Source organism: Paenibacillus sp. F4, from assembly GCF_002894905.1.
GTDB lineage: Bacteria > Bacillota > Bacilli > Paenibacillales > Paenibacillaceae > Paenibacillus > Paenibacillus polymyxa_B.
Genome location: NZ_POVS01000009.1, coordinates 1 through 115,343 on the forward strand (window position 1 = coordinate 1; position 115,343 = coordinate 115,343).

The 115,343-nt window shown below is 46.1% G+C and carries 97 protein-coding genes and 3 pseudogenes; 15 read left to right on the forward strand and 85 right to left on the reverse strand.

What is annotated here, in order from left to right; all coding sequences use genetic code 11:
• Window positions 1-41: 41 nt before the first annotated feature.
• From C1T21_RS06940 to C1T21_RS07005, 14 genes are all read right to left on the reverse strand, one after another.
• Window positions 42-1,952 carry an alpha/beta fold hydrolase gene (locus C1T21_RS06940; RefSeq protein WP_103047735.1) on the reverse strand — a complete coding sequence of 637 codons (1,911 nt, stop codon included), beginning with the start codon at window positions 1,950-1,952 and terminating at the stop codon, window positions 42-44.
• A gap of 60 nt (window positions 1,953-2,012) precedes the next feature.
• A complete protein-coding gene (locus C1T21_RS06945) occupies window positions 2,013-2,594 on the reverse strand; it encodes a TetR/AcrR family transcriptional regulator (RefSeq protein ID WP_223822057.1) in 582 nt (193 codons plus the stop codon).
• A gap of 66 nt (window positions 2,595-2,660) precedes the next feature.
• Window positions 2,661-3,005, reverse strand: a complete 345-nt coding sequence (locus tag C1T21_RS06950; protein ID WP_061831375.1) for a cupin domain-containing protein — start codon at window positions 3,003-3,005, stop codon at window positions 2,661-2,663.
• 117 nt (window positions 3,006-3,122) lie between these two features.
• Window positions 3,123-3,458 (reverse strand): YolD-like family protein, encoded by a 336-nt coding sequence (locus C1T21_RS06955; RefSeq protein ID WP_013310132.1) that lies wholly within the window; start codon window positions 3,456-3,458, stop codon window positions 3,123-3,125.
• A 12-nt stretch (window positions 3,459-3,470) separates the two neighbouring features.
• Window positions 3,471-3,665, reverse strand: a complete 195-nt coding sequence (locus C1T21_RS06960) for a hypothetical protein (protein WP_013310131.1) — start codon at window positions 3,663-3,665, stop codon at window positions 3,471-3,473.
• 104 nt (window positions 3,666-3,769) lie between these two features.
• Window positions 3,770-4,258 (reverse strand): hypothetical protein, encoded by a 489-nt coding sequence (locus C1T21_RS06965; RefSeq protein ID WP_103047736.1) that lies wholly within the window; start codon window positions 4,256-4,258, stop codon window positions 3,770-3,772.
• Window positions 4,259-4,343: 85 nt separating this feature from the next.
• On the reverse strand, window positions 4,344-4,706 hold the full coding sequence (locus C1T21_RS06970; protein ID WP_023988407.1) for a response regulator: 363 nt from the start codon (window positions 4,704-4,706) through the stop codon (window positions 4,344-4,346).
• A 334-nt stretch (window positions 4,707-5,040) separates the two neighbouring features.
• Entirely contained in the window at window positions 5,041-6,039 is a 999-nt protein-coding gene (locus C1T21_RS06975; protein ID WP_103047737.1) for a metal ABC transporter substrate-binding protein, read from the reverse strand.
• 54 nt (window positions 6,040-6,093) lie between these two features.
• Window positions 6,094-6,942, reverse strand: coding sequence for a metal ABC transporter permease (locus C1T21_RS06980; protein WP_023988405.1), 849 nt, complete (start codon window positions 6,940-6,942; stop codon window positions 6,094-6,096).
• Window positions 6,888-7,595 (reverse strand): metal ABC transporter ATP-binding protein, encoded by a 708-nt coding sequence (locus tag C1T21_RS06985; RefSeq protein WP_013310125.1) that lies wholly within the window; start codon window positions 7,593-7,595, stop codon window positions 6,888-6,890. Before C1T21_RS06985 ends, C1T21_RS06980 begins: the two co-directional genes overlap by 55 nt.
• Before the next feature lie 217 nt (window positions 7,596-7,812).
• Window positions 7,813-8,835, reverse strand: a complete 1,023-nt coding sequence (locus C1T21_RS06990; RefSeq protein WP_103047739.1) for an ABC transporter substrate-binding protein — start codon at window positions 8,833-8,835, stop codon at window positions 7,813-7,815.
• A 64-nt stretch (window positions 8,836-8,899) separates the two neighbouring features.
• Window positions 8,900-9,688, reverse strand: a complete 789-nt coding sequence (locus tag C1T21_RS06995) for an ABC transporter ATP-binding protein (RefSeq protein WP_103047740.1) — start codon at window positions 9,686-9,688, stop codon at window positions 8,900-8,902.
• Window positions 9,685-10,809: a FecCD family ABC transporter permease gene (locus C1T21_RS07000; protein ID WP_103047741.1), complete on the reverse strand. Its 1,125-nt coding sequence runs from the start codon at window positions 10,807-10,809 to the stop codon at window positions 9,685-9,687. Before C1T21_RS07000 ends, C1T21_RS06995 begins: the two co-directional genes overlap by 4 nt.
• Window positions 10,806-11,876, reverse strand: coding sequence for a CobW family GTP-binding protein (locus C1T21_RS07005; RefSeq protein ID WP_103047742.1), 1,071 nt, complete (start codon window positions 11,874-11,876; stop codon window positions 10,806-10,808). Before C1T21_RS07005 ends, C1T21_RS07000 begins: the two co-directional genes overlap by 4 nt.
• 234 nt (window positions 11,877-12,110) lie before the next feature.
• Here C1T21_RS07005 and C1T21_RS07010 point away from each other — a divergent pair, with 234 nt between their 5' ends.
• The 3 genes from C1T21_RS07010 to C1T21_RS07020 are packed head-to-tail and all read left to right on the forward strand — an operon-like array spanning window position 12,111 to window position 15,220.
• Window positions 12,111-13,112: a permease gene (locus C1T21_RS07010; protein ID WP_103047743.1), complete on the forward strand. Its 1,002-nt coding sequence runs from the start codon at window positions 12,111-12,113 to the stop codon at window positions 13,110-13,112.
• An 8-nt stretch (window positions 13,113-13,120) separates the two neighbouring features.
• Window positions 13,121-14,098 carry a TIGR03943 family putative permease subunit gene (locus C1T21_RS07015; protein ID WP_103047744.1) on the forward strand — a complete coding sequence of 326 codons (978 nt, stop codon included), beginning with the start codon at window positions 13,121-13,123 and terminating at the stop codon, window positions 14,096-14,098.
• An 18-nt stretch (window positions 14,099-14,116) separates the two neighbouring features.
• Window positions 14,117-15,220 (forward strand): CobW family GTP-binding protein, encoded by a 1,104-nt coding sequence (locus C1T21_RS07020; RefSeq protein WP_103047745.1) that lies wholly within the window; start codon window positions 14,117-14,119, stop codon window positions 15,218-15,220.
• Between the two features lie 111 nt (window positions 15,221-15,331).
• On the opposite strand, the gene C1T21_RS07025 is transcribed toward C1T21_RS07020, so the two are convergent.
• From C1T21_RS07025 to C1T21_RS07085, 12 genes are all read right to left on the reverse strand, one after another.
• Entirely contained in the window at window positions 15,332-15,577 is a 246-nt protein-coding gene (locus tag C1T21_RS07025) for a type B 50S ribosomal protein L31 (protein ID WP_013310118.1), read from the reverse strand.
• 508 nt (window positions 15,578-16,085) lie between these two features.
• Window positions 16,086-16,235, reverse strand: a complete 150-nt coding sequence (gene rpmG, locus C1T21_RS07035; RefSeq protein ID WP_013310116.1) for a 50S ribosomal protein L33 — start codon at window positions 16,233-16,235, stop codon at window positions 16,086-16,088.
• A 68-nt stretch (window positions 16,236-16,303) separates the two neighbouring features.
• Entirely contained in the window at window positions 16,304-16,873 is a 570-nt protein-coding gene (locus C1T21_RS07040) for a hypothetical protein (protein ID WP_039273351.1), read from the reverse strand.
• A gap of 80 nt (window positions 16,874-16,953) precedes the next feature.
• On the reverse strand, window positions 16,954-18,336 hold the full coding sequence (locus C1T21_RS07045; protein ID WP_103047746.1) for an MFS transporter: 1,383 nt from the start codon (window positions 18,334-18,336) through the stop codon (window positions 16,954-16,956).
• Between the two features lie 92 nt (window positions 18,337-18,428).
• Window positions 18,429-18,896, reverse strand: coding sequence for a MarR family winged helix-turn-helix transcriptional regulator (locus C1T21_RS07050; protein WP_103047747.1), 468 nt, complete (start codon window positions 18,894-18,896; stop codon window positions 18,429-18,431).
• A 225-nt stretch (window positions 18,897-19,121) separates the two neighbouring features.
• Window positions 19,122-22,142, reverse strand: a complete 3,021-nt coding sequence (locus C1T21_RS07055) for a GAP1-N2 domain-containing protein (protein ID WP_103047748.1) — start codon at window positions 22,140-22,142, stop codon at window positions 19,122-19,124.
• Window positions 22,139-23,404 carry a TRAFAC clade GTPase domain-containing protein gene (locus tag C1T21_RS07060; RefSeq protein WP_103047749.1) on the reverse strand — a complete coding sequence of 422 codons (1,266 nt, stop codon included), beginning with the start codon at window positions 23,402-23,404 and terminating at the stop codon, window positions 22,139-22,141. Before C1T21_RS07060 ends, C1T21_RS07055 begins: the two co-directional genes overlap by 4 nt.
• 16 nt (window positions 23,405-23,420) lie before the next feature.
• A complete protein-coding gene (locus tag C1T21_RS07065; RefSeq protein WP_103047750.1) occupies window positions 23,421-24,074 on the reverse strand; it encodes a beta-mannanase in 654 nt (217 codons plus the stop codon).
• A gap of 18 nt (window positions 24,075-24,092) precedes the next feature.
• Window positions 24,093-25,382, reverse strand: a complete 1,290-nt coding sequence (locus tag C1T21_RS07070) for a vWA domain-containing protein (protein WP_103047751.1) — start codon at window positions 25,380-25,382, stop codon at window positions 24,093-24,095.
• A 46-nt stretch (window positions 25,383-25,428) separates the two neighbouring features.
• On the reverse strand, window positions 25,429-27,795 hold the full coding sequence (locus tag C1T21_RS07075) for a transcription initiation factor TFIID (protein ID WP_103047752.1): 2,367 nt from the start codon (window positions 27,793-27,795) through the stop codon (window positions 25,429-25,431).
• A gap of 3 nt (window positions 27,796-27,798) precedes the next feature.
• Window positions 27,799-31,188, reverse strand: coding sequence for a tubulin-like doman-containing protein (locus C1T21_RS07080; protein ID WP_103047753.1), 3,390 nt, complete (start codon window positions 31,186-31,188; stop codon window positions 27,799-27,801).
• 24 nt (window positions 31,189-31,212) lie between these two features.
• Window positions 31,213-33,015, reverse strand: a complete 1,803-nt coding sequence (locus C1T21_RS07085; RefSeq protein ID WP_103047754.1) for a vWA domain-containing protein — start codon at window positions 33,013-33,015, stop codon at window positions 31,213-31,215.
• A 300-nt stretch (window positions 33,016-33,315) separates the two neighbouring features.
• Between C1T21_RS07085 and C1T21_RS27265 the strand changes: the two genes are divergently transcribed.
• Together C1T21_RS27265 and C1T21_RS07090 are read left to right on the forward strand one after the other, a co-directional pair.
• Entirely contained in the window at window positions 33,316-33,468 is a 153-nt protein-coding gene (locus tag C1T21_RS27265) for a hypothetical protein (RefSeq protein ID WP_023988385.1), read from the forward strand.
• Window positions 33,461-34,378 carry a hypothetical protein gene (locus C1T21_RS07090; protein WP_103047755.1) on the forward strand — a complete coding sequence of 306 codons (918 nt, stop codon included), beginning with the start codon at window positions 33,461-33,463 and terminating at the stop codon, window positions 34,376-34,378. Before C1T21_RS27265 ends, C1T21_RS07090 begins: the two co-directional genes overlap by 8 nt.
• Window positions 34,379-34,519: 141 nt before the next feature.
• On the opposite strand, the gene C1T21_RS07095 is transcribed toward C1T21_RS07090, so the two are convergent.
• The 4 genes from C1T21_RS07095 to C1T21_RS07110 form a co-directional block, all read right to left on the reverse strand.
• The gene (locus tag C1T21_RS07095) at window positions 34,520-37,276 is read right to left on the reverse strand and encodes a PHB depolymerase family esterase (RefSeq protein ID WP_103047756.1); all 2,757 of its coding nucleotides are present in this window, start codon (window positions 37,274-37,276) and stop codon (window positions 34,520-34,522) included.
• 273 nt (window positions 37,277-37,549) lie between these two features.
• A complete protein-coding gene (locus C1T21_RS07100; protein WP_103047757.1) occupies window positions 37,550-37,888 on the reverse strand; it encodes a hypothetical protein in 339 nt (112 codons plus the stop codon).
• Window positions 37,889-38,021: 133 nt separating this feature from the next.
• Entirely contained in the window at window positions 38,022-39,152 is a 1,131-nt protein-coding gene (locus tag C1T21_RS07105; RefSeq protein WP_069291805.1) for a bifunctional cystathionine gamma-lyase/homocysteine desulfhydrase, read from the reverse strand.
• Window position 39,153: 1 nt separating this feature from the next.
• Window positions 39,154-40,077: a PLP-dependent cysteine synthase family protein gene (locus tag C1T21_RS07110; RefSeq protein WP_023988377.1), complete on the reverse strand. Its 924-nt coding sequence runs from the start codon at window positions 40,075-40,077 to the stop codon at window positions 39,154-39,156.
• 255 nt (window positions 40,078-40,332) lie between these two features.
• On the opposite strand from C1T21_RS07110, the gene C1T21_RS07115 reads away from it, so the two are divergent.
• On the forward strand, window positions 40,333-40,695 hold the full coding sequence (locus tag C1T21_RS07115; protein WP_103047758.1) for a hypothetical protein: 363 nt from the start codon (window positions 40,333-40,335) through the stop codon (window positions 40,693-40,695).
• A gap of 118 nt (window positions 40,696-40,813) precedes the next feature.
• On the opposite strand, the gene C1T21_RS07120 is transcribed toward C1T21_RS07115, so the two are convergent.
• The 26 genes and pseudogenes from C1T21_RS07120 to C1T21_RS07245 all read right to left on the reverse strand — a co-directional run bounded on the left by C1T21_RS07120 (window position 40,814) and on the right by C1T21_RS07245 (window position 69,964).
• Window positions 40,814-41,113 (reverse strand): DUF6509 family protein, encoded by a 300-nt coding sequence (locus C1T21_RS07120; protein WP_013310098.1) that lies wholly within the window; start codon window positions 41,111-41,113, stop codon window positions 40,814-40,816.
• Window positions 41,107-43,074: an ATP-dependent DNA helicase gene (locus C1T21_RS07125; protein WP_103047759.1), complete on the reverse strand. Its 1,968-nt coding sequence runs from the start codon at window positions 43,072-43,074 to the stop codon at window positions 41,107-41,109. The genes C1T21_RS07120 and C1T21_RS07125 overlap by 7 nt, the downstream gene beginning before the upstream one ends.
• 472 nt (window positions 43,075-43,546) lie before the next feature.
• Window positions 43,547-44,041 (reverse strand): RDD family protein, encoded by a 495-nt coding sequence (locus C1T21_RS07130; protein WP_103047760.1) that lies wholly within the window; start codon window positions 44,039-44,041, stop codon window positions 43,547-43,549.
• Window positions 44,042-44,437: 396 nt separating this feature from the next.
• Window positions 44,438-45,574 carry a glycoside hydrolase family 88 protein gene (locus C1T21_RS07135; protein WP_103047761.1) on the reverse strand — a complete coding sequence of 379 codons (1,137 nt, stop codon included), beginning with the start codon at window positions 45,572-45,574 and terminating at the stop codon, window positions 44,438-44,440.
• Window positions 45,575-45,630: 56 nt separating this feature from the next.
• Window positions 45,631-47,541 (reverse strand): glycosyl hydrolase, encoded by a 1,911-nt coding sequence (locus tag C1T21_RS07140; RefSeq protein WP_103047762.1) that lies wholly within the window; start codon window positions 47,539-47,541, stop codon window positions 45,631-45,633.
• Between the two features lie 28 nt (window positions 47,542-47,569).
• Entirely contained in the window at window positions 47,570-49,474 is a 1,905-nt protein-coding gene (locus tag C1T21_RS07145; RefSeq protein ID WP_103048247.1) for a heparinase II/III domain-containing protein, read from the reverse strand.
• Window positions 49,475-49,680: 206 nt separating this feature from the next.
• On the reverse strand, window positions 49,681-50,673 hold the full coding sequence (locus tag C1T21_RS07150) for a cation diffusion facilitator family transporter (protein WP_103047763.1): 993 nt from the start codon (window positions 50,671-50,673) through the stop codon (window positions 49,681-49,683).
• 249 nt (window positions 50,674-50,922) lie between these two features.
• Window positions 50,923-51,192 (reverse strand): 30S ribosomal protein S14, encoded by a 270-nt coding sequence (gene rpsN / locus C1T21_RS07155; protein WP_025724172.1) that lies wholly within the window; start codon window positions 51,190-51,192, stop codon window positions 50,923-50,925.
• Between the two features lie 259 nt (window positions 51,193-51,451).
• Entirely contained in the window at window positions 51,452-52,420 is a 969-nt protein-coding gene (locus C1T21_RS07160; RefSeq protein WP_025724171.1) for an ABC transporter ATP-binding protein, read from the reverse strand.
• A complete protein-coding gene (locus C1T21_RS07165; RefSeq protein WP_013310081.1) occupies window positions 52,413-53,396 on the reverse strand; it encodes an ABC transporter ATP-binding protein in 984 nt (327 codons plus the stop codon). Before C1T21_RS07165 ends, C1T21_RS07160 begins: the two co-directional genes overlap by 8 nt.
• A 13-nt stretch (window positions 53,397-53,409) precedes the next feature.
• A complete protein-coding gene (gene opp4C, locus C1T21_RS07170) occupies window positions 53,410-54,336 on the reverse strand; it encodes an oligopeptide ABC transporter permease (protein ID WP_103047764.1) in 927 nt (308 codons plus the stop codon).
• Window positions 54,337-54,351: 15 nt separating this feature from the next.
• Entirely contained in the window at window positions 54,352-55,305 is a 954-nt protein-coding gene (locus C1T21_RS07175; RefSeq protein WP_023988364.1) for an ABC transporter permease, read from the reverse strand.
• A gap of 107 nt (window positions 55,306-55,412) precedes the next feature.
• Window positions 55,413-57,134 (reverse strand): ABC transporter substrate-binding protein, encoded by a 1,722-nt coding sequence (locus tag C1T21_RS07180; protein WP_180984565.1) that lies wholly within the window; start codon window positions 57,132-57,134, stop codon window positions 55,413-55,415.
• Window positions 57,135-57,336: 202 nt separating this feature from the next.
• The gene (locus C1T21_RS07185) at window positions 57,337-58,272 is read right to left on the reverse strand and encodes an ArsR family transcriptional regulator (RefSeq protein WP_103047766.1); all 936 of its coding nucleotides are present in this window, start codon (window positions 58,270-58,272) and stop codon (window positions 57,337-57,339) included.
• 250 nt (window positions 58,273-58,522) lie between these two features.
• On the reverse strand, window positions 58,523-59,932 hold the full coding sequence (locus tag C1T21_RS07190; protein WP_103047767.1) for a discoidin domain-containing protein: 1,410 nt from the start codon (window positions 59,930-59,932) through the stop codon (window positions 58,523-58,525).
• 370 nt (window positions 59,933-60,302) lie between these two features.
• A pseudogene (locus C1T21_RS28435) lies at window positions 60,303-61,034 on the reverse strand (dockerin); the annotation flags it as partial.
• A gap of 161 nt (window positions 61,035-61,195) precedes the next feature.
• Window positions 61,196-62,353: an amidohydrolase gene (locus C1T21_RS07200; RefSeq protein WP_103047768.1), complete on the reverse strand. Its 1,158-nt coding sequence runs from the start codon at window positions 62,351-62,353 to the stop codon at window positions 61,196-61,198.
• Window positions 62,354-62,409: 56 nt separating this feature from the next.
• Window positions 62,410-63,426, reverse strand: a complete 1,017-nt coding sequence (locus C1T21_RS07205; protein ID WP_103047769.1) for an LLM class flavin-dependent oxidoreductase — start codon at window positions 63,424-63,426, stop codon at window positions 62,410-62,412.
• Window positions 63,427-63,441: 15 nt separating this feature from the next.
• A complete protein-coding gene (locus C1T21_RS07210) occupies window positions 63,442-64,194 on the reverse strand; it encodes an amino acid ABC transporter ATP-binding protein (RefSeq protein WP_025722945.1) in 753 nt (250 codons plus the stop codon).
• On the reverse strand, window positions 64,191-64,901 hold the full coding sequence (locus tag C1T21_RS07215) for an amino acid ABC transporter permease (RefSeq protein ID WP_103047770.1): 711 nt from the start codon (window positions 64,899-64,901) through the stop codon (window positions 64,191-64,193). The genes C1T21_RS07210 and C1T21_RS07215 overlap by 4 nt, the downstream gene beginning before the upstream one ends.
• The gene (locus C1T21_RS07220) at window positions 64,898-65,677 is read right to left on the reverse strand and encodes an amino acid ABC transporter permease (protein ID WP_103047771.1); all 780 of its coding nucleotides are present in this window, start codon (window positions 65,675-65,677) and stop codon (window positions 64,898-64,900) included. Before C1T21_RS07220 ends, C1T21_RS07215 begins: the two co-directional genes overlap by 4 nt.
• A 76-nt stretch (window positions 65,678-65,753) precedes the next feature.
• Window positions 65,754-66,605: a transporter substrate-binding domain-containing protein gene (locus C1T21_RS07225; protein ID WP_103047772.1), complete on the reverse strand. Its 852-nt coding sequence runs from the start codon at window positions 66,603-66,605 to the stop codon at window positions 65,754-65,756.
• A gap of 160 nt (window positions 66,606-66,765) precedes the next feature.
• Complete coding sequence (locus C1T21_RS07230; protein ID WP_013310069.1) at window positions 66,766-67,656, reverse strand: LysR family transcriptional regulator; 891 nt, start codon at window positions 67,654-67,656, stop codon at window positions 66,766-66,768.
• Between the two features lie 108 nt (window positions 67,657-67,764).
• Complete coding sequence (gene ssuE, locus C1T21_RS07235) at window positions 67,765-68,295, reverse strand: NADPH-dependent FMN reductase (RefSeq protein WP_103047773.1); 531 nt, start codon at window positions 68,293-68,295, stop codon at window positions 67,765-67,767.
• Between the two features lie 17 nt (window positions 68,296-68,312).
• Window positions 68,313-69,653 carry an LLM class flavin-dependent oxidoreductase gene (locus tag C1T21_RS07240; RefSeq protein ID WP_013310067.1) on the reverse strand — a complete coding sequence of 447 codons (1,341 nt, stop codon included), beginning with the start codon at window positions 69,651-69,653 and terminating at the stop codon, window positions 68,313-68,315.
• 41 nt (window positions 69,654-69,694) lie between these two features.
• Complete coding sequence (locus C1T21_RS07245; protein ID WP_023988351.1) at window positions 69,695-69,964, reverse strand: glutaredoxin family protein; 270 nt, start codon at window positions 69,962-69,964, stop codon at window positions 69,695-69,697.
• A 272-nt stretch (window positions 69,965-70,236) separates the two neighbouring features.
• On the opposite strand from C1T21_RS07245, the gene C1T21_RS07250 reads away from it, so the two are divergent.
• Window positions 70,237-71,106 (forward strand): DUF421 domain-containing protein, encoded by an 870-nt coding sequence (locus tag C1T21_RS07250; RefSeq protein ID WP_103047774.1) that lies wholly within the window; start codon window positions 70,237-70,239, stop codon window positions 71,104-71,106.
• Window positions 71,107-71,192: 86 nt separating this feature from the next.
• Here C1T21_RS07250 and C1T21_RS07255 read toward each other — a convergent pair.
• Together C1T21_RS07255 and C1T21_RS07260 are read right to left on the reverse strand one after the other, a co-directional pair.
• A pseudogene (locus C1T21_RS07255) lies at window positions 71,193-71,765 on the reverse strand (sensor histidine kinase); the annotation flags it as partial.
• 9 nt (window positions 71,766-71,774) lie between these two features.
• Window positions 71,775-72,104: an antibiotic biosynthesis monooxygenase family protein gene (locus C1T21_RS07260; RefSeq protein WP_025722950.1), complete on the reverse strand. Its 330-nt coding sequence runs from the start codon at window positions 72,102-72,104 to the stop codon at window positions 71,775-71,777.
• 137 nt (window positions 72,105-72,241) lie between these two features.
• Here C1T21_RS07260 and C1T21_RS07265 point away from each other — a divergent pair, with 137 nt between their 5' ends.
• Window positions 72,242-73,102 carry a LysR family transcriptional regulator gene (locus C1T21_RS07265; RefSeq protein WP_103047775.1) on the forward strand — a complete coding sequence of 287 codons (861 nt, stop codon included), beginning with the start codon at window positions 72,242-72,244 and terminating at the stop codon, window positions 73,100-73,102.
• 5 nt (window positions 73,103-73,107) lie between these two features.
• Here the strand turns inward: C1T21_RS07265 and C1T21_RS07270 are convergent, their stop codons facing one another.
• Window positions 73,108-74,295, reverse strand: coding sequence for a GTP-binding protein (locus C1T21_RS07270; RefSeq protein ID WP_103047776.1), 1,188 nt, complete (start codon window positions 74,293-74,295; stop codon window positions 73,108-73,110).
• Window positions 74,296-74,429: 134 nt separating this feature from the next.
• Here C1T21_RS07270 and C1T21_RS07275 point away from each other — a divergent pair.
• Window positions 74,430-74,624, forward strand: a pseudogene (locus tag C1T21_RS07275) (multidrug resistance efflux transporter family protein); the annotation flags it as partial.
• A gap of 185 nt (window positions 74,625-74,809) precedes the next feature.
• Here the strand turns inward: C1T21_RS07275 and C1T21_RS07280 are convergent.
• The 7 genes from C1T21_RS07280 to C1T21_RS07310 form a co-directional block, all read right to left on the reverse strand.
• The gene (locus C1T21_RS07280; protein ID WP_103047777.1) at window positions 74,810-75,784 is read right to left on the reverse strand and encodes an aldo/keto reductase; all 975 of its coding nucleotides are present in this window, start codon (window positions 75,782-75,784) and stop codon (window positions 74,810-74,812) included.
• A 408-nt stretch (window positions 75,785-76,192) separates the two neighbouring features.
• On the reverse strand, window positions 76,193-78,868 hold the full coding sequence (locus C1T21_RS07285; RefSeq protein ID WP_103047778.1) for a YhgE/Pip domain-containing protein: 2,676 nt from the start codon (window positions 78,866-78,868) through the stop codon (window positions 76,193-76,195).
• A 157-nt stretch (window positions 78,869-79,025) separates the two neighbouring features.
• Complete coding sequence (locus C1T21_RS07290; protein ID WP_103047779.1) at window positions 79,026-80,042, reverse strand: hypothetical protein; 1,017 nt, start codon at window positions 80,040-80,042, stop codon at window positions 79,026-79,028.
• Between the two features lie 153 nt (window positions 80,043-80,195).
• The gene (locus C1T21_RS07295; RefSeq protein WP_028542387.1) at window positions 80,196-80,747 is read right to left on the reverse strand and encodes a DUF2062 domain-containing protein; all 552 of its coding nucleotides are present in this window, start codon (window positions 80,745-80,747) and stop codon (window positions 80,196-80,198) included.
• A 190-nt stretch (window positions 80,748-80,937) separates the two neighbouring features.
• Window positions 80,938-83,391, reverse strand: a complete 2,454-nt coding sequence (locus C1T21_RS07300; RefSeq protein WP_103047781.1) for a glycogen/starch/alpha-glucan phosphorylase — start codon at window positions 83,389-83,391, stop codon at window positions 80,938-80,940.
• Window positions 83,392-83,436: 45 nt separating this feature from the next.
• On the reverse strand, window positions 83,437-84,540 hold the full coding sequence (glgD, locus tag C1T21_RS07305; protein ID WP_103047782.1) for a glucose-1-phosphate adenylyltransferase subunit GlgD: 1,104 nt from the start codon (window positions 84,538-84,540) through the stop codon (window positions 83,437-83,439).
• Between the two features lie 23 nt (window positions 84,541-84,563).
• Window positions 84,564-85,709: a glucose-1-phosphate adenylyltransferase gene (locus C1T21_RS07310; protein ID WP_103047783.1), complete on the reverse strand. Its 1,146-nt coding sequence runs from the start codon at window positions 85,707-85,709 to the stop codon at window positions 84,564-84,566.
• A 257-nt stretch (window positions 85,710-85,966) separates the two neighbouring features.
• On the opposite strand from C1T21_RS07310, the gene C1T21_RS27270 reads away from it, so the two are divergent.
• Window positions 85,967-86,104 (forward strand): hypothetical protein, encoded by a 138-nt coding sequence (locus tag C1T21_RS27270; protein ID WP_023988334.1) that lies wholly within the window; start codon window positions 85,967-85,969, stop codon window positions 86,102-86,104.
• Window positions 86,105-86,218: 114 nt separating this feature from the next.
• Here the strand turns inward: C1T21_RS27270 and C1T21_RS07315 are convergent, their stop codons facing one another.
• The 6 genes from C1T21_RS07315 to C1T21_RS07340 all read right to left on the reverse strand — a co-directional run bounded on the left by C1T21_RS07315 (window position 86,219) and on the right by C1T21_RS07340 (window position 93,471).
• Window positions 86,219-87,031, reverse strand: a complete 813-nt coding sequence (locus C1T21_RS07315; protein ID WP_103047784.1) for a DUF3891 family protein — start codon at window positions 87,029-87,031, stop codon at window positions 86,219-86,221.
• Window positions 87,032-87,162: 131 nt separating this feature from the next.
• On the reverse strand, window positions 87,163-87,951 hold the full coding sequence (locus tag C1T21_RS07320) for a response regulator transcription factor (protein ID WP_103047785.1): 789 nt from the start codon (window positions 87,949-87,951) through the stop codon (window positions 87,163-87,165).
• Entirely contained in the window at window positions 87,923-89,887 is a 1,965-nt protein-coding gene (locus tag C1T21_RS07325) for a sensor histidine kinase (RefSeq protein ID WP_103047786.1), read from the reverse strand. Before C1T21_RS07325 ends, C1T21_RS07320 begins: the two co-directional genes overlap by 29 nt.
• Window positions 89,888-89,933: 46 nt before the next feature.
• A complete protein-coding gene (locus C1T21_RS07330) occupies window positions 89,934-91,580 on the reverse strand; it encodes a type 2 periplasmic-binding domain-containing protein (RefSeq protein ID WP_103047787.1) in 1,647 nt (548 codons plus the stop codon).
• A 26-nt stretch (window positions 91,581-91,606) separates the two neighbouring features.
• Window positions 91,607-92,494, reverse strand: coding sequence for a carbohydrate ABC transporter permease (locus tag C1T21_RS07335; protein WP_103047788.1), 888 nt, complete (start codon window positions 92,492-92,494; stop codon window positions 91,607-91,609).
• A 14-nt stretch (window positions 92,495-92,508) separates the two neighbouring features.
• Window positions 92,509-93,471 (reverse strand): ABC transporter permease, encoded by a 963-nt coding sequence (locus C1T21_RS07340; protein WP_103047789.1) that lies wholly within the window; start codon window positions 93,469-93,471, stop codon window positions 92,509-92,511.
• A 253-nt stretch (window positions 93,472-93,724) separates the two neighbouring features.
• On the opposite strand from C1T21_RS07340, the gene C1T21_RS07345 reads away from it, so the two are divergent.
• Window positions 93,725-94,615 (forward strand): hypothetical protein, encoded by an 891-nt coding sequence (locus tag C1T21_RS07345; RefSeq protein ID WP_103047790.1) that lies wholly within the window; start codon window positions 93,725-93,727, stop codon window positions 94,613-94,615.
• Window positions 94,616-94,810: 195 nt separating this feature from the next.
• On the opposite strand, the gene C1T21_RS07350 is transcribed toward C1T21_RS07345, so the two are convergent.
• From C1T21_RS07350 to C1T21_RS07365, 4 genes are all read right to left on the reverse strand, one after another.
• Entirely contained in the window at window positions 94,811-95,668 is an 858-nt protein-coding gene (locus C1T21_RS07350; RefSeq protein ID WP_103047791.1) for a DNA-binding protein, read from the reverse strand.
• A 182-nt stretch (window positions 95,669-95,850) separates the two neighbouring features.
• A complete protein-coding gene (locus tag C1T21_RS07355) occupies window positions 95,851-96,297 on the reverse strand; it encodes an acetyltransferase (protein ID WP_103047792.1) in 447 nt (148 codons plus the stop codon).
• Window positions 96,298-96,424: 127 nt separating this feature from the next.
• Window positions 96,425-97,924 carry a UxaA family hydrolase gene (locus tag C1T21_RS07360; protein ID WP_013310046.1) on the reverse strand — a complete coding sequence of 500 codons (1,500 nt, stop codon included), beginning with the start codon at window positions 97,922-97,924 and terminating at the stop codon, window positions 96,425-96,427.
• A gap of 17 nt (window positions 97,925-97,941) precedes the next feature.
• Complete coding sequence (locus C1T21_RS07365) at window positions 97,942-99,435, reverse strand: tagaturonate reductase (protein ID WP_103047793.1); 1,494 nt, start codon at window positions 99,433-99,435, stop codon at window positions 97,942-97,944.
• A gap of 314 nt (window positions 99,436-99,749) precedes the next feature.
• Here C1T21_RS07365 and poxB point away from each other — a divergent pair, with 314 nt between their 5' ends.
• The gene (gene poxB, locus C1T21_RS07370) at window positions 99,750-101,474 is read left to right on the forward strand and encodes a ubiquinone-dependent pyruvate dehydrogenase (protein WP_103047794.1); all 1,725 of its coding nucleotides are present in this window, start codon (window positions 99,750-99,752) and stop codon (window positions 101,472-101,474) included.
• A 99-nt stretch (window positions 101,475-101,573) separates the two neighbouring features.
• Here the strand turns inward: poxB and C1T21_RS07375 are convergent, their stop codons facing one another.
• From C1T21_RS07375 to uxaC, 3 genes are all read right to left on the reverse strand, one after another.
• Window positions 101,574-102,578: a LacI family DNA-binding transcriptional regulator gene (locus tag C1T21_RS07375; protein ID WP_103047795.1), complete on the reverse strand. Its 1,005-nt coding sequence runs from the start codon at window positions 102,576-102,578 to the stop codon at window positions 101,574-101,576.
• A gap of 87 nt (window positions 102,579-102,665) precedes the next feature.
• Window positions 102,666-104,066 carry an MFS transporter gene (locus C1T21_RS07380; RefSeq protein WP_103047796.1) on the reverse strand — a complete coding sequence of 467 codons (1,401 nt, stop codon included), beginning with the start codon at window positions 104,064-104,066 and terminating at the stop codon, window positions 102,666-102,668.
• Window positions 104,067-104,216: 150 nt separating this feature from the next.
• Window positions 104,217-105,641, reverse strand: coding sequence for a glucuronate isomerase (gene uxaC, locus C1T21_RS07385; RefSeq protein ID WP_103047797.1), 1,425 nt, complete (start codon window positions 105,639-105,641; stop codon window positions 104,217-104,219).
• Window positions 105,642-106,155: 514 nt separating this feature from the next.
• On the opposite strand from uxaC, the gene alsS reads away from it, so the two are divergent.
• Window positions 106,156-107,859 carry an acetolactate synthase AlsS gene (gene alsS / locus C1T21_RS07390; RefSeq protein WP_172828313.1) on the forward strand — a complete coding sequence of 568 codons (1,704 nt, stop codon included), beginning with the start codon at window positions 106,156-106,158 and terminating at the stop codon, window positions 107,857-107,859.
• A 161-nt stretch (window positions 107,860-108,020) separates the two neighbouring features.
• A complete protein-coding gene (budA, locus tag C1T21_RS07395) occupies window positions 108,021-108,767 on the forward strand; it encodes an acetolactate decarboxylase (protein ID WP_025722973.1) in 747 nt (248 codons plus the stop codon).
• Between the two features lie 156 nt (window positions 108,768-108,923).
• Here the strand turns inward: budA and C1T21_RS07400 are convergent, their stop codons facing one another.
• The 6 genes from C1T21_RS07400 to murI form a co-directional block, all read right to left on the reverse strand.
• Complete coding sequence (locus C1T21_RS07400) at window positions 108,924-109,409, reverse strand: tetratricopeptide repeat protein (RefSeq protein WP_103047798.1); 486 nt, start codon at window positions 109,407-109,409, stop codon at window positions 108,924-108,926.
• Window positions 109,410-109,564: 155 nt separating this feature from the next.
• Entirely contained in the window at window positions 109,565-110,545 is a 981-nt protein-coding gene (locus tag C1T21_RS07405) for a S8 family peptidase (RefSeq protein ID WP_103047799.1), read from the reverse strand.
• A 203-nt stretch (window positions 110,546-110,748) separates the two neighbouring features.
• Window positions 110,749-112,143, reverse strand: coding sequence for an MATE family efflux transporter (locus C1T21_RS07410; protein ID WP_069291764.1), 1,395 nt, complete (start codon window positions 112,141-112,143; stop codon window positions 110,749-110,751).
• 59 nt (window positions 112,144-112,202) lie between these two features.
• Window positions 112,203-112,625: a metallothiol transferase FosB gene (gene fosB / locus C1T21_RS07415; protein ID WP_103047800.1), complete on the reverse strand. Its 423-nt coding sequence runs from the start codon at window positions 112,623-112,625 to the stop codon at window positions 112,203-112,205.
• Between the two features lie 14 nt (window positions 112,626-112,639).
• Entirely contained in the window at window positions 112,640-113,488 is an 849-nt protein-coding gene (locus C1T21_RS07420) for an aminoglycoside phosphotransferase family protein (RefSeq protein ID WP_103047801.1), read from the reverse strand.
• 91 nt (window positions 113,489-113,579) lie between these two features.
• Entirely contained in the window at window positions 113,580-114,434 is an 855-nt protein-coding gene (gene murI / locus C1T21_RS07425) for a glutamate racemase (RefSeq protein ID WP_103047802.1), read from the reverse strand.
• A gap of 240 nt (window positions 114,435-114,674) precedes the next feature.
• Here murI and C1T21_RS07430 point away from each other — a divergent pair, with 240 nt between their 5' ends.
• On the forward strand, window positions 114,675-115,301 hold the full coding sequence (locus C1T21_RS07430) for an FMN-dependent NADH-azoreductase (RefSeq protein WP_043882169.1): 627 nt from the start codon (window positions 114,675-114,677) through the stop codon (window positions 115,299-115,301).
• Window positions 115,302-115,343: the final 42 nt, after the last annotated feature.

Sequence of the window (115,343 nt, forward strand, 5' to 3'; positions counted from 1 at the left end):
AACTGGCTGCTTAGAACTTGAAAGGTGTTTTGATCCCTGTCTCAGAAACAGGGGGCAGTCCCATGTGCTAGGCTGGTTTTATTTTTATACTCTAAGTTATTCTGTCCTATGTGCTGCTTTAGATATTGCGCTGTTCGTTCCGGTTGCGAGATCGGAAAATGATGAGCTGCCGGAATATTCAGCGTATGCAGGGCATGAAATGGCTCGGGCAACTTATAGATCTGATCCTTCACACCCCATAGAATCGAAACCTCCTCTTTATAAATTCTTTCGGATATCTCAGGGAGCGACTGGAAGCTATCGGACTTGGTTAGCATGGCTAGGGCTTGCGCAGTCGTCTTTCTTACGCGTGGGGAACGCATTTCTTCAAGAACATACGTGACGTATGCTGACGGGATATCGTCGATACTTTCAAAACAAGTCTGCGCAAGCAATTGCTTGCGTAAGACCGACTCGCTGAGTCTGCCTAGCATAATCTCCGTAATTCGTGCGCTCCGATATCTGCGCGGAGCAGTATGCAATACAGGTTGCAATAGGTGTAAGCCACTGATACGCTCAGGTACGCGTTCCCATGCCTTAGCAGCTAGTAGTCCGCCGAATGAATGACCTACAAGGCAGATTGGCGTTTTCAAAGCCTGAATAGCCTGCACTAACGATTCAATGTGGCCTTCTAGTACATCCTCCTTATGATGGTATGGGGAACGGCCAAAACCGGGAAGATCCACCAAGCAAACAGAGGATTCCGGAAATTGATTTGCCAGCGGTATCAAACAATCTGCCCCGCTGAAAGTACCGTGAACTAATACGATCGTTGGATTTCCATTCTTCACTCTTCGCTCCAGTGTAGCTAATGGCCCACGTCTGTTGCGGACATATCCATCTGTATCTATGGTGGAATGAGCAATCCTGAAATCAAGATCAGTAATAACAAATGGGAACACGCTTTTGTTCATCGCCTGTGACAACCCGTATTTACGTTGAATCTCTCGTGCTGCATCCAGTGGGTAGTCCACATCCACGATAAAATCGAGTGATTCCTTCGGAATACCTAACTTTTGGCCCAGAGGAGTACCCAGTATACTGGTTAGCCAAGCTGGCGAAATCGAACCGAGCGGTTTACGTACACGAAGCTCCTTCGCCATATTCGTTCCCAGCTCTATCATCGTTGGACTCTGTTGCCTGTCATCCATCAAGTAGTATGTTTCGCTGGCAGGATGTGATTCCTTAGTAAGAGCACTGATCAATTCGGCTGCATGATCTACATGGACCAAGGGGAGCCAATGAGATTTTCCGCCGGGGACAAGTCCCATAAGCTTGCGCGCTGTAGAACCTACGAGAATGCCCAGCCCACCAGTTTGGGGCGTATCCCCAGACTCTGAGTCACCAATGACAACGCTCAAATGGACAACCGAAAGCGGAAATCCTTCCTTGTGTGCTCCTTGACGGATACGCAAATCAGCCAAAAATTTCATCCGTTCATATGGAGGTGCCTGTTCTAAATGAGCGATGACCGGCTCGGGAGTAAGCCAGTTATGATCATTAAAAGGGCTTTTGTACCCAACCAAATGAATAAAATGTCGTAACCCTTTGCTCGCATGAATATATGTAGCCAACGTTATCATTTCTTCTGCCGCTTGTAGAAAAGCTGCTCTCGCATCCTCCTCTCCCAGCAGAATATCCATCGGACCTCCTGCATGAATTATCACATCTGCTGTCTCCACGAGTTGCCTGTCAGCAGGATTTAATCCTAGAGCAGGTATACTCAAATCGCCAATAACCGGTGTTAATTTCCCGATATGCCATGCTGTCTCCAAATCCATTTGCCTGCATATTTGTTCCCACTTTTGCTGCGAACGAACCAGGACGGTAATAGTGTGTTCCTCCTTGGAAAGTTGCCGTAACGTATGCATGCCGATAAATCCTGTGCCGCCCGTGATAAAGATATGTGCCATATACGAAACCTGCCTTTTTTAATTTTTAGTACTTCATAGTACTAATAAAGATTAAAAAAATCACTTTAGCAGAAGTGCTAAAGTAAATTTTAAATTTTCGAGTATGCTCGGGTCCTGGCTTGCATGCTGCAGAAAGAGCGCACCTTCAATGGCCGAGACGATGAATTGGGCCGTCGACCTCGCAGGAAGTTCAGCCTGAATCTCTAATCTTTCCCTTCCCTCGTTCAACAATATTTCTACGGTAGTGATTTGGCTTTGGAAGAACTGGCTTATTTTATTCCGAAACAAGGCGCTATCTTGAGGCATTTGCGTATAAAGAGTAATAAAGGGACAGCCTCCCAAACAATCTGTCTCTTGCTCTGTCAGCAATTGAAGAAGGATTTCAAAACGTTCCTGAACAGACTGATCCTTACGCGAAACAACTTCATAAATCATCTCATTATACGTTTTAATCAGTTGATCCAGAATGGCTGAAAGTAGCTCTTCTTTACTTTTAAAATAATAGTAAATGTTCGTTTTGGACACATTGCTCACAGCCACAATTTCATCCATACTTGTTGCATGATATCCTTGGGTAAGAAACAATGAGGTGGCAATACGCAGAACAACATCCCGATTCGTGATTTTATTTTTTTTCATCATATTTAGCACTATACGGTACTAAAAAAGACTTGTCAACCTTCGCTGGAACATGTCTGCTCCAAAACATTATTTTTCGGTCAGAACCCGGTCACCTCTGCTCGCAGGCTGAGAAATAACCAAAAATTCAACATCCTGATTCGTTTCATTAAACATTTGATGAGGCACCATAGGAGGAACCTCACACCCTTCCTGAGATCCTAATTGGATTCGTTCACCATCCACTTCAAGTACCGCTGTACCTGATAAAATAAAGAAAAATTGGCGCGCATGATGATGATAATGTCTGACCTCATGTGTATTTCCGGGCATCCGCTCATGAATAATGCTCAAATCATTATTTTTCACTAAGCGCCAACCATCACATTGATCTCCCCATATATAATGTTCGGCATTATTTTTACTAATTTTCATTATTGAACTCCTCCTTTTGCAATTACAGTTTTATTTTAAATATGAATTCATAGAGCTACAATCTTAATTATAAAAAGGCAGGACAAATGTAAAAAAGTCCGACTTAGTCAGACTTTTTTATATATCCGCCTCGATAATTTCCTCCAACTTTATCCAGCTAAAATCCTCTTCCCCACGGGATAGCTTCACTTCTCGCCGACTTGTGTTAATTACTGTGACCAGTCCACGCAGCTCCTCATCATCAAACGGATTGAACACTTTTAGCGTAATAGGCTTCCGTTCGTTATAGGATACGATGATGGCCTGTTCAATCTGCTGCATTTCCTGATCGTCCAGTGCTGGCTTGCCGCGCCTTCCTTGCTCCTTCATCAGTCTTAAATATGCCTCCCGATGCTCAGGCAAAATCATGCGCGAGCTTTCCCATATGCCATTTCCCTCAAGCTTTTTCCCCATCGTAAGCCCCTCCTATGCTGTTCTGGTTACCGGATGCCATGCCAATACATGATCTAATCGAAAAACACGTGGCTGGCCTGTCTGTAGACAGGTGGCTCGTATCAAGCCATTCTGCACACGATGCACCTCGATACGCCGATGAGACAGCTTGCCCTTCCGATCCAAATACACGATTTCCACGATCTGCCCCACGTATTTTTCCAACATGATCCTTCACTCCTTATCAGAACGTTTGTTTGTATTATATGCGAACATGCGTTTGATTATCAATGTAAAAAAATCCCCTGAGGGATTTGACTCTCTCAAGGGAATTAAAATTCATAGGTGGATAGCTTAATATCTTCTTTATTCAAATCTTTCAGCGGGTAGACAGGGCCATTCCAATAAGTCAGAATATCAAGCGGCTCATTAGTACCATGTTCTTTTAAAGAAAGAGATAATTCAAGTAATAAATGTGGAAGTTGATAAGAGCTTGTTAAAAACTGATATTCCTCTGGACTTTCACAGTCTTCTGCTCGATAGAACACAAAGTATCCCTCGGTATGATCTCCAATGAGTACAATATAGCGAGCAAGAAACATAATTTCGCCATTTGCAAAAGGAATGGAATGTGTCGAAGCAGAGATCAAATCAGTCTCTAGTCCCTCAATACGAAGGGTAAGTTCATTGTTAAGAGCATCCATTCTTTCTCTTTGTTCGCTGATGAGGTGTTCATAATTTACAGGGACAAGCCCTCCATTCTTGATCGTAGCGATCAGTTCGTCTATAAATACTTTTTGAGACAACACTCGATTGCTCATCCTATTCATCTCCATATTCGTAAAAATAAGCATGGAATTCTCGCTTTAACATGTTCAATATTTATGTATTAAAAATCTTGATTCATTAACTCCCCAGCATTTTTGTGACTGCATTCACGACCCTTTCCATCTCAAATGGTTTAACAATAAAGTCTTTTGCACCTGCCTGAAATGCTTTTATAATCGCTTCCTGCTGCCCCAAAGCAGAACACATCAAAATGTTGGCTTGGGGATCAAGCTCTACAATCTTTTTAACAGCCTCAAGTCCGTCCATCTTAGGCATATTAATATCCATGGTGATTAAATCGGGACGAAAGTGTGCGTATTTCAAAACAGCATCATATCCATTTTCTGCTTCCGCGATAACAGCGTGACCTAAATCCAAAAGAATATCCTTAAGCACAGAACGCATAAATAAAGAGTCATCCACTACTATAACTGTTGCCAAATTAACCTCTCCAATCCGTTGTCAAATGATATGCACGCCCAAACTTCAATATCGGTGAATAAACTGGTAATATTAATAGAAAGAATCTGTAAAAATAAAAACGCTACCAATGAATTATAAAAGAAATTTGAAACTAGCTACTACAGCATTAGTTTTCAAAAAAACGTTTCACAATGACGTAAATAATTTATGTAGTGTGAAGATTACAAAGTACTAGGTATCAACTGTATCTAGAGCACTAGCCAAAAAAGTACAATCTTCTTAGACAGACATAAAAAAAGACGCTGGTATCGTTCCCCAACGTCATTTTTTGTACTATTCGTTTAAAGTCTGCTTATTCATTCAGAGCTTTTTTCAAAGCCTCCAGATTATTTTTCATCACACCAAGGTAATCTAGGTTCTTCTGTTTGTCTTCGGCCGTCAGTCCTTCAAGCGGATTCAGCACATCCGTTTTCGAACCAATTTCAGTAGCTACAGTCTCAGCGACCTTCGGGTCAACCAAAGTTTCAAAGAAAATCGTCTTCACATTATTTTCTTTAGCAAATTTGATAATACCCGCCAGCTTGTCCGGTGTAGGCTCTTGCTCTGGAGATAATCCGGCAATGGGTACTTGGGTCAGACCATATTGCTTAGCCAAATAGCTAAAAGCAGCATGCTGTGTAATAAAGTCTTTACGTTTTACATCTTTCAGACCTGTTTTGAACTCGGTATCCAGCTCTTTCAGCTTGGTGATATAAGCATCAGCGTTTTTCTCATAATCAGCTTTGTTTGCCGGATCGGCTGCCACAAGTCCTGCTTCAATAGATTCTACTTCTTTTTGAGCTAAGACTGGATTAAGCCATACATGAGGGTCCAGCACATGATCGTGATCATGGCCTTCCTCTGCGTGTGCTTCTTCTCCTTCTTCCTCCTCAGCAGTGCCTTCCATCAGGTTCAACCCTTTGCTTGCTTCAACTACAACACGTTTATCATTGGACGCGCTGCTCAAAGCCTGTTCTGCCCAACCTTCGACGATACCGTTATAAACAAACACGTCAGCATCCTTAACCTGTGCCATATCTTTGGCGCTCGGTTCCCAGTCATGCGGCTCTGCACCAGCAGGAATCAACGCGGTTACGTTAGCATGGTCTCCAGCAACTTGCTTGGTAAATTCATACATTGGATAAAAAGTGGTGACTACATTCAGCTTTTTACCACTGTCTGCTGTTTGTGCCGCATTCGGCTCGGTTTGGGAAGCATTTGTAGCTGCATTATCGGATTTGGCTCCGCAACCAGATAAAATAAGTGCTAGTCCCGCAGACAATACAAATGATTTTTTGAACCATGTATTCATATTCATTACTCCTTTATTCGTTAGATTTTTTAGTTAATCTCACTGTAATTACACTCACTGGCCTGTCGCATTCTTCCGTCGGGAAGCCTGTTGCTTACCCAGCTTACGGACCAGCTTTTGAATACCAGCTCCTACAATCAGGAATAATAACAGCACCATGGCAATCGTCCCCCCTGGGGGTGTACTGAGTTCATACGATGCCGTTAAACCCATAAATACGCCGATTAATGCAGTGACCATAGATATCCAGATGGCTGCCGCGAAGCTCGGTGCAATTCGAATCGCCAGCGCTGCAGGGAGCACGATGAGTGAGGAGACGAGCAGCACACCGACAATTGGCATTGCAGCGGCTACAATCATCCCTGTTAAAATACTAAATGCAAATGAAATGGACTTGACAGGAAGACCATTGGTCTTCGCCGTTTCTTCATCAAAGGTAATCTGATACAAAGGACGCCGGAATACAAAAAAGAAAATACCTCCGATCACAGCCACTACAATCATCAACATCAGCTCTGTCTGATTGACCGCTACGACCGAGCCGAACAAATAAGCGGAAAACCCTTTGTTGATGCTCTGATTCAGATTCATTAAAATAACGGCCGTCGAGAGGCCACCTACCATAATAATAGCCACAGATATCTCACTATATGTTTTATAAGACCTGCGGACGTATTCAACGATAATCGCGCCGATTACGGCAACAATAAATCCGGTTATCGTCGGGTTAATGCCTAAATAGGCACCCGCTGCCACCCCTGCCAGCGATACATGCGATAGCATGTCCGCCATGAGAGCCTGACGCCGTAGCATCAGGTATACTCCAAGCACCGAGGCCAGCAGTGCAATTACCCCACCGGCACAAAATGCCCGCTGCATGAAGTCGTAGTGCAGCATTTCCATCCGCCATCTTCCTTCCTCTCAAGCTCAATAATTCGATCCAGATAATGTTGCACTTCCGATAGTCCATGGGTCACCATGACCACAGTTCTTCCATATTCCTTAACCTGCTGATTCATCAGATCGTAGAAATGATGGCGGCTTTCTTGATCCATTCCGGTCGTGGGCTCATCCAAAATGAGCAAATCCGATTCCTGAGCGAGCGCTCTCGCCACACAAATACGTTGCTTCTGTCCACCGGACAATTCGCCGATTTTACGGTGACGTAAGTCCCACATGCCTACTTGACGCAGCGCCTGCTCAGTCAGATCATGATCCTCAGACCGCATACGGCGTAACCAAGAGCCATGAGTATATCTTCCTGAACGGACAAATTCCAAAATCGTACTTGGAAATCCGCCATTGAAAGCAGCAATTTGTTGGGATACAAATCCGACAACGAGCTTTTTGCCTTCACCTGTACGATCAGACATAAACACCTTGCCCTTCCAAGGCTGAAGCAAGCCGAGCAACAGTTTGAGCATGGTTGATTTGGAAGCACCATTCGGTCCGGTAATAGCCACAAATTCTCCCGAAAAAATTTCAACATTGGCATCCACCAAGTTAGGAACATCTCCGTAGCCAAATGTGACCTGTTCCAATGAGGCCAATAACATGACGCAAATCTCCTTTTCCTTTAAAAAGCCTGGAGCCATCTGAGCGATCATCATTTGCGCAGATTCTCCAGGTCGTTTATGATCATTAAACCATCTACCGTAATTATTACGATTTGGTAATAAAAAAATAAGCGTTTGATAAACGTAACCTTTACGCATTAGCAAGTTTAACAGTTTAGGCAAGGTTCGTCAATGTTTTGGCAACTCTTTTGTTTGTTTACTTCACTTTGTCCGGGTACAAGCCTGCAGCCAAGGTTTTCAGCGCAATCGGAGCGCGCACGCCTTCAGCCGCTGCGGATAATGGCAGTACTATAAACCGTTTGTTTTTGATCGCTTCCACACCAGCCAGCGCAGGCTTGCTCAGGAGCAGCTTCTCTTTATCCGCCAGTGAAGTATCACCATAGTCGAGGATGACGATTACATCAGGGTTACGATTCACAACCTCTTCCCAGCTTACCTCGGTAAAACTTTTGTCGATATCATCAAAAATATTTTTCGCCTTCACACTTTCAATCAAAGACGTTAGGTAATTGTTGGCAGCCGTAAAGGGCTTGTCTTCTCCGCTGTCAAAGACAAACACCTTGGGTGGCTGTTCAACAGCACCAATTTGAGTCTGAATGGACTGCACTTGTTCACGAATGTCATTTACCAGCTTTTCCGCACGCTCCTCAACCCTGAAAATACGCCCAATATTTAGTATATCCTGATACACATCTTCTAACGTGGGACCCGGTTTATTTGAGGATTCCTGTACATAGGTCAGCACCCCTTGTTTGGCTAGCTCCTCACGGGAACCCAGATTTTTATCATTAAAGGCACTCTTCCAGCCCGCATAGGCAAAATCCGGTGCAGCGGCCATAAACACCTCTTTGGACGGATATTGTTCGGCCAGTACCGGGATTTTGTCATATTGAACCTTATATTTCGTCAAAATCTGATCATCCAAATACGCAGTTCCTACCATAGAGGATTCCAGTCCAAGAGCCAGCATAACCTCAGTCGCGTGCTGGTTCAGTGTAACCGCGCGTTTGGGCGCCTCGGGAAATGCCATTTTAACACCCATATTCTCAAGCTCTACCGACGTCTCCTTGGTTGCCGATTGCGATGCGGCAGGCTGCTGCCCGTTTGCCGATGGATCGCTTGTTTGAGCCGTGTTTCCTGCTGCGCAGGCTGATAACAACAGCATCATCGCCAAAGCGAGCATAACCAGCGGTAACGCGGGCTTGCTATATTTTTTCATATGTAACGTCTCCTCTTTTATTTGTAGTTTATCTTACCTCATCGTATCACCTTTTCTGTTAACGTCATGGATGGCCTCCTCTCCTGAGAGAATCCGGTAAAAAGGTAATATTCGGCTTCCCGGTTTTTGGATGAATGCAGATTTCTGTCTCCACCCCGAATACACTCCACAGCAGGTCTGGCTGAAGCACATCCTCCGTTATGCCAGAGGCTACCACTTTTCCTTCTTTTAATACATACATTCGATCACAATAAAATGCCGCCAAATTTAAATCATGTAGTGCAGCTAGCGTAGTTATCCGAAGTGTTTTGACCAAATCCAAAATTTGCAGCTGATACCGGATGTCCAGATGATTCGTCGGCTCATCCAAAATGAGAAATTTCGCCTGTCCCGCCAAAGCTCTGGCGATCAATACCCGTTGCTTTTCGCCGCCGGACAAGCTGACAAAGCCCTGATCCGCCTGAGCATTCATGCCTACCCGCTCCAGCGCCTGCTCGACCAGTTCATGATCGACGACAGTATCTGCATCCAGCAGCTTCTTATGCGGATGGCGACCCATCAGGACGATGTCCCGTACTGAAAAATCAAACGTTTGCGGCGCATCCTGACTCACCACTGCCATTTGTCGGGCCGTTTCTTTATACTTCATCCGCAGCATATCTTGGCCATCCAACGTAACCAAACCACTGTCAGGCTTTAGCACGCGATACATATTTTTGAGCAACGTCGATTTCCCGCTGCCATTCGGACCGATCAATCCGACCAGCTCCCCTGCTTTTACCTGGAGACAGATGCCGTCGATCAGCCGTTTATCGTGAATACTGAAGGTCACGCATTCGACTTCTATATTCATTTTTCGCCTCCAAACGAGTAGGAACTACGACGCAGCAGCCACACAAAAAAGGGTCCTCCGCACACAGCCGTTACAATACCAATCGGCAGCTCCTGTGGAGCCAGCACGAGCCGGGCACATACATCAGCCCACACGACAAAAATAGCTCCCGCCAACAGACTGACGGGCAGTACACGCCGATGATCTGATCCGACTATCAGCCTAACGATGTGCGGAATCATAAGCCCGACAAAGCCAATCGAGCCACTAACTGATACGACTGCCCCGGTTAAAAGAGACGCCACAACAACCAGTAATACGCGGAACGTCTGTACGTTCACACCTAGCGTTACTGCGGTTTCTTCACCCGTTAGCAAAGCATTCAGCGAACGGTATCGGGTCAGGAGCACAGCTGTTCCAACGGCTACAATGAGGCTTGGAATGAAAAGCGTGTCCCATTGAGCACCTGCCAAACTTCCCATCATCCAATACATCGCGTCACGAATGCCTTTTTCATTCGGGGCCATCGTAACGATAAAGCTAGTCACAGCCGACAGCATCATGGACACCGCCACTCCTGCCAGCAATAAGCGGGTCGTCGATATGCTCCCAGCCACACGGGCTAACGCGAACACCATAAGCATTGCAGTTAACGAGCCTATAAAAGCAGATAAAGGCAGCGCAAGTCGTCCTAAAAATCCGAAAGCTCCGAACACAATTACCAACGTGGCTGTCACCGAAGCCCCAGACGAGACTCCTAAAATATAGGGGTCCGCTAACGAATTACGAATTAATGCCTGTATAGTCGCCCCTGTAACAGCAAGTCCTGCTCCTACGACAACACCTAGCAGCACGCGTGGAAAGCGGATTTCCCAAACGATATATTGCTCAGGCTTGGTCCATGTCACGGGTATCCACTGGTCCAGCCAGGGAAGATGAGACAGTGCAATTCGCCATATCGTCCCCGGTGCGACAGCTACAGGACCGAGCATGACTGCGAGTGTGACCGAAAGCAACAACCCAGCAGTCAGCAGCAGAATTGTTGTAAATCCCCAAGTAGGCTTGCCAGCTAGGTGTGCGCGAGAATTATGTTGTGATGGATTAGGTCTTGATGGATTAAGGTTGCTCGTTCTCGAAGTCATGAACTACTACTCAATGGCTTTTCGGCCGCTTCCAGCTTTCTCAATCGTTCCTCAATCTCGGAAGCAGAGAAATTCTCGCCCATGATAACCGCAACATCGTTCACTGGCTTTTGCGGGCGGATCGGAATGATTTCCAGCTCCCGATAGGCAAACTGGAACATCATCTGACCCTCTGATTCCAGAAACCGCACAATTCCTTTGGCCCGGTAAATTTCAGCAGGCAAACTGCGGAACAACTGTTCAAACTCGGAGCGTGGTACAGGTTGTCCAAAGAAATGCGTGTGAACAACTACATGGTCGTAGGAATGATAATGCTCCCCATGTTCGTGGTCATGGTGATCATGAGACTGATGGTCTGTATGGTTATCATGATCATACGTGTGCAGATGATTTTCCGAATGAGGATGTTTACTCTCAATATCAACTGCGGATTCCTTATGCCGCGAAACGTCCATACGCTCCTCTCCTTGAGTGGAGAAAAAAATACCCGCGTCCACGTCACTTCGTTGCGTGCTCACAGTCAGAGCATATGGATTTAACTCTTTTACGAGGGCCTGTACCTTCTGTAACTCGCCCGCAGCCAATAAATCGGTCTTGTTAATAATCAGTTTGGAAGCGCACCGAAGCTGATCCTGCATCAAACGAAGCGACTTGCTTCTCTCGTTCCCCGAAGCAAAATCCAGAAATTGACGCGCGTCTATGACCGTGATAACGGATTGTAATATCATAGGAGAATAAATGGAGGCGTCTGTCACTGCATCTACAATCTCCATCGGGTTAGCCACTCCGGTACATTCTACAATAATCACATCCGGCTTATATTCCTCAGCAAGATTCATGAGCTCGACGCCCAAATCCCCGCGAATGGTACAGCATATACAGCCACTGAGCATTTCCTTCATGGGTGCTTGGCCATTCACCAAACTGCCGTCCAGATTAACATCACCCAACTCATTCATCAAAATGGCTGGCTTGAGGCCCTTCTCCTTGTAGTAAGCCAGCGCATGCTGAAGAAGAGTGGTTTTACCGCTACCCAAAAAACCGGATAAAACAACTATCGGTATCATATAACCCCTCCTTGTCTTTGCAACATTTAATATGGATCGTACCGTAAAAGTTTCCTTCTTGCAATCATTTATCGGAATTTAATCGTAATAATTACTAATAACAAACATAAATATATATGATCACTCTTTGAATTGTCAATATAGGAGGTGAGACAAGTACAATCCAGCGGGCATGATTGTCCCCCTACAGACATAGGATGTAGATAAGAACCCTTATTCCCAAGGAGACGTGGAATGAAAAACAGTACGCTGTTGAAGATGCTGCCTTTTATGATTCCGTTTGCCTTTCTCATCCCTGTACTTGTTACGCTATCTCCCCAGTGGCTTCGTTTGTTAGATATGGGCCAGCTGCAACCGTTAAAAACGGTATTTATGGGTATTTTTCTGGAAGCTGTTCCGTTTCTCCTTATCGGTGTGCTCGTCTCATCCCTTTTGCAATGGCTTGTACCGGAGACATGGATTCGCAAAATAGCGCCTGCGCATCCTGTACCGGGTGTCCTGCTGGCCTCCTTACTAGGTATGCTGTTTCCCATCTGTGAATGCGGCATGATCCCTGTCGTTCGCCAATTAATGCTCAAGGGAATGCCTGCCTATATGGGTATCACTTTTATTTTAAGCGGGCCCATTATCAATCCCGTGGTACTGGCTGCGACGATGATGGCTTTCCCTTCCCATCCCGAGGTCACTGCCGTTCGAATGGGTTTGGCTTTTGCCGTCTCCGCGATCATCGGGCTGATCGTGTATACCTTTGTGCGAGTGCATCCGCTCAAACGGTCGCTGCTCTCTTTTAACCAGCAAAAGCAGAACAATCAGACTCATCGGCATAGTCGCACATGGCGGGGCTTTTTTGTACATGCTGGTGACGAGTTTTTGGACATGAGTAAATATCTCATTATCGGCGCATTATTAACAGCCTGCATTCAAACCTTCATCCCACGTGATGAAATGCTTTCGTTAAGCGACGGAACGGTCGGATCGTACGCCTTTATGATGGGTTTTGCCTACATACTGTCGCTATGTTCCACCTCCGATGCCTTTGTAGCTACTGCTTTTTCACATACCTTTACACTGGGTCCGCTGGCAGCCTTTCTTGTACTCGGTCCGATGCTAGACTTCAAAGGCACGCTCATGCTGCTAAGCACCTTCCGCACCAAATTTGTCGCCATCCTGGGCTTGCTCATTGTTTCACTCGTCCTAGTGGGTTCTATAGCTGCTGAATGGTTATTGGGGAGGTGAATACAAACGTGAATTCAACCTTTAGCATCCGCTGGCAATATGGCATGCGCTCCTTGCTCCTGATTGGATTAGCTATGTACATTATCTCATTAAACCGTACAAATGCACTTCATTACTACTTGGCTCCCCATATGCAAAAGCTGCTCCTACTCTGTCCTGTACCACTCTTGTTCATCGCATTGGCGATGGCATGGCACGGAATCATCGGGGAGCGGGACGGTGAGGATGTATGTGATTGTGAGCATCCGTTGCCGCAAAGCTGGTTCAAAAAAACTCTCGTATATGGAATGCTGCTCATCCCGCTCCTGTTCGGTTCTCTACTGCCCAATCAGGCACTAGGTAGTGATATGGCCGCCAAAAAAGGCATGTCCTTCACGTATCCCAACCCGGATATCCGACGAAAAACAGATACACAGACCACGAAAGCATCCACCGCCTCCCTTTTATCAACTGCATCTTCCGTCCCAACTTCGTCCCCTCCAGAGGGAAAATGGAGTCAGGAAACGCTGGATAAGCTGTTCGTTCCGCCTGACAAGTACAATGTAGAATTCGCCGAGCTGGCGAAACGCCTGTATCAGCAACCTATCATACAGATCAAGCCTGAGATTTTTTCCGAAACTATTGGAGCCATTGAGTTATATAAACAAGCTTTTGAAGGAAAAAAAGTACAGGTGACTGGCTTTGTCTATAAAGACGACAACCTGCCGGGTAAAGGCCTATTTGCAGTAGGAAGATTCCTCGTCATGTGCTGTACTGCCGATGCCATGCCATTCGGGATCATCGTCCAATCCCAGAAGGCCCCGTCCTTTGACAAGGATACCTGGGTGACCATTGAAGGAACACTGCATGCCACACAAAAGGGCAACGTTCCGATACTTGAAATTCGATCCGAAAAAATAACCGCTGTCGAGCAGCCAGAATCCCCTTATGTCTATACCCAAGCAGACTCGGTAGCTACCTTTGATCGCTTGAACACAGCACACTAAACCCACCAAGGAGGAAAAATGATGAATAAAGTTCCTGTTATTTTAATCAGTGGTTTTCTTGGAAGCGGCAAAACAACACTACTTTTGCGCCTATTAGCCCATACTCGCCAAATCCCCCTTCGTGCTGCTGTTTTAATGAACGAAATGGGTGAATATGATGTAGACAGTGCTATTATTTCAGAGGAAATGCCTGACGTAACAGTAGAAGGATTGCTAGAAGGCTGCATTTGTTGCAGCAAAAGAAATGAGCTGGCAGGGGCTCTGCATACCCTGCTCAGCCAAAAGCCAGACCTGATCTTCATGGAAACCACCGGGGTAGCCAACCCCGAACAAGTACTGGAGGAGCTTCGCTCCCCCCTACTGGCAGATCGGCTTTATCTGGTTCACAGCATCAGTGTTGTGGATGCTGAGCTGTTCCATGAATACAATAGCCGCTTTACGGCTGATAAAGAACTGGTTCGCACCCTGCACGGACAACTGCGCACCGCAGACTTTATTGTGGTGAACAAGACGGATGCAGCAAGTAGCCGTGAAGTGACGAAGGTCGTCAAGAGCATCCGCAAGCTCAACGATACGGCCAAGTTGCAAACTACTGAATATAGCCGGATTGACCTTGAACCACTACTAGAGCCTGTTCTGGCCTCCGCATCCGTTGCCGCAAAACCTGTACAGACACTTCAACCAGCACCTGCACAAGTCCAGTCCACCGATGCAGGTGTACCGTCCGTTTCCATTCCCGTCAAAAGTATCGGAAACACCAGTAGTGTCTCCAGAAGTACGGCTTTCAAAGTTATTGCGGCACACAGTCATAACCACGATCCTAAGCAGCCTCATTCGTTCTCCCGTCTGGAGAGCTTAACGCTGCATCAATATTCTCCTCAGCCACTCGAAAAACAACGATTGGAAAACTTTTTGACCGGGTTAGGTTCCTCGTTGCTTCGTGCGAAAGGTTATTGCGTGCTTCCTCAGGAAGGTACAATGCTTTTGCAATTTTCAGGAAATCACTTGGAGTGGCAGCCTACTGCACTTCCTGTGAGTCAGGGGTATGTCACGCTCATTGGGGAGCAACTGGACAAAGCATCCATTGCCGACCAATGGGAACAGTGCTTCACTTCGCTATAAATAACAGGTCTGGATTAAGACAAAAAAACCTCCTGCAGATGCAGGAGGTTTTTTGAAAAGCGATGTTCACGGATTATTAGCATAATCCATAAACATAACGCTCGACTGTTTTTACTTAAGGTTATATTTTTTGTTAAAGCGATCCACACGGCCACCGATATCCACGTTTCTTTGTTTACCAGTGAAGAACGGGTGGGAAGCGGAGCTAGTATCTACACGGATAACTGGGTATGTGTTGCCATCTTCCCATTCCATCGTTTCTTGCGAATATTTAGTGGAAGCACTCAGGAAAGTAAATCCACAGCTAGGGTCCAAAAAGATAACTTTGTTCAATGTTGGATGAATATCTTTTTTCATTAGTTTCACCTAATCTTTCATGTAGTTTAGTTTCAAACTCAAACGTACTGGCGCAATACTCCATCAGTTGGCAAAAGGAACGGTTATGTCCCAGAAAAAAAGACGACAGATCATAACGGTTACGCTCAAGCTCGTAAACGACAAGCAAACGATGCCGCATATATCGCATCGCCCATTGCACGAACGCTCCGGATCTTTCGTCAGCCTTCATCGTTATATAAGCATATAGTGAATGGTCCTCCGGCTCGTCCCAAATGCTGACACCAGCACAGGAGAACTCGGTAGCCACGTGCTTTCGATTCAAAAGGCAAAGCGTGCCATGTAGCTCGGCATCTATCATACAGCCTTGAAAAAAAGCCGTTTTCTTAGGTGCAAGCTTTAACTTTGGACGCTCTGTCCACTGGACTAATTCAAGTTTTCGCCGGTTCCATAACGCTGGCTTTTGCAAACTTAACAGGCTTCGCTCAGGAAGCAGAATCATTCAGGTTGCTATACAGCAAGCCTCAAATTATCTAGTTTCACGATGGATCGTGTACTTTTTCAGACGCGGAGAGTATTTTTTCATTTCAAGACGGTCCGGATGATTTCTTTTGTTCTTGGTTGTTGTATAGTTGCGGTCACCGGATTCGGTGCATGCCAAGGTAACAATTACGCGCATTTCTCTTCCTCCTTAATTGGAATACATGGTATACAATTACAATAGTAATTTTTACGATTAGTTCTATTCTATAATTCATGCTCCGCTTTGTCAACCTTAGAGTCACGGTTTGTCGCTTCTTCTACCGTGTTCCAGCGATTACGGTACTGTGCAAGCTTCGGATGAAGTTCTAGTGGTTCGCTCGAAAGCACCAATCTGACGTTTCTAATCCATTCTCCGAACGATGCATAGGAAGCGCACAAATTTGCCATTTCAGGACTCATATACAAAAAAATTGGGGTCGTATACTTTTCCGCCAAAAAACGGATGGCTGCTTCAATCGGCGTATATTTTTTACGCTTACCTTCCCAGCTCTCAATCACAACAGCACTCAAAGCCTGCTCCCGCTGCCACTCTCCCAGCTCGTCCACCCGCTTGTAATACGAACGTACCGGCTGCTTCCACATTCTTCTGACGGTTTCTTCATGTAGCGGATACAACACCAGCTTTGTAAAAGATAATGCAGCCCCCGTTTCGGCAAAAAGCTCCAGCTCTCTGGCTGTAATCTGCTCGAACGTATCATAGTAGACCATGGTCCCTTTATGCGTCTCGATCGGAGGCTCATAACCATAGGGTACATATTGAAGGTTTCTTGTCATGCCGGACACTCCGTCCTTCCATAGATGAACTTTTCCTTCTATATTATACCCTTGTTTTGGCATGAGTTTACATCAAATGTTTATCCTTGCTCAACAGCAGGCGTATTACGGCGTGAACCTCTTCGGAATTGCAACGCATAAAGTCCCATCGTCACAAGCGCAATCAGTGCAAGCACCGTAAAAATATTGCTAAAATTGAACACCTGCACATTAGATACAACAGGATTCAAATGAAAGGACGACGAACTATCCAGCGTTTTGCCCAAAATACTTGTCGTGATCGCCCCGGCAATGAAATTCAGCAGAGATAGCAGCCCCATTCCAACACCAATCTGGTCTTTCGACAAGGTACGAGAAATCGTGTTGGACATGGCAATTTGCATGAAAGTCTGACCTACGTTTCCGAAAATAAGCAAAAATAAAATCAGATACGGAGAGGCACCCACAAACGTAGACAAGCTGATAAAACAGATAAACAAAAGCGATACAGCTGTATAGACGAGAAACGAATTTCCTTTGCTATCCGCCAAACGCCCTCCTCTTTTACCCAATAGAGCCGAAGCAATAGCAGCCGGAAACATAACCAGTCCAATTATTGCCGGCGTAAGCTGATTGAGACTGTTCAGAAACTGCGGTGCCAAGTACGGCAATCCAAAGCTAATCCCCGTCCCTAAAAAAGCGATAAGGAGCCCGTATGAATATTGCTTGTTACGGAACAGCTTCGGCTGGATGAATGGATCATGCGCAGTGTTAATACGCCATATAAACAGTGCAAATAACACCATACCGACCAGAAAAAACATCATATTGGTTTGCGAAATGGAAAGCAATAAGAAGGCTACTGTTCCACCCAGCAATAATCCACCAAGAAAATCGAACTTCTGATCCTCTCCACGCTGATCGTCCAAATATTTGCGGAAGAACGGCAATGCGATCAGTGGCAGCATAGAAATGACGAACAAAAAACGCCAGCTTGCAAAGCCTGTGATCAAACCGGAAATAATCGGAGCCAATGCAGTACCTAACGCCAAGCCGATTGCTGTGACGCCCAAAGCACGTCCTCTTTTTTCAGCCGAGAAATAACGGACTGGCACGATCATAGCAGTTGCCGGAATAACAGCAGCCCCTGCAGCCTGAAGCAAACGAGCTACAATGAGCATCCAAAATTGATTGGCCAACAGTCCAATAAGCGAACCCAGTGCAAAAAAGATAATTCCAAACGTCAGCAAATCCTTAAGACGATATTTATCTGCCAATTTGCCGTAGGTCACCGAGCCAACTGCATACACGATCATATAGCCAGTCAGTAACCAACTTACATCGGAAGCACTAATATGAAACTCCTCTCGAATCACAGGCATAACGACATTAAACATAAAAGCGTTCATCACTGAAAAAACAAGTGTGAAGGCCAACACACGCATAAGCTTATCCGCATTGGGATAAGTTTGTTCTTTTATCATTTGGTTGTCTCCCTCTCCTGTAAACCTCTTATCTACGATCATATTTCACTGTTTTTGATACCCCTATCCGGGCAAATTCTCTATATATCCGCTCACACGCGGGCGTCCTCAGGGTGGTAGTCGCGGAGAATTTTTTTAAGCAGGCCGCGCAGCGTCTCCGATTCTCCGACAGATAACGTTTCACCTACCGAGCTTTTAATTGCCTCAATAGTACGTTCAGCTACTTTGTGAATCTCTAAGCCTTCCTCAGTCAAATAGATTTGCTTCATTCGTGCATCTTCCGGGTGACTTTTGCGTACTGCCCAGTTTTTCTTAACGATCCCGTTAACCAGGCTGGTAACGCTTGATTTATCAATAAGCAATAGCTTTTCTAAATCCGTATTGGTGACTCCAGGCGAAATCGCCAGTATATAGAGCGTCTGCGATTGTGGGGAGGTGAGTCCCAAAGGGCGCAGTGCTGTTTCAATTTCGCGCCGGACGGTAGTGAAAATCCATTTAATTAAATACATCGTGCTCTCTTCCTCCCAAGGAAGACAAACGGGATACACCTCGCTTCCCATCTCACTACGAACCTCCATATCTAATTGTAATAGTTTGAATTCCAACTAATTTTAATCAGCTGCCTACTTGGTGTCAATACTTTCGTAAAATGATGTTTTACTAGATAAGGTGAATTTCAAATTACGAATTCATCCTCTATGGAAATATAGGCATAATAAAAGACGAGTCCTTGAAGGAAACCCGTCTTTTACTTCATTCATCATTCATTTCTGTTTTATAGTTGCTTAGTCCGCAGTTTTCACTTGAACTAGCGGATATTCTTCTCCATCAACGGTAACCGTACTAGCATCATTCAGCTCTAGCCGTTGCCAAATGGTCAACAACGTACGATAAGGATACTTCTTCAGATCATACTCCGATGGTGGGTCAGTGTCTGTGTTTGTGTTTGTTCCACTGCGACTACCACTACCTTCAGTAGAAATCTCCGAAGTCGAGCCTCCGTCCGTATTGTCTGTCACTGCTCCAGACTGATCGCCGCTTTTTCCACTGGATGTACCACCACGAGCTGTGGAACCAATGTCCGTGGATTGTCCATCTGCTGTTGTGCTTTTTGTAGTGGCGTTCCCAGTGTTTACGTCCCCAGATGGATCATTGTTCGCTTTACTGGCTGCTTCCTTGTCGTTCTGTTCAGCAAGCGTAAAATTTTCGTATAAGTGCTCCTGTTGATCCGCCCCAACAATGACGAGCTTCTTCGGCTTAAATTCTGCCTGCTCTGTCGATGTCTGAAACGCAAACAACAGCTTGACCATTTTCGTAGTGGACTTGGTATTAGGCACATGTGTCACTATCGCCGTAGGCTCCTCTTTTACGGGCACTGTAGGCTCTACAGGCTGTTGTACAGGCTTCGGAGCAGCAACAGGCGCAGGTGTGTCACCAGATCCGATCACCCCGGTTGCTTTCAGGCCGCCGAACGTACCTGCAATGACAATCAGCACGATCCCGGAAATCACCCCACCTTTACGAAAACGACGAAGTGTTTTGACCAACGGCGTGTCCGTCTCCCGCTTTGCTGCCAAATAGAAATTTTTAAAAGAAGGCTTTGCAGGTTCAAAATATTGACGCCACAGCGTTTTTTTATGCAGTCCCTCTCGTCCTTCCTTTTGGAAGAATAGAAGTAGCGCACGTCGATACGCCGGTTCGAAACCGCCACGTGGAGTAGCAAACTCAGGGTGTTCCTCTGACCATCGGATAAAGCGGTACATCGTATCGTTATCCTTCGCCCATTTGCGGATCGAACTGACCAGGCGAGCGAAGTCCAATATTCCCTCTCCCGGCCCGTCAGAACGATAGAAAGCAGGCAACAGACGGGCAAAATGGCCTTCCGCAAGCTGCTGGGGCAGCCAGCCATAAGCCCAATCCTGTACCTTTTCTACTTCGCCCGGCTCCAGGCCGTCCAGCACCGACGGTTCCGGTTCCTCCGTATTAAACCAATCGTAAGCCGCAATCAATCGCACTGCTTGTCCCTTGAGAGGAGCAGGCAGCTTTCCAACCCACTGCACCAAATCGGGTCGTGCGAAAAAGGGAATCTGTACGACCTGATCGGGTGATATTTCTTTTAGCTCTACTTCGGTAAGTAAATACTGATCCGACGCTTCCTGCAAACGCTCTGTCAATCCAGATTGCTCCAGCGGGGACAGTTTGCCTACAGCAGAGCTGCTGTCCCATTGACGCAAGCGTTGGTGAATGGCAACCACAGCCTCTACTGGTTTTCTTTCGGCACGCAGTCTGCCCATCAGTGCAGATTCTGCCAAAAGCTGAAAATCGGCATTCGCCGACACTTCGATATACCGACTGCCCCATTCGTACACAACAGCCAGCAGCCCCTTAGCATCCGGTGTTCTTTTCATCTGACTGTCCATGTAGGGAATGAACAGCATTTTTGTAAGTGCCGGATTACCCAACACTTTCGTGAAATATGCCTTGCCTAATGATGGATTCTCTTCAATCGTATGATAAATATACGTGACTGCTTCCGTATTTCTGGCAGTATAAGCATTGTTTAGCGAACGGATTAAATATTCCACCAACCGATTTTCGCTGCTGCGTGCATGAACTTTATAATAGTCCTTGAAACTATCGACTAGACCTACATCTGGAATATATCCATCCTTCACCCGATCAAATTCATGATCAAAAAACGATAGAAACAGATCATTCAGCCTCATTTTACGTGGCAGCGCATCGGGTGGCGATAAATAATCAGTCAAGCTTCGTAGCACAGCGATTCGCTGTTCGTTGTATAATGCCCGCTCTCCCTGCTCAATTCTGTACAACGTAATGAGCTCATGATAGCTGGATGGCGTCAAATCACGCCCGGCCTCCATACCTGTCAGCATTTGCTCGGCAAATTTGAAGAAATCGTCCGGCGTCTCACCATTCAGCAACGTACGGACAATCCAGTCAAAATACGGCTGTCTCACCTGCTCTTTATCCACATTAAGTATTCGACTATGGTTAGACAGGTCAAATACAAAGTCCTTTTCCACATTCCGATCACCGGGACGCAAACTAAAAGGCTCAACGAACATCAAGTGAATGCCTTTTCTGCTGTTCGGTTCCTGTGCATATGTAAGAAATCCGAGTCTATTGCGAAATGCATAAGGCAATGCCGCATACAGCACACCCAGCAGCTGCTTGGCTGAAGATCCGACCGCTTCTACAGGAACATTCAGCGCTACATATACCTTTTTGCGACCTGCAGCGGACATCATGACTGCGTATAAAAGCTGTTTGAACACTTCTTCGCTCAGCTGCAATTGAGCCAGCACTGTAGACGGGTCAACAGCTGGAAATACACTTCCACCCGGTAGACGCTCCAATTCCGGCAAATCCGTTCCCTGCTCAATATCATAGGTATCAACAAAGGATGTGTTCAGCCACTGCTTATAGTCAGACGGAGATTCACCATGTCCGGCTGGAATCACATAGTTGTGCGTGAAAAAGGCGCTCCGCAGCCCAGTAAAATCCGCGGCCTTATAAATACTGCGGCCAAGCACTACATCCCCGGACTCCGTCCGTACCAGATGCATGGCTTCCGGATAGACGCTTTCCTGCTTCTCGCCACGTGCCGTCAAAGCAGCAGGCGCATCATATACACATAAGGGATGCAGCACCTTTTTAATAAAAGAAGCATCCAATCCTTTGGAATTAGCCACTGTATCGAAGCCTTCCGTAGAACGGAAAATACCACGCCGTTCCCGTGTGTACATCTGCTGTTGTATCAAATGAGAGGTAGAATAACTCACTCTGATTCTCTCCCCTCAATGTACTTCAACTTGTAGAGCAGCCAAATGAATGGCTCATCCACACGGATCGGACTAACCAACCCTTGCAGCTTTTGCTCCACCGGATTGCTACCCAGGGCGGAAACCGCGAAATAGGCCGTATCTGTAAAATATACATCCATCGTGCCCTTGAACGGCTTATCCACCTTTTCGATGAAGCGTCGAACTTCGCCATCAATGTTTGCGAACTCATCCAAATCCATATATTTGCGATGCTCCATCGGATTAAAAATATTGCTGTTCGTCTTGATGTACGTGCCTTCTTCATCTGCCAACGCAGAAAGCATATCACTTTTGGTCAGGACGACAGCGGTCGGAATGTCCGTTTTCCCTTTTTCCTGATATGCGATAAAATCACCGAACATCGTAAGTACGACATCACGCGGTTCATCATATTGCGAGACCCATTCACCTGGCTTATCGCCAAGGTTAATTTTAATACGTTCCCGAATCGAGCGGATTTGCAGTGGATCGACCATAAAGAGAATACCTGCCGAATTCTTAATATGCTGTCCATGCAGTCCCAGATAGTCCTGATCTACCATTCCCTCACCGGCGACATCAAAAAATACCAGCGTCAGTGGCGGCTTTTCCTCATCCTTAAATACGAACTGGAAGATAAAAGGCTCCTGCATCTTTTCTTTTTGTGTCGATGTAAGCAGATCCCCTCGTTCAAATAGGGGTTCCTCATACATGGTGCGGAACTTTCGGCTGATCTCTGCATTAAGCGGCATGCATGCCGCGTCAAAATGATCGGCCGTAACATGCTGCAGCGTGTGAATCAGGGAGGTCATATAAACAGATTTCCCCGCCTGCGAAGCCCCAATAATCGAAATGATGTTACTCGGCACCTTACCTGCGGTCACGGGTAACTCGTTATGACAGTGCGGGCACAGTCGATGACGCGTCAGCTCGCCATAACGGTCTGTCAGTCCTGTTAGTACATGATCAGAATACAATCGATGTTCCTCAGGAACATCATGGGGATGCAAAATCGCCTCCATATCATGCACACTGTCCAAGCCAAAACGCTCCCGATATTTGTTCAACAGCTCATCTTCACCCAAAGCGTAATCCTCGTCATCTTCACGGTGATGAGAAGCACGGAATACCACTTCCTCCGGGGAAAATTTGCTAAAGCAATAAGGGCACACAATATCATAAAATAACGGCCTTGGCGCTGCCTGTGGCTTTCTTCTGAATAAATTGCTAAGAAAACTCATCGGTTGCGGCCTCCTTTCATTCAGGGACTAATTCATATACCGTGCCATATTTCTGGCCGTCCGTAAAAAACAGCCGCACATATTCATCTCCCCCCACTTCAACAGCGGGTAAAACATTCCGTCCCGCGGCAAAAGGTGCCGTGAACGGATACAAAGTTCCATCGTCCCGGTCTGACGGATAGCCCCCGCGCTTCTTCACGTAGCAAAGCGCCTCCTGCGGGACAGGAACTTCAGCTGTCACCTGAATCTGGACGGTTTTGCGGCTGCGAAACCAGCTTTTTTTATGGTGAACAGCATATCTGATTTTAGCCCTACCCGTGCTCAACTCCAGTTGGTTGGCTCCGTCTTGCTGACGGATCACGTAAGTGTCTCCATCCTCCCGAACAGCCGGATACACGGTATACCGTACACGTCCAATGCCTTCAATTCGGTCACGATAGCTGCCAGCAGCCTTATATTCCTCGCGTGTAAAAAGTTTTAGGCTTGAAAAAGGTGGTAAAACTTCGGCTTCATTCTGCCCATTCATACCTGCATCGGCTGATTGTTTCGCAATATATACCACCGCTGCCCCTTCAGGCCACTGCCAGCGTAACACAACCCGGTTGTCGTCAATTTTGTGGCTCAGCTCCGAAATAACAGGATCACCGGGCTGTGCTTCCCTATACTGCATAAGTTCCAGCCTCCCGTTCTAAAATCCACTGCTGCGTCGATTGCGCGTCGGGGCTTCCGGCGCCCCTCTCCGGCGTCCTGACGGCGCACCCTGACTTCCTCCACCGGAAGATCGGCGAGTATTTTCCGCAATCGGCAGAACAAGCGAAAAGACAGCAATAAGGGCCGCCAGTACGAGCGCTGCCACCAAACGAATCATCAAGTCGCCTATAGGCGATCCAGATAATCCCTTTTCCAGAATAAAACCAGCGAGCAAGCCTGCCGGGACTCCTCCAATCGCAAAATTCCGCGCAAGAAAACGGTTATCGAACATCAGCCCAAGAGCCAATCCCAATAGAGCGCCGATAATGACCAGAGCCGTTACGCGATAAATGGCAAAATACAGACTGTCGGCATACTCACCTGTCCGCTCCGTTACCAGTGTGCGATCACCGATTTTGTTATATATTTTACCAAACGCTTGAGTAAGTCCCTGGGCATTAGCTACATTAGAATAAGTTCCGCCTGTCAGGTCAGCAATATTTTGCAATAAGGCTATACCATCCGACTCTGCCAGTTTCAGCCCGATCGTATTAATCGGAATCTGGCGGGCGATATAAGGAGCCAATGCTGTCTGGGTATCCAGCTCGCTAAAGCCGTCAGAGAGCATAATAACGAGAGAACCTTTTTCTGCATTGCCTTGGGTTTCAATCTCCTTGATCGTCTCATCCAAAGCAAGTCCGATCTCTGTACCGCCTGACATTATAGTCTGCATACTATCGATTTTGGAATAAACCGCTTGCTTCTCTGCATCTGTGCGAATTGGAGTAAACGGCTGAACCAACTGGGCAGTAGAATCAAATGAAACAATGGCTACCCGCTTGTCTCCATCCATTTGGCCAATCAGACTCTTGGCAGCCGTTAGGCGTTCATTATCAGGATCTGTTTGCTGCATACTCCCGGAATTATCAATCACAAGCACGAGGTCCTGTACGCTCTTGCGCCCTTCAGGGTTAACCTGATAGCCCAACTCCAATAGCAGACCTGCGACGAATAACATCACCAGCGTTGCAGGCACCAGTAACTTCCAGGATAACCCGGAGTAGCGCTGCCGCCATGAATGCCCATTTAACTGTGGCGAAATTAGTTCGCCGATCAGACAACCTAGGCCAATACACAGTGCCATGATGCCAAAATACAGCCCGATCACGACGATATGCGGCCAGTGCCCTATCAATTTGTGAAGAATAAGCTCTCCCAAGATGAAGCCTACTACAGCGCCCAGCAAGCCGAACAGCAATAGGAGAACGTTAAATTTTCGCTGCTTCATAAGAATCATTGCTTCCTTCCATCATTAAAGTAGGATGAATATGTGGCTACCGCAATTCCGGCAACCGGTCCACGTCGATTCCGTGAAACACGAAACCATTCGCAGTATATGTCTCATAATACGTTTTGCCGTTGCGGTAAACCATCAGATCCTCCAGATGGAAGCCGCCCATCAAATGCAGCTTTTCCACCCCGCTGCTGCGACGCTCATGTACAAAACCCAGCTTGTAAATACGCGAAGTAATGTCCACATCCATAGCGTAAGGAAGAAATTCACCTTCGTAGTCACCAAAGAAGTACTTTTCTTCATACCGATGCTCATGGGTATAGTCGAGCAAACGTACGTTAATTCCGCCATGTTCCTCCAACGTTTGATACAGTTTTTTAAACAACTCATCCTTCGGAACGACCAGCCGATTTTCATATGCAGCAGCTACATTGGCACGCCGCAATAATTCTTCTTCGAAGGTCTGATTAAACGGCTGGGAACTGAGAATCAAGGTGCGACAGGTCTGCGTAAGTCGATCCACCAATGCGGATAGACCCCCGTCCAGCAATCCGGATACAGGCCCCATATGCCGGGTATCAAAGAATATAGATTTTCCCCGCTTGCTTTCCAGCTCACGCATGACATCCTCCGTCACACGCTCGTAATACTCGAACAGGTTTTGACCTGTGTAACTATCGGCCTGCCGAATACTGTCCGTTGCAGCTTGATGCAGTTCACGCTCCAGGCTGGAAAGCTGTACTGTAATATGCTTCGCCTGTGCATGCCATTTTTCTAGTGCCAGTTCATAGCGGCGAAGCAGCTCCAAATCGGCTTGAATTCGCAGCATGTGCAGCTTGTGCCCGTAAACCGTCTCGGTCAGGTAACGAATCAAGCTGCGCACATTATGCTTATCCATGAGTGGCAGTCGTTGAAAAGGCTGGTCCTCCACCCGCCCGCTATACAGGGTGTCTAGTTCAGCGGTACTAATCTGCAAGTCATTGGACGTATCCCGAATCAGCCCCCGAATAGCCGTAAGCACATTCCCAGTTTTATTTTCATCCGTCCAGTCTGTCAACTCGAATAAGCCGATTTCAGGATATTCCTTAGCAGCTGCATTCACAGCCGACTGCAGACCTGATTCCGCCTGAAAATTTCCCAACCGTTTGTGCACAATTCGTTCACAATTATCACGGAAAAAGGCTTCGCAGCCCTGACCAAACAAGGCTTCCTCCGCCTCACGTAATGTCATTCGCTTCAACGAGCCGTAGCTGACTCCGCTGGTCATCAGTGCGCTCATGTCCGTGATCGCTTCATTACCAGGAACGAGATCATTTCGCGTGCGACCACGCTCAGCAGCATCTAAACCAAAATAATTCAGCTTATCGCGTATGTCCCACTCCTGCTCTGTTCTCATACGCTCTAACAGCTTCACATAAAAGTGATACAGCACCGTAAGTGCGATTGACTGGTTAGGGCGGTTGACTCGGGAAAATCCAGCCGACACATAACCCTGCCGCCCGGATTCCGTCATGATGTTGTTTTTAAACGATGTATTGTTGTATCCCCCATCCTGTGACCGATAGGAATCTCCTGCCTGATAGCGGTTTTTAAGAAGCTGAATGTGGCAAATGATGTCACAGCTTTCTCGCAGGCTATTCGGCACCGTTACGCCGCGTTCGTTCTTGTCGGACAGCACATAGACGAGATCGAACAACGGTGATGGAGCATGGGTTACTGGAATAGTCAATTTGTCCTCGGTCATATGAAGCGGTGCCGTAAACGCATACTCTGGACTCTGGATATAGTCCAGCTCCCGCATGAAAGCAACGGACGTTGCACTACTGTAGCCGAATTGGACAGCCTGATCGCTTTCATTCACCAACACATACAGATCCATTTGTACCGATTTAAAAGACTGTGCAAAAATATACTCCGCCAACAGCGTAATTTCAGGGATTAATACGTTCATGGGGTCATCCGCTGTCGTCAAGATCGACAAATGGACACGCTCGAACGAAGAATACAACCGACCGTAATCTGCCAGGTGTCCACTAGCCCGGCGCAACGCAGTGTTAAGCTCAATTAGCTGCGATTCATGTGTATAAAAAGCCTGGTGCAAGTCACGGCGTATCGTTTGGTGTCCACTTTCCTCCGGTACCGCTATCGTATGAACAATAGCATCCACCGAACGATCTACAGCCGCATGTTCTTCCTGCGAGCGGATCTGAATATACGTTACTCCCGTGCTGTTATCCCACTTGGTCCGGTTGATATCTGCAATTGTATTCATCACCGGGTTCATGCGATCACCGATAAAAAGAAACACGGACGGGAAATGGATGCTACTGCGTCCATCTCCGCTTCCGATTAATTGGTCCTCTGCGGCTGCATAGTCAGCCGCATAACGTAACAGCTGCTCTCTCATACTTTATTTCAACTTTCTGCGGATGTCGTTTAATTTTCCAGCCATTTGAGCATAAAATGCATATAGTTCCGCTCCGTTAGCCAGCTCCACCTTTTCATATTCCAATTGATTGCGGGCCTCTGTGTAAGTTGCAGCCAGTTCATCCAGCTTCGACAGCAGTGGTGTAATATCCTCCGATGAAGTCAATACAGCATCACGGCGATCCGCCTTGCGCATTAGAGCTGCGAATTTCTTTTCATCCAAACTACGGAAGTTTGTAAACACTTCAAACTCCACATAATTACGGCTCTTCATGACATTGGCAAAAGGCTCCCAAGCCTCTTCTTCTTCGTCACGATCATAGACGTACAAAGCACCTTTTTTCGTAATCGTATCCGTATAGAGTGCCTGAATGAACTGATCCAGCCATTTTTCTTCATCCTGATATTTGCCCAGCAAAGCTTCCAGTTCAGCTGCTTTCGCTTCAATTTGTGTATATTTCGCCAGTTCTTCACGAACCACGTGTGTTAACTCTGGTGAACGGATCAGGTTTTCCTTCGCCATCTCTTCATTGATGCTGCCAAAGATGTCCTTGCTTCCTGCCTGCTCCAGCCCTTCAGCCAGCAGACGTTTCAACTCAGACCATGCTCTTTTCACCTCACCCAAATTCGGCTTGGATTCCTGCAAGCGCATATCGTAGCCTGCCAGCAGCGCATTCAGATCTAGCGCATGTGAACGGATTACAGTGAAGCGGCTGCTCGTATTCTGATCGACATCCTTTTCCCGAATCACGCCAAGTGACTTGGCACGGTCAAAATCATTACGAATGCGGGCATTGTAAGCTTGCACACGCGAATTGACGTAAGTTTCGCCCCATGACTTTTCAGGAATCGGCGACGGCAGATTAGTCCAGTTGTTCTGACCTGTTTGCACCAGATGGCGGCCAATACCTTCGCGGTCAAGAATCGTTTTTTCATAGCTTTCTTCATACACTTTGAGCGGCGTATATACAAACAGAGGAACACCATTACGCGTATTGAGCCAGAAAATCCGGTTACGAACTTCACTCTCTTTAATAGTAAAGTGTGATTTGCCAATTGCATTATTTTGATAATTGCGAACGCCTTTCAGGATATTAGGCGACTGTACAGGTACTGAAACGAATCCCCATGACGGGAAGTATAAGTTGCCAGAGCTATTGCTCAGATGAAACACAGGTACAGCTTCCTCATCCAGTTTGCTCGCAATGTAGCGCTCCACAAATTTTTCAATGGCTTCATCTTGCCCGTATTTCATGACGAGGAAATCCTCCATGGAACGGGTAATGAGATCACCGAACTTATCAGTCAAGAAATTGGAGATTGAGCTGATGATGTCCATATCCTGATCCTTCACCCATTGATCTGAATTTTCCAGCAATTCTTGGGCAAAATCACGAATCAAATCATCACCGTTGCGGTTATCCAGCAGCTTGGTCACAACTTCAGAAATATCCGGTACACTTACCAGATTCCAATAGTACGTTTTGTTACCTTTGTGATCGGACTGTTCCTCGCCGTTAATCAGCAGATCGCCATTCTTCTCGAAAATTGCGCTCAATGCGTTCAAAATTTCAGTAAATACATTATAAATCCGGCTATTTTCCTTGTTCAACAAGTCATACAGGTCTTCATAAAATTCAATGAGCTGCTCTGTACGTTCCACATCAGCCCGCAGCCAATATTCATTAATTTTCGCTTCAATGTACGCATTTTTCTTTTTATCCTTGGACACAAACGCGCTCTTGGCATCGCCCAGCTTTTCGTTCGCCTGCTCACGCGCCCATTCAATGTCCGTTGGAATACGGTGCAGTGATTCCCGCAACGTTTCAACATATGAAAGCAGCATTTTCAGCAAGCTAAATCCTTTTTCAGTATAAATCATGCGGGATACATAAAACGGCCCTTGCTCAGGATGGAGAAACATCCGGCGAATTTGATCCGTAAACTGTCCTGTAATTTCACCAGGAAGCTGCTTCTTCGCTTTGATATACTCTTCGCGGGCACGCGTCAGGAACGTTTGCTCCAGCTCGGTGTCCATATTGACAACTTGCATTTTAACGACATTGCTATAACTTAACCGTTCACTGTTTTCAAAGCCCGGAAGCGGCTCAGGTACACGGGATTCAAAGTTTTTGATCATGCTATCCAGATCCACGCCCAGCTTGCGGGCAAACTTCTCTACATCCTCTTGATTTGGCGATTGCTCGAACATTTTGGACATTTTGCCAAACATTCGATAGGCCAAATATGTCGTCATTTCCTCCATAGGCAGTACCGCCGAGGAAGCCCCGATAATATTGTAATCGTAGTTTGCCGGATACGCCTTATTCATTTGTGCGATGTTGGTACGGATATTGCTGATATAGTCATGAATGGCGAACTCTTCGCCCGACTGTTTTTCCTCACTCGCCATAAAGTTAGTGATGTTCTCAGCGGTGACATTCATGCAGTAATCATAAGCATTTTCCAACAGCTTGCCTTCCGTATTCGTGGCTGAAATGAGGTGGCACAGATTAAACGGCGGAAGCGGCGAGTTCACGGTCAAAATGTTGCCGTACTGCTGCTTAAAACGTTCACCACGGCTGTCTACATTCATCCAATAGTCCAGTTCTTTCAGTGCAGCATAGCCGTTCTTTTTAATATATTCACGGGTATGCTCGCTCAGGCTTTTGTTCGCCAAATTAATATCTGGTGTAAACAGATAACCTAATGTATTTACACGGTCTACACCTGCAGAGCCATAGTCACGCTCAATAATTCCTCGGACGATATATGAGATATCGAGGAAGGTACCGCTTCCTGTACCGCCGGACAAACCGGACAGCAGGAACACCATAAGCTTCTTATTGGTGCCTTCAGACAAGGTTTTGATTTTTTTGTCAATGCTTTGTACGACTTGATTGATTTTGGTGAACAATAGCAATCGTCCAGCCTGACGTACCCCTGCCGCCCCGTTCATACCATCGGTAATGCTCAGTTCTGGAGACAGCCAATCGGTAATGTACGGCTCTAGAATGCTGCGGTTTTGCAGCAATCCGCCGATTTCCGCATTGGACAGCAATACAAACTCATTGATGGGGTCCAAACCAATCCCCTTGTATTTTTTGTTGCGGTCTTGTTCATTCGTTTCAAATGCGAGAAATTCCACATTGTCCGGTTTATCGCTCTTTTTCTTGGAAATCGGATCTGCTGGAAGCTTGAATCTACGGTTAATTTGATATTTCAAGCGGAGAAGGGCATCAATCCCCGTGCCTCCGAGTCCGATAATTAAAATAGGATTATCAATAGTATCAACTCTGATCTTATCGCTTACGATCCCTCCGCCGAGTGATACGTCTAATTGTTGGATATGCTCTCTAACTACTGGTTTCATAGATATGACCTCCTAAGGGTTCGTTTAGCTGTTTACTGAAATAAACTCCAGTAAAATGGTTTTGTCCACACTGGCTAACGGGATGGTCAGACGATCACCGTTTTTGAGTTCAAGACCGTTGCCTGTGTCTACAGCCCGCCCGGATTTTTCAATCGTAATCTCGGGGGTACTGCGCACAATGATACGATCCTGATTAGCTGGTGTGAACACGACCTTGTCGGTTCCAGCAAATTCCGGTGCCAGTTGCAGCAACTGGTGCAGATTAAATTTGCCCCGGAAGGTGTTCAGCTTCTTGTATTGCGGATACGTTTTTTCGCCAGTGTTCTCATCCCGGATTTCCAGTACGATTTGACCGACAAAGCCACGGTTGGCCTTTTTGACAGCCTTCCAGATGAAATATGCGGCAACCAGCAGAACGAGCAGTCCCAGCCCTAAAAGAATGAGTGGCAGTAGCTTGGACTTTTCAGCAGGTTTTGTTGGCTGCGTCGTGCCTGTATTCGTACCGCTCGTCGCCCCTGCTTTAGCACTGATAGTTACAGGCTGTGTTTCACGGTAGAAGCTCTTCTCCTCTGCTCTAACGGTTAGTTCGTAGTCATGCTCATCTGGAATCGTATAGGAACCGGTAAAAGAATCCCCTGCATTGGTTAACGGCACCTCATTCGTTGTACCGGAATCCAGATCCTTGACCTTCAGAACAGCATTCATATTTGCATACAATTCCTGATCCTGAAGCTGCTGGCTATTGCTCGTCAGGTAGGAACGGATTTGAACCGCATCGCCTTTTTTGTATGATTTGGCGGACGGTGCGTCCATTTTCAGCTCCAAATCATAGTTAAACACCAGATTAATATCAATCTGATCCTGCTGGACTCCCTTGACTTGGAGCTTCCAGTCACCAGCCACAGGCTTAAGCAGTTTAATCAGCGAGTAGCTTTTGGACTTGGACAGCAGCACATCACTCGAAGGAATCGGCTTGGTGTTACCCGACGGGTCTATCAGTCTCGCATCCACCGGTTTCGAGGACATGATCGAAATGTTAGCCTCCAGCACACTATCGTTCGGTACGGTTACCGTTACGTCCTGATAGTCGCCGTTTGCCGTAATGGACTGCAAAGGCACCACTTTCAACTTCAAATTGCTGGCGAAAATTTCACTCAAAATGTTCGGCAGGTCATCCGCTGAGCTTGTAATAAAGGACTTGCCACCCGTTTGCTGCGCTATGTCGGCGAGCTTGTTTTTATTCAGCTTTCCATCTGCATTCAAACCGATGGTGTAGATTGGAACGCCGTTATTTTTAGCCTCGGCTACAGCCTGTGCCATATCCTGATCAGATTGGCTTTCGGTTCTGCCTGTCGTCTTATTAAAATCGTTGTTACCGTCGGCCAGCATGACGATCATAGGCGCATGTCCAGCTGTTTTACCATCTTGCAAAATGCGGATCGCTTCCTTGACACCCACGGAGGTGTCAGTATACGCCCCCCGGTTCAGTCCGTCAATAAACGTCTTCAGTTCCTGCTTATCCGCTTCGGATGTAATATTAAGCAAGGCTTTCTCGCGCTGTACGACATCCGTATACGCTACAATCCCGACCTTGTCATTTTGCGTCGACAGCATATCAATGAACATTTTCATGGCTTCATTGCCAATTTTCCCAGGATCACTGGTGTTCATCGAATTACTTACATCGACGACCAGCACCGCATCCACCTTAGAAGCAGAGGGTGAAGCGGCATTTGCCATCTGTGGCTGCCATGCCAAAATCGAGGTCATGATCATTGTACATATGATTCCGATGACCAAAAACCATTTTCTGTCTCTACTAAACATCGCTTGTACCCCTTTGCCGGTTAATTCTCATTCTAAATTACAGTTGTACTCCCCTACTATTAAATTATAATGAGTTTTACATGAGCGCCAGCTGAAAATACTGCCCGAATGGTCTGAACCCAACCAAAAAGCCTGTTATACCGCGAGATTTTACCAATATCCTGCAGTAATGATATAATTATACCCCAACAAGGGCAATCGGGCACCAGCCTTCTCCTTTATACGACAAAAATGACAGTAGCGAAACCCGCCCATGTAAAATATTGAAGTAAAAATCCAAATAGAAAGAGGAAGTACACTATGATCTCATACGGATGTCTGGCGATTATGTTTCTTTTTGTCGCCATCAAATCACTAATTTACTATATACATAAAAAACGCGCCCCGTCGATTACACAAATCGACACCGAGCTTCTGGCACTGCTGAACCGGAGAAGTGAGCGCAATGAATAGTTCCAAACAAGCTGTACAATTTCGCCCATTTACCCGCACAGAGCACGCCTTCCAAAAGCTAAGAGTCTGCAAACGTTGTGGGCAATTTACCGCCCTTTGGGAAGAAAAGTGCACATCATGTGGTCGGGATACACTAGTTCCTGTAGAGCAATATGCCAGACTCAGAGCCAAACGTTATTTTCGTAAAGACCTTGCTGTCAGTGTCATATTGCTGGCCGCTACTGTCTTTTTCGGCCACTCGCCGCAACAAATGCTTTTGTGCGGTATCGTCGGTGCGCTTCTTCTGCTGCCCTTGGTGCTTCTACAGCAGGGTATTTATCCTTATGAACAGCGTAGGCAGCTTATACGTCTGTTCAGAGGTCGTATAGGGCAGATCCAGGAAGGACTAAACGTTAATCATAAAAACGCGGTTGCCCTGCGGCAGCTCAGTGAGCGTGTCTCCTATGAAATGCTGCGTGAGATGGCTGTACTCATTCACAATGATCGGATAAGACTCCAGCAGGTCGCCCTGCTGCAATCTTTTGTTCTCCGCAAAGACATGGAATTAACGCTTGATCCTCTCCTGATCAAGAGCTTCGAGCCGCTTATGGTCAGATATATCGGAGAGATTGCCAGACTCAATCGTGAGCTGATCAAGGACCGGACATTCCGATACGTGGTCTTTTATGAGCGACGTATTCTGGAATTGGCAGGGGGCGAGGATATTCTCGTCCGCGTAGCCAGTGCAGCTGTCCGCAAAAAGCGCTACGTAGTCACCCATGCCGCTTTCATTTCCAGATATGTGCGCAAGCTGCCAAAGGAACGAGTCCAGCGTTTATATCATATCATTCAAGAGAATCCGTTAGAACCCTTTGGAGATTTGGCCGATGAAGTAAAGATCATATACCTGATGGAGCAGTATAAAAGCTAAGCTGCCACAATGCCCTTCTTTATATGACGTCATCCCGATCATAAATCACTGCAATGAACCAGCAAAAAACCGTCAGGATCGCCAACGTGCCTCCAGACGGTTTTTTTTAATTATAGATTATTATAACATTATTATCTTTTTTTATTGGCCTTGCAGTTTTTGCTGCGCATGTCTAATGGAAGTAAAGTTAAAAGCACGCACTCCCTTGCTATCATACACAATAATCTCTTTATTCAAATACGGGTGTAGGCCATTAAAGTATCCTGGCATAATCAGTCTGCGCATAAATAGGTTTTTACCCAGCATACGGGGTGAATTGGTCGCTACGACAAGCATTTGCTGGGTTGCAGACCATGGGCTAGGTTGAATATATGACAGACAATACTCGCCTGCCGTAAAATCGTCGCCCAATGTATACCCTTCCTCCGTACATGTAATTTGCAGATCAGCTTGGTGCTTCTGAAGCAGCTCATGTCTGGACAAGCCCGAAGTGATACAAATTACGTTGCTATCAGCCAGTGCTTCCTCCGTAATGTCATTGGAAGACACCACGGGATAATGAACACCGATATACGGATTCCAAGTCGCTGTTCGGGGGCTAGCCAAGGCGTTCGCTGTCCGTTTCACCGCCTGCTCTTCCTCAGGTGTAGCATAGCTGGATGGAAGGACAATGTGAAGACGATCCATATAAATGTCAAGCACACCCATACCATGGCTCAAAACGTTTCTTCCCACGCTTTTCGAATCCACCATTTTCTTTTTGGCATCCGATTCTTTTGTAAAGCATCCATTGCTTTCTTCCTCCCGCTCGGCAATCAAACGGTATTCAGGTGAGGGGCGTTTATGTGACTGTGTTTTAACAAAGCGAAAGCGGCTGTATTCCCGCAAATCCAACACGAAAATACGGGCTCCGATACGAACCTGGGCCAGTTCCAAGGGCATGACCTCTTGAGAAAGATGAACGATAAATTCTTCGGCGTGAACAGCCTCGATATCCAACTCACCTGTGGCACTCATTTCACCGTACAACTCAGCATACTCCTCATTTTCATCCATTCGCGTCAGTTCCAGCCAGTAAGCCCGGTTATGTCTGCCCCGTTCCGTCCGATAGGCAATACGCTGAGGTACGACATCTCTTTTCCATTGCAAAAGCCAACCCAGTACGCCGTCCAGAAGTCTCAGCTCATGCGTGTCCCAGTGATTAGAATGACGTTCTACGACACCTTTAAAATGATCAGATGGAAGCGTTGTTACAGGGGCTGTATATGCTTGTGCAAATAAGTAATCCTGATCTCCGCATACATTCAATATTGGCATATTCAACAGATTTATCAGATGCTTGGGATGTGGTGCTCCAGAGATAACCGCAATAGCCGCAAAACGAGAAGGATAAGCCTGTGCCATCGCCCAGGCCGCATATGCTCCGTTCGAATAACCCGTCAGATAAACCCGATCTTCGTCCACTCGATACGCTTGCAGTATGACATCCAGCCCTTCCAAAAAAGCAGCTTCTCCAATATAACTGCCCAACGTTACACCACGGCACGAAAAAGTAACGAATATAGCTTCCTCTTCCCAGCCTTGTCCAAAACCTCGATTCTGAAAATCCGGCAAACCCAGCTCATATCGCTTGCCTGGCATCAGGACGATCAGAGGATACTGTCGGTCAGTCGAATAGTTTCTGGGAAGCTGAATGGTATAGCGTTGCAAACTATTGTCCAAACGGGAGACAAAGAATCCTTCCCCAATTCCGTCATTAGACAAAAAAATGTGTTCTTCCTGAAGTAAGGATGGGGGCTGTGACTGTTCGGTATGTCCATTTGTGAAGATCTGTTTTAATAGCTTGATATATTCACGCACAACCCGGTAATCCCAGATTTCAAAAGGATCTTCCGGCAAATCTGTTAACCTTCTTAATTCCTCAAGCAGGCCCTCTATTTGTATTTTCTGCGCAGAAGGAAGAATATCTATAGCGCAGGCTTGGATGTACTGGTCATACTCTTCCTGCAAGTCCTCCACGACGACTGACAAAGGCCGCACAAGTACCGAATACACAAAATGATGCTCCACAGCCTCATGATCCCGATATGTAACGGTGAAGTGCAGCATTCCCGTATTTTCGGCCTTTTCCTCATCCCAGTCATAGCTTTGCTCCTGCTCCCAATGTGCAGGAAAGCGATCCAGCTCCATGCCCTCATCATTCGTTACCTCGACCCATAACGTTTGATCTAAGGGAAGATCTATCCGATCCTTACGTAGTAAATAAAATAAGATCGGGCTGTCTTCACCCTCCCTGCCAGCACTTTTCTCAACCTCTAACCAAGCCATATGAAAACGTATATTACGCTCTACAAATTCACGATGCAGTTCTGTCACATCTGGTTCGTCGCATACCTGATTTCCACTGATACGAATAGAGCGGGCCTCCTCGGGAATAAACGCAGCAATGATAACTACCGTGTGATCGCCTTCCTCCAGATACAAGCGAAAAGGACCGGATTCCGCATATACCAGTGTGCCATCTATCCAAATTTGTCCCGTTCCTTCAAAGGGTCTGAAAATCACTTCCTGTGCAGCCATACAACGAAGATTTGAAACCAGCAAAAGCCTTTCTTGTTCGGCCAAAGGCGAAAAAACACCTAGATTCAGTTCGGCAGTCCGAGGGTCTAGCTCGGTCAATAATCGGCACGCTGCCTTTCCTCCGGCTGAAAGCTCTACTCCTTCTTCATCACAAGCCTTTTCCAAATTCCAATCCTCATGGGCAAAATAACTTGACCATTCCCTGCCCACACCGCAATTTTCCGGGAGCATGACCGGACCGACTGCATAAGCAGACCTTAGACGTACCGGATGATCCGACAGCACAGTTGTTGCTTTTTCCAGATGTGTGAACCTCATAACATTCCCCCTCCAGGTTTTTGTTTCCTCAGAGACGTAGTCGCGGTTATATTCCGTTTAACATTCAATTGAACTATATAAAACTATTCGTTATTACCTCTACGTACTCCTCTGTACTTCTCAAAAAAGTAGCTATGATAAAAACAAAAAAACGAAGAAAGCAGAGTGCTTCACTTCGTTATTAAAAATTTTTATATCTAAAAACTATTTAATGCTGCCATGATTGTTGCTAACAATACTAGGGTATAGTATGTTTAGGGTGAAATTACTATTTTAAAAATGTGCATAACTTGCCTGAATTTGCTTTTCCAACTTAATGCGTTCTAACTTCAGCTCCCAAATCTGTTCGCTCCACGAGTTTCGATCCGCTGCATTATTACTATTCCGTAAGAGATCAAACAACCTCAGCAATTGATCGTTAATCTGATCAAAATGCCGCCATAGGGTATTAATCTCAGAATCTTTAGTCTCCTTGCCATTCTCCAGCAATTGATGCCGCAGGGCTTCTTTAAGTTCCTGTTGCCACTCTATATCGTTCAATTGTTTCGCATAATTAAGAAGATCCAGATAGTCATCTACCTGCAGGTAACTGCGTGTTTTTATCTGTTTCATAGGGTCTCTCTCCTTATGGCTCAATCTATTACCGAGTATTATACTCGGTTATTAAGGAAAAGCAATACTTTCTTTATAATATACAAAAAAGAGGTAGCCTCAGCTACCTCTCTTGATCATTACGATTATTTTCTTACAATGCTGCCTGCAAGTCTTCGATCAAATCTTCCAGGTCTTCAATCCCAACCGAAATCCGCACCAAACCTTCGGTAATACCTAGCTCTGCACGACGTTCTACCGGAATAGAGGCGTGCGTCATACGTGCCGGAACGCTAATCAGACTTTCAACCGCTCCCAAGCTTTCAGCCAGTGTAAAATATTTCACCTTTTTCAGAAGTGCAACCGCGTTAGCGTCGCTACCTACATCAAAGGAAATGATGCCGCCGAAGCCTTCGGCCTGGGTTTTGGACAGTTCGTGCTGCGCATGGCTTTCCAGTCCAGGATAGTACACTTTGCTAACCTTCGGATGTTTTTCCAAAAATGCTGCAATTTCTTTCGCATTTTGCTCAATCGCTTCCATACGTAGACCCAATGTTTTAATACCGCGGATCAATAACCAAGAATCCTGCGGGCCGAGAATAGCACCAATGGCGTTTTGCAGAAAATGAAGTTGTTCTCCCAGCTCGTCGCTGTTCACAACAGCCAGACCGGCTACAACATCGCTGTGGCCGCCCAAATACTTGGTAGCAGAGTGAATGACGATATCAGCCCCAAGTGTAATTGGCGTCTGCCAATAAGGGGTAGCAAATGTGTTGTCGACGATCAGTAAAAGATCATGTTTTTTTACAAGCTCCGAAACAGCGCGGATATCAGTAACCTTCAAAAGCGGGTTCGTTGGCGTTTCGACATACAATGCCTTCGTATTCGGACGAATTGCTTTGGAGATGGCTTCCAGGTCAGTCGTATCCACAAATGTGGACTCAATTCCGATACGGCTGAGGACTTTGCTTACAATACGGTAGGTGCCTCCGTATACATCATCGGTCAGCAAAATATGATCCCCTGCATTAAACAGTGAAAATACCGCATGAATTGCTGCCATACCCGAACCGAAAGCAAAACCACGCTTTCCTTCCTCCAGATCCTTGATCAGCTCCTCCAGAGCAAACCGGGTCGGATTGCCTGTACGCGAATATTCGTATCCCTTATGGACGCCAATTTCCTCTTGCTCATAAGTGCTTACCTGATAAATAGGAACGTTAACCGCGCCTGTATGGGGATCGGTAGGAAGCCCGCCGTGAATCAGTTTTGTTTTGCGTTTCATTTTATATCCCGCCTTCATATATTTTTTTGCTCAGATAACGTTCGCTGCTATCCGGGAAAATGGTAACAATATGTGCGCCATCCGGTGCATTTTCGGCTTCCAGTAAAGCGGCATGTAAAGCAGACCCTGAAGAACTGCCAACGAGAAGACCTTCACGTGCAGCCAGTTCCTTGACACGGTCAAAAGCATCGACATCGCTAATGGTGTGAATGGCATTAAAATATCCTTTATCCACAAATTCAGGAATTAATTCCATGCCAATTCCTTCCGTTTTATGTGGACCTGACTCGCCGCCATTCAAAATGGACCCTTCCGGCTCCACGATGACCGTTTTAAGGGCTGCATTTTGTTCCTTAAGATAACGCGAGGTTCCCATAAACGTTCCCCCCGAGCCTGCACCTGCCACAAATACGTCCACTTTGCCGTCCAGATCGTTCCATATCTCAGGTCCCATTGTCGTATAATATGCCTCGGGATTATCCGGATTACTGAATTGCCGCGGCAAGTATGCATCTTTTATTTCAGCAGCCAATTCTTTTGTTTTTTCGATAGCTCCTTTCATCCCCTCACTTGTCGGGGTATGAACGATGCGTGCTCCCAATGCCTTCATCAGGTCCTGCTTCTCTTGGCTGAACTTCTCAGGCACAGCAAAAATAACCGAGATATTATAATGAAGCGCCGCCATCGCAAGACCAATACCTGCGTTGCCTGCTGTTGCTTCAATTAATGTACCACCTGGCTTCAGCTGACCTGTTTTTAATGCTTTTTCAATTAGAGCCTTACCCACCCGATCCTTAACGCTGCCGCCGGGATTCATAAACTCCAGCTTCGCAAACAAGCGAATTCCTCTCGGTAGAGAATAGCTGTTCAGCTCCACTAATGGCGTACGTCCGATGAGTTCAAGGGTATTTTGATATACATTCATAATTTCAAGCTCCTTTTAATGGCGAATCCAAAATAAACCAATGGTCAAAAATTAACGCCTATTGTCGGAGAAGTTCGCTATCATCTCCGAGAAAACACAGTAATACAGTAAGTATTGATGCAATAAGATTTTATGTGTATTTGAAGCTTTTGTCAAATGGACCAGTCACAATACCCACACCCCCTGCCTGCTTGCTCGATATGATAGAGAAGATGTCACAAAATATCCCCGTGCAACATAAGGAGGAGTTCATATATGGGAAAGCAATTTCTGAAGATAGCTGCCGTATATTTTGCCCTCAGTGTGCTGCTTAGTGTAATTATTGGTTTGTCGGGTGATCACAGCCTGTCCAATGTTCAGTCTCATATCCATTTGTTGGGTTGGATGGCTCTTGGAATTATAGGTCTGATCTATGTGACCTTTCCTGCACTTTCAGTTACTATTCTGGCACATATCCATTTTTGGATGCATAATATCGGTCTGCCTGTGTTGATATTGGCGATTATAGGTGAAAATTACAAGGTTCCAGAGGCTGGAGTGTGGATCGTCATAGGGTGGGTGTTACTCGCGGGGGGGACTATGCTGTTTATGGTGAATGTGTGGGATAGACTGCGCTAGAGCAAATAAGTTCTCTTCATTGGTCATAAAAAAAGGAGCCTGATCATGTCAGGACTCCTTGATATCTTCATTATATGTTAGCTATATACCAGCTTTGCTAGCTAAGTGTTCTATACGGTTACTTCACTGTTTCATCCTGTACATGTTCTTTACAGAAGTTCTCAACAGCTTGCAGCTCATCATCTTCAAGTTCAAGATCAATGTAACGATTCGTTACTTTTTCAATTAATTCATACTTTAGCAGTCCCGTCTTTTCTTCGTCTACTAAATAAAGACAACGAATATACAGTCCGTTTTCAGTGTATAGCTCGTCGTCCTCCTCTACCTCTACATCAATGATAAATTCATAACGCTGTCCAGTCAAAATACCAAAAGCATCTTTAATCTGATCTACTGTGTACGTTGTAAAGTTCAACATGTTTTTATTCCCCCCGGGTTTCCTTCAAATACGGTGCATTCTACGCCCGCAGGCAGTAGTTGTTCAACTTGTGTACGTACTTCTTGACGACTCAAATCCTGGCCCATGATGGATATCCAGCCCCGATCATTACGCGTGCGAATTAAACGCCCTATGCCTTGTCTGAGTCTAAGTGCCATGTGAGGCATATCTATCTGAATAAACGGATCTGCTGCATCCTTACGCAGAGCCGTAAAAACCGGATCATTCGGAGGAAATGGCAGTGACCAGATAATGACGTGCGACAGAGAAGGTCCAGGAATATCCAATCCTTCCCATAATGTAACAGCGCACAACACACTTTCCTCATCATTCTGAAAAGCTGAGATCAGATGGCTGATTTCAGCCGAACCTTCGTACAGAAAACGATAGGCAGACGCCTCCGGGTAAGCAACGAGACCCGTCTGGAATGCAGCCAGTTCCTCCTGTGAAGGAAACAGGATAAGCGCTCTTCCCTGTGATTTCTCCAGCAGTGCCAGCGCTCTCGGGATTGGATCATGCCCCGCTTGCAACGGGTACAGTGCAGCTTGCATCTGATCGCTGTAGTCATAAGGTGAAGCAACAGAAAACGTTAGCGGATTTTCAATACCGAGACTCTGCGCCATATAGTCAAAAGAGCTTTCTACGGAAAGCGTAGCTGAAGAGAATACGATTGGTATATGCTGCGCAAATACTCGTTCTTTAAGAATCTCTTTTACCATCTTCGGCATAACCACAAGCGTTAATCCATCCTGATCCTCCATCACCCACGAAATGAGAAGTTCAGGCCGCTTAAACAAAGCCAATGCGGTTTGAATCATTTCCAAATGTTCTTCCACAATTTTGACTTGATACTCATCCAAAGAGAATAGCCCGCTTTCAAATACAAGCTCTTCCTCAATCGTGCCGATCAATTCACCAAAGCGGTTTACCTCTCGAATCAGCGACTCATTCAGGATGAACTCTTTGCGATTAGAACCCTGTACAGGCTGACTGTTCTTATCAAGCGCAGCGAACAAAGCCTCACTTTGGGAGATCGCATCTTCGATCGTCATTGCCAAAGATTCCCGTACTTCTCCCTCCAGCAATCGGGTAATTATAGACTCAAACTGAGCGTGCTTAAGCTTGTAGGTAAGCGCATTTTGTGCCGCTGTCTCCAGCAAATGCCCTTCGTCAAAGACGACAGAGCTGTGCTCCGGCAGCAACGGCAGCTGACCCTCACGCTTTCTCGCTTCGTAGGTCCATACATGCTCCATATAAAAGTCATGAGAGCAGATGACCAGATCTGCCGCTTTGCGGTAATGATCACGAGACAACGTCTGACCGCAACGATGCCGCTGATGGCAAACGAGACAGTCTTGAAATACATCCCATCCGAGTCTGCTCCACTGTCCATCTGTTAGCTCAGGATATTCCTTTCGGTTCCCATAAGGAGTGAAGGACTGTAACGTATCTGGAAAATGAACAAAATCCGGCAGATCCTGATAAATATCACGGAAAACATCTGCATCCTCGTCCAGTCCGCTTCGCACCTCATCCAGCTTATTCAGGCAAATATACTGATCCGGCGACTTCCCCAATCTGGCATCAATCGTCAGCCTCAAATGCTGTGCCAGCTTGGCGATATCCCCTTCCGGCTTTACCAATTGTTCAATTAACGACTCATCCGCACATGCGATAATCGCCGGTTTTCTCATGTATCGGGCATATGCAATAGCGTACAGCAGGTATACCAGTGTTTTACCAGTGCCCACACCCGCTTCTGCAAAAATGGTCTTTTTTTCCTTATAGGCACGCTCTAGCTGGAATGCCATATAAATTTGTTCATCCCGAACCTCAAAGCCGACCTCAGGCAAAACTTCATAAAATACATCCGCAATCCAGTCACTTGCCTGCTCAATAAACGGCTTGGACGGATCAAAGGCAAAAGGGTAAGTAGTCAATCGGGCTGTGCCTCCAATTCGTTCATAATGTGCATCCTTTCATTATAACGCAAAACAAGCTAAAAAGAACATGAAAACTGTAAGAACAGCTTACATTTTTTATTTCGCTATAAGAATCCCTTTAAAATAAAGGGACATACTTTCGTCTGAGTGAGACGCTACGTGTAGCATTTGATCCTACAATCGCTGTTGCCCCGGGATTCTCAGATTTTCATAAACCTTTTAAAGGTTAGAATCCCATGGCAAAGGCGAACGCTTCGCTTCTCCAGATTCAAATCCTCCACTACGCTGCCATTACCGTTGTATCGTTATTTTATAAATGAAAAATGCCTTGCTTTCCTTACAAAAAAAGTAAACCATCATAACAAAATGAAAAAACAAATAACCACCTAATGTATTGCAAGCATTAGCTGGTTTCTTGTTAATTGAAGAATATGCATTAAACAGAAGCTTTGGTGATCTCCTCTGATACTTACAAAAAAGACAATTGCTGCTCATGTCGTCGCAACTCTTTTTTATTCACAACCAAGGTGTTGGTACAAAGATCGTGGAGCCCCTGTTTTTTGGCAGTAAAAGCAACCACAATATAAATAATATGAACAATTACAAAAGAAATAGCTTTAATCCAATAACGCCCTGAGGCGTGTAAAAATCCAAGGCGTTTTCCTTCCTTGTCCACGACAACTAAAGAGAACACAAGCTTACCCGGTGTAGCCTGTACTTTCGATGATTCCCATAAACCACAATACAGCCATGGTAGCACGAGCCAAAAAATCAGCGGCATCCAAATTAAAAACTCTAATATGAAGCCAGTCTCCTCTATGCCCAGTAGGTCTGGAGTAATAGAAAGCATACTCCCTACTAAAAGGACTATGGCAGTAAGGATGATCAGATCAATCAAAAACGCTGCTGTTCTTATCCAAAATCCTCCGTATATTCTTTTTGTACTATCGCTTGTTGCTGTCATGATATGTATAACTCCTTTTGCAAATGAGATTTAAAATCCAGTTTATTCCTTTACCCAAGAAGATATCATACGGTTACCCACCTATATTGTCAATTTAAGAGTAAATGCTCTTAAACAAGTAAAAGGACCTATTTCCATGCATCAAAATGAAAATTTTCATAGGAGTTAAGAGTCTATATACAATGATTTTTCTCTGATTGAGTACAAATTAAGCGCAGCTACAATCTTTTAGCCCCTATAAGTAGTACTTTGGCATCGAAATAAATTCAGCCTTTTCATACATAAAAAACAGCGTATATGTAATAAAATTACACACACGCTGTCTCACAATTCATTCCGTAAATCTGACAAACGATAGGACGATTAAAAATGAGTTCGTTCTTGCACGCTTATACACTATATTTTTTTGCATTCAACACTAAACAAACCTTCTTCACCGCGCAGCTTTGCCAATGCCTCGACAAAGAAATAATCGCCATAGATAATGGGAACGTTGATGTGTTTTTGCTCAGGATAATGTACGGTCCCGTTCATCAGCAATCCCTCATGCTCCTCACCCCACGCTGTACACGTATGATGCAAGCCCTCGAGGATAGATTCTGCAGCTTCTGTAAAATGCTCCGCACGTGTCGAATATTTTGCCAGCTCCAGCAAACCACTGGCCGCAATTGCCGCAGCCGATGAATCCCATGCCCCGCGGTGCTCTTCTTCTGCTCTAAAATCCCACACAGGCAGGCAAGCATCACCCAACTGGGATAGGAAAAAATCAGCCGTGTTCTCGGCCACCTTCAAGTAACGCGAATCGCGCGTGTACCCATACGAAAGCGTAAAACCATACAAAGCCCAAGCCGTGCCACGTGCCCAGGCAGAACCAGGAGCAAATCCCTGTCCGCCATGCTCGGCGACCTTTTTTCCAATCTCCGGATCGAATTCGACCACATGTGTGATAGAACCGTCTGAACGGACAAATTCACGTGCTACGGTATCTGCATGCTGCACAGCGAGAGCGGCAAAACGCGGATCTCCGCTTTCCTCCGAAGCCCAATAAAGCAAGGGTAGATTCATCATACTGTCTATAATCGCAACGCCCCGTGTATCCATGTCCTTCGAGGGGAAGTTCCACGCGCGAATAAAACGGCCATTCACGTTAAAACGGGCAGCCAGCAGATTGGCAGCCAACAGCCCACGTCTTCTGGACTCTAAATCTCCGGTCAGCCGATAGGCGGCCACACCGCTGAGCAGCCAAATAAAGCCAAGATCATGGTCTACAGCTTCGCTATTATAGAGTATTTTTTCCAAACGACCCTCGCACCGCTGTGCAATCCCGGCAGCCACACTGTCAGGACGCGCCCGATTGGCTAGCCATAGCAGCCCCGGATAAAAGCCTGCTGTCCACCACGCTTCTTCACGATTATCATAACGTCCACCCTCAGCAACATGTGGAAAAGCGTCCCCCAATCTTGCCGCCAAGGCAAGCGTCTTATCCAAAGCCAGCTCCCACGATTGCTCCAGCCACGCTTCTGCTTTCGTCATTTCTTTTTCCTCTCCTTTTTCCACATGTTAAACCATATTTATGGCTCCAACTCTATTTATTCAGGTAACCGAATGATAAAGGAAATGCGGTTGCCTTCACATTCCAGACGCGCTCCCTTAAGTAAACCATTCCGACAGGCCACGGAAGCTAATTCTTCCGGCCATACCACGTTCGTTCCTACCGTCGTCGGGATGACTTCGAGGCTTGCACCTGCGTATTCTACTCGGATGCTTTCCGTTTCTTTCCCAGCTGACATGACATGATGAATAACGCTGCGCTCCCGACCGTCATACGCCATTAAGGGAATAAGTGCCCCTACATTCTGAATATTGCCTTGAAGCTCATACGCCACTTCAATTTTTCCGGGTACCTGACGATAATGCGTTCGGATTTCCCTCACTCCCGGGAACGGGCCTTCCCACAGGAGTGTAAAATCCGTTGCTCCGTCAGACGCTGAGCTTTGTTCCATCTGTACGGTTCCTCCACCATCCTGCGGGTCAATCCCTCCATCCCGGTCGAACTCCAGCGTACCGGGAATGCCTTCCGACAAGCTGTGCCACTTTCCGTCCTCCGTTTGCCAGGCCGGGGTATAGCTTAGCGGGAAAATATCTCCCTCCGCGAAGCCTGTAAAGCCGCGGTCTGCATGACCTGCTGAGGACGGACCGATCAGCGACGGCAGCGCAGACTGCTGAATACGCACGATGCCCGGAACATTGTACGGATCGTTGACCGATGTTTGCACAAGCATTTGCTGCCCCTCTACGGCTGCAATGACAGTCTGGAACCAGCCATCCGTTGCCAACACCCGGCTGCCGATCTCCGCCGGGATGAAGGTTGGAGAAATGTGATCCATCTCCTCCCCATATAGAAGGGTGTGGGCCAGCACAGCCGCCGTCCACAGACTGTAGCAGGTATGATTCGAGTACACCTCAAAGCCATGCCGTGCCTCGGACGAATAATGGTTGCGGACGATATGCAGCTTGCCTTCATCCGTCTGCCAGCGGCTAATCGCTTGCCAGCATAGATCTGCTGCCCGTCGGAACGCACCTGCGAGCCCATGCTCTCCTGCTGTAATAGCCTGCTGAGCATGTGTTGTAAAGACAAAGGCCGCCGCCGCTTCGTTCCACTGATGCTGGGCGCTTCTTCCACGCGGCGGAATTTCCCCGTGCGGGGATAGCGCCAGTAATGTGCTGAGCGCCCCCCTGCGAAGGTGGTCACGCAGTTCGAGTGCGCAGCTGCCATCATATCCGTTCTCCAGCATCACGCCCAGATGAAAACGTGTAACGATATCGTAGGCAAATGGGCTATTGGGCCGATCCAACGGACCATCCTGATACAGGCCCAACCCGGTAAAACGAGGCAAATGGTAGCTGCGGATATACGTCTCCATCCATTCCGAATCGGCTGCAATTCCTTCCGTTGCACGCAAAAACTCGCCGGAAATCATAATCGCATTCCAGTTGATCATCCGATTCGGATTTTTCATTTTGCTCATCGTAAAAATGTAGGTCTGCTCCGGCTGAATTCTGCTCAGTTGCTGCTTCCATGCCATGGCTTGTTCTGGCAGCAGATTTTTAAGGAGCCGATACGCTCCCATCATCATAATTGGAAAAAAGTCTGGGTGGTGATCTGGCGCTTTTTCCTCCACTACACAAGCTATGCTATGCGTCAAGGCCGCAGCAGCAGATTCCAGTAAATCATGCCGGCCTTCTTTGACCAACACCGCCGCAGCCAACGCATAGGAGGGGGTGGAGTAGTACCGTTCACTTTCAGAATGGGGGTCAATGATAGCTCCGGTATCATCCTGATGCAGGGCATATGCGCGAACCAACTTTTCCAGCACGGCCAGCTTATGTTGGTGAGTCCATCCGTCATTCACTCGATTTGGCGCGCTTTCCACCTGTTCTATAAATCTCTCCAGCTCCGTTTGCCAAGGGTACACGCTGCCTGTCTGCAGCTTATTCATCCTGTCTGCCTCCCATTCAAAATGAAAATTAATGTATGGTAAAAAACAGATTGCAATCTACGCTTGCAGAACCGTTCCATTGATTGGAGTCCAGTTGCAGCGATGTTTTATAAAACACAAAGGGAGCTCCGTCATGATCTATGTGCTTCACAGCCTCCAACCCCGCCCGTAGCACGCTGGCATCATAATCTAACCTGACCCCTGCGTTCGCTCCCTTCCATTCCACGAAGCCTGCTCCCAGATTAGGCTGAATACGACTGATGAAAAGCTCCTCCACATCCCATGACTTCATGCTCACGCCAGACGTCTCAAACTCAAAATGATCGGTGACGGCAAGCCTTGCTTCCTCGTTTCCCTCCAGCACATTCCATGTAAAGGAGCGGGTGAAGACTGCCAATTCTTCTACGGGATAAGCAGATGTCAAATCAAGCTTAAGCCTTGTGCCCGTCTGTACCTCCTCTTGCTCATCCAAAGCAATATTCAGCACAGCCGCCTTTGCCTGTGCGCCCGATTGCTGCATAGTCCCATTGATGACAGGCACGGAATGACCGCCGGAGGAGATATTGATAATCGACTCTCGTCCCGATGAAAAATAGGCTTTCGTGTACAAGCCTGCTCCCAGATCACACAATATATTTTCGCCACCGCCATGAAGGATGAAATGTCCAAGATCGTTATGATTGTGCGGTTCATTGTTATGCCCAGCCTTCGCTGAAAATGCAAGCATGACACCTGGTTCACCCTTTTGGCTTCCGGGTCCACTATGGCTGGAACTGCGGCTGCGGCACATCAGCCAACCGAGTTGCGGCAAATAATTGGTAACGGTCTCACCGCTCCCGAATGCCAGAGGATTCGTCCAGACCAAGTTGCGCAATACATGAGCCCAGCGGCGACAGGGGTCTTCCAACAGACCAGGTACGCGGAAAGGGAGTGTAGATGGTCGTTCTTGCAATGAATTCAAATGAGAGATGAGTCCGGAAGGCAATCGTTCCGTTTCACTACTGTCCGAATAATTAGCGAAAATTCCATTCGACAGATGAACCCGCTCTGCAAAGGCTGCGATTTGCCTAACCTTTTCCGAGTTCAGAATATCCACAGCTCCCTCGGTAAACTCACGCAGCATATCGGCAAAATAAGTGAAATAACCAAAGCCGTATACCCAGTAACCTACGCCTTCGGGACATCCCCCGTCCTCTCTGTAGCCTGCCAAAAAACAATCCAGCGCGCCCAGCATACTCTCGATGGCTACCGCTCTGGGAAAGTCGTCTTCTACCAGCAGCAATGCTGCAATTCCGCAACCGGAAGCACATACTGCCGACCAATTATGATCTGCGGTTTCCCATCCAAAATGACGAGGCTTCCAAAAAACGGGTTCCAGCACACGACGTTCGATCTCTTCGTGCACCTGAGCGACCACATGGCTAGCCAGTTGTTCTCCTAGCAGCAATAAAATTTCAACCAGCGTTTGTGCTGTTTCGGACGCGAATAAATCCACCTGCTGCCAAGGCGGTGTTACTGTGTCCTCTTCATTGACATGTGCAGGAAGCGCCCATGTGTACTCGCTGCATATGTCCAGCAGACCGCTTTCCACCTCTTTCATCTTTCGAGGCTCCGGCTTGACAACAGCTTCCAGCACTATAGCAACCAGTCGTCCACGCCGTTCAAAGTACACATCCTCATACGGCTTGCGCTCTCCTGTATTAGCAAATTCCCGAAACAGAAACAACGGCAGTTCAGGCCATGATGTTTCCCGATTATCTTTACAGACACGCTCAATATCCATCCAAAGTTCGGCGTATATCGGCTCAGAGACAGTCGTCCGCAGCCTTTTTGTCCAATTACTCCTTAACCGTTGCCTTGCTGAATCCTGCATGCCGCCAGCCAGCGCCTTAACGAGCCGTGAAGCAGGCCAAGCCTCCCTCAGAAGACTCATTTGCATTTCCTCCTCATGAGAAGCATTTGTTTCACCTTCTTTTTTTGTTAACGCTTTCATTGTATCTAACAATCATCCTAAATTCAAAGGGGTAGTAAAACAATGGAGAAAAATAAAAGAACCTCCTTGCCCCGTTGCCGTGGTCATGGAAGTTCTTGTTTTACACTATTGCCAATCCCCGTCCAGATTCGCTTTGATCATTTTTTCTAAACTGTGGGGTTCTCTTGTTTCCACTTTCTAATCCCGTCATCTTCCAGAATACCCAATGCTGCATCTGAGATATTAGGATCACGTAGCAAAGCGTCCTCGACTCTAAATTTAATATCGTCAGCATCTGCCAGCGTCATGCCCGGTGTAAGCTCAATCAACCCTTCCACGTGATAGTAGCGTCCCTCCTGCAAAATACGCATTTGATAAATATCCGTTACATGTGTATCTGCGAGAATAATGGAAGCCACACGTTCTTCGATATCAGGAGGAGCAGATACACCGATCAAACCTACCATGTTGTCGTAACCGACCCGGAAAGCAACACCGACCATCAGACAACCGATGAGTATACTCGAAATGCCGTCCAGCAGTTTAAAATCTGTCAGCGATGTGACCACCACTGCTAGCAGAGCAAGTACTCCACCCGTTGTTGCTACCAAATCTTCATAAAACACCAGACGGGTTGGCGGTGCAGCACGCCCCACATGGCGGAACGCAGTGGTGAAAATGCTTAGCCCCTTCGCTTCTACTCTGGATTCATGCAGCACTTCTTTCATCGCTTTGCTCCATACAAATCCGTCCACCACTAGTGACAAAATCAGCACTACTACATTAATCCAAAATCCATGTGTAGATTCAGCCGGATGCTGCAGCAAATGAATGCCTTCCAATGCGGTTTCATAGGCCATAATCGTTACGACAATAACGGCAACCATACAAAACAGGTTAATCACTCGTCCAAAGCCAGTAGGAAAGCGTTTTGTCGGTTTTTTCTCTGCCAGTACACTGCCCGCAAATACAAACATTTGATTCACTGCATCCGCAATGGAATGCATCATCGTAGCAAACATAGAGCCGCTGCCCGTCAAGGCAAAAGCAATCCCCTTAATCAGAGCAATGCCGGTATTACCTAACGCCGCCGAGCCAGAGGATTTGTTTCCTTTTTTGACCATACTCCAAAAGGAGTCCTCTCTCTGTTTCACTTCCATATTGTAGCTCCTCCTGAGGTATACATAATCTGATATATAATCGTTTGTTATGTATTATTTTTAACCCGTCCATATTCTACCTAACCATCTGAGGAGAATCAATACAAACGATAATATTTTCCATGGAAAAGGAATGCCCCATGTCCCCCTACGACATGAAGCATTCCCGTTACAACCTTCTATCAGACATACCCTCAGGTTAACAACACAGATAATCTCCATGCGCTGACGATCGACATAAGTGCCTGTTTACCAGCTTGATTTCGTAATTCCTGGAATTTGGCCTTTATGTGCCAACTCGCGAAATGCGATACGAGACAGCTTGAATTTGCGCAAGTATCCTCTGGGTCTGCCTGTCAGCTCGCAACGGCTTTTCAGGCGGGTTGAAGATGAGTCACGCGGAAGCTTTTGCAAAGCTTCGTAGTCCCCTTTTGCTTTCAATTCACGTCTCAGATCCGCATATTTAGCTACAATTTCCTGGCGTTTCTTCTCTTTTACGACTTTTGACTTCTTGGCCATGTAAAGCTCCTCCTTGTGATATATGCCAATCATGAAGGTTCACCATCACTACCACGAGATTGATGAACACGGATATGGACTTGATTTCACATTAAATAGTAATCATTACGATTATTATTTAATATAACGTTACTCCAGGTGTGTTGTCAACCAAGCGGTTTGAATCACAACATTAAAAAGCCGTTGAAACAGTAGCCCCCTTCACTCTTGCGATCGGTCTGCCGTTTCAACGGCTTTAAAATTTGTTGACTAGCTCTGTTCATTCAGCCAAATGGCAAGCTACCCAGTGATCTAGACGAGCCTCACGATAGAGTGGAATTTCTTTAGAGCAACGATCGATTGCAAAGGGGCAGCGAGTGTGGAACTTGCAGCCCGAAGGCGGATTAACCGGACTAGGAATATCCCCCTTGAGCAAAATTCGTTCTCTTTTCAGCTTCGGCACCGGAATAGGTACAGCCGACAGCAACGCCTTCGTATACGGATGCAACGGATTCCCGAATAGCTCGTCACGCGAAGCCGTTTCGACCATGGAGCCTAGATACATTACGCCAATACGGGAACACAAATGTTCCACCACGCTCAAATCATGCGAGATGAACAAGTATGTCAGACCCCGTTCGGCCTGCAATTTGGCGAATAGGTTAATAATCTGCGCCTGTATGGACACATCCAGCGCTGATACCGGCTCATCAGCGATAATTAGATCCGGCTGAAGCGCCAGCGCTCGGGCAATGCCGATCCGTTGGCGTTGACCTCCCGAAAATTCATGGGGAAAACGGTCGATATGATACTCTGACAATCCACATAGCTTGAGCACGTCCAGCACAATCTGCCGGACCTCCTCCTTCGTTGCTATACCGTGATCCAGTAACGCCTCACCAATGGCATCACCAATCCGTACACGCGGATTCAGCGAGCTGTACGGGTCTTGAAAGATCAGCTGAATTTTGGGACGAAGTTCCTGCATCCCTTTGGCAGACAGGCTGTGCAGATCTACCCCTTTGTATTTTACGGTACCGTCCGTTTTATCCGTCAATCTAACAATCGTGCGGCCCACCGTGCTTTTACCGCTCCCCGATTCCCCTACCAATCCAAAGGTTTCACCCTGACGGATCGTAAAGCTAATATCGTCTACCGCCCGCACATGTCCTGAAGTACGGTTCATAAATCCGGACTTCACCGGAAAGTACGTTTTTAAGCGGTCTATTTCCAACAACGGCTCAGCCATGAACAACCGCCTCCTCATATAACCAGCAGGATGCTTTCTGCTGAGCTGAAACTTCTTTTAATGTAGGCTCTTTTATACGGCAAATGTCCATGCAATGCCCACAGCGGTCGTGAAAATAACAGGAAGTCGTCAGCTCCAGCGGATTAGGTACCTGCCCGGGAATGGAATACAGTTCCTCTTGGCGCTGATTAAGCACCGGTTTGGATTTTAGTAACCCTTGTGTATAAGGATGCTTGGGATGATTAAACAGCTGTACCACTTCGCCTTCCTCGACGATCTTGCCTGCATACATCACAATGACGTAATCAGCCATTTCGGCGACAACACCCAGATCATGGGTGATTAGCATGAGCGACATATTAGATTGGGCTTTAAATTCACGCAGCATATCCAGGATTTGCGCCTGAATCGTTACATCCAGCGCGGTGGTTGGCTCATCCGCGATAAGCAGCTTGGGACCACAAGAAACAGCAATGGCAATCATAATTCGCTGCAGCATCCCCCCGCTCAGCTCATGCGGATAGCTTTTTAAAATCTGCTCCGGCCGGGATATACCGACCTGTTCGATCAGCTCCAGTGCTCGCTTACGAGCTTCCTTACGGCCCATTTTCAAATGCTCAATCAGTGGTTCGGATAGCTGTTCACCAATGGTCATGACTGGATTCAATGAAGACATCGGCTCCTGAAAGATCATGGAGATTTCATGACCGCGAATCGTGCGCATCTCATTTCTACTAAGCTCTAGCAGATCGGTTTCCTCAAAGCGGATGCTTCCGCCTGCCACTTTACCACCAGGACTCTGGATGAGACCCATGATCGACATCGCGGTAATACTTTTGCCGCATCCCGATTCACCGACAATGCATACCGTTTCCCCCGGCTTCACACGGAAGCTGATATCATCCACCGCTTTAACCGTTCCTTCTTCTGTATAAAAATGAGTGCTTAAATGTTCAATGGAAAGTAAATTGTCCATGGTGTATGATCACCTACCTCTTATGTTTCGGGTCAAGTACATCCCTCAGCCCGTCACCAAAAATATTAATAGCGATGACTGTAGCAAAAATAGACAGTCCTGGCGGTATCCACAACCACGGTCGTTGCTGAAAATCCAGCACATTGTTAGCGGCATCAATCATATTGCCCCAAGTTGGTGTCGTGGGCAGCACGCCAAGGCCAAAGAAGCTGAGTACAGATTCACTCAAGATAGCTCCGCCAATATTCAATGTAGCGATAACGATCAACAACGGTAAAATATTCGGCAGCAGATGCTTGAACAGTTTTCGACGATTCGAGAGTCCCAGTACCGTCGCGGCTTGCATAAATTCACGTTCCCGCAAACTAAGCATCTGGCCCCTCACCATTCGTGCAATCCCCGGCCAGTTAACCAGACTAAGCATCAGCATGACAATATACATCCGTTGATCGGGTGGAACCTTCCAGTCAGATAGCAGCGCGCCCATAATAAATAGCAGGGGCAAACTGGGAATCGTCAGCAGCAAATCAGCAACGCGCATAATAATCTGATCCGCAATCCCGCGAAAATATGCGGATATGACCCCCAGCGTAGCCCCCAAAAAGACTGACAATACCATTGAAGCCAAACCCACGGTAAGAGAAATTTGACCTGCCTGCATCACACGTGTCAGCACATCCCGTCCCAGCTTGTCTGTTCCTAACCAGTGATGGATATTTGGCGCCTTGTTCATCATTAATATATTTGTTTTATTATCGGAATAAGGAGAAAATAACGGACCGATAAAACAGAGCAAAAACATAAATACCACGACGAGCAGACCAGCCATAGCAAGCTTGTTTTTGAACAGCTGCCGGAGCGCTTGCTGCCACATTGAAGATTTAACAGTTGTTCGCAGTCTGCCGTTGCTCTTGCTCAAATTACTGCTCACGGATGACATTCCTTAGCCCCCTTCTTACACTTTCACACGCGGGTCCGCGATGCGATACAAAATATCGGACAACAGTGTCCCGATAACGCTCAATATGGCAATCAGCATCGTAAAGCCCATAAGTAGCGGATAATCCCGGAGCGAAAAGGATTGCATGTACAACTGACCGATTCCTGGCCAATTAAAAATCTTTTCAATAATCAGGGACCCGCCAAACAGCGCAGGTAATTCGAAGCCAACGAGCGTAATGGCAGGCAGCAATGCATTTCTCAATGCGTGCGTAAAAAGTACCTTTCTTTCCTTTAAGCCCTTTGCACGGGCCGTGCGTATATAATCCTGCTGGATCACGTCGATCATATTGCTACGGAAGTAGCGAGTCAACGACCCCAGTCCCAGCAGCGTCATAACGATCACTGGCAAGGTCATATGCTGGAGAACCTCCTTCACATACTCCATACCTGTAGCGTTACTGCCCGTATTGAGCATGCCACCGGGTGGCAACCACTTCAGGTCAACCGCTGCGATTTTAATCAGATACAACCCAATAAAAAAAGAGGGCACAGACATGGCAGCGAAAATCACCACCATTACCAAAGTATCAAACCATGAATACTGCTTATAAGCAGCAACCACACCGATAATGACCGCGATAAACCAGGTCAGGAAGGTCGATACAACGGCCAGCAAAAACGAGTTCCAGATATACTCATTAAATAAGGTCAGCACCGGCTTCTGCTGAGCAAGCGAATAACCAAAATTGCCGTGCAGCGCATTGCCTAGCCAATTTCCATAGCGTTCAAGAATAGGCTTATTCAGGCCGTAAATTTCCCTCAGCTCCGCTTTTCTCTCCGGCGACAGCTTCAGATTGCCGCTAATGAAATCTCCCGGTGTCATGGCATACAGGAAAAAAATCATCATCGAAGCAGCCAACAAAATAATAACCATATACGTCAGTCTTTTCGTTAAAAACGAGCTCATGACAGACTCCTTTCAATTCAAGGTCAGGCTACTCATTACGTTTCCCCCATTTGGGAGGCCCCTTGATCCGAACCTGATGTTCTTCACAAGGGGCCCGCAAATGTGGCTTATTTAAGGGACCATTCGAACAGATTACCAGACAAGCCAATGAACGGACTGACCTTTACATGTTCCATCCGACCATTGTAGGCATACACCGTCTTCTTATAGTTGGTAAAAATAACGGGCAGTTCATCGTTTAGCAGCACATATAATTCTTGATATATTTTCTTGCGTTCTTCCATATTCGTCGTAGACAAGCCTTTTTCATATAGCTCTTTTACCTTTGGATTGTTATATCCCTTGACTTCTCCATTGACGAATTGCTCGATTCCATCTGATGGATCTGTCAGCATGCCTGTCGAGAAGGCGGCAAGATCATAATCTTTACCTTCTACTTTGGCGACCATTGCATTAAAGTCTGCAAAGATTTCCGGCTGTAGGTCAACGCCAATCGCTTTGTAGTTTTCAGCCGCAAGCGCAATAAAGGTGTCTGTTTCTGGACGTTTAGAGGTCAGCAGGTGAATGGTCAGCTTCTGTCCGTTTTTCTCACGGATACCGTCACTACCTTCTACCCAGCCCGCTTCATCCAGCAGCTTTTTCGCTTGCTCCGGGTCGTAGTTGTATGGATTGATTCCATCGGTCGTGTAAGACCAGAATATTGGGGAAGCTGGAATATTTGCGACCGCCCCTGCTCCCTGAGCTGCGTCGACATAAATGCTTTTCCGATCCAGTCCATAGGTCAATGCTTGACGAACCTTTTTATCCTTAAGCTTTTCATTTTCAAGATTTACTTGTAAATATCCGTAAGTGCTAGGGGTATACGGCAAAATGTTTAAAAAGCCAAGCCCTTTTAGTTTATCGATATTTTCCTGAGTTGCGGTGAATTGAGCAAAATCGGTATCGCCTGTTTCTATGAATTGCCAAGCGTCGCCTTCTGCTGTTTTGTAAATGAAATGCTGTGTTTTCGGTTTGCCTTTGAAAAAGTAATCATTCGCCTCTAGACGAACTTCTTGCCCCGGAATGAATTTTTCTAACTTATAAGCCCCATTCCCCAGAGGACTACTATGTAGATTCTTAAAATAATCCAGCTCTCCGAACTTATAATCCTTGCCGTAGTAGGCTTTGGACAGTACATACTCACCCAGAATCGGCAAAGCAAGCGCGTTTGGTTTTTCCAACGTCGCAGAAATGGTCTGCTCATCAATCACCTTGATTCCTGCAATTTGTTTTGCCTTGCCTTCCGTATAGTCTTTGCCGCCTTTAATGTTCAGCTTTCGGATTTGGCTGTCACCAGGATAGGCTTTGTCATAGATCAACGTCCAGGTAAAAGCGATATCCTCAGCTGTCAAAGGAGAGCCATCACTGAATTTTGTACCGGGAACCAGATGAAACGTATACGTTAGATTATCCTTGGAAATATCCCAGCTCTTAGCCAGATTGGGCAGCGGAAGCCCCTTCTCATCTACCGTGACCAGCGGAGTCCACAACTGCGAAATCACGTTGCCGTCATAGCCGCTTTGGTTAAAATACGGAGTAAACACCCCAGCTGGGTCAGTCAGACCAACAATAATCGTGTCGCTTCTCTTTTTGGACACTTCCGGCAATTTGGATAAATCAGAAGCTTGTACCAGACTTGTTAATGGCTGCGCTGTAGCGACTGTCTGTGCGGCATCACTATTTTGCGAAGTAGCATCGCTAGCGCTATCTGATCCACCACTAGAGCAAGCTGCTAATAAGGTAGAACTTGCCAGAAGTAGACTGCTGAGTAGAATGATTCCCTTTTTCAAAATAATCCCCCCGATTTAATTTAGTAAATTCCGATCGAACAAGTTGTAATTAATAAGATAAATCTCATTATAGGAATCTATTCCGGTTCTGTAAAGAGAGAACTCCATTTTTTATGTAAAAAAATAGACGTCAACTCATCTGGATTCCCAATGATCGACGTCTATTTATTTAAAGTGTTAAAGTCTAACTGGTGCGTACAGCCTAATTTCGCTCCATAAAGCCCAGGATGCTCCGATGCATTTCATCTACTGCCGAAAGCCGTGCGCTATATCCGAGTAATGTTTCGCCATCAAAATGTGCATGGATGAAGCCAGAGGCCCGGAGCTTAAAAATATGGTCGTGCGTGATTCCCTTGGACAGCTTGAGATGACGGACAATCTCAATAAAGGTTCGTGGAGACTGGCTTTGATACAAATATTTTAAAATCTTAAGCCTGCTCTTCTCCCCCAAACTTCGGATCATTCGATATTCCTGTGGGGATAAAAAATCGTCCTCCTGAACATAAATACCTGCCGAATAATGACACAGCAGGAGCGATCCAAATCGATAAATGATATTAATCGGCTGAAAATGGTATTGAGGCACCAGCAACACGCGCGTCAGTCCTTCGGAAGGCTCGAACCGGAAGCCATTAGTGGTACGATCCACCCATTCCATAGAGCTATATATGCCCTTCTCCTTATTTCTTCGTTCAGTTTCCTGTTCCAGACCGCTTAGAATACTTATATCCACATGGCGAAAATACTCCTCGTCCCAGCCAGATAGCAGTTGCAAAGCAAGTTTGCGAAGCTTCTCCATGTCGTCAGGCAGCGGTATCCCATAGGCTGATGCCTGTTCGTTTAATTCCTGTACAGTCCGGTTCTCCAGACGGTCTACGACCTCTTCAACGTTCCCCTGATCAGAAAGCATACAGACGAGTCCATAAATGACCTTCCAATCTGCATTGATTTCCATGGACTCCAGCAATTCGGACAAACCTGGGGACAGCGTTCCACGCACTTGCTCCGCCCACCCGGCTGATAAATCGGTCTTCTTGTAAGCCTTGCGGCAAATAAAGGTGTGTAAGCTGCTGAGCAGCTCAAACACCGGTCCATATGCTACATGTACATCGTAAGGAGCATTCACGTCGTGACTCATCGCTTTCTGTCCTCTTTTCTTTCATGTCTGATGTCCATTATACATACTATCGTACACCCGTTCATTCTTAGTGAGCCATTCATACGAGAATTTAGCAAAAGACAGATACAAATATGAAGGATACAAGCGTCATAATCAAGGCGCAAAAAAAGCCTGATCTCATCAGACACTAACTGTTCAGCTATGAATTAGAAAAGGTTGTCTCCCACAAATATTGTAGGAGACAACCTCTGGACAAATAGTATGATGTTTAATGTTTGTTAGCTGCTACTTTCCACTCTAATATCCCTGTGGATGCTGAACCTTTGGATACCATTTCAATTCTTAATTTCGCTGTTTTTACAGGCGTAAAAGTAGTCGTATTATATTGATCTACCGCGGTGCCCAGCCCTTTGGCCTGCTTGACATTAGACCAGCCCTGACCATTCCAGTACTTAATCTTGTAAGACTTAGGAACATCAATGCCAGCGCCATCTTTGAACCAATATACATCGGTTTGGGATATCGTATATTCTTGATCAAAATCATATTGGACCCATTGTGTACCTGTCTCAGGCCAGTTACCGTACACGGCATGACTTCTATCGTTGGAATCGGCAGGTTCAAATCCATCGTTTAGCGCGCTTACATTTTCCCAAGATGAAGTATAAGAGCTGCTAGCCGTTGCCGCAGGTGCAATGTTCACGATTTCATCAGGGTCTGTTTCAATTGGACCATCGTCGTCTTTAGTCGTGGTTGGAAAACGAGCCGTATCCTTTTTGAGCTGACTCCAGGTATACCGCAGCATCCAAACATCCCAGTCCGTGATATGATCGGAATTGCCGGCCCACATAATGGTGTTCGTTGGGAATCCACCTGGTGGACGCTCATGTTCTTCATAAAAATCGTTTAATCCAAATCCGTGACCAATTTCATGTTCAGTAATCTCAATCTCATCAGCGTTCACCGTACTCAGAACGTATTCATCATTCATACGCTGTCCCCAGTCGCCGCCGGCTCCCCCGCCAAAATTTTCTGTGGCCCAGAGATACATATCAAAGCGTTTATCCAATCCACCTGGATACGAATAGTTTGGGTCCGAAAAATGCTCAAATCGGGATATTTCATTAGGCGCAACTGGAAGCGCAGCAGGAATTTCCGGTTTTTCAGAAGCTAGTGTATCTGTAATGGTATCCGTATAAATGACCTCGTCAGGCTGCTTGTTCAGGAGCAGTGAAGGATCGGCAACAGCCCAGCCTACCACTTTTACTTTAATATTCTTATAGGGCCAACCGTCATATCCTTGAAGATGATCTGTCCAATGGTTCATCTGCCGATCTATCATTTTAGCAATATCCTGGCGTTGCTTCAGTGTGACGGGCTTAGAGGATTGCCAGCGTATAACATAATTAAGAGTCCCTTTTCCCGCAAAAATTTGATCAAAAATCGTATTTTTACGAGCCGTCGAGCCTTCGGTCAACATTCTATTCTTCCAAACCCATTCCACTGAGGATTTGAGATAAGCTGGCATATCAGCTAACGTCGAATCACCCGTTGCCGCAACCACAGAATCCCCGTTTAGATGAGAATCCGCTGATACAAAACTAGCGTTTCCCATCAGTAATGAACTAGCAATGACTACTGAAAAAGAAGCCATCATCATTCCTTTTCTGTTCAACATGTATGTACCTCCATATCCATTTGTATTATTGCAATAGTTTTCTTGAAACGACTATCTCTATCACCTCTCTTTTCGTGTTTGCGAACTAATCTAGGAGATCAAGAGTACACTATCAAATCTCCTTGTCGTTTTTTGTAAATAATCACAAATCATATTATCACTGGATTATTGCATCGTCAATATTTTCCTTAATGATTTAAATTAGTCATTTTAATCGTATATTGGAACATATACTTGATCTTTGCATGCACAAAACTGGTATTTTATAAAATGAAAAAACCGTTTATTCACTAAATCAATTCCACCACCGAATTTGATTTTGGAACAAACGGCTCTATTTATAAGCTTTTTCACACTACTCTAGCATTTTTTAGCGGTTAGGAAAACGAGAGGTATCCTTCTTAACCTGGCTCCAGGTATAACGCAACATCCAGGTATCCCACTCTATTATTTTGGGAGAATTTCCGGCCCACATAATAGTTGGCACAGGAAACCCACCGGGTGGACGCTCATGTTCTTCATAGAAGTCAGGCAAGCCGGAATCCATGCCCCATCTCGTGCTCTGTAATCTGGATTTCATCCGAATTCAAGGTGTTCAGGATATAATCATCAGGCATACGTTGCCCCAATCCCCGCCGGCTCCGCCTTGAAAATTGGACGTTCCTCATAAGTACATATCAAACCGCTTGTCCAGGCCACCCGGGTAAGAATAGTTAGGGTCCATAAAATGTTCAAATCTCGATAGTGCGTTAGGAGCAACCGGAAGTTTAGCTGGAATATTCGGGTCTGTTTTACTTAAGTTATCCGTAATGGTAACCGTGTAAACGATTTCATTAGATAGTTTGTTAAGAATCTGTGATGGATTCGCAACGGCCCAGCCTACTATTTTTACTGTAATATTGTTATAAGGCCAGCCATCATACCCTTTCAACTGCTTATTCCAATTATTGATTTGGCGACTCAGCATGGAAGCCATATCTTTACGCTGCTGAAGAGTGATATTTTTAGAGGATTGCCAACGCACTACATAATTTAGCGTTCCTTTTCCCGCATCAATTTGATCAAAAATCAAATTTTTACGGTTGGTTGAGCTACCTTTTATTTTTACGAGATCTAAAAGGACAACGCCTACTCTCTTATTACACCCACTCTCGTTTTTGAATAAAATTACAATTTTATACTATCATTGGAATGATATAGCGTCAAACAAAAATATCCCCTCTCCAAGGAGGGGATAAGTATCCATAGACTAGGCTCACGCTCCTACTCTATGGATATCAATGCCGACTCAGCCAGTGAAGCCAGTAGCTTCGCTGTTCCGGGCAACGCGCGTTCGTCCAGATCAAAGGCAGGATGATGCCATTCCTGGCTTCCCGCAGTACCGACAAAGACAAACACACCGGGGATGTTCTTCTGATAAAACCCAAAATCCTCGCTCGCCGAGGACGGTATGGGGCGAACGACTTCCAGACCGGCCGCTTCGGCCACCTCCTCCGCGATGGCGGCCAACTTACCGTCATTCAGCACAGGTGGCGGACCCTCGATCCAGCGGATGGATGCTTTCGTGCCGAAAGCATCCGCAACACCTTTTACGACCTGCTCGAAGCGCTCAGTCACCTGGGCGCGAACGTTCTCGTCAAATGTGCGAATGGTTCCGTCCAAATGGGCACGGTCAGGAATGATGTTCCAGGCGTTGCCACTGTGCAGCTTCGTGACGCTAATGACCGCGCTATCCAGCGGATTAACGCTCCGACTCACAATGGATTGCAGCGCCGTAATGATATGTGACGATACCACGATGGGGTCAATCCCTGCATGCGGCACTGCCGCATGTGTGCTCAGACCCTCCACCTCGATGTAAAAACCATCCGCCGCTGCCATTAGCGGACCTTCTTTGATGCCGACCGTGCCTACGGGCAGGTCCGGCTTGTTATGTAGGCCAAATATGGCCTGCACCCCTGCCAACGCACCGCTGTCCAGCACTTGGGCAGCGCCTTTGGCCTTTTCCTCAGCTGGCTGGAACACCAGCCGAACCGTGCCTTTCAGCTCCTGCTCCCGCTGCTTCAACAATACGGCTGCTCCTAACAGGGATGCGGTATGAAAATCATGCCCACAGGCATGCATTTTGCCGGGGTGCACCGAAGCATAAGGCAATCCCGTCTCCTCCTGAATGGGCAACGCATCAATGTCTGCACGAAGCGCAACAGTTGGCCCTTCCTGCTGTCCGCCGATTTCCGCAACTAATCCGGTACGCAGCGGCACATCCAGAATGGTTATGTTCTGTTCTTCCAGCAGACGGCGGATAAAGGCGGTAGTTTCAACCTCCTCGTTAGATAGCTCGGGATTTCGATGGAGATGGCGGCGAATGTCCATCAACTTCTGCTCCAAAACCTGCTCCTTCGTCCCGGTTGATCCACTCATCCCTATTCCTCCTTCGTGAACCCAAAATAGTTACAATTCTCTCAGACCAACAACATCTAGGACTGCACAGGCAATCCGGCAAAAGCTTCATGCAACAACTCGAACGAGCGCACACGCTTGTGTATATCTCTTATTCCTGTCGTAACGATCAGCTCATCGGCCTGATACTTCGCTTGAATTTCCGTCAGCACAGCATAGATTTCGTCTTTATTCCCTTTGTTAATTTGCGCTTGTGTAGCTTCAATTGTATATTCTTCACCCGATTGCTTGCCAAACTCTTCTGCACTTTCCAGCGTGCCCACCGTAGCCGTCTTGCCACTGGCCAGATGAATTTTGTACAGCTTGTGCTCACCTGCTAACTCCGCAGCTTCCTCGGAAGTGTCCGCTACGATGACTGAAAGCGCAAAAAGAGCTTTCGGCTCACGTCCATAACTATAATCGAAAGACTCCCGATACGTACGGAATGATTGTAATGCAACCTGCTCATTACTATTGATAAATTGCGAGAAAACGTAGGGCAACCCCAAACGCGCAGCAATTCTAGCACTGTCTGTACTTGTACCCAAAACGTAAATATCCGCTGGTGTTTCTGGAATCGGATTCGCCTGTAACCCGGCTAACGGTCCTTCTTCAGACGGAATATTATGAATATAGCGACTTACTTCATCAATTTTTTCTTCGAGAGAAGGCGCGTCATGAACGTTTCGTTGTAACGCCTGTGTGGATTTCGGCAACCCGCCCGGCGCGCGTCCGATTCCCAAATCTACGCGACCCGGTGCAAGAGAGGACAGCACATTAAAGTTTTCAGCTACTTTATAAGGGCTGTAATGCTGAAGCATCACTCCACCAGAACCGACTTTAATACGCTCAGTACGTGCCAGCAAATGGGAAATGAGTACCTCTGGCGAAGAGCCCGCAACCTGCTCGGAATCGTGATGCTCTGATACCCAGAAGCGCGTAAACCCCAATTCCTCTACACGCTGTGCTAGCTTAATCGTATTACGAAGGGCCTGCGCTGCTGTTTCCCCCTCGTGTATAGGGCTTTGATCCAATACTCCGATTTTAATACTCATGTCTCCCTCTCCCGTCTAAATTGAATAGTTATATTCCGGTGTAATCCGCTTCAGGAATTGTTTGGTACGTTCCTCTTTGGGGTGGTTAAAAATGTCGTCCGGTGTACCTTCCTCGATAATATGACCGCCATCCATAAATACCACATGATTTGAAACATCGCGCGCAAAGCCCATTTCATGTGTAACGACAATCATTGTAATGCCTTCCTTCGCAATCTTGCGGATCACCGACAGCACCTCACCCACCAATTCAGGGTCCAGCGCCGAAGTCGGCTCATCGAACAAAATCACTTCCGGGTTCAGCGCCAAAGCACGCGCTATGCCAACACGCTGCTGCTGCCCGCCGGATAGCTGGCTTGGATAATGATTCAGCTTTTCACCCAGACCGACCTTTTCCAGCACTTCGATGCTGATTTTTTTCGCTTCCTCCTGCTTGACCTTGCGGACAACGACAAGTCCCTCCATGACATTTTCCAGTGCTGTTTTATGCTTGAACAAATTGTATTGCTGGAAAACCATAGCCGTCTTTTGACGTAGAGCCAAAACATCCTTCTTCGCAGGTCGCTTGCAGTTCACTGTAAAATCGCCAATGCTGACTTCCCCATCATTTGGCTTTTCCAGATAATTAATGCAGCGTAGCAGAGTCGTTTTTCCTGAACCGCTCGGGCCTAAAATAACGACGACCTCGCCTTTGTTCACGGTCAAATCAATGCCTTTGAGCACTTCATGTTTGCCGAACGACTTCGTAATATTTTGCAGACGGATCATGATGCTCGACCTCCATTAAACACATTGATTTTTTTCTCCACCAAGCCGGATATTCGCTCAATTAATACCGTCAAGCCCCAAAATAGCAGTGCAGCCGCGATATATACCTCTAAATATTTCCAGTTGGTAGATGCCAGAATTTCAGCCTGTGCCTGGATTTCTGTGACCGAAACCGTGAAGGCCAAGGTAGAGCCATGAAGCATCCCAATAACGGAATTCGTCAGGTTTGGCAAACTCACCACGAACGCCTGCGGAAATACAATGCGTCTCAGCACCTGCCACGTCGTCATACCGACGGCATAAGCCGCCTCGATTTGTCCCTTGTTGACCGATTGAATTCCAGAACGGACGACCTCAGACATATACGCGCCACTAGTAATGGAGAACGAAATGAGTGCAAATACCATATAAGGAACATCCTTGGAATGCAGCGGCCAGCCGAAATGCTTCGCTCCCGTATCAATCAACAAAGGCAAACTGAAATAAATAAGCAGCAAATGCATCAGCATCGGTGTGCCACGGATAAAGGTAACGTAACCGTGAGAAATCTGGGACAACAAAGGAACCTTATAGATTCGCGCCAGCGCCGTTATAATACCGATGACCAACCCTGCCAGCACGGAAACCACCGTAATAATTAAGGTGTTGGGCAACGCGGAGAACAACCCTAAAAAGGCAGTATATATAAATCCAAAATCCAGACTCATATGCCTTTACCTCCTTTACTAAGACGGGGACTTCTCAGGTAACGCACCACAAAACTTTTTCGTTTTTCGGGTTCTTTATGCACTGCGTCCCGATGCTCATGCCGGAGAAGCGTATTTTCCAGTACCTTGAACAATTTTTGTAAAATCAGACTGATCACCAGATAGATAAGGGATAACGCGATATAGGTTTCAACAAAATGCTGGGTAGCCGACCCTAATGTCTGTGATTTCCCTGTCATCTCCATCGCCCCGATCGTAAATGCCAGCGAGGTATCCTTCAGATTGCCAATCACCAGATTGGAAAATACAGGAACCACGACAGCCAGCGCTTGCGGCATAATGATACGTGTAAAGGTCTGATAGCCTGACATGCCGACGGACTGTGCAGCCTCAATTTGTCCCCGATCTACAGCCTCTACTCCTGACCTGATAATTTCGGAAATAAAGGCTCCACTATTAAGCGCGTAGGTTGCTACGGCAAACCACAGTACATCCCATCTGGAGGAATTGATATCCACCAGCTTCAGTAGCTCTGGCAGGCCGTAATACACCAGAAACAATTGGATTAGAATAGGTGTTCCGCGAAAAAAGGAAACATACACTTGAGAAACACGTTTGAGAAATGGAATGTTATACATGCGAGGCAGCGCAACCAACAGACCAATGATAAGCCCCAATACAAGCGAGCTTGCCACAATAAATAAGGTGATGTGTAAGTAAGACAGCATTTTCGGGATAAAGCTAAAAACATAGTCAATATTGAACTCTCTGCTCATATGCCTGCCTCCTTTCTATACATCAGCGGTCAGAATACATAGAGTACCCTGACCGCTGAAATGTCCAAGTCTATCCTTACTTCTTACTGCTGCTACCTTCTTTTTTCACATCTTCCAGAGACTTAGTGAAATCCTCTCCAAGCCATTTAATGCTCAGCTTCGACAGCGTACCGTCGTCCTTCACTTCCTGAATGGCTTTGTCCAGGTCATCCGCCAATCCTTGCTCATTTTTGTTCAGTACATACAGCACATCCGATTGAGTCAAAGGATCACCAACGGTTTTCAGAGCTACTTCTCCTTTTTCATCGGTGTTAAAACGGTTCGCAAAGTCTGTCGTAACGGTAGCATCTATACGGCCGCTCGTAATTTGTTGCACCGTATCATTGGCTGCACCACTCGTATAAACGATATTCAGGGCTTCTCCGTGGGTTTTGTTATACTCTTTCAGCACATACGCCGCATTACTGGTTGGGCTGGTGAGTACCTTTTTCCCTTTCAAATCATCAATTGAATGAATGGTATTGTTATCCTTCGCTACAGCGACTCTGTTCAGAAAAATGCTATACGGATTTTTGTTGAACAGATACTTGGCCTCGCGCTCCGGGTTTTTTTCCATTTGATGCGATACCAGATCAATCTTGCCGGCATCGAGACTTAGCAGCAAATTTCCAAAGTCCATCGTTTTGAATTCAAATTCGTATTGAGGCAGGCGCTTGTCCAGCTCCTTAATCAGCTCCACATCGAAGCCTGTTAAATTTCCGTTTTCGTCAATAAAGCATACATTTTTGAATTGAGTACCTGTACCTACGATAATTTTCTTCACGTCTCCGCTTGAACCTGACGCGCTAGACGCGTTATCTGAGGAACCGCAGCCTGCCAGCACCAGGATGATTGCCATAACAGACAATATTGCAAACCACTTTTTCATATGAATCCCCCTCATCTCTTTGTATATCAGCAGTTTGCGACATACATGGTAGCTACAACATCCAATAATTAATAATTCCTATAAGTTTAATCGGTTTTAGGATGTGATTAATTTAACACCTGGAAACCTATACGTCAATCCATCAAGCCATAGAACTTTTCTATAACAAAACAGCACCCCGGAAACCTTCTGTCAGTGCATCTGCAAAATCCGAGGTCACTGCACAGTCTTCTTTGGTCGCTATTATGCTAATCTGCATCGACACCCCAGCTACCTCTGGAACATGGATACGGAACAGTTTCTGATCTTTCACTTCACGGTTCACACAGACATCCGGCAAAAAGGCAATACCCGCTTCTTCCAATACCAGCTTTTTGGCCGTGACCACATTGTCTACCTGAAAAGCAATGTCCGGTGGCTGCTCCAGTGATTCAAAAGCGCGATGAATTCTCATCCAATCTAGTGATCCGCATTCGAAAAACACCAGTGTTTCACGTTGAATATCCTGTATGCTGGCCTTTCCTGTCTTCATAAACGGATGGCCGTCGTATACATACAGGGAAATCGGATCTTCATAAAAAGCAAGCGTACGGATAGCCGGATGCATCACTTTACGGACAAAACTAATGTCTACCTCACGGTTTAACAGTTTATGTACCAGTTGATCCGTCGTAGCCGTCACAATTTTGTAGTTAACCTCTGGATAACGGGCACGAAGTTGCTTTAATATTTCAGGAATGATGTAGTTCGACACCGATATCGTGCAGCCAATTCGAATTTGCTGAGGGGCTTTCTTACGCTGTTGGAGCTTTTGCTTCCCTTTTTGCAGCACCTGAAGCATCTGCTCCGCATAAGGAAGAAACTTTCGTCCATCCTCCGTCAGAACCGTTTGCTTGCTTTGGCGGTCGAACAACTTGCATTCTAGCTCGCGCTCTAGCGTCTGAATCCGGGCTGTAACAGAGGGCTGGGACAAGAACAAGGCTTCTGCAGCCTTATTAAAGCTCCCATAATGATTCACGTATACAAAGGCTTCCATATTCTCGATATTCATACGCAAGTCCCCCAGTAAGTTTTATATACATTTATCCAATAAGTTAACTTGGTTTTTTTGTATCATAAAACTCACTGAACGACCTGTCAATGGAAATATTGAAAATATCTATAACTTTAATAGCTCATTTAGTTCTTTAACAGAGCGTTCTAACCGTGCAACCAATTCTTCGGACAACCCGTATGCTCCATCTGGCAGACGTTCAATCCACTGATCCACTGCATACACCCCGCCAAGAATATGTCTTCCGCCCAGTGCATTAATAACCGGCTTCAAGGCATAGTCAATGACCAGCAGGTGAGCCAGTGTACCTCCGATAAATAAAGGCAAGACAGGTTTCCCTCTTAGCCCCTCCTGCGGAACCAAATCCAGGAATATTTTCAATAGTCCTGAATAGGACGCCTTATAGACTGGAGAAGCCACAATAACGGCATCCGCTGCTGCAATCAATGCAAGTGATGCTGTGACGTCGGGGCTGTTAAAGTTAGCTGTGACCAGATCCTCCGCTGGCAAGTCGACCACATTCAGTAATGTGACCTCCGCTCCAGCCTGCTGCAACTGCTCCGTTGTATAGTTAATCAAGCCGTATAAACGGGATTGTGTAGACGGACTGCCTGATAGGATGACAACCTTGGACATATTTTTTCCTCCTTCTGTTATGCGTCAACCTTCACTTTGGATCTGGCTGCTGTATAGCGGTTCTCAGGAATAGGCACGCCCAGGTTTTCACGCAGTGTGCTAAATTCATAATCCTGACGGTAAATACCGCGTTCCTGCAAAATAGGCACAACCAGATTTACGAAGTCATGCAGACCCGATGGCACATCAGAACCAATAATGAATCCGTCTGCCCCTTTTCTTTCGAACCACTCCTGCACTCGATCCGCTACCTGCTCAGCGGTTCCGATAAAAGAGGTTCTCGGTGTAGCTGAACGCAGCGCAACCTCGCGTAAGGTCAAATTTTGTTCCTTGGCTACTCGTTTGATTTTATCTGTACCGCTGCGGAACGCATTGCTGCCAATACCATCAAGCTCAGGGAATGGCTCATCCAGCGGATATTGTGAGAAATCATGATGATCGAAGAAACGTCCCAAATATTTTAACGCAGCCTCAATCGTCACCAGATTAGTGATCTCTTCATACTTACGTTCCGCTTCCTCCGTCGTGCTGCCAATAATCGGCGAAATGCCCGGCAAAATGACAATATCCTCTTCGGATCTACCATAACGTACCGCACGTTCTTTTACATCACGATAAAACTGCTGCGCTTCCTCTAACGTTTCATGTCCTGTAAATACAGCATCCGCTTCCTTGGCGGCCAGGTTTTTGCCATCCTCCGAGGAACCTGCCTGGAAAATAACCGGCTGTCCCTGCTTGGATCGCCCAATGTTTAGCGGACCTTGCACAGAGAAAAACTCACCTTTATGGTTCAGTGTATGCAGCTTTTCAGGATCAAAGAATACGCCGGCTTCCTTATCACGAACGAACGCATCCTCTTCCCACGAGTCCCACAGTCCTTTGGTAACCTGTAAATATTCCTCTGCAATTTTATAGCGCTGCGGATGCGACGGGTGCTCGCCTTTGCTAAAGTTAAGGGCAGAGCCTTCGAGCGGGGAAGTTACCACATTCCAGCCTGCACGACCTCCGCTAATATGATCAATGGAAGAAAACTGGCGTGCTACCGTGAACGGTTCGCTATAGGAAGTCGACAGTGTGCCGACCAGTCCGATATGCTTCGTCACCCCAGCCAAAGCGGACAAAATCGTAATTGGTTCAAAACGGTTCAGAAAGTGCGGAATGGATTTTTCGTTAATGAACAGGCCATCTGCGATAAATACGAGGTCAAACTTTCCTTCCTCTGCCTTTTGCGCCTGCGTTTTATAAAATTCAAAGTTAACACTCGCATCCGCAGGTACTTCAGGGTGACGCCAAGTCGTCATGCTTCCCCCAACACCGTGAATAATCGCACCAAATTTAATTTGTCTATTCTTAGCCATAACCCTTCCACCTCTCTTGAAAATAATGATTTCCCGTCGGCTTATACCACTTGATTGTAACTTTCCAACACTTTACCCAACTCTTCCAGATCCGGGTTGAGCAGTGCTTCATATTTATTATCGCCGCCTACCTCGACGACAGGGACATAACGAATACCATATTTGGTCTCCAGCACGTCACGCAGCGCATCATTTCCGTCCACTTGGATATTTTCATACGGCTGATTTTGGGATTCCAGGTACGATTTGATCTCTCCACAAAAATGACAGCCGGTTTTACTCCACAATACAACTTTAGGTTTGGACGACATATACATACCTCCGTGAGCTTAATGTTTATAATCCCGATGAATTAAATAAGAATTATATTTATAATGTATCCTGCCGCCCCTTTTCCGTCAATCGCTTGTGTAATAGACATTGCTAATTCAACGATAGAAAATTTTAATTTTATATCGTAATTAATCGGTTTATTGGGAGCTTGGTTATTTAAAATTAGATGAATTGGAGTTTAAATGGACCTTGGCGCGGACATCCTTGGAATAGTAGCGCCCTTGTGGCGAAATGAAATGAGGTTGGACAAATGCAGGAATGGGCCTTGGTAGCTTTACGTACGTTATTAGCTATCGTTATTCTTTTTGTGATTACCAAGATTCTTGGAAAACGTCAGGTATCGCAGCTTTCCTTGTTCGAATATATAACTGGCATCACCATCGGTAACTTGGCGGCTTCAATTCCTTTAGAACGTGAATCCTCTTGGTATTTGGGTACTGTCTCGTTAGCCGTATGGGTACTGACAACACTTGGCATTGAATATTTGCAAATTAAAAGCAAGAAAGTCAGAGATTTATCAGATGGAATGACAACAATCCTGATCAAAGACGGCAAAATTTTAGAGGATAATCTGAGAAAGGAACGGCTTACCCTGGATGAACTCATGGAGCAGCTACGAAGCAAGAATGTATTCAAAGTATCTGATGTAGAATTTGCTCTCATGGAAACCAGTGGCGAAGTCAATGTGCTGTTAACCAAAGACAAGCAGCCTGTAACGCTTAAGGATCTGAATATACAGCAATTACCGGAGAAGGAACCCACAGCAGTCATTATGGATGGGCAACTTATGGAGCAACAAATGGCATATATGGGGATTACTCAACAATGGCTGGATGCCAAGCTAAAGGAAAAGAGCCTAACGGTCAAAGATGTGTTTTTCGCGCAGGTGGACCCGCAAGGAGAACTATACATTGACCAATATAGTGATAATGTACAGCTAAGCAAGGTACAAGATTCGAATCAAGCCGTGCTGACTTTGCTGGAACAATGCACAACGGAGTTGCAAAAACTCGCATCTGGTTCCAGTGAGCAACAAAGAAAACAGCTATATGAGCAATGCTCACAAAGCTTGAAAGAAGCTATACAGGAGATGCAGCCGGTAAATACATCTAAGTCCTGAGCACATACGCATATGCCATAAGAGTATAAGCATGGGAACTAAAAGGAGCGTCCTTCAGCCACTTATGGCTTTGAAGACGCTCCTTTTTAACTTACTGTGCCGGTGTACATTTCACAGTTGCTGCTGCCTTTCATTACTTTCTGGCGCAGCGGCAGCATAACTGTAAATACCGTTCCTTCTCCCACCTTGCTGGATACAGAGATAGAGCCGGTATGCATTTCTGTTATTTTATAGGCAATGGAAAGTCCCAAGCCGCTGCCTCCTGCAGTTCGGGTCCGTGACTGGTCTGCTTTATAAAATCGTTCAAAAATGCGCTGCTGATCCTGTTCGTTGATGCCCTGTCCCGTATCCGCAATGCAGATAACCGCCTGATCGCCGTTACTTGAAAGAGAAACAGATATGCTTCCACCCTGTGGTGTAAATTTAATGGCATTGTGAAGAAGATTCACCCAAACCTGGCCCATCAGATCCTCGTCTGCGTTGACCTCAACTATATCCACCTCAACAATCATATCGATTTTTTTAGCCTCCCATTGCGGTTCGCAGGCGAGAATAAGCAAAATCAGCTGCTTGTCCAGCCGATAAAGGGACGGACGAAATGGATGCCGCTCCGAATCCAGAATCGCCAGCTTCATGAGATTATCGCTTAGCTTGGATATTGAACCTATTTACACTGTAAAAAAATAATCTCGTTCTACCTTGCTCACTCTTAAACCAAATGTTTTATACCACTCGGATTTCCCTTTTTCCTGCGCTACCTTGTGCAGCTCGTTATGTTTCCAATTTTTTATAGCGTCCAGAGACTCCCAATAAGAAACTGTAATGCCTACTCCATTGTGGTCACGAACACTTTCCACACCTAGAAAACCAGGCTGTTGGGCAGCCAGTTCCACCATTTTGTCTCCCATCACTCCGTATCCGCCATCTCCTTCCGTACGTTCAGAAGTAAAGATAGCCGCATAATAGGGCGGTCGAGGAGTTTTAGCAATTGAGTTCATATGACATGTTCCTCCTAAAACAAAATTAAATAACCTTTCTTTAATTTGATTATAATCATAAATATTAAATAAAAAAAATGAATATATCTGATATGATGCATGAATATATTTCATAAAAAATAGGAGTGAACACGAATTTGTTTAAATATAAGATTTTTCTTTGCGTAGTTGAAATGGGAAGTTTCACAAAGGCCGGGGAAGTTTTAAATCTTACACAATCAGCAATCAGCCATGCGATCTCTGGATTGGAACATGAACTAGGGTTGACTCTTCTGATCCGAGGTCGTTCAGGCATCCGATTGACCAATAACGGGGAAAGATTAATGAAGCGATTTAGAGAGATTGTACAAATGGATGAAAAGCTCTACCAAGAGGTAGCTTTAATTAAAGGATTGGAAATCGGAACCGTAAAGATCGGCACATTTTCAAGCGTCTCTATTCATTGGCTGCCCCGTATTCTAAAAAAATTCAATGAGCAGTTTCCTCTTATTGAAGTAAAACTGCTCGATGGGAACTACCATGAAATTGAGAGCTGGATAGTCAGTGGGGAAGCTGATTTCGGCTTTGTGAACCTACCCACATTAGACACATTAGAGGCGTTGCCATTAAAAGAAGAAAGCATGCTTTGTCTACTTCCTTCCGATCATATTCTTGGAAAGCAAGCCTCAATTCGAGTAGAACAGCTCAGAGATGAGCCTTTTATTATGCCTGTTGCAGGCTGTGACACGGATGTAAGAAATATTTTTTCACAGCATAATATGTCACCCAAAATCAAATATGAATTAGAAGATGACCATGCGATTATGGCTATGGTGCAGAATGGCCTAGGCGTGAGTATTCTTCCTGAAATGATCCTGTCTCACATTCCTTACGACATCTCTATTCGACCTTTGGACGAAAGGCATTTCCGTACTATCGGTATCGCTACCGTTTCCTTAAAAAATGTTTCTCCAGCAGCCAAAAAATGTATGGACTTTATTACTGAATGGATCAACTAGCTTCATCATGTCGGCCAAGGAAGCGGATTCTCAAAACTGGACCAGTCCATATCCATTTCGTTATCGTTCAGCAGACATTCATCTAGCTCTTCTTCCAAGTCCGGTCGATTCATTCCAATACCTATCATGACGATTTCGTTCATGCGGTCGCCCCATTGTTCATCCCAATGGTCCAGAGCCTCAGGGTCAGCTGCAACGATCTCCTGCCGTTCTTCTTCAGATAACGCAGCAAGCCAGCTTCCCGCAGGGCCAAATTGAATAGATGGTCCTGCCTGGCTAATACTCGCTGCCCAATCCTGCGGGGTTGCAATCCAGGCCAAACCTTTGGCGCGAACGACCTCCTCCGGCCAGTAGCTCATAAATTCAGCCAATCTCGCAGGATGAAATGGTCTTCTACGGCGATATACAAAGGAATTGATCCCATATTCGTCTGTTTCCGGTGTATGGCTTTCAAGCTCCAGCTCCCGAATCCATCCAGCGGATTGACTAGCTTTGTCAAAATTGAACAGCCCTGTATTCAAAATGTCCGAAGGAGCGACCTTTCCCTTAGAAGTTCGAATGATTCGGGCTTCAGGCTGTAATCTCCGCAGCACACCCTCCAGCTTGTCTAGCTCCACAGGCTGAACCAGATCGCACTTATTCAAAATCAATACATCACAAGTTTCAATCTGGTCAATCAACAAGTCCGAGATATCACGCGTGTCGTCTTCACCAGTAGCCTGCCTACGATCCAGTAGCGTTTCTCCTGATTCAAAATCATGCCAGAAACGGTTCGCATCAACTACGGTCACCATGCAATCCAGTTTTGCCAGCGAAGCCAAATCAATGCCAGTTCCTTCATCGGCGTACGTAAAGGTTTGAGCGATTGGCACGGGCTCACTGATGCCTGTAGACTCGATTAAAATATAATCAAACTCGCCTTGCTCCGTCAGCTTCTTGACCTCCAGTAATAAATCTTCACGCAATGTGCAGCAAATACAACCATTAGACAACTGGACCAGTTTTTCTTCTGTTCTGGACAAGCCGCCCTCTTTTTTAACCAGCTCAGCATCTATATTCACTTCACTCATGTCATTGACGATGACTGCCACTTTCATTCCGTCTCGATTGTTTAATACATGATTCAAAATCGTTGTTTTTCCTGCACCCAAATATCCGCTCAACACTGTTACCGGTATTGGTTTCTTATTCATCGCTGCTACGCTCCCTTGAATATTAGCTTTTCATTCTTTTAAATCGTAATAATTACTATTAACATCAACTTTCAGTAATATACAGCATCCCTTTTACCTTGTCAACTGTAAAGAAACTCTTGAAATGAATAATCTATCCATTAGGTAATCGTAAAATGATGGAACTCTGTGCGGGACGATTGGATGCCTATCAACGTGTGCTCGGGATGACATTAGCCAGCTTCCCCTTCTGGTTATTGCTTTCTGTATATGGAGTTTTCAGCGTGGGAATGCCAAGTAAGGAACAGACGGTACAGTCCGCCTTGGTGGCTGTGTTTTCAGGGGTGATCTACTCAGAAAATAATATCTAAAAAAATAGATCCCGTTTAGCACATATTTATTCTTGCCATGGTCGTTCAAGTGTGGATCAGGCACCAGAAAAAAAGCAGCAGATCAAGAGGAAGCTCCTGATCTGCTGCTTTTTGCCGATTATTTCTCACAAAGAATAATGCTTTATTGCGAGTACGAAGTATTATTACCAAGCGTAGGCTTCTGGCGCAGGTTTTCCCGGACCAGGGAAAATCTCATTCAGCTTGGCAAGCACATCTTCGCTCAATTTGACCTCAGGTACCCGTAGAGCATCCTCTAACTGTTCTAAGGTCCGTGGTCCGATAATTGGAGCCGTTACGGCCGGATGGGACAGTACCCAAGCCAGTGCAATCACGTCTTCCTTTTCACCCAGCTCGCGGGACAATGCTGCAAATTGCTCCAGCTTCGCACGATTCTGCTCCACCTTTTCCTTGGCGCGTGCGCTGCGAGAACCAGTACCTGCTAACGCATTCCGTCCCAGCAGTCCGCCCGCCAGCGGGCTCCATGGAATCACACCCAGACCCAACTCCTGAGCTGCTGGTAATACTTCAAGCTCGGCGGAACGTTCGTTCAGGTTGTACAAATGCTGCTCCGATACAAGCCCTAGAAAACGCCGTGCCTTCGCTTCTGCCTGCGCCACCGCAATATGCCAGCCTGCAAAATTACTAGAACCGATATAATCAACTTGTCCCCGATCCACCACGGACTCGAATACGCCCCACAGTTCATCCCATGACACATTTCGGTCAATATGATGCATTTGATATAGCTCTACATGGTCGGTTTGAAGACGTTTCAGCGACGCATCCAAATGACGGCGAATTTTGTAAGCAGACAAGCCTGATCCTGCGTTGGGTCCGTCATGTTCATTTTTCATGTCTCCGTATACCTTAGTCGCCAACACGACCTTCTCGCGTCTTCCGCCGCCCTGCTGGAACCAACGTCCGATAATTTCCTCTGTCCAGCCTTTACGGTCATGGCCATAAACATTAGCCGTATCAAAAAAGTTAATGCCCGCATCCAGCGCGACATCCATAATTTTAAACGCATCCTTTTCTTCGGTTTCCGGTCCGAAATTCATCGTCCCCAGACATAACCGACTAACCTTTAAGCCTGACTTTCCTAAGTATGAATACTCCATACTGCCTCCCGCCTTTACCTAAGGATTTTAAAATTCCGCAAAATTACATGCCAAAAAAGACCATACTCCGTTTATTCACCAGAACAAACCACATTGAAACACCCCCAAATGCAATTTAAAGGTTGGATAGCGCATGCAAAAAAGCCCCGCGCACCGCCGAAGCAGCAAGCGCGAGGCATCTCCTACCATACTACCTACTCCATATGAAAAAATAGTGACTTTACGGCGGTTGCCAGCGGAGCGGAGGATTTGAATCTGGAGAAGCGGAGCGCTCGCCTTTGCTATGGGATTCTTACCTTGTCATGTCCTAATCCAATGCAAAGAATCCCGTGGCAACAGCGATCGTAAGATCAAATCCTTCGCGGAGCAGCTCACTTCAACCACCGTAACTCATTCTTTTTTTTACAATCAAGGAATCAATTTCGTTTCTTTTGCTCGCTCGGCCATTTTTTTCGTATGCTTGCTGAGCGGCTTCTTAAACACCAATCCAAACAGGAAGCAAACACCGATAAATACAAACAGCATCACCACATCCCGTGTCACCGTTGAAGGCAACATCCCTCCTACTGTCTCTCGTAACAGACTAACCGCATAGGTGAATGGTACAAACGGATTCAGCGCCTGAAAGAACGGTGTACTCGTCGCAATCGGGAATGTCCCTCCTGAACTGGAGAATTGAAGTACCAACAGGATGACCGCCAGTCCCTTGCCGATATTGCCGAACACAGAAACTAGTGTATAGGTCATCGCTGTAAACACCAGACTGATCAGCATAGAGGACAGTACGAAGGCTACTTTGGCATCCACATACGCCCCGAGCAGGAACAAGTCACCGAGAGATACGCTCAGCGCCTGAAAAATACCAATCGTGGAGAATGTCATAAGCCGTCCGAAATACACTTGGTAGCTTTTAAATTGTCCTTCCGGGTCATCCACATCCACCCTGAACATCGAGACCAGTAGCATCGCACCCACCCAAATCGACAATGTAGTGTAAAAAGGTGACATCGCCGAACCATAGTTGGGGATTGGGTATATCCGTTCCTGCTTCAACGATACCGGACTGCCGAGAAAATCACTTTCCTTTTTCACATCCCCCTTGAGCAATGCAATAGCGCGTCCGAGTGCATTTTCGCCCTTAAGCTTGCGAATTGTGTCTGCAGCCTGGCGTATGGAATCCTCGGCAGCTGGAAGATCGGTCCTTACAAAATTGGCTACTTGGTGTACCGCTTTTTCTGCTTCAGGGAATTTATTTTCAATTAAATCAGCCATTTTGACAAACTGTTGTTCCGCTTTGGGCAAATCATTACGCACAAAATCTGCTGCCTGATGAATTTTATTTTTAACCGCCGGCAAATCGTTATTTACGAAGTCTGCCGCTTTGTTCACAGCATTCGTAAACTCGCCCATACGTCCCTGAATCGTCGTCGCCGCTTCATGCAGTTTTTGACGGTATTGTGGCAGATCCTGCTGGAGACGTGTTAGCTCTTGCTGACCGAATTCTGCTGCAGCCTGTGCGTCATTTAATAGCTTTTCAATATTCGGTAGCTGCTCTTGAGCTGTAGTCAGCACATTGGCAGAATTGCGGGCAACGGATTTGATCTGATCCAGCGCCTTTTGAATGGCGGGTGCATACTCCGTATCATAATTGCCCAAAATGCTGTCAATTCCGCTACTGATTTCTCCTGCAAGGCGATCAGTGTCATCCAGCAGATTTTGCGCAGGCTTTTCACCGCGCTGGATGGCATCCCCGATACTAGTTACTGTGCTATTCAGACGACGGAAACGATCCTCCACCCCGCTTACACGGGAAATAAGTGAATCCAGAGGTTGACTTGGCAAGTATCCGTTCACACGGTTCAGCAATTGAGAAATATGATCCAGCACCCCCACGGCAGTTGTCAGCCTACCGCTGACACGATTCACCGCAGCTTGTGCTGCTTTAGGATCAAAATCCACACCACGAATGATGTCTGTAATCTGAGAAACTTCGCTCGCGATTTGTTGTACCAGCTGTAAGTCTTCTTTAACTACTGTACCAATCGAATCAAGCGCGCCCTCGTTTTTGTCCAGAAATTCAAGTAAACCGGTTGTAAAGCCCTTGCCTGTGTCCGCTATTTTCTGTACTTCTGGCAGTGCTTTCTGAGCAGCATTAATGACCTTAAGGGCCGTTTGCGTGTCCTCTAAAGCGGTAGCCAGTGCGCTTTCTACCTTGCTGAAATTTTGATCCAGTTCAACAATTCGATCACCGGCCTTTTGAATATCAGGTAGTCTTTTTTGGATATCCAAAATAACAGTGGCTACCTTGTCCAGCTCAGGCATGTTTTTGTCAATTTTGAGCACCAGGTCACCGGCACGGTTAATTTCAGGAATTTTCTCCTTCAATGCAATGATCTTTTGTCCCTGTGCCTTTATCTTCGGCAAATTTTGCTCCAGTTCCAATGCCTGTTTGCCCAACCTTTCGATATCCGGCAATCGATTATTCAGCTCCAACACCCGGTTCTCAATGTTACGAATCGTCGGGAGCTCCTCCTCCAACTTGACTCCGGCTTCCTTCAACTTCGTCAATACAGCCTGGCTGGCAGTTTCAATAAAGTTTTGGCTAATCTGGTTCGTCAGAGAGGTTGCCCCCGAAGATGTAATTTTCGGAGCTACTGCATTAATTTTTTCATTTACGGCGTAATCAATTTCCGGCTTTTGCGGATTTTCCGTCAGCACACTCGTAATTTTCTCTGAAAAATCTTTTGGGATCAGCAGGCTGGCATAATAATCACCATCCAACACACCTTTTCGTGCTTCCGCTTCATTAACAAAAGTCCAACCCAGCTTCTTGTTATTTTGAAGGTTATGCAAAACCTCATCGCCGATATTAATCTTTTTACCATTCACTTCTGCACCCTGGTCTTGGCTAGTTACTGCAATTTTAATCCCGGATGTATTCGCATACGGATCCCACATCGCTTTCAAATTCACCCATGCATAGACGGAAGGCAAAAGAATGATGCCAATAACTAATAAAGTCCCGGTCGATACTTTGAATACATTTCTCCAGTCTGTTAAGTAGATTTGCCATATCTTCCGCAACTTCATCACTCCTTGTATGTACATTAACCTGTCGTCCATTGTTGTATGCACACGTATTGTAAACGATTCGAGCGAATGAAGCCAATTCTGTTACAAAATATGTCAAAAGCGTATGCCTCTTATAGAGATCATACGCTTTTTACTAAAATCAATCTGCTTAATTTCGAACTCCATTCGCGGGCATAGCCTCTAGGGAATAAAATGCTCCTTTTTTATTGATTTTTCCCACAACAGTAACCCCGCCTTTTTGGGAGAACGTATACTCGTTATCCTTAATTTTTACGGTATATCCTTTTATGTTAATTCCAAAAAGGGATTGCACTTTCGACTTCACTGCTGAAAGCGCCTGAGTTTGGCTGAGCTTTGGCTTAGCGAATGCTTTGACAAAATCCTTTTCCCCCGTCCAATCCATGCCAAGCTCGTTTTTTACGGCCCACACTTTACCGGTTTTCACGCCAATCAGCACGTTGTTTAACTCATTATCGTCCCGGATATTCCAAACGGTATCATTGCCTTCATGCTGACGAAACACATATTCAAACGGATTGCTCGAAGGAATACCAAGTGTTTTGAGCGAACGATTCGCTTTGTTGGTCAGTGCAGCTTTAACGTCTTTGAGCGAATACATTATGCTGGCCGTTATTTTATTTCCTTGATCAAGATCAATGTAGAGACTTTGGTCATGTCCCCACAGTACCCAATAATTTTTGAGTTCTCCTTCATCATTCGGGGAATATACACGCCAGACGGCCTTCGTTTTAAACACACCATCACGATCAAATGTTTTCAGGAACGATGCAACCCTACTGCGTAGATTATTGTCCATAACTTTGTTGAGATCAGCCGCATCATAAATAATGCTGGTGGATTGCACGATTCCCTTTTTGGAATCGTAATTTTGGATGAAATCAGCAGTAGCTGTCCCGCTCAAAGTACCGTTTACCGTCCAAGCGTCAAAAGCAGTATCAGCGCTTGTAAACTCTATTGTTTGTTTCCCCGCTAATGTGTTCAGCACATCTGTTAAACGCTTAGTGGCGGTTGGGTCCAAGTTAACAGAAGTTTGTGCGTTTTGAGCTATGGCAACGGCGGGCTGCTGTGCCCATGCAACTGGAGCCGTTCCCAAAAGTATGGATATTACCGCAACTGATGTAGTGACAGAACTCCATTTTTTCATGGGTCAATTCCTCCTGACATCTCAATTGAGACGGATATGAATGGGGACATGTATCCTTAGACGTAACACCAAAATAAAAGTTTCTTGCCCCCAACCCAAAGAAGCCCTTCGAACCTGATAAATAGGCTCGAAGAGCTTCCTTCTTATGCATCGTTATCCATTCTTCAGCAGTCTGGCCGCCGAAAATGCTGCGCCATGACGCAACTTCCGCTTTTCCAACCGTTTGTGAAGCGAACGATTATACAGAACCTGAATGACAAAATACGAGATAATGCCCAGCACCACGCCGAAAATCGACATGCCGATCAGGATGTGCAAGCCTCCGTGCAGCAAGTCTCTGAATACAGACCAGTTGCCGTGAAACAGCTCCATAAAAGAATGCTCGTGAAGTCGTCCGCCCCTGACATGTACCGGATAATGAGATGGATAAATCCAAGCTCCCACTTGCTTGGCGAATGGCATCAATACAATTGGCAAAAAGGTCAGCTTACCTACGACGTTACCCACAATGGCCGCAGGCAGCGAGCCACCGGACAGACGAACAATCGGATAAAAAACAAGATATACCAGAGAAGCCGTGGAAATCACGATCATCTCCAGCGCAAAGCCAATGGCGAAGCCCAAAGAGATCTTTTTAACTCCACCAGGGGCGCGCAACAGCTTGATGAAATTCAGCCGAATCGCACGCCATATATTTTGAAACATATTATATTTCTTCTTCGATTTATAAGGTTTGAGCCTTTTCGGATTGAGCTTTATCAATAGGAGGACTCCTTCAACAGTACAATTCAAGTTCAGGAATGAGTCAATACAGCTCCCATCCTTACTTATGTCTATACTGTCATTATAACCCTCAGCGTTCGAAAAGCAATGTTATTCCGCCTGTTTCGCCGTTTTAGGACAGAATTCGCTTGTTGACATCGTTTTGGAGAGGTACAATGTCCCAAATCTCAGCCGCGTACTGCTGAATCGTACAATCACTAGAAAATTTCCCGGAATGGGCCATATTCACAATAGCTCGCCGAGTCCACTCCGAGGGATTCCGATACACCTGTTCAATATGAACCTGTGTATCCACATAGGCTGCGAAGTCCTTGAGCACAAAGTATTCATCATTATGATCAATCAGGGATTGATAAATGGCCTCAAATTCCCGTTCATGCCGCGTAAAAGGAGCATCGTTCACAAGTTGATCCAACACTTCACGCAGTCTTTCGTCACTGTTGGCTGTTTTGCGCGCCGAATACTGGCCGTCCCGGTAATATGCCTCGATCTGATCCACCTTCAATCCAAAAATGAACATGTTGGCATCTCCTACCATTTCATGCATTTCAACATTGGCTCCGTCCAATGTACCTATTGTGAGCGCACCGTTCATCATAAATTTCATATTCCCTGTGCCTGAGGCTTCCTTGCCTGCCGTGGAAATCTGCTCACTGACATCCGCAGCAGGAATAATCAGCTCCGCTAGCGAGACCGAATAATTTTCAAGGAAAACGACTTTCAGCTTGTCCTTGACATCTACATCCCGATTGATTGTTTCCGCCACGTTGTTAATAAGCTTGATCGTCTGTTTGGCGAGAAAATAACCGGGAGCGGCTTTGGCTCCAAAAATAAACGTGCGTGGCGTCACATCCAGGCCAGGATTACTTTTAAGCTGGCTGTATAGGTGCATCACATGCAAAATGTTGAGCAGCTGTCGCTTATAACCATGCAACCGTTTGACCTGTACATCAAAAATGGAGGACGTATCCAGTCGCACGCCCTGTTTCGCAAAAACATGCTCAGCGAGCCTGACTTTATTATTTCGCTTAATCGCCTGTATCCGTTCTTTGAACGACTCGTCCCCACTGTAACGAAGCAGGTCGATGAGCTCCCTTGGACGGGTCCTCCAGCGTGTGCCGATGGTCTCATCGTACAAGCTTGCCAGCTCCGGGTTGGCGTGTATTAGCCAGCGGCGATGGGCAATCCCGTTTGTTTTATTGTTAAAACGGTCAGGGTACAGCTCGTGAAACGACTTCATCTCTCGTTCCTTTAATATTTGCGTATGCAGCGCAGCTACCCCATTAACGCTGTAGCTGCCGACGATTGCCAAGTGAGCCATACGGATTTGTTCACCGTGAATAATCGCCATTTCACCAATTTTGATGTCCTGACCCGGGTAACGCTCCAGTAGCATAGCGCAATAACGTTTGTTAATTTCTTCAATGATTAAGGAAATACGAGGAAGTAGCTCCCGTACCATATTGACAGGCCATTGTTCCAGCGCCTCACTTAATATCGTATGATTCGTATAAGAAACGGTTCGCGTCGTAATATCCCATGCATCGTCCCAACCCAAGCCCTTCAAGTCTATCAGAATACGCATCAGTTCCGGTATAACCAGCGTCGGATGTGTATCGTTAATGTGCAGTGCTATTTTATCGGGCAACTGGCTATAAGGTAAACGGAGCTTCTCGAACGTACGCAAAATACTTTGCAATCCGGCCGAGCACAGGAAATACTGCTGCTTCAAGCGAAGCAGCTTGCCCTCATAATTGGAGTCATCCGGATATAGAAATGCTGAGATGGATTCCACCGATCGATTGTAGTCGAGAAAGCGGTAATAACCGCCCTCGCCTCGAATCGGTCCTCGAACGGGATCAAGCGCTGATTCCGCACTCCAAATCCGCAGCGTATTCACCTGCGCATGACCATAGCCCACCAGCGGAATATCGTAAGGGACAGCCCAGACTGTTTCGGCATCCTGTGTCTCGAATACAAGACGTCCCTCCTGTTCACGGGTTTCCACTCTTCCCCAAAAATGAACCTCGACCTTTTTGTCAGGACGGCGTTCCTCCCAGACATTCCCTTTCTGTAGCCAGTAATCCGGCAGTTCAACCTGATTGCCGTCCACAATACGCTGTTCAAACAGACCATATTTATATCGGATACCACAACCATGTCCTGCATAGCCAAGGGATGCCAGCGAGTCCATGAAGCAAGCCGCCAGACGGCCAAGACCACCATTGCCTAGCCCCGCGTCCGCCTCCTGTTCTTCAATTTCCTCCAGATCCCAGCCCAGTTCACCCAATGCCTGCCGAACCATATCGAGTACGCCCAAATTCAGCAGATTACTGCCCAATAGACGACCTATCAAAAATTCCAGTGAAAAATAATAAATCTGCTTCTCTTGTCCCTCTTTGTAGGCTTGGTTCGTTTCTGCCCAATTCTTGCCGACTTGTTCACGAATCATGCCACCCAAAACCTTATATACGTCTTCCGACTGAGCCTCCTGCATCGGTTTGCCCAGCCTTCCGACCAGTTGCTCTCGAAAAGCCTGCTTAAAAGCTTCTTTATTGCTGAACAAAGTTGTACCTCCTGTTATTTCCGTTTTAATGACTAAGTATATCCTTTAAATTACGCTATTCTTGGCAATGACATAGGGCACTCTAATGTCGCCAATCAGAGTTCGATCTGGTGAAAGCTGTACATCTTTATCTAAAACCACATTCTCCACAACTGCCCCTTTACGGATGACACATTTTTGCATAATAATCGAGTTGCTTACCCGCGCACCCTCCTCCACCCGCACTCCACGGAAAAGAATACTGTTCTCGACCTTGCCCCCAATGGTGCAGCCATTGGCAACAAGTGAATGATCCACCTCGGCGCTGTGCGTATAGCGGGTCGGGGCTTCATACTTGATTTTGGTATGCACCGGTTGATTCTGAAACAGTGCTTGATACTGCTGCTGATCCAGCAGCCTCATGCTATTTTTATAGTAGCTCTCGATAGAATTAATGACTGCATGATAACCTTCATAACGATACGCATAAATGCGTAGCCCACTTGGGTTTTTCTGGATGGCATCGCGAAAGAAATGATTATCCTGATGGGCAATGCAATGCTTCACCTGATCCAGATACAGGCTTTTGTCCATCACGAACATTTCCAGATAAATATTATGATGATCCTGCTCCTGATGAATACCAGTCACTCGTCCGTTCTCATCAATCTCCAGGCGTGCACAAGGAGCATGCTCAGATTCGAGCTGGTCTATGGGTTTATATACGAGGGTAACATCTGCATTTTTCTCCCGATGATAACGGTATACATCCTCGATATCAACCTTATTGACATGCTGAGTTCCTGCGTGAACAATGGTTTGCCCCGATGAGCGATGGAAAAAGTCCAAATTGTTGTGCACATGCTGCAAATCCCCACGTGATGCATCCGTCGGATCATTCCAGTCCGGTGGCAAAATAAACAACCCGCCCCGTCTGCGGTCTAAATCCCAAGGTCGACCTTCACCCAGATGATCCAGCAGCGAACGGTATTTGCGGCGGATAAACAGTGCAATATCATGCACCCCTGCATGCATCATGTTGGATAAGGTAAAATCAATGAGCCGATATCGACTGGCAAAGGGTACTGCGGCCCCGCACCGGAAATAGGTTAACTCCTTCAACTGATCCAGTTCGTGATCCAGGTTGATAACTCCAATGAGTCGGCTCATAGCAGACACCGTCCTTATCCGGGTTAAATTCGTGCATGAAGCTGGCTTTCCTGATCGAACAAAATAATCTCATCAGAACTATCTTCAGGTCCGATAAACGCGTTGTCTTCAATAACGATGTTCTCATTCACGATAGCCCGGTGGATACGTACATTGCGCCCAATTTTTACGTTTGGCATGATGACAGAATCGGTAATAACGCTCCCTTCACCTACTTCGACCCCATAAAATAGTACAGAATGCCTTACTTCTCCATCCACCATGCAGCCTTCATTTACAATACTGTTTTTGAGAGTCGCCCGTTGGGTTATATACTGGGCCGGTTGATTGGGACTGCGGGTATAGATGCGCCAGAAAGGATCGTTCAGATCCAAAGGCGGATCCTGAACCAGAAGATCCATGTTGGACTCCCATAAGCTCTGAATGGTACCTACATCCTTCCAGTACCCGGCAAACGGGTACGCATACAGCGACCGGCCATGCTGAAGCAGCAATGGAATGATATCCTTGCCAAAATCATGTGAGGATTCAGAATCGCTTGCGCTTTCCAGTAAATAGCGACGCAACACCTCCCATTTGAACAAATAAATGCCCATGGAGGCCAATGTACTTTTCGGCTGTTCAGGCTTCTCCTCAAAGTCATATATTTTCAGATCATCATCGGCGTTCAGTATCCCAAATCGTTGGGCTTCCTGAATCGTGACATTGATGACAGAAATGGTGCAGTCTGCTTCCTTCTCCTTGTGGTAGTGGAGCATTCGACTGTAGTCCATTTTATAAATGTGATCCCCTGACAGAATGAGTACATGCTCCGGGTCATACTGATCCAAGAAATGCAGGTTTCGATAAATTGCATCCGCCGTGCCTCTGTACCAGTTGTTTCCATTTTCTTTCTCGTGCGGTGGTAAAACAAAAACTCCTCCATCCAGGCGATCCAAATCCCAGTCGCTCCCAACGCCGATATAGGAATGAAGCACCAACGGCTCGTATTGGGTCAATACGCCTACGGTGTCTATACCAGAATGAGTGCAATTGCTGAGAGGGAAATCAATAATGCGGTAAGTTCCTCCAAAAAATACTGCCGGTTTGGCTAGTGTACGGGTAAGTCCTTTGAGTCTTTTGCCTTGTCCGCCGGCGAGCAGCATGGCAACCACTTCCTTCTTTCTCATAACAAAGACCTCCCTGTCATGTGCGTCTGAAGCCATTGTGGCGGGATATTTAATAATATCCATTAAACATGAAAAGACAGTCGTAATCGTTTCATTGGCGAAGGAACGGGTAAGATGTGATGGAGAAGGGTAAAATCATAGTTATGCGGAACGAGTGCAAGGAATCACTAAATCGTAAAATCCCGTTCATCTTTTCACATTTTGGATACTTTTAAAGCAATCGTGTATGACAACATGATCATAAGGAGGCGTTATTCATGAAGAATAAAAAATGGGTGGTAGCAGCATTGGGAATGGGTGTTACGTATCTGATGAAAAATAAAGGGGCACGCGATAAGGTATTGAATAAGGTACAGACTATTGTCAATCGTGCGAAAACATCTGCAAAATCGTAAAATGTTAAAGCTAGAAAAAGCGAGCCTCTCTGAATTATGGTTCAGGGAGGCTTTGCTCTGACTTTTTTCTGCGTCTACGAACAAAATATTGTTCGAGGCTGTATCCGTAGACGGTCAGGCATTCTCCTTATGTTCTTCTACTTCCATGATATGTTCAACGGTAAAGGTTCGATGCGTCCATTCGGAAGAACGGTAAGCCTCTAGGAGACCAAATGTACGAATTTTCTCCTTGTCCACCTGCTTAAAGGTATGAGTAATCCCTACCTTGCCCCTGAAAGGAAAAAAGGAAAGACCTACAGTCTGATCCGATAGCCACTCGGCCCAAACTCGCCCGCTTTCATGTCGAACAGCCGGGAAGCTTAAACCTTCAGCAAACCATTCATAATCTGCTGTAGGCGTACCCGGCTCTCGGCTGCACAAAAACAGACTCAATTCGTCGCAAAACAACATTCTCCGTACATCCGTCCGCACTTGATGGTCGAAGGTTACGCCACATGCCAGCTCCTGTTTGAGCCTCTGCCGACGCTGTTCCTCCGCCTCCTGATAAGCATGCGTAATCTGCTTGTCCTGAGCGTTTTGATGCTCGGTCCGTCCGACTAGCTCCTTGTACATCAAGCTACACAGCAATGCCGCATACGTATTTCCTTGTTCGACTTCATCAATCCCAAGACGATAAAAAACAAAACGTGGACTGAGCGGAAAATCAATAAATGTATAAGGTGCAGACACATGATCATTCCAGAAAGGAGCAGCGTCTAACTGTATCCAACCCCGATCATGCTCCCTTGCTGCATATACAAAATCCTGCTTGTGACGTCTATTCTTGAAGGCACTCTCTTCCCATTGTGAAGCCAACTCACCCGAAATATGGGCATGGTCATGCTGCGTCGTCATGATATAAGCTTGGTCCGTTTCATAAATAACCATATGCTCTCCCCTTCCGTTCGGCGATTCGTGTGATTGTGTACAAACTCTCTGATCGAAGGCCATGGTTATGCTTACGTTTATTATATCAGGATAAGGGTAAAAAGGCAGGCAAGTTTTCCGCCTCTTTATAACTAATTACCCTTTTGATTCTGCACTCGAAACTGCTGTGGGGTTATCCCCTCCAGCTCACGAAACACTTTGTTAAAATGCTTTGCATTGTCAAAACCCACGTTAGCCGCAATTTCATAAATCTTGCCCCCTTGACACTCCAGCAGCTTTTTGGCTTCTGCAATGCGCAGCCTTTTTACATATTGAACAAAGCTAAGGCCTGTATAGGCTTTGAAAGCCTGACTAAAATACGTATAATTCAAGGATACTGAATTGGATACTACTGCCATATTTAAATCCTCGCTGTAATGAGCATGGATGTATTGGATAGCACGTGTCATGCTACCGTTTCTATCGGCGATAACACTCGCGCCAGCCAGTCTATCTTTCTCTACGCTGACAACACTATCGTCTATGAGGTGGTTTCTCTGCTTCAATTCCTCATTCAAAACTGCCAGCGCACCGAACAGTTCCTCCCTTACGATCGGCTTGAGCAAATACTCCCGTGCCCCGCAGCGAATCGCTTCGCGCGCATACTGGAACTCGTCATATCCACTGAGAATGATCACCAAAGGTCTGCGTTCCGGCTCCAGCTCGCGAATATGCTGCATCAGCATAATGCCATCCATAACAGGCATACGGATATCCGTTATCACCAACTCGGGCAAAAACTGCTTTACATGCTGCCAGGCTTCCCTTCCGTCCTTGACCACTACACATTCATAGAGACCGGAAAATTCCCGTTCGATCATGGCTTGAAGTCCCATTCGAATATTTTTCTCGTCATCCGCAATCAACAGCTTGGTCGTCATGGTCCGCCCCCCTCATCATGTAACGTCTAGGCAAAATTAGGGTCACTGTCGTCGATTGTCCGGGGATGCTGTCCAGTCTTATGCCATACTCTTCGCCATACTGCATACTTAAACGGCGATGCACATTATACAAACCGATTCCCCCATTCATCCCTGGCTCGTGGGAATCCATATCCGTTCGCGATAGACCAGCCATGATGGCGTTTCTTCTTTCTTCAGATATCCCAACTCCGTTATCCTGTATACGCAATTCTATGATATCCTGCTTAGAGCAGGCTTCAATCGTGATGCTGAATGGGCTTTGCAATGTACTCCAACCGTGCTTGATAGCATTTTCGACTACAGGCTGCAGCGACATTTTCAGCATCTCCAGTTCCATAAACGCCGACGATAGATGAATTTCCAATCCAATTTGGTTATCGTGGCGAATGTTCATGATGGCCACATAATGCTGGATATGGCGGATTTCATCCCGCAACGCAACACACGACCCGGACCATTGGAGATTATAACGCATCATCGAGCCAAGGGAGGTAAGGGCATCCGACAGCGGATACTGTCGTTCTATCTCCGCCATCATTTTTAAATTTTCCAATGTATTATAGAGAAAATGGGAATCAATCTGATGCTTGAGCGCTAGCAGTTCAGCCTCCTGAGCAGCGGCCTGCTTGTGTACTGCCTCGGCAATGAGTCCGTTAATCCGACTCAGCAGACTACGAAAATATAGAGCCAGCTCAGCCACTTCTCCCTGCCCATATACTGGAATTCTAAGCTGAAAGTCACCCTCCTGCTCTACTTTTTTCATGGATTCACGCAGTGTATGTAGCTGCTTGAGAATGAAGGCATGCAGGGTATAAGAAATGACGGACATAAACAAAATCAGCATACAAATAATGAGTAGCATGGCATTGCGTTTCTGACGGAGATCACCCAGCGGACCGTCCAGCGCCACCACATTTAGCAAATAGGCGTCCAACCCTTCTATATAACGGTACATACCGAGATAAGGCTTATTCTCATAGGAAAAATCAAAAACACCACCCGGTCCCTTAACACGGGACTGAAACAGATGGTGCACATGGGACAGAGGGATCGAAAGTGAATCTGATTGAGAGGAAGCTGTAGCTATATTGGTAGAAGACATTGGTTTGTCAGCGTTCCGTGAGCTGGAATCGTCGCCGTCCAGAATGAACATTTGCCATGCGCGATCACGTTGTGGGATTCCAAATACTCGAGGTGAAAATAGCTCCAGCCTCATATTTGTTTCTACCAACCCTGCGTGTCTTCCTCCGGTAGACTGAATTTCACGCAGCAGTGCCATATACTGCACTTTCTCACTTTCCTGCCGGGATAGCCCCAGAAGTAAGCTTTTGGGCCCCTTGTACATTTCCCACCATATTTTCCCTTGTCGGAGTTGGGCCGTTTTCAGCCAGGAAGCCTTAGGCAATCGTGATTCATTAAAAATCATCGGCCATATTTCATGCGCCTGGGGATTATTCGTATACAGTCGAATGTTCTCTACATTGGGATTACTGTACAGCAAGTGCTGTAAATTTGGAAACACATTCAAGTTGAATTGGACTAGCTCATCGCTGCTTATTTCACGTTCCTCGGTCAGATAACGAAGTACGTTGCGATCTGAGATCGCAAGCTGTGCGGTCCGCTCCATAATTTCCATATTGCTGTGAATATGGGCCAGCTCTGTATCCAACACATACTGATTTTGTACGGTGATGTCTTGCATGGTATTCTCGTACAGTTGGTGAAAGGTATATAGCGAGAATAATACCACCGGGATTAAAATGACTCCGATATACGCGACAATGAGCTTAACTTGAAGGGAGCAACCGCCAAGCCGATCGGCCGTACCCTTCACCCACTGCCATATCGTGCGGCGCAGCAGGCTCTTCATCTGTGAACGTGCACGGCCTGGCATGAAATCACATCCTTAGGGGTTCAATAGATTAAGTTATTGAATTGAATCATTTGGTGAACTGCTCAATTTTCTTAAGGTTTTCTTCATAGGCTTTTTGCTGATAGGCCATAACTTTGTCATATCCTGCTTTTCTGCGATCTTCCAAAAAGCGAGCAAACAGCTGGTCGAATTCCTCATCTGAGGAAGCCAGCAGTAGCTTCGGCAATGTCTTGCCCCAAATTTTATCTATCTGGCCTGACGCAATGCCCTCTGCCGAAGTTCCGGTCGGTTTGATGTTGTCGTATTGGGAGAAACCTTTCGTCTTGCCTTTCGTCCAATCCTCTGGCTGCTTATACGGCTCGACGCTGGGCGGCGCCCACTGCAAATTCATATTCGTATCCATCAGCATCCAGAAGGTGAAGGAGGCGCCATATTTTTTATCAAAAGCAGAACGATCCTTATTCAGCAGCTCCTGCACCTCCGGCTTGAAAGCTGGCTTACCGTTCACCATGTCCCACAGCTTGCCTTGCTCCCCCAGATACAGGTCACGATTTCCTTCCTCGCTAATCAGATAAGTCAGAAATTCAATAGCCCGCTCCTTGTCTTTGACATCCTTCGAAATAAGCGTCACCGTCCAACCGGAAATACCCGGCCCGGCCAGCGTCGGCGGGTCCAGCTTACTGTTCGAAGGTCCATCCACCGCGATATAGACGGAGTTCGGGTCCTTCGCATATAACATTACCTGTTGCGTGGCAAAGTCGGAACGCTGATATAACATGGCAAAATATCGGCCCTGTGCCACCTTTTCCTCCATTTGCGGACGTTTGTCGATAAATACGTCCTTGGCGATCAGGCCCTGCTCATTTGCTTGACGGAATGTTTTGAGCCAGCGAATATACTCTTCGTCCGAACGACGATCGTATAGCTTGCCGTCCTTTTCATGAGGAATGGCTAGGAAATTGAGTAAATAGTCTTCAAAAGAATAATTTCCGTTATCTGTAAATTCATGAAATCCTATCGGGATAAGAGGCTGACCGTTCACCTCCGGAAATTTCTCTTTCACTTTTTGAAGCGCTTTCAAAAATCCTTCCGGTGTTCTCATATCCGGCTTGCCGATCGCTTCGTACATATCCTTCCGAACCATAAACGTCTGGTTGGAAACAAAATTTTGGCCGTATTTTTGATAATCCTGTGGCGAAGAAGAAGCATTAGGATACCCGTATACATTCCCGTCCGTTTGGCGATACCAGGACATTTTCGCCGGATCAGCTATTTTAATCAGATACGGATCGTATTTCTCGGCCAGCTTGTTGAGCGGAAGCACCATCTTGCCCTCAATCATTTTTTTGACCGCGTCCTCTCCCCAACCCAGCGTGACAAAATCAGGCAGCTTGCCGGAGGCCAGCATGGTGTTGAGCTTTTCATTTTCATTTCCTGCGGGTACGATAAAATTGACGCTGACCCCGGTCTTTTGCGTAACATACTTCGAGGTCATATCCGTCCCCCACTTGTTCGGGAACCAGGAAAAGTTCAAATACCAGTCAAACGTAATCGGCTCCATATCCGCCTTCCATCCCGGTGCATCTGCCGTAGCCTTGGTCTTCTCGTCCTGTAATTCCGTGACAGTACCGCCTCCACCGGACGTACATGCCGCGAGCAAACCCACCAGCAGAACAGAAGCCAACAGCCCCTTCTGCCATTTGCGAATGTTCATTATAAATCTCCCCCTTGGATGATGTGCTATCCCTTAATCGAGCCGATCATCAGACCCTTGACGAAATATTTTTGCAGAAAAGGATATACCAGTACAATGGGCAGCGTCGTCACAACCATCGTCGCCAGCTTGATCGATTGCGAAGTGACGGACTGGGCAACGACCCCCGGTGCAGCAGCCATCATCTGATTAGAGCTGGATTGAGCAACAACCCGGTACAAATACGTTTGAATCGGCTGAAGATCCGTATTATTAATATAGATCATTCCAGTAAAATAATCGTTCCACTGGTATACTCCATGAAACAACGCAATCGTCGCTACTACCGGCATAGAAACAGGAAGCACGATCCGGCAAAAGATACCGAAATCGTTCGCACCGTCTATTTTCGCCGCCTCTTCCAATGCATCCGGCAGTTCTCGGAAAAAAGCCATAAAAATAATGAGGTCAAAAAAGCTGAACATCGCAGGAATGATGTACACCCAAAAGCTGTCCAGCAGTCCGAGATCACGAATCAGCAAGTACGTTGGAATCAATCCCCCACCGAAAAACAGGGTAATGGTGCCAATCAGCATATACAGCTTGCGGCCGATCAGCTCCCTACGGGAATATGCATATGCAATCATGGCGGTAAAAAACACATGAACAATCGTGCCGATTAGCGTCTTGGCAATAGTCACCCCCATCGCGGTCATAATACCGTTGTTGGCAAACACAGCCTGATAGCTGCCCAGACTGAAGACCCTCGGCCACCAGTAAATGCCGCCCCGCATAGCGTCTGCTCCTTCGTTAAAGGAGTTCACCAGCACATACCACACCGGATACAACGTCACAAAACAAATGATCAGCATGAAGACGTTGTTCACGAAATCGAATATCGCTTCGCCTGCTGTTCTGCGTTGCAATAGCTGCATGCAGCCGTCCTCCTTCAAAATAGGGATGTATTATTCACCCGCTTGGTCACCGAATTGGCAATTAGCAGCAAAATGAGAGCAAGAACCGATTTCAGCAAACCCACCGCAGTAGAATACGAGAAGCGGCCCTGCTGAATACCCACCTGATATACATAAATATCAACTACATTACTTGCACTTTCATTCAGCGAGTTGCGCAGGACGAGAATTTGATCAAAGTTGGAGTTTAATATGCCGCTGACCGCCAAAATAAATAAAATGGATATTGTCCCCTTGATAGCGGGTAGTGTGACGTACCACATTTTCTGAAACCGTCCGGCTCCGTCAATGGTGGCCGCTTCGTACATGTCCGTAGATACGCCCGCCATGGCTGCCAAATAGATAATGGCTGACCACCCAAGCTCCTTCCAAATATCCGAGCTAACGACGATAGCCCAAAAATAGCTCGGCTCTGCCAAATAACTGATTGGCTGGTCAATCCACCCCCAGGCCAGCAACAGTTGATTGATCATCCCGGTATCTGCCAGCCACGTCGTTAAGATCCCGCCAAGAATGACCCAAGATAAAAAGTGAGGAAGGTACGAAATGGTCTGAATAGATTTTTTGAACCGTGTAGATCGTATTTCATTTAGGAACAGAGCAAATACAATAGGCAACGGGAACCCGATCGCCAGCTTAAGCAAGCTGATGCCCAGTGTGTTTTTGACAATGTACCAAAAGTTATCATCCTCCAAAAAGGCCCGAAAATGCTCTAATCCCGCCCAAGGCGCGCTTGATAGGGTACCAATGATGTCAAAATGTTTGAAAGCAATCAATATCCCGTACATCGGAATGTAATGAAAAATAATCATCCAAACCACCCCAAGCAGCGCCATAGTCTGCAAATGTCTTTGTTGAACCCATTTGCGCGCTAGTGATGCTCCTCTACGCGATCGAATCGGCGGCTGTGGCTGCGGATTCTTCCATCCTGTACTCATACGAAGACCTCCCTTCTTTGTAATGTAAGCACTTACATTTATTATTTTAGAGGCTTTTACTTCGAATGAGTAGTACTGGATTTTTTGATTTTGGTATCTAAAGTTCAGGTGGGGATCTGACTATACGCACAAGTTTTCTTCCAGCCTTTGGATTTTTACATCTATTAATTTACGAAAAAGACTATCAGATGGTACGATAAGACTATATGTGATTCCAATCATTACCTATATACCTAGATCAGGAGGATTAAGAATGGAAGAATTGGTTCGTTCGATTCAGAAACAGGTTCGAATTAAAAGGGTTGCCTGCTGGGCGGGGCTCATCATGTTTGGCCTGTGTACTTTAGTTGGCATTGCAGCTCAGGAATGGCTTATGACGCTCTTGGCGCTCGCGATGACAATTTTATCCGTCTATGGATTAACCATGATGCGTGGCATGACAAAGTTTACTAAAGAGTATCAACCAGGAAAGGGCTACGGTTATTATCGCCGTACGGTACAACAAAAGCTGCGCTATCTAACTTGGGGACAGTGGTTAGTAGGCGGCCTTATTGTCCTGATGTTCTTTATATTTAACGTCCGACTTAGCGCTTTTCTCATAGCTATCTTGGGTATCCTGACTATTCAGTTCAGTATCAAAAAACGTATTAAAAATCATCAGGAACCCGATGTCACTGAGCTGGAGGAGTTTGTACGGATGGGGATTGTTTCTCCGCATGAGCAGACTATTGGGGTATATAAAGATTTTCTACACCTGAGTCATACATTTCGGGGTAACCAAATTGTTATCGTTACAGACAAACGCCTGATTTCTGTATTTGTGGAGGAACAGGGGCGTGCGGTGAAGACAGAAATGTTACTCTCGGGTATAAACAAAATACGCGCCATCGGTACGGGTTTTCAGGGGCAAGGTTTATTGCTGTCTGTAAGCAACCGTGACCATAACGAGCTTCACATTCATATGGTCGGGAAAAGCATTTTCTTTTCTCCAGAGCAATTCATTGGTTCCTTGCTACGGGCACTGGATGCAGCGTTAAAAAGCAGATCATACAGTACGGAAGAACCATTCCCCGTTCACCAACAGACAAGAATTTCATTGCATCCATCAGAACAAGGTTTGCTGCATAAACCTACAATAGCTTAAATATTTTTGGGACATGTGCCACGTTATATATACGCTATGATCGGTCTTCATAATACACCAAATAGCAAGTGAGCCCTGATCTTAATGAGCTTACTTGCTATTTGGTGTACTTCTACTTTACTTCTGCCTTCTTAATGATTGGCTCCATGATAAAACACCGTGATGAGGTCATGACTTGTAACAAACACTAGCAAGCTAAACAGACTGAGCGACAGAGGGCGTAAAATCAATTTTTTCATCCTTTAACACTCCTTTTAAAATAGTTATATATTGGTCTTGCTGTGTTGCTGTAGCTTGGGATCTGAAAACTTCAAATATAGCGGTACATTTCCTAAACTCATGCTCATGTTCCATACCCAGAGTATCGGACAGCATGAGAGATTGCAGGATATAGCCCAACGCAACCGTAAACTGTTGTTGCTTGATATAATAAAGAGCCAGTTGATAGCAGAAGCGAAAATAATAAGATACATTCACAGGCTCTTCAAAATATTTAAAACCTTCAATTTGTTCGGCAAATGATTTAAGCACAGCCTCTAAAGGATAGTCGTATCTCGACGCTCCCTCAACGATGGAAAGAAGCCCCGGTAACAGCTCTTCCGGATTGTTACGAAGAAATTGGATGTATTCCTGCAACACTTCGGCATGACCTGTCAAAATATCAAGAGCATACAAATTAGCTCTGGCAGCATAGCGGTAATATTCGACCTCTGCTTCCCCATATTGATCAAGACCATTAAACCAGCCCAATTCTGCATATTTTTCGATGCAATCGCGAGCGGCCTCATACTTGCCCTGTTTTTGGAAGGCCATGCCTTTCATGAGATGACTGTAGCCGTAGTAGTAGACTAGCGGCCGTTTGGTATGTATGGGTTGTATAGGTTTCTTGCGCGCTTTGTAGAGCTGCAATTCCTGATACTTTTGGTTGACCTGGCTATACAGCCGATCGCATAAAACAATCATATTGGCACCATCCGCAAATGAAAAAGACAGCTTAATCATGTTAACAAGTGTGTCTAGATCTGTGATGTCGGAGTGAACAAGATCATCCACCGTTCCCGCCTCCTTGTCCGACTTTTTATATTCACCAAACAAAAGTAAGATCTAAATCCTAACTAAAAATAACTTAATTACGTATTTATTACGTAATTAAGTTATATCATAAAATCAAACATATGACAAGTGCATTATGATAATATATTCCAGTTTTTAAAATAGCGATGAAAGTGGAGCGTTCACTTGTTCAATTCCATGTGAAGCAAAGGAAATGCCCTACCTGATCCATCCAGTGCAGATCGCCCCGTTTGTACAAAGCCGTAATGTCTGTAGAAAGCATACGCTTTCTCGTTCTGCTCATTCACGTCCACTTTGAGATGCTTCCCTTTTATTTTTTCAGCATGCTGGATGAGTCGGCTGCCTATGCCCTGCCCATGCCGTTCAGGGTCCACAAACAGCATCTCTATTTTCAATCCGTCCAGCCCGATAAAACCTGTTGGTTCTTGACTTGTATTCCATTCCATCCAAACTTCAAGTTCTCTTAAAACACCATTGCCTACGATATGATGATAAAATTGAATGTCCTCTTCCGACAAAAATGTGTGCGTCCGGCGTACAGCCCGCTGCCAAATATCAACGAGTTGATCATGATTTTCTTCCCGATAAGCAACAATTTCATTTTGCACTTGTACTACCCCCTTCATTTAAAAATCGATATTGCATGTTTTGCAGTAAGTCTAACATGCCTTTTTAGAAGCATACAAACACAAAAAGGGAAGCGGAATAATTCCGCCTCCCTTACACTACAGCCTTTTACAACGTAACACCGTTTTTAAAAATAGCGAGCTCTCTGAAATTGTTTTTCTCATTATTCACCCAGGTTCCGCTGGCTACATCGACGATGTAATCGACAAAGTTGCGGAGCGCATCTTCCATACTGACATCCTCCACAAGTGAACCGGCGTTATAGTCGATCCAATGAGGTTTAGCCTTATACAACGGCGAGTTGGTTGAGACCTTCATCGTCGGAACAAAGGAGCCAAACGGCGTACCGCGTCCGGTTGTGAAAATGACGAGCTGGCAGCCCGCTGCGGCGAGAGCTGAAGATGCCACTAGATCGTTGCCCGGCGCGCTGAGCAGATTGAGTCCCTTGGTCTTGAGACGTTCCCCGTACTGAATGACATCAGTGACCGTGGAAGACCCGGATTTTTGCGTACAGCCCAGTGATTTATCCTCCAGTGTCGTGATGCCCCCTGCTTTATTGCCCGGTGACGGATTTTCGTATACTGGCTGCTTGTAATCCAGAAAATATTGTTTGAAATCGTTAATCAGATGTACAATCTTATTAAATACTTGCTCATCGGCAGCGCGCTCCATTAAAATCGTCTCCGCCCCGAACATTTCAGGTACTTCTGTCAATACCGTTGTTCCACCTTGCGCGGCCATATAATCCGACAATCGTCCGAGTAGTGGGTTGGCAGTAATACCCGATAAACCATCAGAACCACCGCATTTCAAGCCGATGTTCAGCTCAGACAAAGGTACAGGTTCCCGTCGATCTTCTTGCACGGCCGCAAAAATTTCGTGGAGCAGCCTTACCCCTTCCTCTACTTCATCCGACACATCCTGGGAAAGCAAAAACTTTACCCGCTCCGAATCATATTCCCCGATGGCTTCCTTAAATTCTTTCATTTCATTGTTCTCACAGCCCAAACCCAGTACAAGTACGCCACCTGCGTTCGCATGTTTCACGGCATCGATCAAAATCGTGCGTGTATGTGCATGATCGTCACCCAACTGAGAACAACCATAGTTATGCTTGAGCACAAGTGCATTTTCAAAAGGTGAAATATCTCCCGCTTCCTGCTTGAAACGATTTAAAATAAGTTCAGCGATCCCGTTCACACAGCCGACCGTCGGCACAATCCACAACTCATTGCGAATCCCCACACGACCGTCCTTTCGCCGAAAACCTTGAAACGTACGGCTCTCCTGTTCATATAAATGAGGAGCTGGCTTAGGCTTATAAGTGTACTCCTCCACGCCTGTCAGGTTCGTCTTCGTATTATGCGTATGCACATGCTGACCTGCCTGAATGGGCTGAATGGCATGACCGATGGGATATCCGTATTTCAGAACATGCCCACCTTCAGCTATATCCTGCAAGGCAATTTTATGCCCACGTGCTACATCCTCGGCAAGCTCCACCCGTTGTTCTTCTTGTGCTCCCCACGCCAGTGTCTCTCCCTGCTTGTAATCACGCAAGGCGACAGCCACGTTATCTTGATCATGAATTTGAATGAATTCCAGCATTCCGGTCTCCTCCTTGCTTATGCTCTGGGCACGCTGTTCCCGGTTAGAGAATCGAGCGTCTCCTTCATTCCTCTGCTTGTAATTTCATACACGTGCTGTGCCGTTTGTTCAGCCAGCCCTTCGATCTGGTTCAGGTCTTGACCCCACCATGTCTGCCGGCCAAGTACCAGCGCAGTCAATTGCTTCGCCCCGGCGAGAGTACCGTCATATCGACTCCACAGTTCACCAAACGTACCCAACACTTCAGCTTCGTCTGCCAACACAATCGACTCGCCATTTCTGTCACCCCGGTAAAATACGAGCAAGGACGCCAGTGAAAATACGATTTTGACAGGCAGCGCCTTACGTTGTGCCACATACTGGAGCAAAGATGGCAAATTCCGTGTCTTGAACTTAGACACCGAATTCAACGCAATACTCATGACATAATGACTTACATATGGATTACGGAATCGTTCAATAACATCGTCGGCATATACATTCAAATCACCCTCTGGCGAGTCCAACGTCGGAATAATTTCTTCTCGAATCAGCGACTGGATAAAGTTTCCCATAATATCATGCTCGACCGCCTGCCCCACCGTGTCCAGGCCATATAAATAAGCTACAGGTGTAAGCGCCGTATGTGCTCCATTCAAAATGCGTACTTTCCGTGTACGGTATGGCGCCATATCGTCGACAATCAGTACATTTAATCCGGCCAAATGAGCAGGTAATTCTTCTTTAAGCCACTGTGGCCCTTCAATAACCCATAAATGATACTGTTCGCCCACAACAACCAAATCGTCCTTGTAACCCAATTCTGATTGAATTTCATGAATCCGGTCTTTGGGATAACCAGGTACAATCCGATCGACCAAACTGTTGCAGAACGTATTCGATTCCTCCAACCATGCAATAAACTCAGCCCCAAGCTTCCATTGGTCCGCATATTTCAGTACGATTTCCTTGAGAGCGTCTCCATTACGGTCGATGAGCTCGCACGGAATGATCACCAGTCCCTTGCTCGGATCGCCCCCGAAAAATTGAAAGCGCTTGTACAGAAAGGCGGCCAGTTTGCCTGGGAAGCTCTTTTGCGGACGATCTTCTAGCTGATCCTCTGGGGCATAAGCGATCCCCGCTTCCGTCGTGTTTGACACGACAAAACGCAGTTCCGGCTTTCGGGATAATGCTTCATACTCCAAAAAGTCCGAACCGTACGGATTAATCCCACGAGTGACGCACTCCACAACGGTATGCTCCTTCATGGCCTTCCCATCCTTAATCCCTTCAAGAATAACCGTATACAGGCCATCCTGCTCGTTAAGCTTCTCCACGAGGCCTCCTGGCTGCGGTTGTACAATCACAACTCCCGTATTCCATTCTGCCAGCTTATTCATTTTGTCAAATTGCCAGTCTACAAAAGCACGCAGGAAGTTCCCTTCCCCGAATTGCAGCACCCTCTCGGGATGTGGTTCATTAACGATAAAGCATTTTCTGTTTAATTGGTCTAATTCATCTACTTGTTTCATCCGGAGTAACCTCCCACAATTACCATAATGATTTCATCGTTATTTTATCACAATGCACACGTTAACAAAATAGTTTTATCAACATTTTTAGTTTAAAAAAATAATAATGACAATAATATGAACACGTTAACATATACGTTTATATAAAAATCTGCAAGTATATCGTCCTTTTTCTGTTGTTTCGCACCTGATCTAAGACGGTTAAGGCTAACTATCACCCTATCCCGAGACCTTGTTCTTATATACATTTCAGAAGAATAGACGCAAGAAAGCACGGGCAGGATAACACTACTTACTAGGCAGGAGGAACATCTATGAAGACAATCGCAGATACTATTGTACAAGTTTTGGTCAATGCAGGGGTCAAGCGGATTTATGGCATTGTTGGAGATTCTCTAAATAATATGGTTGATTCCATTTGCAGCAACGGTCAAATCGAATGGATTCATGTAAGGCATGAAGAAGTGGCTGCCTTTGCAGCTGGAGCAGATGCTGACCTTAGTGGCAGCATTGCTGTATGTGCTGGAAGCAGTGGTCCCGGAAATTTACATCTGATTAATGGTTTATATGATTGCCACCGCAATCGGGTGCCTGTACTGGCTATTGCCGCTCATATTCCAAGCGACGAAATTGGAAGTGAATATTTTCAAGCTACCCATCCTGAGCATCTTTTCGGAGAATGCAGTCACTTCTGTGAGGTTATTACGACACCGCGACAAATTCCCAGAACGGTGACCATGGCCATTCAACAGGCAATTTCACGTTCAGGTGTATCCGTCATTGTTCTTCCCGGAGATGTAGCAGCTTTGGAGGCGGAAAAGGTACCCGTGCCTGAACATGTCTACCATCCCACTGCACCTGTAGTGCATCCGTCCGCTTCCGAAATCTCCCGACTGGCTGAATATTTGAATAAAGGCAAACGAATTACGTTACTATGCGGCGCCGGCTGTGCACAATCTCATGAATTGCTCATGCAGCTATGCGACAAGTTAAAATCCCCCATGGTATCCGCTCTGCGAGGCAAAGAATATCTGGAGTATGACAACCCTTATTATGCTGGATTGACGGGACTGATCGGGTATTCTTCCGGGTACCATGCGATGATGGATTGTGACGTCCTGCTTATGCTCGGAACAGACTTCCCTTACAGACAATTTTACCCTGAAGATGCGATTGTCCTACAGGTAGATATAGAGCCAGCCCATCTCGGCAGACGTACTCCGTTGACGTATGGTTTATGCGGGGATGTAAAAGCCACATTGGAAATGCTGCTACCGCATTTAACGTCAGAGCATGATTCCAAGCATCTAGAGAAAACCGTCTCCCACTATACCAAGGTACGCCAGGAGTTGGATGACCTTGCCGTCGGTAAACCAGGTCGTACGCCGATCCATCCGCAATATCTCGCCAAGGTCATCAGTGACGCCGCGCAGGAAAATGCTATTTTCACTTGTGATGTCGGTACTCCCACTGTATGGGCCGCGCGTTATTTGCAGATGAACGGTCAGCGTCGGCTTCTCGGCTCGTTCAACCATGGCACGATGGCAAATGCCTTGCCGCAGGCGATCGGAGCGCAGGCCACTGAGCCTGACCGACAAGTGATTGCCCTTTCAGGCGATGGAGGACTCACGATGCTGATGGGCGACCTGCTCACCCTGAAACAGCATCAGCTGCCTATTAAAGTCATTGTTTTCAATAATGGCGCTCTCGGTTTTGTCGAGCTGGAAATGAAAGCGGCCGGATTCCTGGAAAACGGCACTGAACTGGTGAATCCTGATTTTGGTGCTGTAGCGCAAGCCATGGGACTCAAGGGCATCCGGGTTGAAGATCCGACCATGCTGGAGGATGCCATTCAGCAAGCATTGGCTCATGATGGCCCTGTTGTGGTAGACGTGGTGGTGAACCGTCAAGAGCTATCCATGCCACCCAAAATTAATCTTAAACAAGCAGAAGGATTTACTCTGTGGATGATGAAAGCGATGCTGAACGGACGCGGTGACGAGATTGTTGAACTGGCTAAGACCAATCTCTTTCGTTAAATACAGATGAAGCAGAACGCATTTCAACCTAAAATGGGCAGAAACCATATATCTAGCATGGTTTCTGCCCATTTGTCCTGCCTGTTAATCAAACAAAACTCAGCGTGGTCTGTCTGCCGTTGATTTCCGCTTCATGAGCGCGGTCTCCATAAATATAAGCTCACCCTCATTGGACGGTGACTGAATTCGTTCCAGAATGCAGGCGGCTCCGCGCTCACTTATCTGCTCAATCGGTCTTTTGACCGTTGTTAATGGTGGAGTCGTATACATTGAGAATCCGATATCATCAAAACCAATGACAGAGATATCCTCTGGTACCTTCAAGCCGTTTTCGAATACCGCATTCATTGCCCCAATAGCCATATCATCATTAGAGCAAAATACCGCTGTCGGTGGCTCCTGCAAGGAAAGCAGTTGCTTCATTGCCTGGCTTCCGCTTTCAGTATCATAATGACCTTGCACGATATATTCATGTCGAATCGGCTTACCACTATCAATTAATGCATTCATGAAACCTTCACGGCGTTGCTGGGTAGACTTAAAGCCTTCTACCCCTTCGATGATCGCAATACGTTCATGCCCGCTTTCAATGAGAAAGGAGACTGCTTCATAGGAGCCTTCCTTATCATTTGAAATCACATTTACAATCCCCGCCCCGGACACCTGCCGATTCAGTACAACAAGCGGAATACCTTGACCGAGCACATGATAAATAAAAGGGTTGTCTGCCTCGCTCTGGCTCATCAGAATGATACCATCAAAACGCTTGCGGTGAATGGCCGAAAAATCGGCGTAATCGTCAATCCCTCGCACAAACAGATTGTAATCCACCCCGATGACATGATTAACTCCACGGATGGTATCCGCAAAAAAGCTGGAGCTGGTGCCTTCTGAAATACTGGTGAAAAACAGGCCAATCGTATGCGAGCGCTGGAGAACCAGGCTTTTGGCATTAAAATTTGGAATGTAATTGAGTTGCTCTGCCAACTCCATAATTTTGCGTTTCGTATCTTCTTTAATCAGCGGGCTATTATTGAGCGCCCGGGAGACGGTTGTATGGGAAACATTAGCCAATTTGGCAATGTCTTTAATGGTAGCTGCCATATACGTATCCTTTCCTTAGTGAGGCTCTAAAAAAATTATATACCCACCATACCACAGGAGCCGCCCGGAAAAGAAGACTTTCACAAATTATACGCGGTTATCCGCATGTCGACGCTGTAACTCTTGAACCATTTCTGCATGTCTGCTGTCCGTCAGCTTATACATTTTACCGATGACCAGCATGGCCAAAGCCAGGGCAACAGCCGGATAGAGACAAAGTAATGCCTTGATCCCAAGCAGCGTTCCAGAGGACTGAACCACATTCGGAACATACCCGATGAGCGCTAGTCCAATACCCGATAGAAAGCCAGACAAGGATTGAGCCAGCTTACGTGAAAAGTTAAATAACGAGTAAGTAATCCCTTCTTTACGCTCCCCGGATGACCATTCGCCATAATCAATGATATCGGACACGAATGCCCAGGTGACCCCATTAGGAATACTAATACCAATGAACGAAATACTGGCCAGGATTGTGAAAATGTATACATTTGAAGGCATAAAAAAGTTAATAGAGTCGGCAATGACACTAACCAGCATCCCCAGTATGGCTGTTTTTCGTTTACCGAAGCGCCGTACCAGCTTGGGCAGGAACAACACACCCAGTAGCGACGAACCGATAATAATAAAATTCATATAAGCCATTAATTCTACATGCCCCAAGTTATATTCGGCAAAATAGATCAGCAGTGCGGACTTAATATTGTACGCGGATATGGTGAAAATCGTCATCAAAACGAGTACCAGTAAAGGCTTGTTATTCGTAAAGGTATGCACGATAACGCCTATAGATAGCTTCTCTTTTGGCCCGGACTGGCTAACAATGCGTTCTTTCGTTCCTCGGTAACATATGATGAAAGCGATCACACCAATGAGTGACATAATCCCCATCACAACCGGATAGCCAACATGATGGTTAGGAAACAGTAAAATAAGTGGCATGACAACGACACTGGTGACGAATAATGCGCCCAGCGATCCCGCCTGACGGAAAGATGACAATGAGGCACGCTGATGAGTATCCTGCGTAATGGCGGCGCCCAGCGAGCCGTATGGAATGTTTACAATAGAGTAGCCGATCCCCCAGATCATATAGGACGCATAGGCGTAAATGAGTTTGCCTGTGGGTGAAATATTCGGCGAAATAAAGGTAAGGATCGTAAGAATTGCAAGGATAACGCTTCCAACGATAAGAAAAGGTCTAAATTTTCCACGTGTACCGATATGTTTGCGGTAATCAACAAAGGACCCGACAATGGGATCACAGACGGCGGCAAACAGCTTGCTGACCAAGAAAATACCTGCGGCGGCTCCTGCAGAAACCCCAGCTACATCTGTAAAAAATTTCAGCAAATACAACTGCCCCAAATCAAACATGAATCCGTTTCCAAAGTCACCCATACCATACGAAATCTTTTCTTTCAGGCTAATAAGCTCGCCTGTCTTGTTGTCAGGTTGGACGCTCTCCTGCACGATAGGCACTCCCATACCTACACACTCCTCTATGTTTGTAATTATTTTCACATATTTAGTTGATAACTATTTTGTTTTCAATTGCTCTTACCCGGAGTTTGAAACAAGCCCCTGGCAAGAGCCCTTTTTTATGAAGTTAGTGAGTTCTCACCTTAGGCAGCAGCTTCACTTACTATGAACAACCGTTGGGAAATTAAAATATTGCTCAGCGTTATTGTAGCAAATGTTTTGTACCATTGCTCCGAGCAATTCTAGATCCTCAGGCGCCTTACCCTCCTGAACCCACGTTCCAATTAAGTCACAGAGTATACGACGGAAATATTCATGGCGTGTGTAGGACAGGAAGCTGCGGGAATCCGTCAGCATACCAATAAAGCGGGACAGCACCCCGTAGTTAGCCAGCAGCTTCATCTGCTCCTGCATACCTTCGATATGGTCGTTATACCACCATGCCGTGCCAAACTGGATTTTCCCCACATTTCCACCGGATTGGAAGCAGCCCGCGAGACTTGCCAGTACTGGATAGTCAACCGAATTAAGCGAATACAAAATGGTTCTCGGTAATCCTCCTGCCAGCTCCTGTGCGTCCAGCAATGCCGCCAATGGACGAGCGATGGAGCCATCATTTACGGCATCGTAGCCTGTATCCGGTCCCAAATGACGGAACATAGCCGTGTTGTTGTTACGCAGCGCGTGAATGTGGTATTGCATAGCCCAGCCATGTTCTGCATACTGTTTGCCAAGGAAAACCAGAACATACGATTTATATTTCGCCTCCTCTAAAGGAGTCACATGGCCTTCCTCCAGCGCCTTGCTGAATATGGCTGCCGCTTCCTCCAGTGTCGTTTCTTCATAGACTACAGTATCCAGCGCATGATCAGATACCCGGCCTCCGGCAGCATGGAAATGGCGCACCCGGCTCGCCAGCGCATTCAAAAATCCTTCCAGGCCAGAAACATCCAGTCCGCTGACTTCACCCAACCGAGCCACCCAAGGCTGGAAAGTTTCACGATTAATTTCCAAAGCTTTGTCGGGGCGGAAGCTTGGTAGCACTGCCACTGGGAAATCGGTCAGCTTGCTGATTTGTTTGTGGTATTCGAGATGGTCTGTCGGATCATCCGTGGTGCACACCACAGTTACTTTCGAGTTCACAATCAGATCACGTGCGCCAAAGCCCTTTCCCTGCAGCTTTTGGTTTACCTTTTCCCAAATCACTGGTGCGTTCTGTTCATTCAGCAGCTCATAGACACCAAAAAAGCGTTGAAGCTCCAAATGCGTCCAATGGTACAGCGGATTGCCGATTAGTGTAGGTACGGTTTTGGCCCAAGCCAAAAACTTGTCATAATCTTCACCATCACCCGTAATCAGGCGTTCCTCAACCCCATTGGCCCGCATCAGTCTCCACTTGTAATGATCTCCGTACAACCAGGCTTCCGTAATATTTTTGAACGCTTTATTTTCATAAATTTCTTGTGGACTTAAATGGCAATGATAGTCGATAATCGGCATATCCTTGGCGTACTGATGGTACAAGATTTCAGCCGTTGGATTGCTCAACAAAAAGTTTTCGTCTAAAAACGCTTTAGTCATTACTCTCTCATCCCTTCTATAATCGTGTTTCCTAATAAATTGTTAACGTTAACAAAAACGTTCGTACTCTACTTGTTTTTCAACAATAACATTCTCCACTACATAGCAGGCCTCGTGATTACACAAGATGATATTGCTCTAATACGATACCTGTACATCATTTCAGGCTGGATTACTTCACCTTAAATTTAATGTTTACGTTAACAACAATTACATTGTAACCGCTATCCTTTGTAGAGGAAAGTGATTTTTATCATGTGAGCGGATAAAAATGATCTGCCTCCATTTGGGACAGATCTGTTCTATACCTTCTCGATGACCGACACCACAAGAAAATTCCACAATTTTAATTTTCCGTGATAGATCAAACTTTGAAAACGTTTTATATATTTTTCTCTTTTTTTCTGAAAATTTCTTTCTTGAAAATACCAGTTATTGTATTATAATTGCAATATACATCCATTGATTTACATTAAAAGTATTTCATTAGTTATTTCACAGAGAAGAAGAAGAGGTGGTAGCATTGAGTACAAAAGTGCAAGCTGTTCAAACTAAAACTATATCCGATACAAAAGGAGCCGACCTTGTTGTCGATTGCTTGATCAAGCAAGGGGTTACCCATATTTTTGGCATTCCAGGTGCCAAGATCGATTCTGTTTTTGATGTTCTTCAAGATCGGGGGCCCGAATTGATCGTATGTCGTCATGAACAAAATGCCGCCTTTATGGCAGCGGCAGTCGGTCGATTAACCGGTAAACCGGGCGTATGCATTGTTACCTCAGGTCCAGGCGCATCTAACTTGGCGACAGGACTTGTCACCGCTAATGCAGAAAGTGATCCTGTCGTCGCCATTGCGGGTGCAGTCCCAAGATCCGAACGCTTGAAACGCACGCACCAATCTATGGATAACGCCGGACTATTCGAGCCCATCACCAAATACAGTGTAGAAGTAGAACATCCTGATAATGTACCGGAAGCAATTGCTAATGCATTTCGAATTGCGACCTCAGCCCAGCCTGGAGCAACATTCGTCAGCCTGCCGCAGGACGTGTTGACTTCGTCATCTGAAGTAACAGTCATTGAGAAGGTTTCTCTTCCCCAACTCGGAACCGCACCCGCCGGACTCATCAAACAAGTCGCAGAGCAAATCAAAAAAGCCAAGCTGCCCGTACTTCTTCTCGGCATGAAAGCCAGCACGCCTGAAGCCACCGCAGCTATCCGTGCTCTAATCCGAGATACAGATCTGCCTGTTGTCGAAACCTTCCAGGCCGCTGGAGCCATCTCCCGTGAACTAGAAGACCACTATTTTGGAAGAGTGGGTCTGTTCCACAATCAACCGGGTGATATGCTTCTTGGAGCCGCAGATTTGGTACTGACGATTGGCTATGATCCTATCGAATACGATCCAAAAAACTGGAACATTCCGGCAAACCGAACACTCATTCATCTGGATGACCATCAAGCCGATATTGATCATGATTATCAACCGGACTACGAGCTAATCGGAAATATAGCCCTGATTGTGGGTAGCCTTGCAGAAGAATTACCTACCTTAAAGCTACCTAAATCCTCCTGCGACCAATTGAATCGTCTGCGTCATGATCTAAACGAGCAAGCGGCTGTTCCCGCACACAAGCATGATTTTCTGATTCATCCATTGCAATTTATTCGTACACTGCGCAGCCTGATTGATGATAACGTCACAGTCACCTGTGATGTCGGTTCACACTATATTTGGATGGCACGATATTTCCGTTCGTATGAACCGCGGCGCCTTCTATTCAGCAACGGAATGCAGACGCTAGGCGTAGCGCTGCCTTGGGGGATTGCTGCCACACTCGTCAATCCCGGTCACAAAGTCGTTTCTATTTCTGGAGACGGAGGATTTCTTTTTTCATCCATGGAGCTCGAAACCGCCGTACGTCTTAACTCACCGTTGGTGCATATCGTATGGAGAGATGGTTCCTATGACATGGTCGCTTTTCAACAACAGATTAAATACGGAAGAACGTCTGGTGTAAAATTTGGAGATGTTGATGTAGTGAAATATGCTGAAAGCTTCGGCGCCACTGGATTACGCGTGCACTCTCCTGAAGAACTAGAAAGTGTATTACAGCAGGCACTTCATACCGATGGTCCTGTGGTCGTCGATATTCCGATTGATTATCAGGATAACATCCAGTTGGGACGTAAACTGCTGCCTAACCAATTAAACTAACCTAACCATGTCTCAGTCGTGACGGCTTTATGACAATTATGGAGTATAACGTTTTTTTTATGATTTTTTTGAGTTATTCATGTTATTTACTGAAATTTTACGTTTATTATTGAAAAAGAAAGAAAATAAATGCATACAATTATAAAAGGAAGTGTATTGCCATGACCGTTGCGCAATTGGAAACCAAGCAAGAAGCTGATCATGATATTTACCAAACATCCACTATGCTTGCTCTATTAGATGGTCTTTATGACGGAGTTGTTGCCTTTGAGGAGTTGCAAAAGCACGGGGATTTCGGAATTGGTACCTTTGATCAACTGAATGGCGAGATGATCGCGTTCGATGGTGAATTTTATCACTTGCTTCCAGACGGTACGGCCCATCGCGTAAAACCGGAAGAAACTACACCTTTTTCCACCGTCACCTTTTTCCAGGAAGATTTCACATATACTATTGACCGTCCTATGCATCGTGAAGAGCTGGAAGCTCTGCTGTTAACGTTGTTTCCAAGCCGTAATCTGTTCTATGCCTTCCGTATGGATGGCACTTTTCATGAAGTAAAGACACGGACCGTGCCTCACCAAGTTAAACCATACAAACCTTTTATCGAAGCGACCAAGTCACAGCCTACCTTCACTTTTAATGAGGCTTCCGGCGTGATTACAGGTTTTTGGACACCTGCCTATGCTCAAGGTATTGGGGTAGCCGGATTTCATCTGCATTTTATTAACGATGAACGCACTGGTGGCGGGCATGTCTTTGATTTTATCGTCGAAAAGTGTACCATCCGCATTTGTCAAAAATCCAATCTGCACCTGGTCCTGCCCGATACGCCAGATTACTTGAAGGCCAACCTGTCCAGAGAAAACCTGGAAAAAGAAATCGCCGTTACTGAAGGTGCGCAGTAATCACAGTTATATAACTCTTCAAGTTACGGACCCTATAGCTAAACAATAAACAGCAAAAGATCACAGTCAGGGAAGAGAATTACTGCTCTCTGACTGTGATCTTTTTATGTACGAGCATATATATACGTTACTGCTTATGCTCTCACTCCGGTTCACCTATGCCTCGATCTGATCCAGTTTATCTGCATAATATTGAATAGCACGTGAGTACTCCTGTGTAGATAAATCCGAGGTCGTCTCAGCCACCTCCATTAGCAGCTCCTGCATGGCTTTCCCGTATTCCCCCAGATTGTATAACACCATCGCGTAAAATACCCGAAACGGTCTGTAATCCGGAAATTCGTTCATTCCTGTGTCCAACCACGCTTTCGCCTTGGCGTAATCTCCCAATACACGATATGTACTGCTTAATCCCAGGATGGCTCCTTTCCTTGATTCTGCGGATAACGCCATACCTAGGCTTTTTTCATAATAGGCAACCGCTTCCCTCTCTAAGCCCAATGAATCATGTGTCCAAGCTGTCTGATACCACAATTCTGCATCATTTTGCTGCTGTTCTAATACCTTTAAAAGAAGCTTACGTGCTTTCTCTGCTTGCCCTGTTCGTCTAAGCTCGTCAGCTTGCGCCATGATATCGTTCATATTCATCCTCCACTTCTGACTCATGCCTATCTTTGAGGTATATGTTACCCGACATTTGAATGCAATGTAAATGGAGTTTTTCCTAAGATTTGAAATCCAAAAAAACGACCCTCCCTTTAGGAGAGCCGCTATATATCCGAAGTTGAAGTTACGGTTTATTTAACCTTCAATGATCCTGTAGTTAGTATTCCAGCTACACGTTGTGCGTCGAAAATACGGGAGAGCTCCTCCACTGCCGTCAAGTACAGTAGACCGTTGCCCTCCAGCTTAGGAGAATTGCCGAGTGGAATCGTGCGTTTGATGAGTTGTGCGTATAATTCCGGTTCGGTGAGATCACGCTCGAAGCTCACATTCGCCAGCTGCTTAATCAACGCCAATGCACCTGCTACGTGCGGAGTAGCCATCGAAGTTCCGCTAAAGGTCGCATATTTGCCGCCCGGAACGGTGGACAAAATATCTTCTCCCGGTGCAACCAAATCCACCTCATTATTTGAATTACTGAATTCTGAGGCGTGCCTATCAAAGTTGATAGCACCTACACTAATCACTTCATTATAGCAGCCGGGGTAGCCGAGCTCGTCCGTTCTGTCGTCACCGTCTCCCTCATTTCCAGCTGCACAGATGACTAAGATTTGGCTAGCCACAGCCTTTTTTACTGCTTCATGGAGCTCTGGCACATCCTCAGGACCGCCAAGTGACATCGATATGATATCTGCCTTTTGCTCAATCGCATAATAGATGCCTTGAATAATCCAGTCATATTGACCGGAGCCCTGCTTGTTTAGCACTTTGATGATGAGTAGGTCTGCCTCTGGAGCAACACCCACGACACCATCCGCATTTTCTGCTGCCGCAATAGTTCCTGCCACATGCGTACCATGACCGTTGTAATCCTTGAAAATTTCCGGATCACCTTGATCATCATCCGTAAAATTACGGCCGCCAATAATGCGCGCCTTCAAATCAGGATGGTCCGAATCACAGCCCGTGTCCAGCACCGCCACCTTCACGCCTCGGCCTCGAGTCTGGTTCCATACCGCAGGAGCCTGAATCAGCTCTACACCTCGCGGTATTTCATTCACTTGTTGCTCCTGCTTGATCACTTGGTAAGGAATGATATGCACTTTACGTTCCATCCTATTCCCTCCTTCATGGATTCAATCGGAAACCATCCGTCTTTGAAACTTTGAAACTTTGAAAACCTCTACTACATTCGAGGTTACTATATTCTAGCAATTTTTGAAAAGTTTGAACATCCCCATTTTGCTTATTTTTGTAAAAAAAAACAGACATCCCCCAATTCGCTTGGAGAATGTCTGTTGTAGAATCTCTTTCAGCCTTAGACTGATTCCGCCTGAAGTTCAGCCTTAGATAACAGCGATTTGTGCTGCCATTTCCGCCCCTTCCAGCGTAAATAGTGAAAAATGCCTCGTACCCACTCATCGCAGGCATGTGCAATCCACACACCCAGCACACCATATCCCATATGAATGCCCAGCACATATGCTAGCGGGATTTTAATCCCCCACATCGAAATAATGGCCATCATTAACGGGAACTGAACATCTCCCGCTGCTCGCAAGGAGTTAATGACAACATGATTAAACACACGGCCCGGCTCCAGCAATATACAGAAGAGCAAAATCGCCGCCCCTAATTGAATGATCGCCGGCTCATCTGTAAAGATCGCCATCACTTCATATCGGAAAAAGGAAACTACTACGATCACAGCAATCGTAATGACCAAAGACCATTTAAGGCTCCGTAAAAGTTGATGATAGGCTTTTTCCTTGTCTCCTGCTCCAATTAGGCGGGCAACAATAATTTCCGTCCCCTCACCTACAGCCATTCCAAATACCATAAAAAAGTACACAATTGTATTCGTATAAAAATGGGTTGCGATCGCCGTTGTACCCATAAAGCTGACAAACCGGGTCACCATCATTTGGCTAAGTTGATAAGACAACCATTCCAGCCCGGCAGGAATACCAATCTTCAGGATGGCTACCAGCTTACTCCATTGAAGCTGTACATAATACCGGATGCGAATCGGCGCACTCACACGCTTGTACAGCAGTAGAAAAATCCAGACACATGCTACAGCACGGCTAATAACCGTTGAAATCGCTGCACCCGCCACTCCCATCTGCGGCAGACCAAACCAGCCATAAATGAGCAGCGCATTCCCCACGATATGCAATATATTCATACCAATGCCCACAATCATCGTGTCTTTAGTAAAACCATGCGATCGAATAACCGGACCTGCGGTTAGCATAAGCGCTTCCAGAAACAGCGAACCCCCTGCCAGCATCATATAAATCTCTGCATTTTCCTTGATCGTCGGGGTAATATGGTAAAAGGATAGCAAAAAATCCCGGCTCACAATAAACATCAAACTCAGCGCCAGACCAAACACCAGATTAAAGGTTAGTGCCGAAGCCGTAACACGGCTTGCATCCACATGCTTTTGCGCCCCCAATAGCTGAGCAATGATCACACCTACTCCAAGACCAAGCAGATTGAAAAGTATAATCGTAAATTCAATCAACTGCCTTGATACACCCACAGCCGATACAACCTCATCAGAAACATGGCTTAGCATGAACGTATCCACGCTACCCATCAAAATGTGAAACAACATTTCTATAAAGATCGGCCAAGTGATTGCAAAAACCGTCATCGTTTTAACGACTTGTGCTTGCTTGGAACCGTTTTCCTGAGAAAGTGACATCCTTCCGTATTCCTCCTAAATGCGACACAATTATTACTTAATACCTTCACGTCAATTAATCAATCATAAAAAGTCATATGCTTTTTATCTTTTTTATAATATTCCAAGCGGTCCTGCAATTGTCCTGTGTGGAATTCAAACTTATGTCCGTCTGGATCTGTAAAATAGACCGATCTTTTATCCTGTTCATTCCGCTCTCGTCCGGGCAAAATGGTAACATTAAAAGTTCTCAGCTTGTTGAGCATACTCTCAAAATCAGCTTCCGCTATCGAAAATGCAATATGCGTATAGGAATGATGAATTTCATTTCTCGGGATATCCTCTTCCACATTGAGAGCCAACCACATTCCCAAACAATCCAGATAAGCCAGCTTACGTCCTTTAACGAGCAGTTTTCCATCTAGTATATTCTGATAGAAATGTATAGACTTCTCCAAATCAGACACCGAAAAGCAAATATGATTCCACCCTTGTATGCTCATGTTCCCTATTCCTTTCAGCGAACCCTGTCTAGCCAATAGGTCCACGCTTCTGTATATTGATCTAGATCTCCCGGATGATGCCGAATGCAGGTAGCAATACGAAAGTATAATCCTTGTAGTACCTCCCTGTTCAGCTCGTATTCCCCTGTCATCTCCGGCCCAAGCTTCTCTAAGGCAGGCAAAATAGTATCGACGGTCAGCCTATCCGGTGAAGAACAAAAGGCGTATATCAGATCATACAGAGGTTCTCCCACCACTGGATCAGGGTCAATAATACCCGTCAATGTGCCGTTTTCGGTAAACACAAAATTATGTACTCCACAGTCACCATGAAGCAAATATTTAATATTCCGTTGCGGCAATCCAGCCACAAGGGTATGAACGAACCAATGATTCTCTCGGGGTAAAACGTCTTGTATGATCTTTCCAGATTCCTTCGTTCCGTGCAGCAGAAAATCTCTCCATTCCACAAACGGGTGGTCCGGATAACCATAATGACGTTCCTCACGAAAAGGCTTGTAGTGCGAGATCACCTCCGTCGCCAGACGAAGCAACAAATCGCTTTTGTTCCTTCCATAATACTGGGTGAGTCCTGATCTGAACGTGTATACCAAATAACGGTGCAATGGATCTACATAAACCAAACGTGATAGTTTCTCAATCTGTACATAGGTATGTAAGAACTCCGCCTCGGCTTCTACGACAGCGGGATCATTTTGCTTAATCACGTATCGCGGCTCAGTTCCGTCCATGACAACAACCACTTTGCTCGAAGTTCCGCCGGTCAACGGTTTGAGATTTCGCATATGGCTTTCAAGCACGCCCGTTTCGTGAAGCTCATTCAGGATCAGTTGAACATCCATCTTACGCCTCCCTCCATGCGTCTGATCGACAATGCGGCTGGCGATTTGGATATTTCATTCAGATCTCACACGTTCGCCAGCCGCTCTTCTTTTAAAAATAAATCTTTTCATGCTCCGCATAGATTTCAAGCGCCCGCTCCATCTTATGCACATAGGCCTCATCCTGACTAGAACATAGAAATGTAATGTGTCCCTCCTGTGATGGACCGGATTTTGGCGAAGGCTCCAGCAAATTACGCTCAGACAACACCTGTTTCAACCGTCTAACTGTTCCTTGGCTCCCGTCAATTAACTGAATATGAGAAGGCAGTAGTTCCCTTAGAATTTCCTTATAAAAAGGATAATGAGTACATCCCAATACCACCGTACCATATATGTCGAGATTGAACGAAGACAGCTTCCGGTTAAAATATTCGGACATTTCTGCCCGGTCAAAATTCAACTGTTCACAATAATGTACTAACTCCGGCAGAGGTAGTGAGTCCACGCTCCCATGATCGTCAACCCTGGATACCAGCGCTGCATAACAGGATTGTTTCAAGGTCAATGGTGTGGCTAACACCAGAACTCTTTTACCATTGGATCGGTTCATCTCGACCGCTGGCTTCACAGCTGGCTCCATACCAATAATCGGAATAGGATATTCCTTCCTTAGCTCCGCAACTGCGATACTTGTAGCCGTATTGCAGGCAATTACCAATGCCTTAACATCTTCTTTAAGGATCGTTTCTACTGAAGCCTTGACATAACCAAGCACCTCTTGGGGAGTTTTCGTCCCGTAAGGCACATGAAGGGTATCCGCCATGTATACAAAATTTTCGTTTGGCAAACGTCTTAGTGCCTCGGACAATACTGTAATTCCACCCAATCCTGAATCAAAAAAACCTATCTTCAAGCTACTCACCTTTTTTCGTTCAACTATTGTGCCATATCTTGCTGGCACCATGTTCATTTTCTTCTTCGCCTACTCAAACCATTCTCTTCATTAGACTTTACATTTAAATTTTACCGCAAAACTGATATTTTGCAAAAGAAACACTTAAAATTTACAGTGTAAAAAATAAAGTAGCTTTTCAAAGTAAATTTAATATAAAAGTGTTGACAGATATTATCTTTATATTGTAATATTACGTGGTAACTTACTAACTTAACTTACTTATTCAACTTACTTAGGGGGAAATAAATCATGTCTAAAGTATTATTTGTCAAAGCTAATGATCGTACAGCTGAAGAATCTGCAACAGTTAAATTGTATAACGCCTTCGTAGAAAGCTACAAGTCTTCCCACCCAACTGATGAAATCACTGAGCTGGACCTGTTCTCCGTCGAGCTTCCTTATTTGAACGCTAACATGATCAACGGCACGTTCAAATCCGCTAGAGGCATGGAGCTGAACGCAGAAGAAGCTCGCCTGGCAAACATCGCTAATGGCTACCTGGATCAATTCCTGGCAGCAGACAAAGTCGTATTTGCTTTCCCGCTCTGGAACATGACGATTCCAGCTGTACTGCATACGTACATTGACTACCTGAACCAAGCTGGTAAAACATTCAAATACACTGCTGAAGGTCCAGTTGGTCTCGTAACTGAAACTAAAGTAGCCCTGTTGAATGCAAGAGGCGGCGTTTATTCCGAAGGACCAGCTGCTGCAGCTGAAATGTCTTTGAACTACATGAACAACATCTTATCCTTCTTCGGAGTAAAGGACATCGTGAAAGTTGTTCTGGAAGGACATAACCAAGCTCCAGATCAAGCACAAGAAATCGTTGCTTCTGCTGTACAACGTGCAGTAGACACAGCAAAATCGTTCTAATCATATATTATGAAGAGAAGAGGATATCCGCGCCCTATATGG

Bases quoted from the DNA above. Each gene is read 5' to 3' on its own strand.
- murI (WP_103047802.1), bottom strand. From the start codon at position 114,434: ATGGTGCCAGCAAGATATGGCACAATAGTTGAACGAAAAAAGGTGAGT.
- rpmG (WP_013310116.1), bottom strand. From the start codon at position 16,235: ATGCGCGTAATTGTTACCTTGGCATGCACCGAATCCGGTGACCGCAAC.
- C1T21_RS06995 (WP_103047740.1), bottom strand. From the start codon at position 9,688: ATGAATATAGAAGTCGAATGCGTGACCTTCAGTATTCACGATAAACGG.
- C1T21_RS06975 (WP_103047737.1), bottom strand. From the start codon at position 6,039: ATGAATACATGGTTCAAAAAATCATTTGTATTGTCTGCGGGACTAGCA.
- C1T21_RS07250 (WP_103047774.1), top strand. From the start codon at position 70,237: ATGCAGGAATGGGCCTTGGTAGCTTTACGTACGTTATTAGCTATCGTT.
- C1T21_RS07120 (WP_013310098.1), bottom strand. From the start codon at position 41,113: ATGTTGAACTTTACAACGTACACAGTAGATCAGATTAAAGATGCTTTT.
- C1T21_RS07215 (WP_103047770.1), bottom strand. From the start codon at position 64,901: ATGAGTCTGGATTTTGGATTTATATATACTGCCTTTTTAGGGTTGTTC.
- ssuE (WP_103047773.1), bottom strand. From the start codon at position 68,295: ATGTCCAAGGTTGTCATCCTATCAGGCAGTCCGTCTACACAATCCCGT.
- C1T21_RS06950 (WP_061831375.1), bottom strand. From the start codon at position 3,005: ATGAAAATTAGTAAAAATAATGCCGAACATTATATATGGGGAGATCAA.
- C1T21_RS07420 (WP_103047801.1), bottom strand. From the start codon at position 113,488: ATGGATGTTCAACTGATCCTGAATGAGCTTCACGAAACGGGCGTGCTT.
- C1T21_RS06960 (WP_013310131.1), bottom strand. From the start codon at position 3,665: ATGTTGGAAAAATACGTGGGGCAGATCGTGGAAATCGTGTATTTGGAT.
- C1T21_RS07050 (WP_103047747.1), bottom strand. From the start codon at position 18,896: ATGGGAAGCGAGGTGTATCCCGTTTGTCTTCCTTGGGAGGAAGAGAGC.
- budA (WP_025722973.1), top strand. From the start codon at position 108,021: ATGACCGTTGCGCAATTGGAAACCAAGCAAGAAGCTGATCATGATATT.
- C1T21_RS06990 (WP_103047739.1), bottom strand. From the start codon at position 8,835: ATGAAAAAATATAGCAAGCCCGCGTTACCGCTGGTTATGCTCGCTTTG.
- C1T21_RS06945 (WP_223822057.1), bottom strand. From the start codon at position 2,594: ATGATGAAAAAAAATAAAATCACGAATCGGGATGTTGTTCTGCGTATT.
- opp4C (WP_103047764.1), bottom strand. From the start codon at position 54,336: ATGTCATCCGTGAGCAGTAATTTGAGCAAGAGCAACGGCAGACTGCGA.
- C1T21_RS07040 (WP_039273351.1), bottom strand. From the start codon at position 16,873: ATGACAAGAAACCTTCAATATGTACCCTATGGTTATGAGCCTCCGATC.
- C1T21_RS07190 (WP_103047767.1), bottom strand. From the start codon at position 59,932: ATGTTGAACAGAAAAGGAATGATGATGGCTTCTTTTTCAGTAGTCATT.
- C1T21_RS07345 (WP_103047790.1), top strand. From the start codon at position 93,725: ATGGAAGAATTGGTTCGTTCGATTCAGAAACAGGTTCGAATTAAAAGG.
- C1T21_RS07340 (WP_103047789.1), bottom strand. From the start codon at position 93,471: ATGAGTACAGGATGGAAGAATCCGCAGCCACAGCCGCCGATTCGATCG.
- C1T21_RS07400 (WP_103047798.1), bottom strand. From the start codon at position 109,409: ATGAACGATATCATGGCGCAAGCTGACGAGCTTAGACGAACAGGGCAA.
- fosB (WP_103047800.1), bottom strand. From the start codon at position 112,625: ATGAGCATACAAGGGTGGAATCATATTTGCTTTTCGGTGTCTGATTTG.
- rpsN (WP_025724172.1), bottom strand. From the start codon at position 51,192: ATGGCCAAGAAGTCAAAAGTCGTAAAAGAGAAGAAACGCCAGGAAATT.
- C1T21_RS07025 (WP_013310118.1), bottom strand. From the start codon at position 15,577: ATGAAAAAAGATATTCATCCAACATTGAACAAAGTTATCTTTTTGGAC.
- C1T21_RS07150 (WP_103047763.1), bottom strand. From the start codon at position 50,673: ATGGAAGTGAAACAGAGAGAGGACTCCTTTTGGAGTATGGTCAAAAAA.
- C1T21_RS06965 (WP_103047736.1), bottom strand. From the start codon at position 4,258: ATGAGCAATCGAGTGTTGTCTCAAAAAGTATTTATAGACGAACTGATC.
- uxaC (WP_103047797.1), bottom strand. From the start codon at position 105,641: ATGACTAAAGCGTTTTTAGACGAAAACTTTTTGTTGAGCAATCCAACG.
- C1T21_RS07270 (WP_103047776.1), bottom strand. From the start codon at position 74,295: ATGAATAAGAAACCAATACCGGTAACAGTGTTGAGCGGATATTTGGGT.
- C1T21_RS07335 (WP_103047788.1), bottom strand. From the start codon at position 92,494: ATGCAGCTATTGCAACGCAGAACAGCAGGCGAAGCGATATTCGATTTC.
- C1T21_RS07295 (WP_028542387.1), bottom strand. From the start codon at position 80,747: ATGTTTCAAAATATATGGCGTGCGATTCGGCTGAATTTCATCAAGCTG.
- C1T21_RS07405 (WP_103047799.1), bottom strand. From the start codon at position 110,545: ATGGAACGTAAAGTGCATATCATTCCTTACCAAGTGATCAAGCAGGAG.
- C1T21_RS07205 (WP_103047769.1), bottom strand. From the start codon at position 63,426: ATGAGTATTAAAATCGGAGTATTGGATCAAAGCCCTATACACGAGGGG.
- C1T21_RS07135 (WP_103047761.1), bottom strand. From the start codon at position 45,574: ATGACGAAAGCAGAAGCGTGGCTGGAGCAATCGTGGGAGCTGGCTTTG.
- C1T21_RS07165 (WP_013310081.1), bottom strand. From the start codon at position 53,396: ATGGACAATTTACTTTCCATTGAACATTTAAGCACTCATTTTTATACA.
- C1T21_RS27270 (WP_023988334.1), top strand. From the start codon at position 85,967: ATGAAGAATAAAAAATGGGTGGTAGCAGCATTGGGAATGGGTGTTACG.
- C1T21_RS06955 (WP_013310132.1), bottom strand. From the start codon at position 3,458: ATGGGGAAAAAGCTTGAGGGAAATGGCATATGGGAAAGCTCGCGCATG.
- C1T21_RS07320 (WP_103047785.1), bottom strand. From the start codon at position 87,951: ATGACGACCAAGCTGTTGATTGCGGATGACGAGAAAAATATTCGAATG.
- C1T21_RS07140 (WP_103047762.1), bottom strand. From the start codon at position 47,541: ATGAATAAGCTGCAGACAGGCAGCGTGTACCCTTGGCAAACGGAGCTG.
- C1T21_RS07410 (WP_069291764.1), bottom strand. From the start codon at position 112,143: ATGTCACTTTCTCAGGAAAACGGTTCCAAGCAAGCACAAGTCGTTAAA.
- C1T21_RS07115 (WP_103047758.1), top strand. From the start codon at position 40,333: ATGGGAAAGCAATTTCTGAAGATAGCTGCCGTATATTTTGCCCTCAGT.
- C1T21_RS07260 (WP_025722950.1), bottom strand. From the start codon at position 72,104: ATGAACTCAATTGCTAAAACTCCTCGACCGCCCTATTATGCGGCTATC.
- C1T21_RS07060 (WP_103047749.1), bottom strand. From the start codon at position 23,404: ATGAGTTTTCTTAGCAATTTATTCAGAAGAAAGCCACAGGCAGCGCCA.
- C1T21_RS07290 (WP_103047779.1), bottom strand. From the start codon at position 80,042: ATGAAAAAATGGAGTTCTGTCACTACATCAGTTGCGGTAATATCCATA.
- C1T21_RS07375 (WP_103047795.1), bottom strand. From the start codon at position 102,578: ATGGCAGCTACCATTAAAGACATTGCCAAATTGGCTAATGTTTCCCAT.
- C1T21_RS07185 (WP_103047766.1), bottom strand. From the start codon at position 58,272: ATGAGTCACGACGTGAATGCTCCTTACGATGTACATGTAGCATATGGA.
- glgD (WP_103047782.1), bottom strand. From the start codon at position 84,540: ATGAGCCGACTCATTGGAGTTATCAACCTGGATCACGAACTGGATCAG.
- C1T21_RS07365 (WP_103047793.1), bottom strand. From the start codon at position 99,435: ATGAAACAAGTAGATGAATTAGACCAATTAAACAGAAAATGCTTTATC.
- C1T21_RS07075 (WP_103047752.1), bottom strand. From the start codon at position 27,795: ATGAGAGAGCAGCTGTTACGTTATGCGGCTGACTATGCAGCCGCAGAG.
- C1T21_RS07105 (WP_069291805.1), bottom strand. From the start codon at position 39,152: ATGAAACGCAAAACAAAACTGATTCACGGCGGGCTTCCTACCGATCCC.
- C1T21_RS07325 (WP_103047786.1), bottom strand. From the start codon at position 89,887: ATGCCAGGCCGTGCACGTTCACAGATGAAGAGCCTGCTGCGCCGCACG.
- C1T21_RS07100 (WP_103047757.1), bottom strand. From the start codon at position 37,888: ATGAAACAGATAAAAACACGCAGTTACCTGCAGGTAGATGACTATCTG.
- C1T21_RS07380 (WP_103047796.1), bottom strand. From the start codon at position 104,066: ATGGGAGTGCCTATCGTGCAGGAGAGCGTCCAACCTGACAACAAGACA.
- C1T21_RS07200 (WP_103047768.1), bottom strand. From the start codon at position 62,353: ATGAGTGGATCAACCGGGACGAAGGAGCAGGTTTTGGAGCAGAAGTTG.
- C1T21_RS07240 (WP_013310067.1), bottom strand. From the start codon at position 69,653: ATGGCTAAGAATAGACAAATTAAATTTGGTGCGATTATTCACGGTGTT.
- C1T21_RS07360 (WP_013310046.1), bottom strand. From the start codon at position 97,924: ATGCTGGAATTCATTCAAATTCATGATCAAGATAACGTGGCTGTCGCC.
- C1T21_RS07330 (WP_103047787.1), bottom strand. From the start codon at position 91,580: ATGAACATTCGCAAATGGCAGAAGGGGCTGTTGGCTTCTGTTCTGCTG.
- C1T21_RS07005 (WP_103047742.1), bottom strand. From the start codon at position 11,876: ATGATACCGATAGTTGTTTTATCCGGTTTTTTGGGTAGCGGTAAAACC.
- C1T21_RS07130 (WP_103047760.1), bottom strand. From the start codon at position 44,041: ATGACAGCAACAAGCGATAGTACAAAAAGAATATACGGAGGATTTTGG.
- C1T21_RS07210 (WP_025722945.1), bottom strand. From the start codon at position 64,194: ATGATCCGTCTGCAAAATATTACGAAGTCGTTCGGCAAACATGAAGTG.
- C1T21_RS06985 (WP_013310125.1), bottom strand. From the start codon at position 7,595: ATGTTATTGGCCTCATTGGAACAGGTCACATTTGGCTACGGAGATGTT.
- C1T21_RS07280 (WP_103047777.1), bottom strand. From the start codon at position 75,784: ATGGAGTATTCATACTTAGGAAAGTCAGGCTTAAAGGTTAGTCGGTTA.
- C1T21_RS07175 (WP_023988364.1), bottom strand. From the start codon at position 55,305: ATGAGCTCGTTTTTAACGAAAAGACTGACGTATATGGTTATTATTTTG.
- C1T21_RS07010 (WP_103047743.1), top strand. From the start codon at position 12,111: ATGAAAAACAGTACGCTGTTGAAGATGCTGCCTTTTATGATTCCGTTT.
- C1T21_RS07160 (WP_025724171.1), bottom strand. From the start codon at position 52,420: ATGGCTGAGCCGTTGTTGGAAATAGACCGCTTAAAAACGTACTTTCCG.
- C1T21_RS07315 (WP_103047784.1), bottom strand. From the start codon at position 87,031: ATGGTTATTTATGAAACGGACCAAGCTTATATCATGACGACGCAGCAT.
- C1T21_RS07245 (WP_023988351.1), bottom strand. From the start codon at position 69,964: ATGTCGTCCAAACCTAAAGTTGTATTGTGGAGTAAAACCGGCTGTCAT.
- C1T21_RS07145 (WP_103048247.1), bottom strand. From the start codon at position 49,474: ATGAGTCTTCTGAGGGAGGCTTGGCCTGCTTCACGGCTCGTTAAGGCG.
- C1T21_RS07110 (WP_023988377.1), bottom strand. From the start codon at position 40,077: ATGAATGTATATCAAAATACCCTTGAACTCATCGGACGTACGCCATTA.
- C1T21_RS27265 (WP_023988385.1), top strand. From the start codon at position 33,316: ATGATCTCATACGGATGTCTGGCGATTATGTTTCTTTTTGTCGCCATC.
- C1T21_RS07230 (WP_013310069.1), bottom strand. From the start codon at position 67,656: ATGAATATCGAGAATATGGAAGCCTTTGTATACGTGAATCATTATGGG.
- C1T21_RS07085 (WP_103047754.1), bottom strand. From the start codon at position 33,015: ATGTTTAGTAGAGACAGAAAATGGTTTTTGGTCATCGGAATCATATGT.
- C1T21_RS07070 (WP_103047751.1), bottom strand. From the start codon at position 25,382: ATGAAGCAGCGAAAATTTAACGTTCTCCTATTGCTGTTCGGCTTGCTG.
- C1T21_RS07045 (WP_103047746.1), bottom strand. From the start codon at position 18,336: ATGATAAAAGAACAAACTTATCCCAATGCGGATAAGCTTATGCGTGTG.
- C1T21_RS07065 (WP_103047750.1), bottom strand. From the start codon at position 24,074: ATGCAGTATAGGGAAGCACAGCCCGGTGATCCTGTTATTTCGGAGCTG.
- C1T21_RS07430 (WP_043882169.1), top strand. From the start codon at position 114,675: ATGTCTAAAGTATTATTTGTCAAAGCTAATGATCGTACAGCTGAAGAA.
- C1T21_RS07090 (WP_103047755.1), top strand. From the start codon at position 33,461: ATGAATAGTTCCAAACAAGCTGTACAATTTCGCCCATTTACCCGCACA.
- C1T21_RS07220 (WP_103047771.1), bottom strand. From the start codon at position 65,677: ATGAGCAGAGAGTTCAATATTGACTATGTTTTTAGCTTTATCCCGAAA.
- C1T21_RS07095 (WP_103047756.1), bottom strand. From the start codon at position 37,276: ATGAGGTTCACACATCTGGAAAAAGCAACAACTGTGCTGTCGGATCAT.
- poxB (WP_103047794.1), top strand. From the start codon at position 99,750: ATGAAGACAATCGCAGATACTATTGTACAAGTTTTGGTCAATGCAGGG.
- C1T21_RS07020 (WP_103047745.1), top strand. From the start codon at position 14,117: ATGATGAATAAAGTTCCTGTTATTTTAATCAGTGGTTTTCTTGGAAGC.
- C1T21_RS06940 (WP_103047735.1), bottom strand. From the start codon at position 1,952: ATGGCACATATCTTTATCACGGGCGGCACAGGATTTATCGGCATGCAT.
- C1T21_RS07080 (WP_103047753.1), bottom strand. From the start codon at position 31,188: ATGAAACCAGTAGTTAGAGAGCATATCCAACAATTAGACGTATCACTC.
- C1T21_RS07000 (WP_103047741.1), bottom strand. From the start codon at position 10,809: ATGACTTCGAGAACGAGCAACCTTAATCCATCAAGACCTAATCCATCA.
- C1T21_RS07225 (WP_103047772.1), bottom strand. From the start codon at position 66,605: ATGAAAAAGTGGTTTGCAATATTGTCTGTTATGGCAATCATCCTGGTG.
- C1T21_RS06980 (WP_023988405.1), bottom strand. From the start codon at position 6,942: ATGGAAATGCTGCACTACGACTTCATGCAGCGGGCATTTTGTGCCGGT.
- C1T21_RS07310 (WP_103047783.1), bottom strand. From the start codon at position 85,709: ATGAGAAAGAAGGAAGTGGTTGCCATGCTGCTCGCCGGCGGACAAGGC.